Origin of the sequence: Halomonas sp. H10-9-1, from assembly GCF_040147005.1 — a bacterium.
Classification (GTDB): domain Bacteria; phylum Pseudomonadota; class Gammaproteobacteria; order Pseudomonadales; family Halomonadaceae; genus Halomonas.
Map to the genome: position 1 here is coordinate 2,659,662 of NZ_JAMSHO010000001.1, position 115,343 is coordinate 2,775,004.

A 115,343-nucleotide genomic window follows, 5' to 3' on the forward strand; every position below is an offset into this window, starting at 1 on the left:
CACGGCGTCCAGCCAGGCCACCCGTCGCACCCCCTCACCCAGCACCGAACGCGTCAGGCGCTCGGCGGCCTCGGCGTCGTTGCTCACCACGCTGACGAAACGCGCCGTGTCCAGGCCGCGGTCCACGGCGATCACCGGCAGGCCGTCGGCCATCAGTTCGACGTAGAAGGGATCGTCCGGCGACAGACAGCTGGCGGTGATCAGCACCTCGCAGCGCTGGGCGCGCAGCGCCAGCGCCAGGTCCCGCTCGCTTTCCGGCCGATCGTCGGAGCCGACGATCAGCAGCTGGTAGCCTTGCTCTCGAGCGCCGCGTTCTAGCCGCTTGGCCAGGCGCGCATAGCTGGCGTTCTCCAGGTCGGGCACGATCAAGCCGAGGATGCGGCTGCTGCCGCGGCGCAGTGCCGCGGCCTGGGCATCGACTCGGAAACGGTGCTTGCGCACCACGGCCATCACCCGCTCCACGGTCTGCGGGCTGATGCGCTTCTCCTCGGCCTTGCCGTTGATGACATAGCTGGCCGTGGTGCGCGAGACACCGGCCAGGCGTGCGATCTCGGCGAGCGTCATAACCTTTCCTTTTGGCGTGAGTGACACGATTCTACGCCACTCGATGCCAGCCTGGCGCTCCTGGACTCCCCTACCAATGTCGTAGGCTCTTCGCCTTGCCATGTGAGGTGAATCGAGCCAGCCTTGACGCCATGCTGACACGATTCACCCACCCTCGAGGACACTCCCATGCTCACCCTCACCCAGGACGATATCCTGCTGGGCTGCGAGGCCCACGATTGGCGCGGCGCCCTGGACCTCGCCGCCGAGGCGCTGCAGGAAGCCGGCCTGGTGGCCTCTGGTTACCGCGACGGCCTGCACGCCCGAGAGGCGCAGTCCTCCACCTTCCTCGGCAGCGCCATCGCCATCCCCCATGGCACGCCGGAGAGCCGCGAGCACGTGCGCGCCACCGGGGTGCGGGTGCTGCAGTTCCCCCAGGGCATCGACTGGCATGACGGCAACCGCGTCCATGTGCTGGTGACCATCGCCGCCCAGAGCGATGAGCACCTGGACATCCTGCGCCAGCTGACCCATGTGCTGGACCGCGACGGCGTCGCCGAGCGCCTGGCCGCCGCCGACTCTCGCGCCGAGATCGCCGGACTGCTGTCGAAGGCAGTGGTGGAGGCGCGGCTGGATGCCGATACCCTGTGCCTCGGCTTCCCCGCTCGGGACGCCAGCGAGCTGGCCCTGGCCGCCGCCGCCCGTCTGCGCCAGGCCGGTTGCGTGGAGAGTGCCTTCGTCGCCACCGTGGCCGACCAGACGCCCCGCAACCTCGGCCAGGGACTGTGGCTGGTGACCAGCGACAAGGGCGTGACCCAGCCGGCCCTGGCACTGGCCACGCCGGCATCCCCACTCGCCGCAGGGGATTCCCCCTTGACCGGAGTCTTCTGCCTGGCCGCCCAGGGCGACGCTCATCACGGACTGCTGGAGCGACTCATCACCCTGCTGGAGAGTGGCAGCGCCTCCGCTCTGGCCGGCGCCGATGCCGCTACGGTGCTGGCCCGGCTGGCCGGCGAGAGTGCGACTGCCACCACCAGGCGAGTGCGGGTACTCAATGCCCATGGCCTGCACGCCCGCCCGGCCAAGCAGCTGGTGCAGGTGGCCCGCGCCCAGGGTGTGACGATTCGGGTACGCCTGGCGGAGGGCGGCGGCCGGGCGGTCTTGGCCACTAGCTTGACCAAGGTGATTGGCCTGGGCGCCCGACGCGGCCAGCCGCTGCTCTTCTCCGCCGAGGGCGAGAGCGCCAAGGCGGCCCTTGAGGCCGTCTGCCAAGCCGTCACCGAGGGCCTCGGCGAATCTGTGCTGCCCTTCAACGAGAGCCGCGAGCACCAGTTGCCCCAGCCGGTAGTGACGATCAACCCCCTGCCCGAGGACGAACCCCAGACGGCGGTGGCCGCCTCTCCGGGCCTGGCCATCGCCCCGGCCTTCGTGCTGCGCACACCACGCTTCGAGTACCCCGAGCGGGCCAGCGAACCAGCCGTCGAGAGCCGCCGGCTGGACGAGGCGCTGCGCGAGGGCGAGGCGCAGCTCGAGGCCCTGGTGGGCCAGGCCCGCGGCGGCGAGGTGGCCCAGATCCTCTCCATGCACGAGGAGATGCTCACCGATCCCGAACTGCACCAGGCCGCCCGCGAGGGCATCAGTGAGGGTGCCTCCGCCGAAGCCGCCTGGTGGCATGCCATCGAGACCGCCGCCCACGCCCAGGAGATGCTGGCCGACCGCCTACTGGCCGAACGTGCCGCCGACCTGCGCGACGTGGGGCGCCGGGTGCTGGGGCTGCTCTGCCGGGTCGAGCTGCCTGAGCCGCCGGATACCCCCTATATCCTGATCGCCGACGACCTCGGCCCCTCCGACGTGGCCCGCCTGGATACCGCGCGGGTCCGCGGCCTGCTCACCGCACGCGGCGGCGCCACCGCCCACAGCGCCATCCTGGCCCGGGCACTGGGCATCCCCGCCGCGGTGGGCGCAGGCGACAGGGTGCTGACGCTTGCCAATGACACCCTGCTGATCCTCGACGGCGACCGGGGCCGCTACACCATCGCCCCTTCCGAAGAGCGCCTGGCCAGTGCCGAGCAACGACTGGCGGACCAACGCCGCCGCGAGGCGGAGGCCTGGGAGGCCCGCCACCGGCCGGCCCGGACCCCCGATGGCCACCGCGTCGAGGTGGCCGCCAACCTGGGCAACACCGCTCACGCCCAGGACGCCGTGGAGCGCGGCGCCGAGGGAGTCGGCCTGCTGCGTACCGAATTCATCTTCATGGCACACGCCTCGGCCCCCGATCTGGAGACCCAGATCGCCGAATATCGCGAGGCTATCGACGCCCTGGACGGCCGTCCATTGGTGGCCCGCACCCTGGACGTGGGCGGCGACAAGCCGCTGCCCTACTGGCCGGTGCCCAGAGAGGACAACCCCTTCCTCGGCCTGCGCGGCATCCGGCTGGCGCTGACCCGCCCCGAGGTACTGGAGACCCAGTTGCGCGCACTGCTCATCGCAGCCGCGCCCGCGGCAGGTGGCGAAGGGACGGCCCGGCCGCTGCGCATCATGCTGCCCATGGTCAAGGATCTCGGCGAGTTCCGCACCGCCCGCACCATCTTCGACCGCCTGCTCGAGGAGATGCCCGCGGCCGAACGCGCCACCGACGTCCAGCTCGGGGTGATGATCGAGGTACCCTCGGCGGCCCTGCTGGCCCCGACGCTCGCCGCCGAGGTGGACTTCTTCTCGGTGGGCACCAACGACCTGACCCAGTACACCCTGGCCATCGATCGCGGCCACCCGGAGCTCTCCGCCCAGTCCGACGGCCTGCATCCGGCGGTGCTGCGGTTGATCCAGATGACCGTCCAGGCCGCCCACGCCCAGGGCAAGTGGGTGGGGGTGTGCGGCGAGCTGGGCAGTGACGCCACGGCGATCCCGGTGCTGGTGGGCCTCGGCGTCGACGAGCTCTCGGTCAGTGCCCGCCAGGTGCCGCTGGTCAAGGCGCGGCTACGCGAGTTCGATCTTGCCGAGGCCCGCGCCCAGGCCGAGCTGGCCCTGGCCCAGCCCACCGCCGAGGCGGTACGCGACGCCCTGGAGGTGCGCTGATGGCCCGGATTCTCACCCTCACCCTCAACCCCGCCCTGGACCTGGCGATCGGTCTCGAGCGACTCGTCCCCGGGGAGGTCAACCGCACCCGCGAGACCCACCTGGAGGCTGCCGGCAAGGGCGTCAACGTGGCCCGGGTGCTGGTCGCCCTCGGCCACCAGGTCACGGTGTCGGGGTTCCTCGGCATCGACAACGACGGCCCCTTCCTGCGCGCCTTCGAGGCCCTGGGCGTGGAGGACGCCTTCCTGCGCGTGCCCGGAGAAACCCGCATCAACGCCAAGCTCGCCGAGGCCGACGGTCGAGTCACCGACATCAACGGGCCCGGTGCCACCATCGGCAGCGCCGCCTGGCAGCGGCTGCTGGCCTGGCTCGACGCCTTCCTGGCCAATCCCGAGCGCCGCCCCGCGGCGGTGGTGATCGCCGGCAGTCTGCCCCCCGGACTCACGCCCGCGGAGCTGGCCGAGCTGGTCACTCACTTGCGCGGCGAGGGCCTACCGGTGTGGGTCGATACCAGCGGCGCGGCGCTGACCGCCGCCATCGGCGCCCGCGCCACCGCCGTCAAGCCCAATGAGCTGGAGCTGGCCGACTGGGCTGGCCATGCCCTGGACACCGGTGAGGCCCGCCTCAAGGCAGCCCTCAGGCTCTACGCGGGCGGCATCGAGGAGTCGCTGATCTCGGCGGGCCCCGCCGGGGTGCTCTGGGTCAGCCAGCGCGGGGCCTGGCAGGCGGTGCCGCCGCGTCTCGAGGTGGCCAGCACCGTGGGCGCCGGCGATACCCTGCTCGCCGCCCTCCTGCATGGGGTGATCGAAGGCCACACCCCCGAGCAGACCCTGCGCCTGGCCACGGCGCTCTCCGCCGAGTCCGTCCGCCACGTCGGCGTGGGCAATCCCCGCGCCTCCGACTTCCCCCACCTCCAACAACAGACCCGCGTGCGTCGCCTCAACGATGTCGATGCCAGCGCGGGGGGAGCCATCGCATGAACGTCATCATCATCACCGCCTGCCCGAGCGGCATGGCCACTACCTTCCTCGCCGCCCGCCGCCTGGAGCAGGCCGCCCGCCGCCTGGGCTGGTCGCCCAGCATCGAGATGCATGGCGAGCTGGTGGCCCCGACGCCACTCTCCGCCGAGGCTATCGCCGCCACCGACCTGGTGATCGTCGCCGCCGACCGCGTCCCGGCCTCCGAGCGCTTCGCCGGCAAACCGCTGTTCCAGGCCGCCATCGACCAGGCCCTGCCCGACCCGGCCGCCTTCCTGGCACGCGCCGAGCGTGAGGCCACCCCCTTTACCTCGCCGGCCCAGGCCGAGGCACCGGCCGCCGCAACGGGTAGCGCCCGGATCGTGGCGGTGACCGCCTGCCCCACCGGGGTGGCGCATACCTTTATGGCGGCCGAAGCCCTATCCGAGGCAGGCAAGGCACTCGGTCACCAGATCCGCGTGGAAACCCAGGGCTCGGTGGGCGCCCAGAATCAGTTGACCGAGGAGGAGATCGCCGACGCCGACGTGGTGATCCTGGCCTGCGATATCGAGATCGATCCGACCCGCTTCGCCGGCAAGCGCCTCTATCGCACCTCCACCGGCAACGCCCTGAAGAAGGCCAAGCCCACCATCGAGGCGGCGCTGGAAAACGCCGCGGTGGAGAGCGCCGGCAGCGCTCCCAGCGGTGCCTCCAACAGCGCCAAGAAGAGTCTAAAGGAGGTCGGCGTCTACAAGCACTTGCTCACCGGGGTCTCCTTCATGCTGCCCATGGTGGTGGCCGGGGGACTGCTGATCGCGCTCTCCTTCGCCTTCGGCATCGAGGCCTTCGAGCAGGAAGGGACCCTGGCCGCGGCGCTGATGCAGATCGGCGGCGGCACGGCGTTTGCGCTGATGATTCCGGTACTGGCCGGCTATATCGCCTACTCCATCGCCGACCGACCGGGCATCGCCCCGGGCATGATCGGCGGCATGCTGGCCGCCAATATCGAGGCGGGCTTTCTCGGCGGCATCCTGGCCGGCTTCCTGGCCGGCTATGTGGCGCTGGCGGTGGCCCGCCACGTCAAGCTGCCGGCCAGCGTCGAGTCGCTCAAGCCGATCCTGATCATTCCCCTGGTGGCCAGTCTGGTCACCGGCCTGACCATGATCTACGTGATCGGCGAGCCGGTGGCGGCGATCATGGCCGGGCTGACCAGCTTCCTGGCCGGCATGGATGCCACCAACGCCGTGCTGCTCGGCATCCTGCTCGGCGCCATGATGTGCGTCGACCTCGGTGGACCGGTCAACAAGGCCGCCTACACCTTCGGCGTCGGCCTGCTGGCCTCCCAGACCTACGCGCCCATGGCGGCGATCATGGCCGCCGGCATGGTGCCGGCCATCGGCATGGGCATCAGTAGCTTCGTGGCCAAGCACAAGTTCTCCGAGCCGGAGCGTGAGGCGGGCAAGGCGTCCTTCGTCCTGGGGCTGTGCTTTATCAGCGAGGGCGCCATCCCCTTCGCCGCCAAGGACCCGCTGCGGGTGATCCCCGCCTGCATCGCCGGCGGCGCGGTGACCGGCGCCCTCTCCATGCTGGTCGGCGCCCAGCTGATGGCCCCCCATGGCGGCATCTTCGTGCTGATGATTCCCGGCGCCATCACCCCGGTGCTGCTCTACCTCGCGGCCATCGTGATCGGCTCCCTGGTCACCGGCATGGGCTACGCCGCGATCAAGCGCGGCGCCGCACCGGTGGCTGTGAGCGCCGCCACCTGACCCGGCACCAGGGGCGCCCCACCGACAGGGCCCGGGTGTTACCCGGGCCCTGCTGCCGTTGCCCGGGTCCCTGACGCGCGAACGCCGGGACGGTTTCCCGTCCCGGCGTTCGCGCCAAGGACCCGGCGACAGGCCGGGTCAGGCGATCAGGCCGCTTCGCGTTTGGCGTCGCTCACCGCCTGCATGGCGAGTGCGGTATCCAGCATGCGGTTGGAGAAGCCCCACTCGTTGTCGTACCAGGCCATCACCTTCACCAGGCGACCGTTCACCCGGGTGTGGTTGGCATCGAAGGTGGAAGAGTGGGCGTCGTGGTTGAAGTCGATGGAGACCAGCGGCTGGGCGTTGACCGCCAGCACCGGGGAGGCCTCGGCGGCCCGGGCAACGATGGCGTTGATCTCCTCCCGGGTGGTGTCTCGGCCGGCGGTGAACACCAGGTCGACCAGGGAGACGTTGATCACCGGCACCCGCACCGCCAGGCCGTCGAACTTGCCGGCGAGTTCCGGCAGCACCAGCCCGACGGCGGCGGCGGCCCCGGTCTTGGTCGGGATCATCGAGTGGGTGGCGCTGCGCGCCCGGTAGGGATCGCTGTGATAGACGTCGGAGAGGTTCTGGTCGTTGGTGTAGGCGTGCACCGTGGTCATCAGGCCGTTCTCGATGCCCACCGCCGCGTTGAGGGCCTGAGCGATCGGCGCCAGGCAGTTGGTGGTGCAGGAAGCGTTGGAGACCACCTTGTGCTCGGCGCTCAGGACCTGCTCGTTCACCCCGTAGACCACGGTGGCGTCGGCATCCGGGCTCGGCGCTGAGATCAGTACCCGCCGGGCGCCGGCCGCGAGGTGCTTGGCGGCGGCGGCACGTCGGGTGAACAGCCCGGTGCACTCCATCACCAGATCGACGCCCAGCGTCGCCCAGGGCAGCGCCGCCGGGTCCCGCTCGGATAGGATGGCGATGCGGTCGCCGTCAACGCAAAGGCTCTGCTCGTCGTGCTCTACCTTGAAGGGGAAGTGGCCGTGCACGGTATCGTGGCGCAGCAGATGGGCGTTGAGGGCGGGATCACCGAGATCGTTGATGGCCACCACCTGCACCCGGTGGCGATAGCCGTTCTCGTAGAGGGCCCGCAGCACGTTGCGGCCGATGCGGCCGAAGCCGTTGATGGCAATCTTGAGGGTCATGGTTCTCTCCTCCCAGGCGGTGGCCCTGTTGTGATCTTGTCGTGGTCCGGGGGGAGCCGGTCGGCGGAGGTGGCGGCCGGTCGCCGCCCGACTTGCCCACGGGCTCGTCCTCTCCGCAATGTGCCTCAGCGGAGGGAAGGATTCAAGATTATTTTGGTAAGTTTACATTCGTAACGCTTAAAAACTAACCATTATCTGTGGGCTGATACTTACCACGAGCCAGATCTCCGCTCGATTAGTAGTAAACTTACACATAGTCCGCTATTCTGGACACCCAGCCCCTTGCCCCAGGAGACCGCGATGTCGAGCCAGCCTCACCACTCCTCCATCCATGACCCCATTCGCCGCACCAAGATCGTCGCCACCCTGGGCCCGGCCAGCGACCGCGAGGGCGTGCTGGAGGCCATGATCGCGGCCGGCGTCGACGTGGTGCGCCTCAACTTCTCCCACGGCTCCCCCGACGACCACCGCCAGCGCCTGACCCGGGTGCGCGAGATCGCCGACCGCCTGGGCCGGAGCGTCGCCGCCCTCGGCGACCTCCAGGGGCCCAAGATCCGCATCGCCCGCTTCGCCGAGGGCGCCGTCGAGCTCGCCGAGGGCGCCCCCTTCGTGCTCGACATGGCCCTCGACGGCAACGCCGGCGATGCGACCCGGGTCGGCTGCGACTACCAGCAGCTGATCGACGATGTCGCCCCGGGCGACCGCCTGCTGCTCGACGACGGCCGGCTGGTGCTCGACGTCAGCGGCGTCGAGGGGCGCGAGATCCACACCACCGTGACGGTGGGCGGCAAGCTCTCCAACAACAAGGGCATCAACAAGCAGGGCGGTGGCCTCTCGGCTCCGGCGCTCACCGACAAGGACCGCGCGGACCTCGCCACCGCCGTGGCGATCGGCGTCGACTACCTGGCGGTCTCCTTCCCGCGCAGTGCCGCCGACATGGCCGAGGCACGCGAATTGCTCGGCGAGGCCGGGGCCGAGATCGGCCTGGTGGCCAAGCTCGAGCGGGCCGAGGCGGTAGCCGACGAGGCGACCCTGGACGGCATCATCCGCGCCTCGGAGGCGGTCATGGTGGCGCGTGGCGACCTGGGCGTGGAGATCGGCGACGCCAAGCTGATCGGTACCCAGAAGCGCATCATCAAGCGCGCCCGCACCCTCAACCGCGCGGTGATCACCGCCACCCAGATGATGGAGTCGATGATCGAATCGCCGCTGCCCACCCGGGCCGAGGTGTTCGACGTGGCCAACGCCGTGCTCGACGGCACCGACGCGGTAATGCTCTCTGCCGAGACCGCCGCGGGGCGCTTCCCGGTGGAGACCATCGAGGCGATGGACCGGGTCTGCCTGGGCGCCGAGCGGGAGAAGGTCGCCCAGGAATCCGGCCACCGCATCCACGAGGGTTTCTCGCGCATCGACGAGACCATCGCGCTCTCCGCCATGTACGCCGCCAACCACCTCTCGGGCGTGGCGGCCATCGCCTGCATGACCTCCACCGGCTACACGCCGCTGATTGCCTCGCGGATCCGCTCGGGGCTGCCCATCGTCGGGCTGGCCCACAGCCCGGTGGCGCAGCGGCGCATGGCGCTCTACCGTGGGGTGGTGTCGCTGCCCTTCGATACCCGCGACATGGCCCCCACCGAACTCAACGACCGGGCGCTGGCGCTGCTGGTGGAGAAGGGCATCGCCGCGCCCGGCGACCACGTGATCCTGACCCGCGGCGATCACATGAACGCCCATGGCGGCACCAACACCCTGAAGATCCTGGAGGCATGAGCCCATGAACGTGACCCGTCCCCGCCAGACCGTGACCCGCACCCTGCCGGCGCGCAAGCGCATTGCGCTGATCGCCCACGACGGCAAGAAGGAGGAGCTGCTGGCATGGGCGGCACGCTGGCAGGAGACACTGGCCCGCCACGAACTCACCGGCACCGGCACCACGGCGGAGCGGGTGGCCAGGACAGTGGGGCTACCCGTCAGGGGACTGATGAGCGGCCCGCTGGGCGGCGACCAGCAGATCGGCGCCCTGATCACCGAGCAGCGGCTCGACCTGCTGATCTTCTTCTGGGATCCCTTCGCGCCCCAGCCCCATGATCCCGACGTCAAGGCGCTGCTGCGACTCGCCGCCCTGTGGAACATCCCCGTGGCCTGCAACGCCGCCAGCGCCGATTTCCTGATCAGCTCGCCCTGGCTGGAATCGGCCTACGAGATGACCATTCCCGACGCCGGCGCCTGGATCTCCGACCGGACCGCCGACTGACCCGACCCCCACCCAACCGACAACAAGAGGCGAGGCTTCCGATGTTCCAGCTGACCCGCAGCGTGACCTGGCAGGCCCTTGCGCGCCTGCATGCGCAGACCGCCAACGACCGCATCCGCGACTACTTCACCAATGACCCCCAGCGCTTCGAAAAGATGAGCCTGCGCGTCGGCGGCCTGTTTCTCGACTACTCCAAGCATCAGGTCTCCGACGCGGTGCTCGACAAGCTGATCGAGCTCGCCGAGCACTCGGCGCTGGTGCAGCGCCGCGCCCAGATGTTCTCCGGCGACATCATCAACGTCACCGAGGACCGTCCGGTGCTGCACACCGCCCTGCGCAACCTCGGCGAGGGGCCGCTGATGGTCGATGGCCAGGACGTGATGCCGGAGATCCAGCGCACCCGCGAGCAGATCCGGGCGTTCTCCGAGGCGGTGCGCAACGGCGAATGGAAGGGCTACAGCGGCGAGCGCATCCGCGACGTGGTCAACATCGGCATCGGCGGCTCGGACCTGGGGCCCAACATGGCCTGCCGGGCGCTGCTCAAGCACCGCCACCCGGAGCTGAACTTCCACTTCGTCTCCAACGTCGACGGCGCCCACATCCGCAAGGTGCTCAGCCGCCTCGACCCGGCCACCACCCTGTTCATCGTCTCCACCAAGACCTTCTCCACCCAGGAGACCCTGCTCAACGCCCATACCGCCCGGCGCTGGTTCCTGGAGAATGCCGGCCCGGATGCCGACGTGGGGGCGCACTTCATCGCCGCTTCCACCAACAAGAAGGCGGCCATGGCCTTCGGCATCCGCGAGGAGAACGTCTTCGAGTTCTGGGCCTGGGTGGGCGGGCGCTACTCCATGTGGTCCTCCATCGGGCTGCCCATCGCCCTCTCCATCGGCTTCGAGGGGTTCATGGAGCTGCTGGAGGGCGCCTATGCCATGGACCAGCACTTCCTCACCGCCCCCTTCCGCGAGAACATGCCGGTACTGATGGCGCTGATCGGCATCTGGTACATCAACTTCGTCGGCGCCGAGACCCAGGCCATCGTGCCCTACGACCAGGCCCTGCATCAGCTGCCGGCCTTCCTGCAGCAGCTCGACATGGAGTCCAACGGCAAGTCGGTGGACATCTTCGGCCACCCGGTGGACTACAAGACCGGTCCCATCGTCTGGGGCCAGACCGGCTCCAACGGCCAGCACGCCTTCTTCCAGCTGCTCCACCAGGGCACCCGCTACGTGCCCATCGACTTCATCGCCTCGCTGAAGCCCGAGCCCGGCATGGAGGAGCACCACTTCGCCCTGCTCACCAACATGCTGGCCCAGGCCAACGCCTTCATGGAGGGCAGCCAGAGCGGCAGCCGGCTGGACCCCTACAGCTGCCCCGGCAACCGCCCCTCCAGCGTGCTGCTGCTCGACGAGCTGACGCCGAGGAACCTCGGCGCGCTGATCGCACTGTACGAGCACAAGGTGTTCGTCCAGGGGGTAATCTGGAACATCAACTCCTTCGACCAGTGGGGCGTGCAGCTCGGCAAGCGCATCGCCGGCGAGATCAGCGAGCGCATCGACGAGCAGAGCCAGGACTTCGACGCCTCCACCCAGGGGCTGCTGGCGCTGGTGCGTGGCCACTTCGCGGCCGACGGCGCTCCCCGGGCGAGCGCCGACGAGCCCGCGGCGAAACCCGCCGGCAAGGGCAGCAAGCGAACCCGGCGCTGAGGCACGCTGACGCAGCGGGGCCGGCAACTGCCGGCCCCGCTGCGTTTCACGCCGGCCAGCGACAACAAAAAAACCCGGCCGCGGGGGCCGGGGGAAAGGACAGCGGCTGGCTGTCGAGAGAGCACAGGGGTGCGCCCTGCCGGGCGCGGGAAATCAGTGGTGGAAGCGCTGGGCCGCATCGCGGGCCAGCTGGCGGATGCCGTTCCAGTCCTCGGCCTCCACCAGCGAGTTCGGCGTCAGCCAGGAGCCGCCCACGCACATCACGTTCCTGAGCGCCAGGTAGTCCTCGGCGTTGTCGAGGTTGATGCCGCCGGTGGGGCAGAAGCGCGCCTCGGGAATCGGCCCGGCGAAGGCCTTGAGCGCCTTGACGCCGCCGCTGGCCTCGGCGGGGAAGAACTTGAAGCGGCGATAGCCGTACTGCCAGCCGGTCATCAGCTCGGAGACGGTGGCCACGCCGGGGAGCATCGGCACCGGGCTCGAGACGCCATAGCGATAGAGCGCCTCGGTGGTGCCCGGGGTGACCACGAAGTCGGCGCCGGCCTGCTCGGCCTTGCGGTACTGGGCCGGCGTGAGCACGGTGCCCACCCCGATGCTGGCCTGGGGCAGCGCGGCCTTGATGCGGCGGATCGCCTCCAGGGCACAGTCGGTGCGCAGGGTCACCTCGAGCACGGTCAGCCCCCCTTCGACCAGGGCGGTGGCCAGGGGCACGGCGTCCTCCACGCGCTGGATGGCGAGCACCGGGATCACCTCGGCCTTGAGGCAGATGCTGTCGAGCTCGGTGGTGCGGGTGGAGGGCAGCTGCTTGTCGATGGTCATTGATGTCTCTCCATGAGATCAGGGGGCCCAGTAGGTGGCCAGGGGGCAGGCGAGGAAGGCGCGGATCGGCAGTTCGCGGACGTCGTCGCCGGACAGTGCCCGGGCCAGCACGGCGCGCTTGTCGCCGCCGGTGATGTGCAGCACGTGACGGCGGGCCTGGTGCAGGCGGTCGGCGCTGAGGGTAATGCGCGGCTGGGGCTGGCTGGGGGTGCGCACCGCCACCGCCGCTGCATCGGTGGTCAGCGCCAGGTCGAGCTCGCGGCTGTCGGGGAACAGCGAGGCGGTATGGCCGTCGCCGCCCATGCCCAGCACCACCACGCTGGCCGGCCAGGCGAGCGGCGCCAGGCGGTCGGCCACCGCCTCGGCGCCCTGCTCCGGGGTGGGATCCTGGGTGGTCAGCGGCACGAAGGTCGCCTCGGCGGCGGCCCCCTGCAGCAGGTGTTCGCGCACCAGGCGGGCATTGCTGTCGTCGGCGGACTCGGGCACCCAGCGCTCGTCGGCCAGGGTCACGTCGATGCGCGACCAGGGCAGCGCCATGGCGGCCAGCGCCCGGAAGAAGGGCACCGGCGTGGAGCCACCGGAGACCACCAGCAGGGCGCGCTCCTGGCGGGCCAGGTCGGTGCGCAGCGCCTCGGCCACGGCCTCGGCCAGCTGGGTGGCCAGGCGTTCTCGGCAAAGCTCACTCATCGTTGGGGGTCCTCAGTAGTCTTCATACCAGCTTCGTCCGTCCTGGGTGATCATGGCGGTCTTGAGAGAGGCGCCACGGGCCCGGGGGGCCGGTCGCCAGGCTCTAGTAATCTTCATACCAGCTCCGTCCGTCCCGGGTGATCATGGCGGTCTTGAGAGAGGCGCCACGGGCCCCGGGGGCCGGTCGCCAGGCTCTAGTAATCTTCATACCAGCTCCGTCCGTCCTGGGTGATCATGGCGATGGAGGCGACGGGGCCCCAGGATCCGGCCGGGTAGCGGCGTGGCGGCTCGTCGCGATCGGCCCAGGCGGCGATCAGGTTGTCGCACCACTGCCAGGCATGCTCGACCTCGTCGCGGCGCACGAAGAGGTACTGCTGCCCCTTCATCACCTCGAGCAGCAGGCGCTCGTAGGCGTCGGGAATCCGTGACTTGGGGAAGGAGCTGTTGAAGTCCAGGTGCAGCGGGCCACGGCGCAGGCGCATGCCCTTGTCCAGGCCGCTGTCCTTGGTCAGCACCTCCAGGGCGATGCCCTCCTCCGGCTGCAGGCGGATCACCAGCTTGTTGGCGGCGAGCCCGCGCTGGTCCGGATCGAAGATGTAGTAGGGCTGCTGGCGGAAGTGGATGATGATCTGGGAGAGCTTCTCGGGCATCCGCTTGCCGGTGCGCAGGTAGAAGGGCACGCCGGCCCAGCGCCAGTTCTGGACGCCGGTCTTCATCGCCACGAAGGACTCGGTGTGGCTCTCGGTGTTCGCCCCCTCCTCCTCGAGATAGCCGGGCACCGACTTGCCGCCGATGGTGCCGGCGGTGTACTGGCCGCGCACCACGTCGCGCCCCAGCATGTCGTCGGTGAAGGGCTTGAGCGCCTTGAGCACCTTGACCTTCTCGTCGCGGATGGCGTCGGCGTCGAGGTTGGCCGGCGGATCCATGGCGATCAGGCAGACCAGCTGCAGCAGGTGGTTCTGCACCATGTCGCGGAGCTGGCCGGCGTCGTCGAAGTAGCCCCAGCGCCCCTCGATGCCGACCTGCTCGGCCACGGTGATCTCCACATGGGAGATGTGGTTCTGGTTCCACTGGGTGCCGAACAGCGGGTTGGCGAAGCGCAGCGCGATCAGGTTCTGCACCGTCTCCTTGCCCAGATAGTGGTCGATGCGGTAGATGCGCGACTCGGGAAAGACCGCGCCGATGGCGTCGTTGACCTCGGCGGAGGACGCGAGGTCATAGCCGATCGGCTTCTCCACCACCACCCGGCTCTGGTCGTCCAGGCTGCCGCTGGCCTCAAGGTGTCGGCAGATGTCGCCGTAGATCCTCGCCGCCACCGAGAGGTAGACCACCATGGGGCGCTCCTGCCCCGCCTGGCGCCAGTCGCGGATGACCGTATAGCCCTCGGGCTGAGTGAAGTCGAGCTGGCGATAGTCGAGTCGCGAAAGGAAGCGCGCCAGCGCCTGGCGGTCGAGCTCCTCGGCCTTGACGTGGGTCTTGAGCGCCTTCTCGACGCGTCCCTTGAAGCCGTCCACGTCGAGCTCCTGGCGCGCCAGCCCCAGCAGTCGCGTGCTCGGGTCGAGCAGCCCCTCGCGGTCGAGCTGGAACAGCGCCGGAAAGAGCTTGCGCTGTGCCAGGTCGCCGAGGGCGCCGAACAGCGCCAGGTCGATATCGGTCCTGGCCGCCTGGCCGGATCGGCTGGAGTGACTCATGTGCGCCTCGCTTTTCGTTGGATTACCAAAAAAATACCCACCGAGCGGTCAAAAGGCAAGTTTTTGTTGTAAACTTACAAAACAAACGCCCGCCCGACGGGGACGGTTGGCCGCGACCCACCTCCTCGGGCTAGGATAGCCAGCATAATGTAGTTAAATCACTACATCATCTATCCCGGCTAAATCCGCGGCCCACGCCGCCCGCTGTCATGGAGACCCCCGCCCATCATGGCCAGTCACGACCTGCTCGATCGCATTCGCCAACGCCTCGAGGAACTCAACCGCTCCGAGCGCAAGGTCGCCGACGTCATCCTCGCCGACCCCGGCGCCGCCACCAGCATGAGCATCGCCACCCTCGCCCAGGCGGCCTCGGTGAGCGAGCCCACGGTCAACCGCTTCTGCCGCAGCTTCGATGCCAAGGGCTATCCGGACTTCAAGATCAAGCTGGCCCAGAGCCTGGCCGGCGGCACCCCCTACGTGAGCCGCGCCGTGGAGCCGGAAGACAGCGCCGCCGACTATACCCAGAAGATCTTCGGCGCCACCATCGCCGCCCTGGACGAGGCGCGCCGCCAGGCCGACCCCCAGCGCATCGAGCGGGTCGTGGACTACCTGATCCAGGCCAAGCAGGTGCACTTCTTCGGCCTGGGCGCCTCGGGGGCGGTGGCCCAGGACGCCCAGCACAAGTTCTTCCGCTTCAACCTGCCGGTCACCGCCTACGTGGACGTGCTGATGCAGCGCATGGTGGCCTCGAGCTGCCATACCGGCGACGTGGTGGTGGTGATCTCCTGGACCGGTCGCACCCGGGAGCTGGTCGACATTGCCCGGCTGGCCCGGGAGAACGGGGCCGTGGTGCTGGGCATCACCGCGCCGGGTTCGCCGCTGGCCGCCGAGTGCACCGAGACGCTGGAAGTCGCCATCGCCACCCCCGAGGACACCGACCACTACATGCCGATGACCTCGCGGATGATCCAGCTGGCACTGATCGACGTACTGGCCACCGGGGTGACCCTGCGCCGCGGCGAGGACTTCCTGGGCCACCTCAAGAAGATCAAGGACAGCCTGCTCGATACCCGCTACCCGTCCGGCCGGCCGGACTGATCGTCCCGGACTTGCCAGGCCCGGGCCCAGCGACAACAATAGCGGCCCGATTCCCCGACCGGAGCCGCGCCATGCGCCACCTCGCCCTTGCCGCCGTCCTCGCCCTGTTCGCCCAGGGGGCGGCCGCCGAGACCTTCCGCTTCACCGCCATCCCCGACGAGGACCAGGCGCGCCTGGTGGAGCGCTTCGGCAAGGTGGCCGACTACCGGGAGGAGCGCCTGGGCGTCGAGGTGGAGTACGTGCCGGTGAAGTCCTACAGTGCCGCGGTGACCGCCTTTCGCAACGACCAGGTGCAGCTGGCCTGGTTCGGCGGCCTCTCCGGCGTACAGGCCCGCCGCCTGGTGCCGGGCTCGGTGGCCCTGGCCCAGGGCAGCGAGGACGACGCCTTCATGAGCTACTTCATCGCCCACCACTCCACGGGCCTGGAGCGGGCCGACGCGCTGCCCGACGCGATCGAGGGCATGAGCCTCACCTTCGGCTCGCGCACCTCCACCTCCGGGCGCCTGATGCCGGAGCACTTCTTCCGCCAGCGCTTCGATGACGCCGACCCCGAGGCGTTCTTCTCCCGGGTGGGCTACTCCGGCGACCACTCGCGCACCATCGCCCTGGTGGAGGCCGGCACCTGGGACCTGGGCGCGGTGAACTACACCGTGTGGGAGGCCGCGGTGGCCGATGGCCGCGTCGACACCGACCGGGTCGAGGTGATCTGGGCCACCCCGCCCTACCCCGACTACAACTGGACCCTGCGCGGCGACGCCGACGAGCGCTTCGGCGAGGGCTTCACCGACCGGGTGCAGGCCGCCTTCCTGGAGATGGACGACCCGGAGCTGCTGGCCAGCTTCCCCCGCGAGGCCTTCATCCCCGCCGACAACGCCCTCTATGCCCCATCGAAGAGGTGGCCGAGGAGCTCGGCCTGCTGCGCTGAGGGCCTGACACCATGGAGAGCGAGCAACGCCGCCCGCTGGTCGCCTTCGCGGCCGAGGACCTCGGCCATGGCCGCGACGGTCACGGGCGGCTCGACAGCGTGGTGCTGCCCCGCCTGACGCTGGCCCTGCGCGAGGGCGAGCGCGTCGCCCTGCTGGGACAGAGCGGCTCGGGCAAGTCCACCCTGCTCGCCGAGCTGCGCGAGCTGCGCGAGCGGCTCGGCCGGCGCGCCGCCTGGTGCCCCCAGCACCATGGCCTGGTGCCGGCCCTGGCCGTCTACCACAACGTCTACATGGGGCGGCTGCCCGAGCACTCGGCGCTGGCCAACCTGTGGAACCTGGTGCGCCCCCTGCGCCAACCCTGGCGGGAGGTGGAGGCGCTGTGCGAGCAGGTGGGGCTCGCGGGCCTGCTGCGCCGCCCGGTGGGCCGGCTCTCCGGCGGCCAGCGCCAGCGGGTGGCCATCGCCCGCGCCCTCTACCAGAGCCGCGCGCTGTTCCTCGGCGACGAGCCGGTGGCCAGCGTCGACCCCCACCAGGCGCTGCGGCTGCTGGCGCTGATCGATGCCCGCCACGCCACCCAGGTGGTGGCCCTGCACCAGCGCGAGCTGGCCCTCACCCACTTCGACCGGGTCTGGGGCCTGCGCGACGGCCGCCTGGTGATCGATGCCCCGTCCCGGGAGCTGCGCCTGGCCGACCTCGACGCCCTCTATCCCGATGCCGATGCCCCCGCCGGCTCGCCCCGTGAGGCGGCCACACCGGCCATGCCCAGCCCGGAGGCGCTGCCCTGCGCGCGGGGCCGGCCATGAGCGAGACGCTCTCCCGTCATCCCCATCCGGGCCATGGCCGCCACTGGTGGCGGGGTGACAGCACCGGGCTGAAGCTGGCCCGCCATACCCTGGCGCTGGTCGCCCTGGCGGTGCTGCTGGTGCCCTTCGCCGACCTCGCCATCCACACCCGGGAGCCCTGGGCCGAGCTGGGCCGCATGGCCCTGGGCATGGCCTGGCCGGCCTGGGGCTCGCTGGAATCGCCGCTCACCGCCATCGGCCTCACCGTGGCGGTGGCGATCTGGGGCACCCTGGCCGGCGTGGTGCTGGGCTTCCCGCTGGCCCTGCTGTTCGCCCGCTCGCGGCTGGTGCGCGCCGGGTGCGCCTTCGTGCGCGCCATCCACGAGCTGTTCTGGGCGCTGCTCTTCCTGCAGGTCTTCGGGCTGTCGGCGCTGACCGCCCTGGCGGCCCTGGCGATCCCCTACGCGGGGATCTTCGCCAAGGTCTATGCGGAGATCCTCGAGCAGGCGCCCCGCGCGCCCCGCGATGCCCTGCCCCCCGGCAGCGGGCGGCTGTCGCGCTTCGTCTACACCGAGCTGCCGCTGGCCTGGGCGCAGCTGGTCGCCTATACCCGCTACCGCTTCGAGTGCGCCCTGCGCGCCAGCGTGCTGCTGGGCTTCGTCGGGCTGCCGACGCTGGGCTTCCACCTGGAGACCGCCTTCCGCGAGGGGCGCTACCACGAGGCCGGCGCCCTGCTCTGGCTCTTCTACCTGCTGATCGCCAGCCTGCCCTGGTGGGGGCATCGGCGGCTGGTCCCGGTACTGCTGGCGGGCGGGGCCTGGCTACTCGCCCCATGGCCCAGCGTGGATGGCGCCCTGCTGTGGCGCTTCGTCTCCGAGGACATCTGGCCGCCGGCGCTGCTCGCCGGGGACTGGGCGGGGCTCGCCGCCTGGCTGTCGCGGATTCCCGCGCTGGGGCCGGCCATCGGCAATACCCTGCTGCTGGGGCTGCTCGGCACGGTGGGGGCGCTGGCGGTGGCGCTGCTGCTCTGGCCGCTGGCCAGTCGCCACTTCGGCAACCGCGCCAGCCGGCTGGCCGGCCGGGGTCTGCTGGTGGCGCTGCGCTCGACGCCTGAGCTGATGCTGGCCTTCCTCTCCTGCTGCTGCTCGGCCCCTCGCTGCTGCCGGCCTGGCTGGCGCTGGCCCTGCACAACGGGGCGCTGATCGCCTTCCTGGTGGCGCGCCACGCCGATGCCCTGGCCCCCGGCATGCCCGGGCTGCCGGCCTCCGGCCGCTATGCCTACGAGCTGCTGCCACGGCTCTACCCGGGAATGCTGGCGCTGCTCTACTACCGCGCCGAGGTGATCCTGCGCGAGACGGCGATCCTGGGGATGCTGGGGGTGGCGACGCTCGGCTTCTACATCGAGGAGGGATTCGACTACCTGCTGTTCGACGTGGCCTTCTTCCTGCTGCTGGTCACCGCGGCGCTGAACATCGCGGTGGACGCCCTCTCGCGGCGGCTGCGGCCACGAGAGGCGCCTATCGAGGATCCCTGCTCGCGCTAGGCAGATCCTCAGTAGCTGTAGTCGCCGACCACCAGGGCCGTGACGGTGATCTCCACCTTCAGCTCATCGGCGGGCATCGGGGCACAGACGCAGGTGCGCGCCGGCGCGTGGCCGGTGGGCACCCAGGCATCCCAGACCTCGTTCATGGCGGCGAAGTCGTGGCCCTCCTTCAGGTAGATCGTGGCCGAGAGCAGGTGCTCGCGGTCGGAGCCGATCTCCTTGAGGAGGTCATCGAGGCGGCCCAGCATGCTTTCGGTCTGGGCGGTGATGTCGCCATGGCGCGCCTCGGGGCCGGCCACCTGGCCGCACAGGTAGGCGACGCCGTTGTGGATCACGGCGCGGCTCATGCGCGCCTTGGTGTCGTGACGGATGATGGTCATGGGCCTTCATGCTCCTGGTGGGAGGAATTCTCTCGCTGCCATGGTCCGGCAGCAGGGTGAGTATCCCGGAAGGCATGGCCGGCGTCGATGCCCTGCCGCACGCTATGCGGCGGGCCATGTCGCTGATCCACCAGCCGTGCACCACCGCCCTAGTGGCTGACGCCGGGGATCTCCACCTGGCGCGGACAGGCCGCGCCGTCCGGGCCGAACAGGTGGCAGCGCTCGCCGACAAGCCCCAGGGGCACCGCCTGGCCATCCTCGAGGGCGGTCAGGCCATCCAGCCGCCGGGTCAGGGTTCCCTCGACGCCCGCCACCCTCAGGTGGGCCAGGGTCTCGTAGCCCAGCTTCTCGGCCACCGTCAGCCGGGCCGACAGGGTCGCCTCGGCCTGCTCGGGGGCCACGAAGTCCTCGGCACGCACCCCCAGGGTCGCCCGCCCGCCGGGCTCGAGCCCCCGGCCATCCACCGCCACCCGCAGCGGCTCGCCGCCGGGCAGGCGCACGGTCGTGTGCTGCCGGCCCGGCTCGACCACCTCCACCTCCAGGGTATTGATGCGCGGCGAGCCGATGAACTCGGCCACCTCCCGGGTCCGGGGGAAGTGGTAGAGCGACAGCGGCGGACCGACCTGGGCGATGCGCCCCCGGGAGAGCAGCACGATGCGGTCGGCCAGGGTCATCGCCTCCACCTGGTCGTGGGTGACGTAGATCATGGTGGCCTCGAGCCGCTTGTGCAGCTCGGCGATCTGCACCCGCATGTCCACCCGCAGGGCCGCATCCAGGTTGGAGAGCGGCTCGTCGAACAGGAACACCGCCGGCTCCTTGACCAGGGTCCGGCCGATGGCCACCCGCTGGCGCTGGCCGCCGGAGAGGTCCCTGGGCTTGCGGTCGAGCAGCTCGGTGAGGTGCAGCATCCCGGCGGCATGGTCCACCCGGCGCCGGATCTCCGCCTTGTCGGTGCGCGCCAGCTTGAGCCCGAAGGCCATGTTCTCGGCCACGCTCAGGTGCGGGTAGAGGGCGTAGGACTGGAACACCATGCCGATGTCGCGCTCCTGGGGCGGGATCTCGTTGATCCGCTCGCCGTCCAGGCACATCTCCCCCCGGGTGATCTCCTCGAGCCCCGCGATCATGCGCAGCAGGGTCGACTTGCCGCAGCCGGAGGGGCCGACGAAGACCACGAACTCCCCGTCCTCGATGGTGAGGTCGATATCGCGCGAGATCTCGATGCCGTCGAAGGCCTTGCCGATGCCTTCCAGTGTCAGACGTCCCATGTGGCGTCCTCCTCGTCGGGACAGCGCGCGATGGCGATGCCGTGTGGGGGTAGCGTGACGCGGCCCTCGGCCCAGTGGCCGTTGACCAGGGCCGGCGCCCCGGGCAGCGCCTCGGCGGCGCCAGGGGCCGGAAGGATGCGCGCCTCGCCGGTGAAGTTGAGTGCCACCAGCAGGCGGCTGCCCGGGTCGCTGGCCGGGTGGCGGCGCTCCAGGCAGAGCACGCCCTCGCGCACCGGGTGGTAGCGGATGTCGCCCCTGACCAGCGCCGGCTGCTGGCGACGAAAGGCCAGCAGGGCCCGACAGGCGTTGAGCAGCGACTCGGGATCCCGCTCCTGCTGGTCCACGGCCAGGGCGAGATGCGCCTCGGGCACCGGCAGCCAGGGCGTGGCCGATGAGAAGCCGCCGTGGCGGGCATCGGCGACCCAGGGCTGGGGCGTGCGGCAGCCGTCGCGGCCCTTGTAGGCCGGCCAGAAGGTGATGCCGGCCGGGTCCACCAGCTGGTCGAAGCCCAGTTCGGCCTCGGTGAGGCCCAGCTCCTCGCCCTGGTAGAGGCAGACGCTGCCGCGCTGGGTGAATAGGAAGGCCAGGTAGAGGCGCAGCCTGGCCTGATCGCCCCCGGCGCCCCAGCGGGTCGCCAGGCGGGTCACGTCATGGTTGCCCAGCGCCCAGCAGGGCCAGCCGTCGCCGATGCGCGCCTCCATCTCGGTGAGGGTATCACGCAGGAAGGCCGGGTCATGGCGCTCCCCCAGCAGGTCGAAGGAGTAGGCCATGTGCAGGCGCTTGCCGCCCTGGGTGTACGCCGCCATCACGCCGAGGGAGTCGTCGTCGCCCACCTCACCGACGCTGGTGGTGCCCGGGTACTCGTCGAGCAGGGCGCGCAGCTTCTCCAGGAAGGCCAGGTTCTCCGGCTGGGTCTTGTCGTGGTGGTGGAGCTGGAAGCCGTAGGGGTTGTCCGGCCGTACCCCGATAAAGCCCTCGACGATCTCCTTCCGGGGCGGGTTGTCTTTCAACTCGCCATGGGTGCAGAAGTTGACCGCATCGAGGCGGAAACCGTCCACGCCGCGCTCCAGCCAGAAGCGCACCTCGCCGAGGATCGCCTCCACCACCGCCGGGTTGCGGAAGTTGAGGTCCGGCTGCTCGACCAGGAAGTTGTGCAGGTAGTACTGGCAGCGGCGGGTGTCCCACTGCCAGGCGCTGCCGCCGAATACCGACTGCCAGTTGGTGGGCGGCGCGCCGTCGGGACGGGCATCGGCCCAGACGTACCAGTCGGCCTTGGGATTGTCGCGGCTGGCGCGGCTCTCGGCGAACCAGGGGTGCTGGTCCGAGGTGTGGGAGAGCACCTGGTCGATGGTCACGCGTAGGCCCCGGGCATGGGCCGCCTCCACCAGGCGGTCGAAGTCCTCGAGGCTGCCGAACATGGGGTCGACGCCGCGGTAGTCGCTGATGTCGTAGCCGAAGTCCTTCATCGGCGAGGTGAAGAAGGGCGACAGCCAGATGGCGTCGACATTCAGGGAGGCGATATAGTCGAGGCGCTCGATGACGCCCTTGAGGTCGCCGATGCCGTCGCCGTTGGTGTCCTGGAAACTGCGCGGGTAGATCTGGTAGATCACCGCGCCGCGCCACCAGTCGGCGCCCTGCCGACCCATAATCCGTGTCATGCGTCCTGTCCTCCATCATGCGTGGGCCACGCGCCGGAACCCGGCCATGGCAAGGGTCAGGCTCATGGTGCGCCGCAGCGGCCAGGCGGACATCCTCCCGGGGACGGAGGGGGCGGCGTAGTCGGGGGGCGGAGGTTACTCCCCCTGAATGCGCGAGAGCAGGTCGGCGGCCAGCGCCACGGCCTCCTCGCGGCGACGGATGCCCTGCTTCTGGTAGAGGCTGCGGATATGCGTCTTGACCGTGGTGGGCGCCACCGACAGCTGGTCGGCGATCTGTTCGTTGGAGAGGCCGGCATGGATCAGCCCGAGGATCTGCCACTCGCGCCGGGTCAACGGCGAGACCCGGATCAGCTCGGGAACGTCGGGGCGCGCGACGATATCGGCGATCACCGACTCGTCGAGCATCAGCCGCACCGCGCTGGTGAAGTCGCGCTGGCGCCGGGCCAGCTCGAGCAGCCGCTCGGCATGGCGGCGAGCCAGCGGCTCCAGCCCGTCCCCGGCGAGCAGCTCGGTGAGCATCTCGGGCAGGGCCGATCCCAGCCTCAGGAAGCTCCCCGTCAGTCCCGTGCGGGTGGCCAGGACCAGGGCCTCGCGCAGGTGCTCGAGGCCCTCCTCACGCCCCCCGCGCTGCCAGGCCAGGGCCGCCAGGCAGAGCCGGTTGCGATTGGTGTCGGTGACCAGCCCCAGCGACTCGGCCCGGCGCTGCAGCGCCTCTAGCAGCCCGGCGGCCTCGTCATGGCGGCCGAGCAGGGTCAGCGCCCGGGCATGGTTGCGCAGGTTGCACTGGGCGAAGTGGTTGGTGGCCGCCTCGGGATCGCCGGGGGGCGCCTCCTGCCACCAGCGTGCCACGGCGTCCAGGTCACCGTTGGCCTGCCACCAGGCCAGCAGGGTGGCATGGGCATTGGCCTGCCAGTCGGCATGGTAGTCGCCCTCGGCCAGGATCTGGCGCAGGCGCCGCACGTGGTCGGCGCACTGGGCCTGGTCGCCGCGGGAGAGCGCGAGCTTGGCGAGGCTGACGTGGCACTGCAGGGTCCAGCGCTTGCCCTGCCGGTCGAGTACCGCGATCCCGGCCAGCGCCGCCTGCTCCGACTCGTCCAGGCGCTGCCACTCCCACAGCAGCTGGCTGCGGATGCGGTAGAGGAACTCCGCCACCGGCAGCCGATCCAGGCCGCTGCGCTCGAGATGCGCCAGAGCGCGCTCCTGGACGTCATGGGCGGCCTGCAGCCGACCCTGGGCGACCAGGGTCTCCGACTGGTGACAGAGCGACCAGAGCAGCAGCCGGTCGTCGCCGATGCGGGTGGCCTCGCGCTCCACCTCGGCCACCTCCCCGAGCGAGGCCTCGAGGTGGCCCTGGACGAATCGCGCCTCGGCGCGTATCGCCGCCGCCGAGGCGGGCGTGGCCGCCAGGTAGCGCGCCGGCAGCGCCAGCGCCTGCTCGGCCAGCGGGGCAGCGCGCTCGGCGTTCCCCTCGTTGATGGCCAGCTGGGCGCGCAGGGTCGCGAACTCGGCGGCCAGCGCCTGCCACTCGGGCGCCTCGAGCTGGGCCTCGATCCAGTCGATGACTCGCCGGGTACGCCCGAACTGGTACTGGGCATGGGAGACCCAGCCCTGCAGCAGGGCCAGTTTCGGCGCGGCGGCCAGGCACGTATCGCCCAGCCGGTCCAGGGCACGCGCCAGCAGCGAGAAGTGCCCCCCAGCCAGCAGGGAGGGCCCCTGTGCCTCGACCTGGGCGGCCAGGGCCTCCGGGTCGTCGGCCTCGATGAGCTGGGCCAGGGCCAGCGCCGGCTCGCCCAGCGACAGCCACGCCTCACCAGCGCGCCGGTGGAGCGCCCGCTGGCGCGACAGGCTCAGCTCATGGCGACGAAAGCACAGGTAGCGGGCGAACAGCGGATGCAGGCGCAGCCAGTGATCATCGGGGTCGGGACGCTCCAGGAACAGGCCGGCCTGCTCCAGGGCCTCGAGCCGCTGGGAGAGGCCATCCCCCTCCAGCAGCCTCGCCACCAGGGGTGGCGAGAAGCGCTCCAGCACGCCCAGCTGCAGCAGCAGCTCGCGGTCGCCGACATCGATCAGGTCATCGAACCAGGCGACGAAGTCGGGATGCGGGCCGTCGAGCCGGTCCACCAGGCGGTCGAATCCCGCCCGGGTGGTGGTCCGCTGGATCAGCCAGTCGAGCGCCATGGCCCAGCCGCCGGTGCGGCGCAGGGCGCGCTCCAGGCTGACCCGGGTCGGCGGGAAGCTCAGCTGTTCGGCACACAGGGTCTGGGCTTCCTCCAGGTCGAAGGCCAGCTCGGCCATGCCGATCTCCTCCAGTTCGCCGCGCAGCCGCAGCGCCGGCAGCCCCAGGGCCGGGCGGCGGCGAGAGATCACGGTGAGGGTCAGCCAGGGCGGCTGGTGGCGCAGCCAGGTCACCAGGGCGGCGAGGATCGCGGGCTCGGTGAGGTGCTCGAAGCCATCGAGCACCAGCCGTGCCGGCGCCGCCACGGCGGGCAGCGCGGCAAGCCAGGCCTCCATGGCATCGTCCAGGGCGGCGTCCTCCTCGAGCGGCGCGAGGGGGGCGTCACCGAGCTCGCCGAGCATGGCCCGGAAGCCCTCGGCGAAACGCCGGGGGGCGTCATCGCGGCCGTCCAGCCTCAGCCAGGCGGCACGCTGTTCCAGGGCGGGCAGGCGCTCGGCCACCAGGGTACTCTTGCCATAGCCGGGAGGCGCCTCGACCACCAGCAGGCGGACCCGCTCGTCGAGCACGAAGTGATCGTTGAGGCGCGAACGCGCCACCAGCGACAGGGGCAGCGCCGGGGGCGCCAGCTTGTTCGGGATCAGCGTCATGACGGCTCCCTGGCATCGGATGGGCCTGCGAAAAGCCCGCGGCCAGGGCCGCGGGCAAGGATCGAAACAGCCGACAGGGCCCGGCCGGCGCCGGGCCCCTGCCATCAGAACCAGACTTCGGTCTGGACGCCGAAGCTCCACTGGCCCCCGGTGAAGCCGTCTTCGCCGAAGCTGCCGCCGTACTCGTTCAGCTCCTCGCTCCAGTCAGTGTAGGAGGCAAAGAGACGGACCTCCGGGCGCTGCCAGAAGCCACCCACCTGGGGCTTGAAGGTCGGGGCAAGGGTGAACTTGCCGAAGTCTCCCTTCACGGCGTTGCCGCCGGCGCCCTGGTCGAGGTCCATATACTGGTAGCTGGCCTCGTACTGCATCTCGAAGTTCTCGGTCAGCTCGTTGGCCAGGCGCACGTTGAGGCCCGCCCAGGTGAACTCGTCGCCCTGCACGTAGCGGTCCCGGCTGGTCTCGGCGAGCAGCGAAGGCGCCACGCGCCAGGTCGGAGCCAGGTAGGTGGTGCCGTAGAGGCCGAGGCGGGTCGCCTGGGCGTCATCGGTCAGCGCGCCGTCGGCGCCCAGCACCTTGGCCTCCGCGCCCAGGCCCTGACCATGGATCAGCGCCGCCTTGAAGTTACCCTCCCCCAGGCCGAAGAAGCTGTCGCCGTGGTAGGCCACCATGGTGTGGAAGCCGCTGTCGGCGGCCGTCTGGCCCGCCTCGATGTCGCGTTCGTCGTTGTCGGCGGCGGAGAGGCCGCTGACCATGAACTGCCAGTTGCCCACATAGTTGTTGGAGGTGAGGGTCAGACTGTCGGTGCTGCCCGGGTCCTCGCTGCCGATGATGTCGAAGTCGCTGAAGCTGCGACCGTAGAGCGACAGGTTGGAGGTCCAGTTCTCGGCCAGCTGCATGTCGTAGATACCCGCGCCGGTGCCGGCCAGGAAGATGAAGTCGCTGTCGATCCAGTGGATGTCGAAGTTGTCGCGATCGAAGCGCTTGCCGGCCCAGATCGAGGCGTTCTCGAAGACGCCGGTGAAGCTCGGCAGGTCGCTGAACTCGGCATAGACCTGGCGCACGTTGAGGTTCGATTCGTCGGCGGTCCAGTCGTTGCTGGTGCTGACCGAGTCGGCGAGCATCATCCGGTAGTGGGCCCGGGCGCCGTTGTCGTAGCGCATCCGGTAGTTGAAGATGCCCTCGACATAGGTATCCCCCTCGTTGCCCAGCCGCCCCACGGCGCCGCCCAGCGGACCGGCGGGGGTCACGTAGGGCCCGCCCGGCAGGCTCTTGCCATCCTCGCCCAGCAGCAGCCCGGAGCGGGCATAGACGTTGAAGGAGAAGCCCTCCTCGCCGCTGGCCTGGCGCTCGACCCTGGCCAGTCGTGCCTCGACCTCGTCGGCGGAGAGCCGCCCCTGGGCCTCGGCTTCGGCGATCTCGGCGCGCTGCTCGGCGGCATCGGCTCGCTGCTCGGCGGCGGCGATACGCGCCTCGAGCTCGGCCAGGCGCTGCTCCAGCCCGTGGTTGTCGGCGCTGGCGGCGCCACTCAGCGCCACGCCGGCGGCGGTGATGGCAATGGCGAGGGGGGTCTTGAACATGACGGCGTTCATGGTGGTGTCATCCCTTGTTGTTGTGGACTGTCGCCCATGCCGGCCCCGGTCTGTATCGATTCAGTCCCATGACGTGCCCGACGCGGCGGGAGTCGGGGGAGGCGGCTGGACAAGCCAATCGAAACTTAATCGTTTAAGCCCACCCCCCTCAACGTCATGAGCGAAGAACGCGACCAATGTCTAATGCAGCGCCTCCCTGCCGAAGGCCTCTTAACCAGACCCTCACTCCCCTTCCCCTTCGCCGGCGAGGTAAGCAGGCGCTCACGCCAGGCCGCGCGGCCAGGCTTCGACAAAAGTCTAGGTTGATGGAGCCAGGGCCATGATCTTAACTGTCGCCACGAACTTAATCGTTTAAGACACGCCATCCACCGCTCGCAAGCCCCCACAACAACAAGCCGACGAGGATTATCCCATGCTCAAGACGCCTCTCATCACCGCCATCGCCCTGGGTTCCGCCGCGCTGGCCGGCACCGGCCACGCCCAGGCGGCGGACCTGACCATCTCCTGTGGCGCCGTCGGCGCCGAGCTGACCCTCTGCGAGGAGGGCGTGCGCACCTGGGAGGAAAAGACCGGCCACGAGGTCGATATCGTCTCCACCCCCAACTCCTCCACCGAGCGCCTGTCGCTCTACCAGCAGATCCTCTCCGCCAACTCCAGCGACATCGACGTGATGCAGATCGACGTGGTCTGGCCGGGCCTGCTCGCCAACCACCTGCTCGACCTGCGCGAGGCGCTGGGTGACGAGGCCGGCAAGGGACACTTCCCCGCGATCGTCGAGAACAACACCGTCGATGGCCGCCTGGTGGCGATGCCCTGGTTCACCGATGCCGGGGTGCTCTACTACCGCAAGGACCTGCTCGAGAAGTACGGCTTCGAGGCACCCGCGACCTGGGCCGAGCTTACCGAGATCGCTCGCGAGATCAAGGCGGCCGAACGCGAGGCCGGCAACGAGCGCATGCACGGCTTCGTGTTCCAGGGCCGGGCCTACGAGGGTCTGACCGTCAACGCCCTGGAGTGGGTGGCGAGCCACGGTGGCGGCACCCTGGTGGAGCCCGACGGCGAGATCAGCATCAACAACCCCCGCGCTGCGGCCGCCCTGGACCTGGCCGCCAGCTGGGTCGGCGACATCGCTCCCGACGGGGTCCTCAACTACACCGAGGAGGAGGCCCGCGGGGTCTTCCAGGGCGGCAATGCCGTGTTCATGCGCAACTGGCCCTATGCCTGGTCCCTGGCCCAGAGCGAGGGCAGCGAGGTGCGCGACAAGGTCGGCGTGACCCAGCTGCCGGCGGGCGGCGATGGCGGCGAGAGCAGAAACGCGGCGGGCCTGGGCGGCTGGAACCTGGCGGTCTCCCGCTACAGCGAGAATCCCGAACTGGCCGTGGACCTGGTCGCCTTCCTGACCGGGCATGACGAGCAGAAGCGTCGCGCTATCGAGGCCTCCTACAACCCGACCCTCGAGGCCCTCTACCAGGACGAGGAGGTGCTGGAGGCCGTGCCCTTCTTCGGCGAGCTCTACGACACCTTCGTCAACGCCGTGGCCCGCCCCTCGGCGGTGACCGGTGACGCCTACGGCCGGGTCAGCAACGCCTTCTTCAGCGCCAGCCATGACGTGCTCTCCGGCAGCCGCAGCGGCGAGCAGGCCGTGGCCGACCTCGAGCGCGAGCTCTCGCGCGTCAAGCGCCGCAACTGGTAACCGGGAGCCTTCCCATGACCTCTACCGTCAACGACAGCGCGCCCGCCGCGGCGCGCCCCCTCTCCGGCCAGTACCGCAGCACCAAGGTACGCCGCCAGCGGGTGCGCGCCGCCTGGACCTTCCTGGCGCCGATGCTGGTGACCCTGGCCCTGGTGGCCGGCTGGCCGCTGATCCGCACCTTCTACTTCAGCTTCACCGATGCCTCGCTGTCGGACCTCGGCAACGTCTTCTTCATCGGGCTGGAGAACTACCTGGTCCTGGACGATGGCCGCTGGTACGGCGTGCTCGCCGACCCCGTCTGGTGGCGCTCGGTGTGGAACACCTTCTTCTTCGCCATCGTCTCGGTGTCGCTGGAGGTGGTGTTCGGGGTGATCGTCGCGCTGATCCTCAACGCCGAGTTCAAGGGCCGCACCCTGGTGCGCGCCGCGGTGCTGATCCCCTGGGCGATCCCCACCATCGTCTCGGCGCAGATGTGGGCCTGGATGCTCAACGACCAGTTCGGGATCATCAACGAGCTGCTGATGACGCTGGGCCTCATCGCCGACCCCATCGCCTGGACGGCGGATGCCAGCTACTCCATGTGGGCGGTGATCATGGTCGACGTGTGGAAGACCACGCCCTTCGTCGCCCTGCTGGCGCTGGCCGCCATGCAGATGCTCCCCAAGGACTGCTACGAGGCCGCCGAGGTGGACGGCATCCACCCGGTCAGGGTGTTCTTCCGGGTCACCCTGCCGCTGATCACCCCGGCGCTGATGGTGGCGGTGATCTTCCGCCTGCTCGACGCCCTGCGGGTGTTCGACGTCATCTACGTGCTGACCTCGAACTCCACCAGCACCATGTCCATGTCGATCTACGCCCGCCAGCAGCTCGTCGAGTTCCAGGACGTGGGCTACGGCAGCGCCGCCTCGACCCTGCTGTTCCTGATCATCGCCCTGGCGACCATCGCCTATCTCTACTTGGGCCGCAAGCAACTCAACCTGGGAGGTGACGCATGACCTCGCGCTGGTTCAACAAGCTCGCCGCACGGGTCGGCTTCTGGGGGCTGGTGGCCCTGGTGGTGGTCGTCGCCGTGTTCCCCTTCTATTACGCCGTGATCACCTCCTTCAAGCCGTCCGGCGACCTCTTCCGGGTCGAGCTGTGGCCCAGCACCTGGGATCTCGCCAACTACGTGCAGGTGTTCACCCAGCGCAGCTTCATCCAGGCGATCTTCAACTCGATCCTGGTCGCCACCAGCGTGGTGTTCATCGCCCTGCTGCTCGGCATCACCGCCTCCTACGCCCTGGGCCGGGTGCGCTTCCGCGGCCGCTCCACGGTGCTGCTGGTGATCCTGGGCGTATCGATGTTCCCCCAGGTAGCGGTGCTCTCCGGGCTCTTCGAGGTGATCCGCGCGCTCAACCTCTATAACAACCCGGGCGGCCTGATCCTGAGCTACACCATCTTCACCCTGCCCTTCACCGTCTGGGTGCTGACCACCTTCATGCGCCAGCTGCCCATGGAGCTCGAGGAGGCGGCGATTATGGACGGGGCCACCCCCTTGGTCACCATCACCAAGGTGTTCCTGCCGCTGATGTGGCCGGCCATGGCGACGACAGGGTTATTAGCCTTTATCGCCGCCTGGAACGAGTTCCTCTTCGCTCTGACCTTCACCCTGACCGACAGCCAGCGCACCGTGCCGGTGGCCATCGCCCTGCTCTCCGGCGGCAGCGCCTACGAGCTGCCCTGGGGCCCGATCATGGCCGCCTCGGTGATCGTCACCGTGCCCCTGGTGGTGCTGGTGATCATCTTCCAGCGGCGTATCGTCTCCGGCCTCACCGCCGGCGCGGTCAAGGGGTAAGCCTCTCATGTCATTCACGGAATCCAAGATGCAAGACAATACCCTCTGGTGGCGCGGCGGCGTCATCTACCAGATCTACCCGCGCAGCTTCATGGACGCCAATGGTGACGGCATCGGCGACCTCACGGGCATCACCGAGAAGCTGGACTACGTGGCCTCGCTGGGCGTGGACGGCATCTGGCTGTCGCCCTTCTTCACCTCGCCGATGCTCGACTTCGGTTACGACGTCAGCGACTACCGCGACGTCGACCCGATGTTCGGCACGCTCGAGGACTTCAAGGCGCTGCTGACCCGGGCCCACGCGCTGGGCCTGAAGGTGATGATCGACCAGGTGATCAGCCACACCTCCGACCAGCACCCCTGGTTCCAGGAGAGCCGCGCCGATCGCACCAACGCCAGGGCCGACTGGTACGTGTGGGCCGACCCCAAGCCCGACGGCACGCCCCCCAACAACTGGCTGTCGATCTTCGGCGGGCCGGCCTGGACCTTCGACCCGCGCCGCCGCCAGTACTACCTGCACAACTTCCTGACCAGCCAGCCGGACCTCAACTTCCACCACCCGGAGGTGAGGGCCGCCCAGCTGGACAACATGCGCTTCTGGCTGGAGCTGGGGGTGGACGGCTTCCGCCTGGACACCGTCAACTTCTACTTCCACGACGCCGAGCTGCGTGACAACCCGCCGGTCCCCGAGGGGGAGGCCAAGACCCTGGGCGCCCCGGAGGCCAACCCCTACACCTGGCAGCGCCACGTCTACGACCTGAGCCGCCCGGAGAACCTCGATTTCCTGCGCGAGCTGCGCGCGCTGATGGACGAGTACCCCGGGACCACCACGGTGGGCGAGATCGGCGACGACAATCCGCTGGAGCGCATGGCCGAGTACACCGCCGGCGGCGACAAGCTGCATATGGCCTACACCTTCGACCTGCTCAACGCGCCCCACTCGGCGGCCTATCTACGCGAAGTGATCGAGCGCTTCCAACGCCTGGCCGGCGACGCCTGGCCCTGCTGGGCGCTCTCCAACCACGACGTGGTGAGAAGCGCCACGCGCTGGGGCGCGGATGAGGACCCGCTCGCCTACCCCAAGGCGGCCCTGGCCATGCTCTTCTCGCTACGCGGCAGCGTCTGCCTCTACCAGGGCGAGGAGCTGGGCCTGCCGGAGGCGGAGGTGCCCTTCGAGCGCCTCCAGGACCCCTACGGCAAGGTGCTGTGGCCGGCGTTCAAGGGCCGCGACGGCTGCCGCACCCCCATGCCCTGGGAGAACAGCGCGAACGGCGGCTTCACCGCCCCGGGCGTCGAGCCCTGGCTGCCCGTGGAGGCGCGCCACCTGCCCCTCTCGGTGGCGCGGCAGGAGGACGACAGCGCGTCGGTGCTCAACGCCACCCGCCGCCTGCTGGCGTTCCGCGCCAGGCACCCTGCGCTGTTCGACGGCGAGCTGCGCCTGGTCGACGTGGGCGACGCGCTGCTCGGCTTCGTCCGCGAAAGGGCGGGCGAGCGGATCCTCTGCCTCTTCAACCTGACCGCCGAGCCCCGGGAGACCCGGCTGCCGCTGGCGGTCGACCACGCCCTCGAGGGCCATGGCTTCACGGCCTCCCTCGACGGCGACACCCTGCGGCTGCCGGCCTACCAGGCCGCCTGGTTCGCGGTATCCTGAACGATCGCAGCTCACCATAACAACAGGCCGGCCCCGACGAGAACGCCAAGGGCGCGGGGCCGGCAAGGAGTCATCAGATGGCAAGCGTCACTCTCGACAAGGTCAACAAGGTCTTCGGCAGCACCCACATCATCAAGGACGTGGACCTGGATATCGGCGACGGCGAGTTCGTGGTCTTCGTCGGCCCCTCGGGCTGCGGCAAGTCGACCCTGCTGCGGCTGATCGCCGGGCTGGAGTCGATCAGCGACGGCACGCTCAGCATCGGCGAGACGGTGGTCAACGAGCTGCCGCCCCGGGAGCGCGGCGTGGGCATGGTGTTCCAGTCCTATGCCCTCTACCCGCACATGACCGTCTACGAGAACATGGCCTTCGGCCTCAAGCTGGCCAAGGCCAGCCAGGAGACGGTGGAGGATCGCGTGATGGCCACGGCGCGCATCCTGCAGCTCGAGGAGCTGCTCGACCGCAAGCCCAAGGCGCTCTCCGGCGGCCAGCGCCAGCGCGTGGCCATGGGTCGCGCCATGGCCCGCGAGCCGCGCATCCTGCTGTTCGACGAGCCGCTCTCCAACCTGGACGCCTCGCTGCGCGTGCAGATGCGCAACGAGATCGCCCGGCTACACAACCGGCTGGGCTCGACCATGATCTATGTCACCCACGACCAGGTGGAGGCCATGACCCTGGCCGACAAGATCGTGGTGCTCAACGGCGGACGCATCGAGCAGGTGGGCAGCCCCCACGAGCTCTACCAGCGGCCGGCGACCAGGTTCGTCGCCGGCTTCATCGGCTCGCCGACCATGAACTTCATGCCGGCGAGCCTGGCCGGCCAGGCCGAGGCGGGCTGCCGGGTGCAGGTCGAGGGCATCGGCGAGCTGAGCCTGCCCCAGGCGGCGGGCGAGCATGCCGCCGGCACGGCGCTGACCCTGGGCGTTCGCCCCGAGCACCTGCGCCTGGAGGCGGCCAGCGGCGACAACGCCTTCGAGATCGTCAACGTCGAGTACCTGGGCAACGAGGTCTACGTCTACCTGGAACCCAGGGCCGGCGAGACCCTGCTGATCCATCGCAGCGAGGCGCCCAGCCGCTGGCAGGAGGGGCAGCGGGTGGCGCTGGTGCCGGACCCGCAACACGTGCACCTGTTCGATGCGAACGATCGCGCCCTGAAGGCCAGCCGGGCCCGAGCCGTGGCCTGAAGCGGCGCATGAGCACGCACCGGCCCTGTCCCCCGCGGGCCAGGGTCGGTATCCTTGTCAGCGGGTCGCCAACGACCAGGGAAGGCCATGACCGCACCAACGCGCCGCATCACCTTGAAGGACCTGGCCCGTGAGCTCGGGGTCTCCACCGCCACCGTCTCCAACGCCTTCAACCGGCCGGACCAGCTCTCGCCCGCCCTGCGCGAGCGCATCCTCTGCGAGGCCAGCCGGCTGGGCTACCACGGCCCCGATGCCAAGGCGCGCAGCCTGCGCACCGGGCGCTCGCGGATCATCGCGGTGATCCTCGCCGAGAGCCTCACCTACAGCCTCAACGACGCCGTGGCGAGCGAGTTCCTCTCGGGGGTGGCCGAGGTGCTCGACGCCCAGGGCCACACCCTGCTGCTGCTCTCCTCGCGCCAGACCCAGGGCCAGGTCCCGGGCTCGGCGAGCATGGCCGACGGCTTCATCGTCTACGGCCTGATGCCGAGCCCCTCGCTGCTCGGCCGGCTGCCTGCCCAGGCTTCGCTGGTTTCGGTGGACTCCGAAATCGCCGGCCGCCCCACCGTCCACGTCGACAACGAGGCCGCCTGCCTCGCCATCGCCCGCCACGCCCTGCGGACGCCCCCGCGGCGGCCGGCCATCGTCAACCTGCGCCTCACCGCCGAGCCCTGCAACGGCCGCATCACCCCGGCCCATGCCCTGCTGGGAGCCGATCAGACCATCACCCGCTCGCGCCTGACCGCCTTCCACCGCGCCCTGGCGGAGCACGGGATCGACCCGGCCGGGGTGCCGATGTGGAACATCGAGGAGAACACCTTCGAGGTCTGCGCCCCGGTGATCGAGGCGATCCTCGACTCGCCAGACGACGAGCGCCCCGACCTGCTGCTCTGCATGTCCGACCGCATCGCGCTGACCGCCGTCACCCTGGCCGAGCAGCGCGGCCTGCGCATCCCCGGGGACCTGCGGATCACCGGCTTTGACGGCATCGCCGAGGGGCAGTACCGGGCCCCTCGCCTCACCACGATCCGCCAGGACAGTACCGAGAAGGGCCGCACCGCCGCCCGCATCATCCTCGGCCTCGCTCCGGCCGAACCCAGCCTGCTGCCCACCGAACTGGTGATCGGCGCCAGCTGCCCCTGAACCGACGGGGCCTGCCGCCCCGCGCCTCCTCTCCTTCGCCCTCTCCCCCTTCGCCCCGTGCCCTACGCCCCACCCGTACGCCACCCCTGCGCCCCCCGGGGAGGAGGACGTCGAGCGGGGGATTGGCGACGCTGGACGCCTCCGTCATGACGCTCCACCCGGGGCGCCACCGCACAACAACAGCCTGGAGGATCCAGTCCCATGACGCCATCACGCCGTGGTTTCCTGTTCCCGCTGCTGGCCGCCGCCCTGGGGAGCGGCCTCGCCCTGCCCGCCGTGGCCTTCGACGCCGACAAGCTGACCATCTGGATGGGCGACAACAAGGGGCCGGAGGGCATCCGAGAGGTCGGCCGCCGGTTCACCGCCGATACCGGGGTCGAGGTGGAGGTCGTCCATCCCGACAACCTCACCGACCGCTTCCAGCAGGCCGCCGGCAGCGGACAGGGCCCGGATATCGTGATCTGGGCCCATGACCGCCTGGGCGAATGGGCCCAGAGCGGGCTGCTGACGCCGCTCTCCCCGAGCGACGACTTCCGTGGCCGCTACTTCGACTTCACCTGGGACGCCACCCTGTGGAACGGCGAGACCTACGGCTACCCGATCTCCGTGGAGTCGCTGGGGCTGATCTACAACAAGGCGCTCGTCGACGAGGCCCCGGAGAGCTTCGCCGAACTGATGGCATTGGATGCCGAGCTGGCCGAGCAGGGCAGGAAGGCGATCCTCTTCGACTACAGCGAGCCCTACTACGGCTGGATCCTGCTGGCGGCCAACGGCGGCTACCCCTTCCGCCAGACCGAGACGGGCTTCGACGTCAGCGACATCGGGGTCAACAACGCGGGGGCCCTGCAGGGCGCCGAGCTGCTGCGCGAGCTGATCGAACGGGACGTGGTGCCCCGCGGCACCGACTACAGCGTGATGGATACCCGCTTCAATCGCGGCGAGGTGGCCACCATGATCAGCGGGCCCTGGGCCTGGGGCAACCTGGAGCGCAGCGGGATCGACTACGGCGTGGCCCTGCTGCCCAGGGTGGGCGACGAGCGCGCCAGGCCGATGTTCGGCGTCATGACGGCGATGATCAACGCCGCCACGCCCAACGACTTCCTGGCCGTGGAGTTCCTCGAGAACTACCTGCTCGACGAGGCGGGGCTGCGTACCTTCAACGGCGACGGCACCCTGGGCGCGGTGGCCCATGTGGCCTACCAGCGGGAGCTGGCGGAGGACCCCGCGATCGCCGCCACCCTGGCCAACGCCGAGATCGGCATGCCGATGCCCAACATCCCCGAGATGGGCGCCTTCTGGGCCGCCATGGAGCCGGCGCTGCAGAACATCGGCAGTGGCCGCCAGACCCCGCAGGAGGCGCTGGACGCCGCCGCCCGCCGCATGCGCCAGTAAGCCGACTCACCACCCCGGCCGGCGGCCCTGCCGTCGGCCGCTCCCGCAGGACACTCGCTATGTACACCACCAACGCCTCCCGGGGGCTGCCGCGACACCGGTCGCGCCATCCCGCGGAACGCTACGCCCGCTGGGCGGCCCGCGCCCTGGTCGCCGCCCTGGTCGTGGGCCTGATGTGGCTGGTCGTCGCCTTCCACCTCAACGGCCAATGGATGTTCGCGCTGCTCTTCCTGGTGCTGGGCGCCGCCCTGGCGGTGGTCTTCACCCGCCGCAGCCTGATGAGTCACCGCTACATCTTCCCCGCCGTGGCCGGCCTCGGCGTCTTCGTGATCTTCCCGCTGGTCTACACCTTCGGCATCAGCTTCAGCAACTACAGCTCGAGCAACCTGCTCAGCGAGGAGCGGGTCCGCGCGCAGCTCCTCTCGCGCACCTATCAGGAGGAGGGCGCCGCCTTCGGCTTCTCGCTGCACCGCGAGGGCGAGCTCGTCAGGCTCTACCTGGAAGCCGAGGGCGGCCCGACCGGGGAAGGCGCCAAGCGCTTCACGAGCCCGCCGCTTAACCTGGCCAACCGGGAGGAGCGCCGGATCGGCGTCCAGCCCGCCGACCGGGCCCCGGCTGCCGAACCGCTGCCGATGCGCGAGGTGATCGCCGCCCGCGGCGCCCTGCAGGGACTGCGCCTGGTCACCCCCGAGGGCCTCGAGCTGCGCATGTCGGGGCTGCGCCATTTCGCCCCGATGCTCGACCGCTACGAGGCCCGCGACGACGGCAGCCTGTTCGACCGCCGCGACGACCGGGTGCTGACGCCGGACCAGCAGATCGGCTTCTTCGTCACCGACGACGGCGAGACCATCACCCCGGGGTGGCCGGTGGCGGTCGGCCTGGACAACTACACCCGGATCTTCGCCGACCCGGACATCCGCGGCCCCTTCCTGCAGATCTTCGTCTGGACCTTCGCCTTCGCCGGGCTGACCGTGCTGTTCACCCTGGCGGTGGGCTTCGTGCTGGCCGCCCTGCTGCAGTGGGATCAGCTGCGCGGCAAGGCGATCTACCGCACGCTGCTGATCCTGCCCTACGCGGTACCCGCCTTCATCTCGATCCTGATCTTCAAGGGGATGTTCAACCAGCACTTCGGCGAGGTGAACATGATCCTCGACGGCCTGTTCGGCATTCGCCCGGAGTGGTTCACCGACCCCTGGCTGGCCCGCACGATGCTGCTGGTGGTCAACACCTGGCTCGGCTACCCCTACATGCTGCTGCTGTGCATGGGGCTGATCCAGTCGATCCCGCGGGACCTCTTCGAGGCCTCGGCGGTGGACGGCGGCGGTCCGCTCACCAACCTGTTCCGGATCACCCTGCCGCTGATCATCAGGCCACTGACGCCCCTGCTGATCGCCGCCTTCGCCTTCAACTTCAACAACTTCGTCCTGATCGCCCTGCTCACCGGCGGCAACCCGGACATCCTCGGCGCCAGCACGCCGGCGGGCACCACCGACCTGCTGGTCAGCTACACCTACCGCATCGCCTTCCAGGATGCCGGCCAGAACTTCGGCCTGGCCGCCGCCATCGCCACCCTGATCTTCCTGCTGGTGGCCGGCCTGTCGCTGCTCAACCTGCGGCTGTCCAGGGTCAAGGTCTGAAAAGGAGATACCGTCATGGACATGGTTCAACCCCGCTCGATCCGTGCCCGGCGGCTTGCCGCCCACCTAGCGCTGCTCGGCTTCGTCTCGCTGATCGTCTTCCCGCTTCTGCTGGTGATCTCGATCTCCTTCCGCGAGGGCAACTTCGCCAGCGGCAGCCTGATTCCCGAGCGCTTCTCGCTGGAGCACTGGGCCCTGGCCTTCGGCATCCCCTGGGAGCGGGCCGACGGCAGCGTGGTCCAGCCACCCTTCCCGGTGCTGCTGTGGCTGTGGAACTCGGTGAAGGTCGCGCTGGTGTCGTCGCTGCTGATCCTGGCGCTCGCCACCACCAGCGCCTACGCCTTCGCTCGCATGCGCTTCCGCGGCAAGGCGCCGATCCTCAAGGGCATGCTGATCTTCCAGATGTTCCCGGCGGTGCTCTCGCTGGTGGCACTCTATGCGCTGTTCGATCGCCTGGGCCAGCTGGTGCCCTGGCTGGGCATCAACACCCATGGCGCCCTGATCGTCGCCTCGCTGGGGGCGGTGGCCCTGCACATCTGGACCATCAAGGGCTACTTCGAATCCATCGACGGTTCTCTGGAGGAGGCCGCCATGGTCGACGGCGCCAGCACCTGGCAGGCCTTCCGCTACATCCTGCTGCCGCTGTCGGTGCCGATCCTGATGGTGGTCTTCATCCTCGCCTTCGTGATGAGCATCATGGAGTACCCCATGGCCTCGGTGCTGCTGGTCGACGAGCACAAGCTGACGCTCGCCGTGGGGGCCCAGCAGTACCTGGCCGACCACAACCAGCGCTGGGGCAACTTCGCCGCCGCCGCGGTGCTCTCGGGCCTGCCCATCACCGTGGCCTTCCTGGTCTGCCAGCGCTGGATCATCGGCGGGCTCACCGCCGGCGGCGTGAAAGGCTAGTTTCCTCGTCCTGAGCGAAGCGCTGCTCGCCCCCGGCCATCCTGGCCGGGGTTTTCTCGTGACGAGGCGTGGGAGGCGACGACGCCCCGTGCGCTCTCGCGCCCGGGGCGTCGGGTCGAATCTGGGAGGGAGTCGCCTCAGCGCAGCAGCAGCACGGGCACCTTCGCACGGCGCAGCATCTCGGTGGTGGTGCTGCCCACCAGCAGGTGGCGGATGCGCGAGTGGCCGTAGGCGCCCATCACCAACATGTCGATCCCGTGTTCCTCCTGGTAGGTGCGCAGGGTCGCCTCTACCTCGCCGGCGCGGATGGCGCCCTCGGCCTCATGACCGGCGTCGCGCAGGGTGCCGAGCGCCCAGTCGAGCTGGGAGCGGTTGTCGCCGGTCTCGGCACCGACGATCACCACGTGCACCGGCACACCCTCGAAGAGGGGGCTTCTGGCCAGCATCTCGACCCCCTTGCGAGTGGTCTTGCTGCCGTCGAAGGCCAGCATCACCCGCTCGGGACGCCGGTAGGTGTGCGGCACCATCAGGATCGGGCGGTGCAGGGTGCGCACCACCCGCTCCAGGTTGGAGCCCAGGTGGCCGCTGTCCAGGTGGGCGGTCTCGCCGCGCTTGCCTACCACCAGCAGGCGGATCTCGTCGGCCAACTCCTCGAGGGTCTCCACCAGGGTACCGTTGCGCTGGCGGCCAGCGGGCTCGGCGACACCGCTCTCCACGGCGCGCTCCCGGGCCGCCTTGAGCATCCGCCGGCCCTGCTCCTGGGCCACCTTGGCCTGTCTCTCCTCCAGCTGGGCGAGCTCCTCCAGCAGATGCTCCCGCGCCCCCAAGCCGATGCTGCCGGAGAGGTCGGCCTCGGCGGTCTGGGGGTGGTTGTCGTTCACGTGCAGGAAGGTCAGCGGTGCATCTAGCGCCCGACTGGCCCAGGCGGCGTAGTCGCACACGCCTTCCGAGAACTTCGAGCCGTCGATGGCGGCCATTACCTGTTCGGTCATCGTCTTGTCCTGATACTGGCGTATTGGGTCATGGTGTCACGTTCTCCCCCATCGAGACGGACGTCAATGGCCGCCCATCAGCTTCTCCACCGCCTCGGGGTCGTCGTGCACCGCATAGCGGTCAACGATGGTGGCGCTGGCCTCGTTGAGGCCGACCAGTTCCACCTCGGTGCCCTCGCGCCGGAACTTGAGCACGATGCGGTCCAGGGCCTGGACGGCGGTGATGTCCCAGAAGTGAGCGCGCGACAGGTCGATGGTGACCTTCTCCAGGGTCTCCTTGAAGTCGAAGGCCTTGCCGAAGCGCTCGGAGGAGGCGAAGAACACCTGGCCCACCACCTGGTAGACCCGCGCGTTGCCCTCGTCATCTTCCTCGCTGCCAATGTAGAGGATATTGCCCACCTTGTTGGCGAAGTTCATCGCGGCGAGCAGCACGCCGACGAAGACACCGATCGCCAGGTTGTGGGTGCCGACGGTGACGGCCACGGTGGCCAGCATCACCATGTTGGTGCTCATCGGGTGCTTCTTCAGGTCGCGGATCGATTCCCAGCTGAAGGTACCGATGGAGACCATGATCATCACCGCCACCAGGGCCGCCATGGGGATCTGCGAGACCCAGTCGGCGAGGAACACCACCATCAGCAGCAGCGCCACGCCGGCGACGAGGGTAGAGAGCCGGGTGCGGCCACCCGACTTGATGTTGATCACCGACTGCCCAATCATCGCACAGCCCGCCATGCCACCGATCAGCCCGGTACCGATGTTGGCCAGCCCCTGCCCCTTGCACTCACGGTTCTTGTCGCTCTGGGTATCGGTCAAGTCGTCGACGATGGTGGCGGTCATCATCGACTCCAGCAGGCCCACCACGGTAAGCATCACCGAATAGGGCAGGATGATCATCAACGTCTCGAGGTTCAGCGGCACCTCGGGCCACAGGAACACCGGCAGGGTGTCGGGCAGCTCGCCCATGTCGCCGACGGTGCGGATCTCCATGCCGGTCAGCAGGTAGACCGCGGTCAGCACCAGGATGCAGACCAGCGGGGACGGTAGCAGCTTGCCCACCTTCGGCAGGTAGGGGAAGCCGTAGATGATCGCCAGGCCCGCCGCGGTCATGGCATACACATGCCAGGTCACCCCGGTCAGCTCCGGCAACTGGGCCATGAAGATCAGGATCGCCAGGGCGTTGACGAAACCGGTAACCACCGAGCGTGACACGAAGCGCATCAGGTCGGCGAGGCGCAGGTAGCCGGCAAGGATCTGCAACACCCCGGTGAGCAGGGTGGCGGCCAGCAGGTACTGCAGGCCGTGCTCCTTGACCAGGGTGACCATCAGCAGCGCCATGGCACCGGTAGCCGCCGAGATCATCCCCGGCCGACCGCCGGCGAAGGCGATGATCACCGCCATGGAGAAGGAGGCGTAGAGGCCGACCTTGGGGTCGACGCCGGCGATGATCGAGAAGGCGATGGCCTCGGGGATCAACGCCAGGGCGACGACGATTCCCGAGAGGGTGTCGCCCTTGAGGTTGGAGAACCAGCTCTGTTTCATCTTTTCGTACATGCTGCGGTCCAGTCGGGGGAATGGAGGGGCCGTGAGGCGTCGGCGTCCTGTCGCTCGCATGCCCAGCGGGCATCCGCCAGGGGCGTGTCGCCCACGGCAGGCGGCGAAGAGGCTGTGAGTCACGAGTGGGGCGGCGCGCAGGGGCACCCGAGTCATCATGATGATGTCGCGCGATGTCGCCTCGAAGACGGCGGCATCGCCGAGGGCATTAAGAGGAGTGCGCTAGGGCGGTGTGACCAGCCCTGCCAGGAGAGTCATCATGTCATGTCTATTCCCTTGCTCGACATCGAGGCGACACCGGCGACGGGGCCATGGGGTGCGTGCGACAGGAGCGCGGCATTCTAGCAGGGCTCGTGCTGCACTGCACCCAGCGCCCGCTGGCGACGCTCGACATGCCGGTCCACCAGCCCCTTGGCCAGCAAGCTGCCGAGCACCAGGGCGCCGCCGGCGAAGGCCGCCGTCGTCGGGCGCTCGCCGAGCAGCCACCACACCCAGAGCGTGCCGACCACCACCTCCAGCAACATCAGTAGCCCCACCTCTGCGGCAGGCAGGTAGAGGGGGCCGCGCTGGAGCAGGGTGAAGCCCAGCGGCAGCAGTCCCAGGCAGAGCAGCAGCAGCCACGCCAGGGTGGTGCCGGAGGGCAGCGCGATACCGGGGCCGGCCAGGCCATAGAGCGTTGCGGTGGCCGCCACGATCACCCCCGCCAGGGTGAGCATGGGGCTCATGTCGACCCCCGGACGAGTGCGACAGAGCGTGAAGTTGGCCGCCATCGCCGTGGCGGCGAGCAGCGCAAAGGCGTTGCCTTGCCAGGAACCCGCCCCGGCATCGTCCATGGCGATCAGCGCGATGCCGACCAGGCAGGCGAAGATCGCCAGCCAGGTACGCCGGGGCAGGCGCTCATTCAGGCACAGCCGTGAGAGCAGTGCGGCGATCAGCGGCGCCCCGGCCAGGATCATCAACACGTTGCCGCCGCGGGTGTACTGGTTGCCCAGCACGAAGCCGAAGGTGGAGAGGCTGAAGAGCAGCGCCACGCCGATGCCGGTCCAGCCGCAGCGCCGGTAGGCCGCGAGCGCCCCGCGCCCGTGGCGGGCGACGGCGATGGCGATGAAGCCGAGTGCCGTGAGCAGCCCACGCCAGATCAGGATCTCGGCGTCGGGCAGGCCAATCACCTTGATCAGCAAGGCGTCGGGGGAAATGATCAGGGCACCGCCGCCGGTCATCAGCAGGCCCTGCTGGCGGTACGAGAGGGAAGCGGGGCTCAAGGCAACCTCGATATCGCGATGGGCCCCTCAGCATGCCACGGCCAGTTGGCCGTGGCATCAGGAGATCAGGAGGCGCCGCCCTCCTCCGGCCCCTGATTGCCCGTGCGCGCCTGGGCGGCCGGGGAGGCCTTGAGATGGCGGAAGGCCTCCATGATGTCCATGGGCAGCGGGAAGACGATGGTCGAGGCGTTCTTGTTGCTCATGTCGCTCATGGTCTGCAGGTAGCGCAACTGCAGCGCCGCCGAGTTCTCGGCCATGACGTTGGCCGCCTCCACCAGCTTGCGGGAGGCCTGCAGCTCACCCTCGGCATGGATCACCTTGGCGCGCCGCTCGCGCTCCGCCTCGGCCTGGCGGGCGATGGCACGGATCATGCTCTCGTCGAGGTCGACATGCTTGATCTCGACGTTGGCGACCTTGATGCCCCAGTTTTCAGCGGAACTGTCGATGATCTCCTGGATATCATCGTTGAGCTTGTCGCGCTCGGAGAGCATCTCGTCGAGGTCGTGCTTGCCGAGCACCGAACGCAGGGTGGTCTGGGCCAACTGGCTGGTGGCCTGGGTGAAGTTCTCCACCTGGATGATCGCCTTCTCGGGGTCCACCACCCGGAAGTAAAGCACCGCGTTGACCTTGACGGTGACGTTGTCCCGCGAGATCACGTCCTGCTCGGGCACGTCCATGGTCACCACCCGCAGGTCGACCACCTCCATCTTCTGGATGCCGGGGATGATGATGATCAGCCCAGGCCCCTTCACCGACTGGAAGCGCCCGAGGAAGAACACCACCCCGCGCCTGTACTCCGGCAGGATGCGGATCGAGGCTGCCAGCAGCATCACCAACAGCACGACGGGGACGAGATAGGAAATCAACATGGTTGCCACTCCTTGATCGATCGGGAGACGGCGGCTGCCGTCTCCCCGCTTGCCTTACCCGGATGACGCCAGCGGCGCCACTTCCAGGGTCAGGCCGTCCACCGCGACAACCCGCACCGCCTGGTTCCGGGCCACCGGCTCGTCGCTGCGGGCGTTCCAGCGCTCGCCCATCAGGCGCACGTGGCCACTGCCGGTGAAGTCCTCCAGCGCCACCGCCGCGTGGCCGATCAGTTCTTCCTGCCCGGTGCGGGCACGCCGACGGCGCAGGCCAGTGAAGCGCAGCATGACCCATAGCATCAGCGCCGAGGCGATCAGCGCCACCCCGCCGATCAGTGGCAACGAGAGTCTCAGGTTCTCCGCGTCCATCAGTATCACCGATCCGATCACGAAGGCGGCAATGCCGCCGATACCGAGGATGCCGAAGCTGGGCATCAGCGCCTCGCCCACGATCAGCGCCAGCCCCACCAGGATCAGCGCCAGCCCCGCATAGTTCACCGACAGCACCTGGAAGGCAAACAGCGCCAGCAGCAGGCAGATGATGCCGATGGTACCCGGCACCAGGCTGCCCGGGTTGGAGAGCTCGAAGATCAGCCCGTAGAAGCCGATGATCATCAGGAAATAGGCGACGTTGGGGTCGGTGATCACCGCCAGCAGTTGGGTGCGCCAGTCGGGATCGAAGCGTTCGATGGCCAGCCCCGCGGTGGACAGGCTGCGCTCGCCGTCGTCCATCACCACCGTGCGCCCGTCGATCCGGGCGAGCAGTTCATCGAGGTCGCGGGCCACCACATCGATGACGTTCTCCTCGAGTGCCTCCTCGGCGGTAAGGTTGACCGCCTCGCGTACCGCCGCCTCGGCCCAGTCGGCGTTGCGGCCGTGACGCTCGGCCAGGCTGCGGATGTAGGCCACGGCGTCCTCGAGCACCTTGCGCTCCATGGCGGTCTCGCCGCGGCGCCTGGCCGGCGCCTGATCGGCCTGCTCCTCCGCCGGGGCCGCCTCGCCCTCGCCCGCCGGGTCGTCGCCATCCTCGCTGCCCGCCTCCTGTGTCTCGGGTTCGGGGTCGGCGTCACCCAGCCCCGGCAGCCCGCCGCCTCCGCCCAGCTGCACCGGGGTGGCCGAGCCGAGGTGGGTGGCCGGCGCCATGGCGGCGACATGGCTGGCGTAGAGCAGGTAGGTGCCGGCGCTGGCCGCCCGGGCACCGGCCGGCATGACGTGGATCGCCACCGGCACCGCGGAGGCGAGCATATCGCGGATCATGTCGCGCATGGCGGCGTCCAGGCCACCTGGGGTATCCATCTCTACTACCACCAGCTCCGCCTCCGCCTCGGCGGCACGCGCCAGGCCGCGGCGAAAGTAGTCGGCGGTAGCGGGGCCGATGGCGCCCTCCAGGTGCATCACCAGCGCACTGCGTGACTCGCCCTGCTGGGCCTGCACCGCGGCCTGGCCCGCCAGCATCAACACGCCCAACGCCAGGCAGGCGAGGCTGAACAGCAGCAGGCGGTGCCCGGTGAGGGCGCTACGACTTGGCATCATGATGGTCATCCCTGCGGCTCCCCTCGACGAGTGGGGGTCTCCTGACGTGAGAGTCCCGGCGCGCCGCCGGGTTCAGTGCGCGATGCACCGGCTGGCTACTCTCTTGCCCTGCCCACTTGCCCTGCCCACTTGCCCTGCCCACACAGAGGCCCCGCGAGCGTGAGCTCGCGGGGCCTCGTGTTTCCCTACCGTGCCAGCCGAGCCGCTCGACCAGGACGTCGAGGTCGGTGGCGGTGAGGTCGCCGCGGGATAGGCCCGCGGCGATGAGGCGGCCCGAAGGCCGCGTGGGGTGAGCGCCGGATCAGGCGACAGGTGCGGCCACCGCCTTGAGGGCGCCCTCGCGCACCAGCTCGTCGGTGACGCGATCCACGGCGCGGCGGGCGCGGGCGACGATCTCGTCGACCTGGTCGCGGGTGGCGATCAGCGGCGGCGCGAAGCCGAGGATGTCGCCCTGGGGCATGGCGCGGGCGATCAGGTTCTCGTCGAGAGCCGCGGCGGAGATGCGCGGGCCCACCTTGAGCGCCGGGTCGAAGTGTGCGCGTTTCTCCGGGTTGGCGGAGAACTCCAGCGCCGCCAGCATGCCCACCCCACGCACGTCGCCGACGATGGGATGGTCGCCGAAGGCGTCGGCCATGGCCTGCTGCAGGTAGGCGCCGGTATCGCGCGAGTTCTCGGTCAGCCGCTCGCGCTCGATGATCTCGAGATTGGCCAGCGCCGCGGCACAGCCCAGGGCGTGTCCGGAGTAGGTCCAGCCGTGGCCGATGGGGCCATGCTCGCCGGTGCCCTGCTCCAGCACCTGCCACACGCGGTCACCGACGATGACCCCGGAGAGCGGCTGATAGGCGCTGGTCAGGCCCTTGGCCACGGTCATCAGGTCGGGCCGGATGGCGTAGTGGTGGCTGCCGAAGTCGGCGCCGATACGCCCGAAGCCGCACACCACCTCGTCGGCGATCAACAGCACGTCGTACTTGGTGAGCACCGCCTGGATCGCCTCCCAGTAGCCTTCCGGGGGCGGCACGATGCCGCCGGTACCCAGCACCGGCTCGCCGATGAAGGCGGCCACGGTCTCCGGGCCCTCGGCCAGGATCATCGCCTCGAGCCTGGCGGCACAGTGAGCCGAGAACTCGCGCTCGCTCATGCCCTCCAGCTCGGCGGCACGCTGGTAGTAGAACGGCGCCTCGGTGTGCAGGATACCCTCGATGGGCAGGTCGAACTGGTCGTGGAACGCCTTGAGACCGGTGAGCGAGCCGGTGGCCAGGCCCGAGCCGTGGTAGCCGCGCATGCGCGAGATCACTTTCTTCTTCTGCGGGCGACCGAGCACGTTGTTGTAGTAGCGCACGAGCTTGAGCTGGGTCTCGTTGGCGTCACTGCCACCCAGGCCGTAATAGACCTTGGACATGCCGGGCCCGGCGAGCTCGATGATCTTCTCGGAGAGGGCGATCTGCGGCTCGTTGGAGTGGCCCACGTAGGTGTGGTAGTAGGAGAGCTCCAGGGCCTGCTGGTAGATGGCCTCCGCCACCTCGGTGCGCCCATAGCCGATGTTGACGCAGTACAGGCCTGCGAAGCCGTCGATGAACTCGCGGCCATCCTTGTCGCGGATGGTGATGCCCTGACCGCCGGTGATCACGCGGCCCGGGGCGTCGCCGTGGGCGAAATCGCGCAGGTGGCTGGAGGCGTGGAAGGTGACCTTGCGGTCGCGGTCGATCAGGTCCTGGTGCTGCTGGCTCATATCGTTCTCTCTGTTAGCAAGACTCCCCGGCATCCCGCCGGGGAGAAGGTACAACGAATCGGTTACAAACAACGGTGACTATCGCTGTAGGAGGGAGGCTCCGCCTCGCGACTGGCGCCGCAGGCGCCCTGATGCACCCTCCGGCGCAGGAGGCACTGCCAGGCGCCTATCGGCGCCGTCGCCCGGGGAACCCGGCCTCCTACCGTATTACTCTCAGCTGCCGGAGACGGAGCCCAGGGCACCCAGGCAGTAGTACTTGGTCTCCAGGTACTCGTCGATGCCGGTGATGCCGCCCTCGCGGCCCAGGCCCGACTGCTTGACGCCGCCGAAGGGTACCGGGGGACCGGTCATCTTCACCGAGTTGACGCTGACCATGCCGTACTCCAGGGCCCGCAGCAGCTTCCAGATGCGGCGGATATCGTGGGTGTAGAGGTAGGCCGCCAGGCCGTACTCGGTGTCGTTGGCCATCTCGATGACCTGGTCGTCGTCGGCGTAGGCGGTGATCCCGGCCACCGGCGCGAAGCTCTCCTCGTGCCAGATCTTCATGTCACGGGTCACCCCGGTCAACAGGGTGGGCATGAAGAAGTTCTCGCCCGGCGCCTGGCGCTGGTCGCCGGCCACCAGGGTCGCACCCTTCGCGATGGCATCATCGACGATGGCCGCGGCCTTCTCCACTGCCTGGCGGTGGATCAGCGGGCCCAGGTCGATCTCGCTGTCCAGGCCATTGCCCACGGTCAGCGCCGCCATGCGCTCGGCGAAGTGTTCGACGAAGGCGTCATGGATCGACTCGTGGACCAGGATGCGGTCCGCGGCGAGGCAGTCCTGGCCGGCGGTCTGGAACTTGGCCGCCACCGCGGCGAAGGCCGCCTCCCGGGGATCCATATCCGGGCCGACGATAAAGGGGGCGTTGCCACCCAGCTCCAGCGAGACGCGCTTGACGGTGTTGGCGCTCTGCTCCAGCAGCAGCCGGCCGACCCGGGTGGAGCCGGTGAAGGAGAGCGCCTTGACGCGATCCTCGGCACACAGGATCTTCGACACCTCGGCGGGCTCGCCCAGCACCACATTGAAGACCCCGGCGGGGATCCCGGCGCGCTCGGCGAGCTCGGCCAGCGCCAGCGCCGAGAACGGGGTCTCGCCGGCGGGCTTGACGATCACCGGGCAGCCGGCGGCCATGGCGGCGGCGGCCTTGCGGGTGATCATCGCCAGCGGGAAGTTCCACGGGGTGATCAGCGCGGCGATGCCCACCGGCTCCTTGATGGTACCCAGGGCGGCGTTGGGGATGTGGCTGGGGATGGTCTCGCCGAAGGTCCGCTTGCCCTCCTCGGCGAACCAGCGCACGAAGCTGGCGCCATACTCCACCTCGCCGCGGGCGTCGGGCAGCGGCTTGCCCTGCTCCAGGGTCATGATGGTGGCCAGGTCCTCGCGGTTGGCCTGCAGCAGGTCGTACCAGGCCAGCAGGCGCTCGCAGCGCTCGTCGGCACGCAGGGCGCGCCAGTGCACGAAGGCGGCCTCGGCGGCGTCCACGGCGGCACGAATCTGGTCCGCCTCGAGCCACGGGATATGCCCGATCACCTCGCCGGTGGCGGGATCGATCACGGCCTCCTCGCGGCCACCGTCGCCGTGGGTCCACTTGCCGTCGACATAGGCGTACTGACGGAACAGACGCGGATCGTCGAGCATGGTGGACAGCGTCCTGGACAGCTTCATGTTCATGCGGCACCTCCCCTGAGCACTGGCCGGATTGACGTGGTGGGCCAGTACGAAAGAAACGGGCGAGCCGCCTGCGGGCGGCTCGATGAGGACATGGTAGGGGAGATGGCGCGGCGGGAGTTTTCGTTAGCCGACGAGGCGAATGGGCTTTTTTTCGTCCTCGTCGGCGTGACGCGAAGTTTTTCTGTGGCCCTCGCGCCTGGCAGGGCGGGTCAGCCCGCCGCGGGGTCGACCAGCGCGGCCTCGGTGAACACCAGCAAGCCCAGCTCCGGGCGGTAGCCATGGATCTCCTTGACGTCCAGGGCCTGCAGGAAGGCGAGGATCTCCTCGCTGATCACCTGGCCCGGCACCAGCACCGGGAAGCCCGGCGGATAGGGGATCACGAAGCTTGCCGAGACCACGTCGCGCCCGGCGCGCATCTCGGCCTGCAGCGCACCGTTGTCGAAGCGCAGGTATTCGGTGTTCTCCTCGTCGTAGGCGAGGAAGTAGGCGCGGCGGATGTCGCCCTGGGGCGTGTCGGCGCACTGGCGGAAGGCGTCGTGGAAGCGGCTGAAGTCGGGCAGCGGCGGCAGCTCCTGGGTCAGGGAGTGTACGCGGTGCTCGATGATCTTGCGCTCCGGCCGACTGCTCTCCTCCCAGCGCGCCTCGAACTCCTTGGCGAGCTTGATCAGCACGTCGAGCAGGTAGGCGATGGCGCCCCGGGAGGTGCCGATGTTGGTCATGAACAGCACGGTGTTGCGCGAGGTCTTATTGATCTGGATGCCGTACTTGTTCATCAGGTACTCGTTCTTGAAGGCGTCGCCGTCCACCCCGGTGGCGCCGATGGCGATGGTCACCCGGGTCGGGTCGACCACGAACTCGTCCCGCGCCCAGGCCTCCTCCATCTGGTTCCAGCCGGTCACCGGGTCGTAGTAGGACTCCACCCCCGATTCACGGTACTCGGCGGGCACCATGTCGCTGTTCTTGAGCACCCGGAAGTACTTCTGCAGCAGCGGATGGGTGTAGAGCTGCTCGCGCAGCGACAGCGCCGCCTCCACCTGGGCATGGACCAGCTCGAAGCCCTCCATCTCCGCCTGCATCCGGCCCACGTCCAGCGAGGCGAGGATCTGGTAGTTGGGCGAAGTGGAGGTGTGGGTCATGTAGGCCTCGTGGAAGGGGGCCTCCACGCGCTGCCGGAAGTCCTGGTCGTAGACGTGGATCATCGAGCCCTGCCGCAGCGAGGTCAGGGTCTTGTGGGTGGAGTGGGTGGCGTAGGCGCGGATGCGCACCGCGTCGGGGTCCGGCAGCAGCCGGCGCTCCAGCCAGGTGGCGTCGTCGTCCGGGTCGAGGGCATCGAATTCCGCCTTCCAGGCGGCGTACTCTTCGCGGTAGGCCTCGCTGCGGTAGCGATCGCGCAGGGTGCGCGCGGCATGCATGGCGGTGCGCGGCCGGTAGGTGGGGTTGAAGCTGGCGAAGGCGAACCACGCCTCGTCCCACAGGAACACCAGGTCGGGCTTGATCGCCAGGCACTCCTCCATCACCCGGCGCACGTTGTAGACCACGCCGTCGAAGGTGCAGTTGGTGAGCAGCAGCATCTTGACCTTGTCGAGCTCGCCGGCGCGCTTGTAGGCAAGCAGGGTCTTCTTGATCTCGTGCAGCGGCACCGCGCCGTACATGGAATAGTCGTTGAGCGGATAGGAGTCCAGGTAGCTGACATGGGCGCCGGCCAGCACCATGCCGTAGTGGTGCGACTTGTGGCAGTCGCGGTCGATCAGCACGATGTCGCGGGGCTTGACCAGTGCCTGCACTACGATCTTGTTGGCGGTGGAGGTGCCGTTGGTGACGAAGAAGCTCTGGCGTGCGCCGAAGGCCCGGGCGGCATACTCCTGGGCCTTCTTGATCGGCCCGAAGGGTTGCAGCAGCGAGTCGAGCCCGCCGGAGGTGGCCGAGGTCTCGGCCAGGAAGATGTTGATGCCGTAGAAGTCGATCATGTGGCCCGCCCAGTGGGAGCGGGTCACCGACTTGCCCCGCGAGATGGGCATGGCGTGGAAGACCCCGGTGGGCTTCTTGCTGTACTCGCGCAGGGCATCGAAGAAGGGGGTGCGGTAACGGTTGTCGATGGCCCGCAGGATGGTGTGGTGCTGCTCGATGTAGTCGGTCTCGCGGTAGAAGATCCGGTTGAAGTGGCGGATGTCGCGGCTGGCGGTGGCCTCGACGTCGCCGCTGGTGACCAGGAACTGGTCGATCTCCGGGCGCAGCTCGTGGATCATCGAGCTGAGCAGGATACTGCGGTCGGCCTCGGACTGGTTCTCCAGCTCCTGCTCGGAGAGCCCCTCGAGGTAGTTGCGCAGCGCGCTCAGGTTGTACTTCGACTTGTAGGGGAACTCGTAGCGGATCAGGCAGGCCTGGATGTTGGGGTTGACCAGCACCGCGATCAGGGCGTCCTCGAAGCTACGCACCGTGACCACGTCGTAGACGAAGCGATCCTCCGGGCGACGCATGTTGTGGAAGGCCTCGCGCACCACCTCCTCCTCCTGGGGGGAGAGGTTGTCGACGATCAGCAGCTCGAAGTAGGGCTGGGCCGAGCTGTTGGAGGCCGGGTGGCCGCGGCGCAACTGGTTGAGGGCGTCGAGGGTCTCGAGGTCCTCGGCATCACCGTCGGTCTCGCTGAGGTCGACGTGACGCCGGCGGTAGGACTCGCTGATCAGCGCCCGAACCAGGCGCTTGACCACCTTCTCCAGCAGCGAGTACTCCTCGCGGTCGAACAGCGACCATAGATGCCGGAAGTCCTCCTTGGAGGGAAAGGCTTGGTAGTCCTCGATGATCTCCAGGCGGGTGAGCTTGACGTCGATCGCCTTGACCAGGGTCCGCGCCCGGGCAGTGTCGGCGGGCTGCCTGATCAGTTGGCCCAGGTCACGATTCAGAGCGTTCCAGGTATCGGCACGCAGCTGGGAGATCTTGTGATAGAAGCCCAGGGCGGTGTAGGGCGTCTCGGTAGGACTCGTCTCGTGCATGGCAAAACCCTTGCATGATGGTTGTCGTTGTCATTACCGGGTCATCACTGGCGGTCACCCGCCGAGCCGTTCGCGTACGCCGTAGCGCACGGTGACCCACTCCTCGGGGAAGTGGTCGAAGCCGAGGTCCAGGTCGAGGCCCGGCCAGTGGTAGCGCACGCGCCCCTCGGCGGGACGGTAGAACGCGGTATAGACGGTCCCCAGTCCCCGGCGATAGTCGTGGCGAAACAACGGCGGTGCCTTGAAGGCCGCCTCCAGCCGCGCCACGTCGGTGGCCTCGTCGTCCACCAGTATGGATAGCTGTCGCTCGCGGATCAGGGTCTCCGAAGCCAGGGCGTGTGCATACCACTCGATCCTCTTCTGATGGTTGGTGGCCACCGGTACCCGGCGGATACTGGCACGCCGGTCCGGGCCGATCATCGCCGTGACGTAGCGTCCCGCGGCATCGGCCACGGTGATGTTGTAGGCCATGTGGGTGGGCACCCGGGCCAGCACCTCGGCGGCCTCGGGCACCGTATCGCAGAACTCCAGCAGGTAACGCAGGATGATCGGCGCGCCGAAGCCGTCGCCCACCGCCTTGCGCCCGCCGAAGGCCAGCGACACGGCCAGCCCCCCATCGTTCATACCGTCGAGCACCCCCCACAGGCAGTCCGTCATGGCGATCACCCGCCGTTCGTTCCAGCGGGTCAGCAGGATGGAGCCCTCGCACAGCTCCGGCGGGTAGTCGTAGTTGCGCGCCAGCAGGGTCTCCTCGGCACGCGCCAGCACCGCCTGGGAGCAACCAGTGATATAGGGGGGCGGCTGGTAGAGGCTCAGGAAGCGCGCGGCGAGGTCGCCGCCGCCCGCCAGGTCGCACAGAGTGCGATAGGTGGGCAGCAGCTCCGGCATGTGCCGCCGCAGGGCGTTGAGGCAGGCCAGGTAGCCGGGGCGCTCGCGCTCCCCCTCGGCCAGGTACCAGGCCTCGTAGGCGGGCCAGTGGGTGTCGAACAGCGACCGCCACTTGGGCCCCGGCACGGCCTCGCTCAGGCTGCGGAAGTGCAGCGTCTTGTCATCCATCACGCATCCAGCCACCAAGGGCACGCCGCCCTCACAGGATCTTGAAGTTGCCGCCGCCCACGGCGTGGCTCACGGCGACCTCCTCCACCACCGGGTCCTGCAGCGACTGCCCGGCGTACTGGCCGCGGATGCCGTCGATCCAGGCCTTGGCGCGCTCGTTGAGCTGGAAGTCGTCGTCCATCAGCCGGCCGCGGGTGATCAGGATGCCCAGGTCGGCGCCCTCGTAGCGGAAGTCCCCGGCGCCGCTGATGCGCAGGAAGAAGCCCTCCTGTTCACTCTCGGCGGCGTGGGGGTGGTAGCTGTAGTGGTCGTAGGTGATGCCGCCGTCGGCGCCCATCCTCCACACCCCGGTGCGCGGCGCGGCGGTCAGCAGATCGACGCTCTCGTCGGTGTGCTTGATCACCAGCTGGCTCCAGCTGTCGACACTCTCGGGGTGGGACCAGCGCTCGTTGATCTCGTCGATGTCGAGGTCGAAGTCGACGTCGGAGAACTCCAGCAGGTGGAACAGGAACAGCGGGATATCGGAGTGGGCGAAGGCGGCCACGTTGGTCAGCGAGCTGGCCCCGGTCACCCGCGGGTTGAGCTCGCCCAGGTAGACCTCTCCGTTATCCATGTCGATCAGGAAGTCGAGCTCGAAGTAGCCGCGATAGCCCTCCTCGCGCAGCGCCTCGCCGAACTGGAAGGTGTACTCCCGGGCCTTGTCGCGGATCTCCTGGGTGAAGGCGCCGGCGAACATCTCGTTGCCGCACCAGCCGCCCTTGTAGGGGGTCAGAGACTTGAAGCCGACCAGCTCGGTCATCAGCGGCCCCACCACGGTGCCGCAGCGGGTGGCGCAGGCCTCGATGGCCGAGCCGCGGCAGTTGATGCGCTTCATGATCTTGACCTCGGCCTCGGCCTCGATCTCCTCGGCGTGCTTGTAGTAGTCCTCCTCGCTGGCGATGAAGAAGGTGGTGTGGCCGGAGTCGCCGAAGGCGGTCTGCACCACCAGGTCGTCACCCAGCTCGCGGCTCACCTCGCAGAGCTCCTGGTAGCTGCCGACCTTCGCCAGCACGTTGGGCACGCTGGGCACGCCGGCCTTGTTGCCGATGCGCACCGTCTCGATCTTGTTGTCCATGCGGCTGCGCAGCGCCGCCGGCGGGAAGGCGATGCGCAGGCCGAGCTGCTCGCACACCTCCTCAGTGTGCTCGTCGAACATCAGGAAGGCCGCGGTGCCCGCCTTCTCGCCGTCGGCCCGGGACTGGATGAAGTCGATCACCTCCTTGTGCTCTAGGAGGTAGTTGTTGATGTCCTCGATGCTCTCGAAGTCGCGGGGAAACTTCTCCTTGGGCACGAAGACGTTGCGCTGCTGCCCCTCGAAGCAGTCGATGTAGTTGATGTGCCGGAAGTTGCCCACCCAGTCGCCGATGCCGAGCAGGTTGAAGTTGGTCGCCGAGATGAAGTAGATCGGCTCCTTGTTGTTGAGGAAGTGGCGGCGGACGTCGGCGATGCTGGTGATCTTGTTCATTGTGGTCGCTCCAACGGTGGTGTTTCGGGCGGCATCCGCCGCCACGGCATCTCGGGGGGAGGGGCGTTCCGCGGAGCCCCCGCGGCCAAGCAGCCGGCACAGGGTGCGCTTCAGGGACTCCAGCATGGCATGGCCCTCCGGGTGGGGATGTCAGTACTCCTCGATATCGGCGCGCTGGGGCTTGGCCAGAGGCCCCAGGGTGTCGAGGAAGGGCGACGACCCGGTCTCGCTGCGGTAGAGCGAGAAGTCGACGGCCCGATCGCGGAAGCTCTTGAGCGGCTGGCCCAGTCCGCGCAGGCCGGTTTCGCGCTCGCGTCGCACGCGGTTCAGGTCCACCTCGATGGGCATGACCTCTTCGCCGGTGCCCGCCTGGTGGATGACGTCCCCGGAGGGGCCGACCACGATGGAGCGGCCGTTGCCGATGGCGCCGGCACCGTTGATATCGAAGAAGTAGCACTGGTTGACCGCGGCATTGGTGCGCGCGATGGAGAGCTCGATATCGCGGTCGATGGTGTCAGTCATGGTCGGATGCAGGATCACCTCGGCGCCCATGGCAGCCAGGGTGCGGGTGGTCTCCGGGAACCACATGTCATAGCAGATCGAGACCCCGAAGCGCGCCACGTTGGGCACGTCGAAGACCACGAACTCACTGCCGCTCTCCACCCCCGCCTCATAGGGCCGGAAGGGGAACATCTTGCGGTAACGGGCCACCACCTGGCCGTGAGGGTTGATCACCGACAGGGTATTGAAGATGCCGTCGTCGGTCTGCTCGAACATCGAGCCCGGGATCAACCAGATGCGATGCTGCTCGGCGATCTGGCAGAACAGCTGCTCGGCATGGCTGGGGAACGGCTGGGCATGGTGTGGCGAGGCCCCCATGGGCATCAGCTCGCTGAACAGGACCATCTGCACCTGGGGAAAACGGCTCATCAGCACGTCGATCCGGTGACGCATGGCCTCGGTATTGTCGCCGTGGTGGAGAGCATGCATTTGCACCCCGGCAATGGTGAAGTAGGACATCGTCGTCTCTCTCGTCAGGCGATCCTGGTATTGCGTGGGCACTGCATCTCGTCCGGCTATTCGCGGTGCCGGATAGATCGCCCGGCCAGTGGGCTTTCGCCCACCCCATTAGTTACCAGCTTAGCCAGCAGTCGTCCAGCGCCCTTCAACGGTCTACTCGCGCAGAGGCGCGGATTCAGCCGACAAAGTCGTCGCGGGAGAAGCCCGGGACGGGGCGCTTGACGCTCTTGGTGACGATATAGGTGAAGTAGCGCTCGATGCCGGCATCGCCGGTGAGCCAGGCGTCGATCAGGCGCTGGTAGGCATCGATGGAGTCGGCCTCCACCTTGATCAGGTAATCGACGCCACCGCCCACGGCGACGCACTCGGTGACCTCGGGGGTCTCCTGGACCAGTGCCTCGAAGCGGGCGAAGCTCTCGGCGTTGTGGGCCTTGAGCTCGATCTGCACCCACACCGGGGTGCGCCGCACCAGCGCCGTGGCGTTGATGCGGGCGCTGTAGCCCTCGATGATGCCGGCCTTCTCCAGGCGGCGCACCCGCTCCCAGCAGGGGCTGACCGAGAGGTTGATCGCCTCGGCCAGCCTGGACTTGGTGATGCGGCCGTCATGGGAGAGGATCTCGAGGATCTTCAGGTCGTAGCGGTCGAGTTTCATCGCGTTGCCGGCCGCCTCAACCCAGGGAGTCGACGATATCGGCGATCACCGCGATGGTGTCGCCCATGTTGACCAGCGCCGGATGGCGCCTTGCCGCCAGCACGCCGCCGCGCGCCGCGCGGTACTCCACCGGGGCAGTGCCGCTACGGGTCATGTCGTAGACCCGGGCCACCACCTCGCCCTTCTCGACCCGCTCGCCCAGGGCGTGGCAGAGCTCCAGCACGCCGGAGTGTTCGCTCTGCACGTAGCAGCTGGCATCGGGCATGTCGAGGTAGACCTGGGGCTCGGCCGGCATCTCCACCTCGCCCTGGAGCAGGCCATAGTGGATCAGGAAGTTGCGCACGCCGCGCTCGGTGATGGCCATGCTCTCCGGGGTGGAGGTGCCGCCGCCGCCGAGCTCGGTGGCCACGAAGACCTTGCCCTGGCTCTCCACCGCGGTGTCGAACAGCGCGGCGGCGTCGAGTTCGAACATCATCATGGCGTAGGGGGCGCCGAAGGCCTTGGCGCCCTCCAGGGCCTGGCGCTGCTGCTCGGGGTCGTCGAGCACGTGGGAGGCGCCGAAGGGGATGATGTCCAGGGTGCGCCCGCCGGAGTGCAGGTCGAGCACCACGTCGCACATCGGCACCATCACCCGGGTGAAGTAGTCGGCGATCTTCTCGGTCACGCTGCCGTCGGGGTCGCCGGGGAAGCTGCGATTGAGGTTGCCACCGTCGAGCCCCGAGGTACGCTTGCCGGCCATCACCGCAGGGGTGTTCATGCAGGGCACGATGATCACCCGGCCCGTGACCTCCTCGGCCTTGAGCTCGCTCGACAGCTTGAGCAACGAGGTGATGCCCTCGTACTCGTCGCCGTGGTTGCCGCCGGTGAGCAGCGCGGTGGGGCCCTCGCCGTTCCTGACCACGGTGACCGGGATCATCACCGCCCCCCAGGCGGAGTCGTCCACCGAGATGGGCAGCTTGAGGAAGCCGTGCTGGACGCCATCGGCGTCGAAGTCGACGGTGGCGCTGATGGGGCTGGGACGCTTGGTCATGGTGTACCACTCCTTGTTCTCATATGGCATCGGCATGGTGGGCTTGATGCCACTCGGGGCTGATCTGGCGGCAGATCTTCGAGGGGGCGCTGTTAACCCATCCATGGGCGCTACCGACGCCCTGCGGCGCTCTCGCATCCTGCTCCGCTTGCAGGACCGGTGCTGGCCATCCTTGGCCAGCCCGTTCGGAGCAGTGCTCCTCACCCCTGGCGTAGGACCCCCTCTACGATCTGCCGCCAGCGCCCCTCGTTGTTCATTGCAGCAATCTTGGATTCTGTATGTTCAGCGCACGAAGAGCTGACGCGGGAAGTCGGCCAGGGTCTCGCAACCGGTCTCGGTGATCAGGATGCTCTCGGTGATCTCCAGGCCCCAGTCGTCCTCCCACAGGCCCGGCATGAAGTGGAAGGTCATGCCCGGCTGCAGGATGGTCTCGTCGGAGGGACGCAGGCTCATGGTGCGCTCGCCCCAGTCCGGCGGATAGCTGATGCCGATGGGGTAGCCGCAGCGGGCGCCGCCGCGGTCGAAGCCGTACTTGTCCATGGCGGCCCCCAGCGCCATGGCGATGTCCGCGGTGCGGTTGCCCGGCTTGGCCACCGCCAGGCCGTTCTCGATGCCCTCGAGCAGCGCCGACTCGGCGCGCACGAACTCCACCGGCGGCCGGCCCAGGAAGACCGTCCGTGACATCGGCGCATGGTAGCGCTTGTAGACTCCGGCGATCTCGAAGAAGGTCCCCTCCCCCTGGCGAAACGGCGTGTCGTCCCAGGTCAGGTGGGGCGCGGCAGCGTCCTTGCCGGTGGGCAGCATCGGTACGATGGCCGGATAGTCGCCGCCGAACACCTGGCCGCGCTCGTCGCGCCACCCCTCGATCGCCACCCGGTAGATCTCCGAGACCAGCTTGCTCTTGGGCAGACCGGGCTCGATCACCTCGAGGATCCGCGAGTGCATCCCCTCGACGATCTTCGCCGCCACGCGCATGTACTCGATCTCCTGGGGGGACTTGATGGCACGGCACCAGTTGACCAGGCCATTGGCATCCATGAAGCGCGCGTGGGGCAGCTCGCGCAGCAGGCTCTGGTAGGCCTTGGCCGAGAAGTAGTAGTTGTCCATCTCCATGCCCACCACGCCCTGGTGCCAGCCGCGATCGGGCATGATCGACTGGGCCAGGTACTCCATGGGGTGCATGTCGGGATTCTGGACGTAATAGTCCGGGTAGTAGGTGATGTTGTCCGCATCGATCCAGCAGGTGCGCAACGCCCCGTTGGCATCCATGCGCCGGCCATACCACACCGGCTCACCCTCCAGACCGACCAGCACGCACTGGTGCACATAGAACGACCAGCCGTCATAGCCGGTGAGCCAGGCCATGTTGGAGGGGTCGCTGACGATCAGCACATCGATACCCCGACTCGCCATCTCGGCGCGGACCTTCCACAGCCGGGTGGCATATTCCTCACGAGTGAAGGGCAGGTTTACCTGGGTCATTGGGCCACTCGCCAAAGCAACATCAAGAAAATGGCCCTCTCGACGAGGAGAAGGCCGGGGCCAGGGTCACGATCACTGTCGAATGCCTGAACGGCCACGAACCACGGGCCGCTCAGTTGCACCAGGCAGTGGGGAGGACTCCCATAGCGGGAGGTTACTGCCAACCCACGGTAGCTGGTCAAGCATTTCCTGATGAGAAAGATGCCGGGGCCACGGGCTTGTTCGCGAGACCCAGGCCCGGGATGATGGATCCATCGCGCGCCCCCAGGAGGAAACATGAAGGTACTGGTCCATATCAACGATGCCGAACGCTGGCAGGAGGCCCTCGCCACGCGCCTGCCCGAGGCCGAGATCTTCACCAGTGCAGCGCCGGCCGACAAGCGTCGCGAGGCGGATTACCTGGCCGCGTGGAAGCCCCCCGCAACACTGCTGCGCGAACCCGTGGCCCTCAAGGGCATCGTCAACCTGGGCGCCGGGGTGGACGCCCTGCTCAACAACCCCGGGCTGCCCGCGAACGTGCCCATCGTCAAGCTGCGCGATGCCGGCATGGCGCAGCCCATCGGCGACTACGTGCGCTACGGCCTGCTGCACTTCCAGCGCGACTTCGACCGCTACCGTCGCCAGCAGCACGCCCGACAGTGGCGCGAGCACGCCCCGCTGGACAAGGCCGACTGGCCGGTGGGGGTGCTGGGGCTCGGCGCCATCGGCGCCAGGGTCGCGGCCATGATCGCCGCCGATGGCTTTCCGGTGCACGGCTGGAGCCGCTCGCCCAAGACGCTGCCCGGCATCCACTGCCACCACGGCGATGCTGGCCTCGAGGCCCTGCTCGGCCGGGTGAAGAGCCTGGTGTTGCTGCTGCCCGACACCCCGGCCACGCGCCACATCATCGACGCCGAGGCCCTGGCCCGGCTGCCCGAGGGCGCCAGCCTGATCAACCCCGGCCGCGGCACCCTGATCGACGAGGCGGCGCTGCTGGCCGCACTCGGCAACAGCGCGGCAGAGGGACGCCTGCGCGGCGCGCTGCTCGATGCCTTCCCCGAGGAGCCGTTGCCCGCGGCGAGCCCGCTGTGGTCGCATCCACGGGTCTGGGTGACTCCGCACATGGCCGGGCCGACCCCCCTGGAGGCGGCGCTGGACCAGGTGGCCGAGGCGCTGCGCGCCTTCGAGTCTGGCGAGCCGCTGGACGCGGTGGATCCCACGGCCGGCTACTGAAGCACGGCTCGTCTCCTCGGGTGCGCCGGCGCTCGCTCTGCCCTCGAGCGGCTGACGACCATGCCTGCCAACAGTGGGAGAAATGTGGCATCGTCGGGTAATGGGGAACCTCCGGGCAGGCACTGGCCTCACACACCACGGGCCATGTCGGTCCAACCGGTTCCCGCGACGGAGAGCGACCATGCCCAAGCGAGCCCCCCTGTGGCCTCGGCCCAGAGGCCTGATGGCCCGTTTCATTTCCTGGCTGCTCGTCTGCTTGCCGCTGATGGCAGTGGCCGATGCACCGGCAGCGCCGGGACCCTTGCAGCGCAGCGCAGAGAACCGCGGGGCCACCGCCTCGGTTGCGCCGCGCCCTTTCACCGCGCGCTATCGCCTGGAGGTCAAGGGCTGGCCTGCGGCCTATGTCGACCATCGGCTCTCCCGCGAAGGCGACTACTGGGAGAGCCTGATGGAAACCGGCATCCGCGTCGCCAGCGGCAGTGAACGCAGCCGCTTCCTGCTGGAGAATGGGGACATCCAGGCCCTCTACTACGCCAGCGGCTATATGCTGCTCGGGGTGGGCGACAGCTACAGCCTCTCCAGTGACAACCTGACACACCTGCCGGACCGCCAGACGGCACTCTTCGCGCTCTCGCGACGCATCATCGCTGGTGACTGCGCCGCCAGCGCCTGCGATATCGGCTACCTGGATCACAAGGGGCGCGAGGAGGCCCTCAGGGTCCGAGCCCAGGGTCGCTCGCGGATCACCCTGCCCGCGGGCACCTTCGAGGCACTGACGGTGGAGGCCAGGGAGGCCGACAAGCCCGATCGTCGCCTGGTGTTCCACTTCCACCCCGAGGTGCCGGGCCTGCTGCTCGCGGTCGACTACCAGCGTGGTGACGAACGGCGCAGCCACCTGGCACTCAGCGAACTCAGCGTGCAGGAGTAGCCAGCCGCTTGGGAAGGCCCTCGGCGGCTGCTAGAGTAACCGCTTTCCAGGCCCGCCCCACGGCGGCCACAGAGGGAAGGGAGTCTCCATGCTGAGCGGCCTGCTGATCGTGCTGCTGCCCCTGGTGCTGGGTTACCTGGTGCCGGTGCGTCACCCCGCCGTGCTGACGGCGATCAACCGAGGGGTCAACGCCTCGGTCTATCTCATCCTGCTGCTGATGGGGTTCGGCCTGGCCGGCCTCGAGAACCTCGCCGGCCAGCTGTCGCGCATGGGCGGACAGGCGCTGACGCTGTTCGTGCTGACCTCGGCCTGCAACCTGGCGGGATTGTGGTGGCTGTCATGCCGCCTGAAGCTTGCCGCCGACCCCTCGCGCGTGGTGCCCGGTGCGCCGACCAGCAAGCTCGCCGCCATGGCCGGCTCCCTGGGCCTGGTGGGGGTCGTGCTGCTCGGCGTGACGCTCGGCCTAGCCGCCGGATGGTTATCGGCGGCACCGCTCCACGCCATGGCCGAGACCCTCGCCGAATGGGTGCTCTATGTCCTGCTGGCATTGATCGGCTGCCAGCTACGCAACTCCGGGATGCCGCTGCGCCAGATCCTGCTCAACCCTCACGGCCTGGCCATCGCCCTGACCCTGGCCGCCACCTCGCTCATCGGCGGCCTGCTTGCCGCGCCGCTGCTCGGGCTGCGCTGGAACGAGGGGCTGGCCATGGCCGCCGGCTTCGGTTGGTACTCGCTGTCGGGCATCCTGGTAGGCGATGCCCTGGGGCCGGCGCTGGGCGCCGTTGCCTTCTTCAACGACCTGACCCGTGAGCTGGTCGCCTTCGTGCTGATCCCACTGGTGATCCGGCGACACGCGGCCCTGGCCATCGGTTACGGCGGTGCCACCTCGATGGATTTCACTCTGCCGGTGATCCAGCAGCATGGCGGAGTCGGCTGCGTGCCGGTAGCGGTGGTCTCGGGCTTCCTGCTCTCGCTGCTCTCGCCGCCCCTGATCCTCTTCCTGCTGACGTTGTGAGCCGCGCCTTGCACCCGACTTGCACATTCGCTGACCATTGGCTGCATCGCGACGCGCTACGCTGGCGAACCATCCCTATCCTACCGCGGCGAGACGCCCATGCGCCTGACCCTGCCCCGCCCCGCCATCTCCCGGCTGGGCATCAAGTTGTTCGCGGTGATCCTGGTGGTCAATGTGGCCATCTCCGGCCTGGTATTCTTGGCGGTATCGAGAAGTCTCGACCAGGGCTTCCTCGACTACCTGGACAAGACCCAGACCCAGCGTGCCGAGACCCTCGCCGCGGGACTCGCCGAGGAGTGGTCGCAACGCAGCGACTGGCAGTGGCTGCGCGCCTCGCCCCGCGCCTGGCACCGTCTGGTCCGTCACCAGCTATGGCCCGGCGCCGGGCCGGCACCGATGGGCATCGAGCGCCAGCTCGGCGATCCCAAGGATTTCGTGCTTCACGATGCCCAGGGGCTGCCGGTGATCGGCCTGCCACCGGACGGTGACGAAGAGGCCGCCACCCTTCACTGGCTACCCATCGAGCACCGGGGCGAGCGCGTCGGCACCCTCGGCTATCGCCCGCCGGAACAACTGATGGCCCGCATGGAGCGGGTCTTCCTTACCCGCCAGCAGCGTAACCTGGGCATCATCATCGGTGCCCTGGGCCTGGCTTCGCTGCTGTTGGCCGGCGGTCTCTCCTGGTGGCTGGGACGACGCACCCGGGGCATGGCGCTGGCCACTCGGCGCCTTACCGAAGGCGACTACGGCACTCGCCTGCCGGAGCACGGCCGCGATGAACTGTCGCGGCTCTCGCGCGACTTCAACGTGCTGGCCGCCACCCTGGAGGCGAGCCGCGAGGCGCGCAGTCGCTGGGTCTCGGACATCGCCCATGAGCTGCGCACCCCATTGGCGGTGCTGCGCGGCGAGATCGAGGCGATGCAGGACGGCATCCGCCGCCTGGATCACGAGAGCCTGCACTCGCTCTCCCAGGAGGTGGAGCAGCTCGAGCGCCTGGTCGCCGACCTGCGGCTGCTCTCCCAGAGCGACGCCGGCGCCCTGGAGGTCCAGCTGGCGCCGCTGAACCTCGCCGACAGCCTGCGCCAGCGCCTCGACGAGGCCAGCGGCTGGCTGGACGATAGCGGCCTCACCCTGGAGGGCACGATCCCCGAGGTGGCCTGGATCCGCGGCGACGCCAGCCGCCTGCGGCAGCTGTGGAGCAACCTGCTGGACAACACCTGCGCCTATACGCGCCCCCCCGGCCGGCTGAGCGTAAGCCTTGAGAGCAGCGCCGACGGCGTCCGCATCCTCTGGGATGACAGCGCGCCGGGTGTCCCGGCGGCCCAACTGTCACGACTCACCGAACGGCTCTACCGGGTCGAGGGCTCGCGCAGCCGGGCCAGCGGTGGCAGTGGCCTGGGACTCTCCATCGCCACCGCCCTGGTCAAGGCCCACGGCGGCGAAATGACGGCTGCCGCCTCGCCGCTCGGTGGGTTACGCTGGGTCCTGCGTTTCCCACCACTCGATGACACCACGCCCTTGGAGGAGTCCGCATGACCCAGGCAGAGCACCCCCAGCGCATCCTGATCGTCGAGGATGAACCCAAGATCGCCCGGCTGGTGGCCGACTACCTGGCCGGCAACGGCTTCGAACCTCACCACCTGGATCACGGTGACAGCGTGCTGCCGTGGCTGGAGGAGACCCGCCAGACCGGGAAGGGGCCGGCGCTGGTGCTGCTCGACCTGATGCTGCCCGGCACCGACGGGCTCACCCTGTGCCGCGAGATCCGCCAGCGCTGGCCGGCCCTGCCGATGATCATGCTTACCGCCCGGGTCGAGGAAGTCGACCGCCTGCTGGGCCTCGAACTCGGCGCCGATGACTACATCTGCAAGCCGTTCAGTCCCCGCGAGGTGGTCGCCCGGGTCAAGGCGGTGCTGCGCCGCGGCCAGTTGGCCAGCAAGCCAGACGCCGCCAGCAGCGACCTGGTGCTGGACGAGGAGGGCTGGCGAGCCCTGGCCGACGGCCACGACCTGGGGCTCACCGCCGTGGAGTTCCAGTTGCTCAAGGTGATGATGCATGCCCCGGGGCGGATCTTCTCCCGCGGCCAGCTGATGGACCACATGTACCGCGACCACCGCATCGTCTCCGAGCGTACCGTCGACAGCCACGTCAAGAAGCTGCGCCGCAAGATCGCCGAAACCTGGCCGGAGCGCGAGGTGATCCGTTCCGTCTACGGGGTTGGCTACAAGTACCAGCCCGAGGAGTGAACTGCACCACCTTTGCACCTTCACTGCATGGCCCTTGCACGCCGGCAACACACAATGGCAATCGTCCACTCATGAAGAACAGGAGTTTCCCCATGCAGACCCGACTCTCTCGCCGGATCCTTGCCCCCGCCCTCCTCGCCATCGCCATCGCCCCGCTGGCGCTTCAGGCCACCGCCGCACCCGGCGACAACGAGCGCGCCGGGCAGCGCCAGCAGTGGCAGGAGGCCCGCGCCGAACACCATGCCGAGAGGCGTGCGGCACTCTTCGAGCGCGCCGACCTCGACGCCGAGACCCGCGAGGCGCTGGAAAACGCCTACCACGAGCATCGCGAGGCCATGGCCGAGTTGCGCGAGACGCATCGCGACCATGTCGCCGAGCTGCTCAGCGATGACCAGCAGGCCGCCCTCGACGAGGCCCGCCGCGAGATGCGCGAGGAGTATCGCAACACGCAAAGGCCGCATCGCGCCAAGGCCCTGCAGCAACACATGACCGAGATGGTCGACGGCTGGGACCTCTCCGCTGAGGAGCGCGAGGCCCTGCGCGAGCTGCGCCAGTCCCACTACGCCGATATGACCGAACTGCGCAACCGCGACTTCGACTCCCGCGAGGAGCGCCGCGAGGCCTACCAGGCGCTGCGCGACGAGCATCGCGAGGCCCTCGCCGAGGTGCTCAGCGTGGAGCAGATCGAGGAGATGGAGCGCATCGCCCGCGAGGCCTATGGCCAGCGCGGTGGCCACGGCGATGACCGGCGTGGCGGCAGGGGCGGCGACTGCGCCGAGGACTGACCGCGCCTCGACCACCGACTGCGCCTGCGACTGCGACAACGCCCGGCCCCGTGCCGGGCGTTGTCGTGTTCGAGCGGGCTAGCCTGCGACATAAGGAGCCTTGCGGCATCGCAACACCAGGGCGTAGCGTAATACCTACCGCTCTTTAGCACGCAAAGGAGTTGTCATGCCCCGCGCCTCCGACGGTTTCGGCTATCGTCTCCCGCTGCCCGGCAGTGCCCTGGTCGCCGCCTGGCGCCAGGGCTACGGCCTGGCCGAGCTGCGTCGCGACCTGCTCGCCGGACTGACCATCGGCATCGTCGCGGTGCCGCTCTCCATGGCCCTGGCCATCGCCACCGGCGTGCCACCCCAGCACGGTCTCTACACCGCCATCGTCGCCGGTGCCATCATCGCCCTGACCGGGGGCTCACGCTTCAACGTCTCCGGCCCCACCGCCGCCTTCGTGGTCATCCTGTTTCCCATCGTCGCCAACCACGGCATCGGTGGCTTGTTGATCGCCACCCTGATGGCCGGACTGATCCTGGTGGCCCTGGGACTCGCCCGCCTGGGCAGCCTGATCCAGTTTGTGCCCTACCCGGTGGTGCTCGGCTTCACCGCCGGCATCGCCGTGGTGATCGCGCTGCTGCAACTGCCCGACTTCCTCGGCCTGGAGGTGGAACTGGGCGAAGGCACCCTCGGCAATGCGGCCACCATCGCCCGGGCGGTGCCGGGACTCGACCCCGCGGAGCTGGGGATCGGCCTGATCACCCTGGCCACCCTGATCCTCTGGCCCCGCCTGCGCCTGGCGATCCCCGCGCCGCTGGCGGGACTCGCCGTGGGCACCCTGGCGGCCCTGGCGGTCACCCCGCTCGGCGTCGAGGTCGACACCATCGCTGCGCGTTTCAGTTGGAGCCTGCAGGGGGAAAGCGGCAGCGGCATTCCCCCCTTCGCGCCGAGCCTGATGCTGCCCTGGCAGCTACCCGGACCGGACGGCATGCCGCTGGTGGTGGACTTCGCACTGATCCGCGAGCTGCTGGGCCCGGCACTGGCCATCGCCATGCTGGGGGCCATCGAGTCGCTGCTCTGCGCGGTGGTGGCCGATGGCCTCACCCGCACCCGTCACGACCCCAACGCCGAGCTGCTGGGCCAGGGACTGGGCAACCTTATCGCCCCCTTCTTCGGCGGCATCACCGCCACCGCGGCACTGGCGCGCACCGCCACCAATATCCGTAGCGGGGCCTTCTCACCGGTGGCCGCGGTGGTCCATGCCCTGGTGGTGCTGCTGGCGGTGGTGGTGCTGGCGGGCGTGCTGGCCCTGGTGCCCATGGCAGCCCTCGCCGCACTGCTGTTCATCATCGCCTGGAACATGAGCGAGGCGCGCCACTTCGTGCATACCCTGAAGAGCGCGCCGGGCAGCGACGTGGCGATCCTGGTGATCTGCTTCGCGCTGACGGTGGTATTCGACATGGTACTGGCGGTGGCGGTGGGCATGGCGCTGGCGGCGGCGCTGTTCATTCGCCGCATGGCCGAGGTGACCCAGACCCGTCGCCTGGACGAAGAAGACCGAGACGTGCCCGGTGAGCTTCCCCACGGCGTCGCGCTCTACGCGATCGACGGCCCGTTGTTCTTCGGCGCCGCCGAGAAGGCCATCTCGTCGCTGCGGGTGGTCGACCCGGAGATTCGGGTCGTGCTGCTCGACATGCGCGACGTCCCCAGCCTCGATGCCACCGCCATCGTCTCGCTGCAGGCGCTGGCCGAGGAGCTGCGTTCACGCCGCATTGGCCTGATCTTCGTCGACATGGCAGCACGCCAGGTGAGCAAGCTGGGCCGCGCCGGGCTGCGACGTGAAGCCGGTTGCCTGGCCGTGGTACGGGACCTGCCCCGGGGACGGCGACTCGCCGAGCGCTGGCTGGCCGCCGCCGACGGCGCGTGCTGACGCTGCCCGTGGGCAACACCGCATGGCGCCGGGGCGCCACCTCGTCCATAGTGAAACGAAGCTATCGATCGCTGACGAGGCGAGCCCATGACCGCACTGCCCGACTGGCAGGTAAGCCGCTGGCTCAACTGCGACACGCCGCTGACCCTGGGCATGCTGCGTGGCCGGGTGGTGATGATCCATGTCTTCCAGATGCTGTGCCCGGGCTGCGCCATGCACGGCCTGCCTCAGGCCCAGCGGGTGACGCGACTGCTGGTCGACGCCCCGCTGACGGTGATAGGGCTGCACAGCGTGTTCGAGCACCACGCGGCGATGATGCCCCTGGCGCTGGGGGCGTTTCTGGCCGAGTACCGCTATACCTTCCCGGTGGCCATCGACGCTGCCAGCGCCGACGGTGATCCTCGGCCACGCACGATGCGCGCCTGGGCGCTGGAGGGCACCCCCACCACGCTGCTGATCGACGCCCACGGCCGGCTACGCCACCGCCTTTTCGGCGTCGAGGAGGAGCTGGCCCTGGGCGTGCGCCTGGGCCGGCTTCTGCAGGAGGTCGAGGGCGCAGCAGACGCACCGCGGTGAAGCCCCCGGGCCTGACAGGCGGGCGCCGTCGAGTCGCGCGGGTCGTAAACGTCGTAAACACCATAAAAAGGGGCGCGACGGTCGTCGCGCCCCTTGGCTTCCTCCCGGATGGCGTGACTCAGGCCATGTCGAGCACCACGCGGCCCTCGATCTTGCCGTCGATCATGCGCTGGAAGACCGCGTTGATGTTGTCGAGGCGATCGGTGGACACCGTGGCCTTGACCTTGCCTTCGCCAGCGAAGTCCAGCGCCTCCTGCAGGTCCTGGCGGGTGCCGACGATGGAGCCGCGGACGGTGATGCCGTTGAGCACGGTGTCGAAGATCGGCAGCGGGAAGTCGCCGGGGGGCAACCCGTTGAGCACCAGGGTACCGCCGCGGCGCAGCATGCGCTGGGCCTGGTCGAAGGCCTGGGGCGACACCGCCGTGACCAGCGCGCCGTGGGCGCCGCCGATCTCACGCTTCAGGTAGGCCGCGGGGTCGGTCTTCAAGGCGTTGACGGTGACCGCCGCCCCCAGCCGCTCGGCGTGGGCCAGCTTGGCGTCATCGACGTCCACCGCGGCCACATTGAAGCCCATGGCGCGAGCGTACTGCACCGCCATATGCCCGAGGCCACCGATGCCTGAGATCACCACCCACTGGCCGGGACGGGCATCGGTCATCTTCAGCCCCTTGTAGACGGTGACCCCGGCGCACAACACCGGCGCGATCTCCAGGAAGCCGACGCTATCCGGCAGCCGCCCGACGTAGCCGGCATCGGCCAGGGTATAGTCGGCGAAGCCTCCGTTGACCGAGTAGCCGGTGTTCTGCTGCGATTCGCACAGGGTCTCCCAGCCGCCGAGACAGTGCTCGCAGTGGCCGCAGGCGGAATAGAGCCAGGGCACGCCGACGCGGTCACCCTCCTTGACATGGGAGACGCCCTCCCCCACTGCCACCACGTGGCCCACGCCCTCATGGCCGGGGATAAAGGGCGGGTTGGGCTTGACCGGCCAGTCCCCGTGGGCGGCGTGCAGGTCGGTATGGCAGACGCCGGAAGCGGCCACCTTCACCAGGACCTCCCCCTGCTGCGGACGCGGCACTGCCACCTCCTCGATCACCAGCGGCTCGCCGAACTTACGTACCACGGCGGCCTTCATCGTGTTGTCCATGCTGTCTCTCCTCGATAGGTCGGACGACCGGATGACGTCCGTCTCACCATGTCTCGCCAGGGGGCGAAAGCGGTGGAGCCGCTCATTCTGATGCGTCCTGAGGGGGCAGCGGCCCGGCGCGGCGCTGCCCCCGAAGGCCAGGGCCTAGAAGAAGCCCAGAGGATTGATGTCATAGCTGACCAGCAGGTTCTTGGTCTGCTGGTAGTGCTCGAGGGCCACCTTGTGAGTCTCGCGGCCGACACCGGACTTCTTGTAGCCGCCGAAGGCGGCGTGGGCCGGGTACTGGTGGTAGCAGTTGGTCCACACGCGACCAGCCTGGATGCCACGCCCCATGCGGAAGGCGACGTTGATATCGCGACTCCACACCCCGGCGCCCAGGCCGAACTCGGTGTCGTTGGCGATGGCCAGGGCCTCCTCCTCGTCCTTGAAGGTGGTCACCGCCACCACCGGGCCGAAGATCTCCTCCTGGAAGACCCGCATCTTGTTGTGGCCCTTGAGCAGGGTCGGCTGGATATAGAAGCCGTTGTCGTAGGCGGGATCGAAGCTCGCCTTGTCGCCGCCGGTGAGCACCTCGGCACCCTCGTCGCGGGCGATCGCCATGTAGGACATGATCTTGTCGAACTGCTCCTGGGAGGCCTGGGCGCCCACCTGGACGTCGGTATCCAGCGGGTTGCCGCGCTTGATCTGCCCGACCTTCTCCATCACCTTGGCCATGAAGGCGTCGTACATCGACTCCTGGATCAGCGCCCGGGACGGGCAGGTACACACCTCGCCCTGGTTGAAGAAGGCCAGCACCAGGCCTTCCGCGGCCTTGTCGATGAACGCGGGCTCGGCGTTCATGATGTCGGCGAAGTAGATGTTGGGCGACTTGCCACCCAGCTCCACGGTGGAGGGGATGATGTTTTCCGCGGCGCACTTGAGGATATGCGCCCCTACCGGGGTCGAGCCGGTGAAGGCGATCTTGGCGATGCGCTTGCTTCCGGCCAGCGCCTGGCCCGCCTCGGCACCGTAGCCGTTGACCACGTTGACCACCCCCGGCGGCAGCAGGTCGCCGACCAGCTTCATCAGCTCCAGTATCGAGGCCGGGGTCTGCTCGGCGGGCTTGAGCACCACGCAGTTGCCGGCGGCCAGGGCCGGCGCCAGCTTCCACACCGCCATCAGCAGCGGGAAGTTCCAGGGAATGATCTGCCCCACCACGCCCAGCGGCTCGTGGAAGTGGTAGGCCACGGTATTGGCATCGATATCGGCGGCGGTGCCTTCCTGGGCGCGGATGCAGCCAGCGAAGTAGCGGAAGTGGTCGACGGCCAGCGGCAGGTCGGCGTTGAGGGTCTCGCGCACCGCCTTGCCGTTGTCCCAGGTCTCGGCCACGGCCAGCATCTCGATATTCTGCTCGATGCGATCGGCGATCCTGAGCAGGATGTTGGAGCGCTCGGCGGCGGAGGTCTTGCCCCAGGCGGGCGCGGCGGCGTGGGCGGCATCCAGCGCCAGGTCGATATCCTCGGCACTCGAGCGCGGGATCTGGCAGAACACCTCGCCGTTGACCGGGCTGACGTTATCGAAGTACTGACCCTTCACCGGTGGCACGAACTCGCCGCCGATATAGTTGCCGTAGCGTTTCTCGAAAGCGATGACGGCGCCGGACTCGCCGGGATTGGCGTAGATCATGGCAGGCTCCTGAACATTGTCGTTATTGAGGATGTGCCCTGTCAGTGTTGGTCGCCATCGCGATCTGCGACATACTCCGGTGGCAGGAGATGCCCTCCTCCATAAGTAGGAGGGCCCCAACCAGGAGCATGCCATGACCACCCTGATGGTCGCCGACGACCACCCGCTGTTTCGCGAGGCGATCGCCGCGGTGATCGCCGCCGGCCTTCCCGAGAGCAGGCTACTGGAGGCCGACAGCCTGGCCCAGGCCATGCGCGAGGCACAGCGCCACGAGGCGAGCCTCGACCTGCTGCTGCTCGACCTGGGGCTCCCCGATGCCGCCGGGCTCGATGGCCTGGCGCGGCTCCGTGACGCCCTGCCCGACCTGCCGGTGGCGATCCTCTCCGCCGAACAGGATCGGCGCACAGTGCTCGAGGCGATCGAGCTCGGCGCGGTGGGCTACATCCCCAAGTCGACACCCCGCGACGACCTGCTGGCCGCGCTGGAGCGCATCCTTGAGGGCCATCTCTACTTGCCCCCCCAGGTGATGCGCCGCCCGCCTCTCAGCAGGCGCGATTCGCCGCCGGCACCCCTCGACGCGCCCCTGGCGAGGCTTACCGACAAGCAGCTCGAGGTACTGAAGGAGCTCGGCCACGGCGCCTCCAACAAGGCCATCGCTCGCAAGCTGGGTATCGCCGAGACCACGGTGAAGACCCACGTCTCGGCGATCCTGCGCCGTCTCGGCGTTACCAGCCGCGTCCAGGCCGTGCTGCTCGCAGGGGAGCTCGACCTGCCCGCCTACCTGGTCTCACGGCGGGGGCGCTGAGCCTCCAGCAGGGTGCCCAGCAATACCCTCAGCCGCAGTGGCTTGAGCGGCTTGTGCAGGCAGGCGTAACCCGCCTCGCGGATGCGGGCCTTGAGGGCCGCATCGTGGTTGGCGGTGATCACCACCACCGGGAGCCCCGGGTAGCGCCGCCGCAGCCGACCGGCCACCGCCAGGCCATCCGGCTGCCCCTCGCCGAGGTGATAGTCCACCAACAGCACCTCCGGCGGCATGCCCTCCAGCCGCTGGGGGGTGGCAGCGCTTGTCACCCGGCATCCCCAGCCACCCAGCAGGGCGACCATGCCATCGCGGATATCGGCATCATTGTCGATCACCCAGACACGCGCTCCGGCCAGTGGCCCCGGCGTCTCGTGCCCGACCGCCTGGGGAGTGGCCGGTGCTGTACCGTAGGGCACCCGCAGCGAGAACAGCGACCCCTGCCCCGGGCGTGAGGCCAGGCCCAGCGGGTGGCCCAGCATGCCGGCGATGCGCTCGACGATCGCCAGCCCCAACCCGAGGCCGCGGTCGTCGTCTGCTCCGCCGGCACCGAGCCGATGGAACTCATCGAAGATCACGCGCTGCTGGGCCGGGGCGATGCCCGGACCGGTATCCCCGACCACGATCTCCAACCCATCGCCACGCCGCCGACAGCCCAGCAGGATACGCCCGTGACGGGTATAGCGAATGGCGTTGCTCAGGAAGTTGCGCACCACCCGCGCCAGCAGCGCCAGGTCGGAGGTGATCACCGCACCACTCGGCACATGGCGCAACTCGAGCCCCCGGCTGGCGGCGACCTGGCGATACTCCTCGGCCAGCACGCCGAGCAGTTCCTCAGCGGGGAAGCTGGTCACATCCGGCCGCAGCACCCCGGCATCGAGCCGCGAGATGTCCACTAGGCTGCCGATCAGCGCCTCGACGTCCTTGAGCGCGCGGTTGATACTGCCGACCAGGCGGTGCGATTCGTCGGGCAGGCGGTGCCCCTCCAGGGCGCTGGCGAAGAGCCGGGCCGCGTTGAGCGGCTGCAGCAGGTCGTGGCTCACCGCGGCGAGGAATCGGGTCTTGGAGAGGTTGGCCGCTTCGGCCTCGGCCCGGGAGCGCTCCAGGGCGGCCAGGGTACGCTGCAGCGTCTCGGTGCGCTCACGTACCTGCTCGGCGAGCAGCACCGAATGCTCGAAGGCGCCATAGGGCCCTCCGTGGGGCACGCCTCCCGACTCCACACGTTCGATCAGGGCGCTACAGATGCGCCGCAGCCGGGCGTTCTCCTCGGCCAGCGCCTGCGGCGAGGCGGAGGCCTCAGGGGCGCGTCGCGGATCCAATGGCGACTCCGGTAAAGGTCTGGTTGAGGTGCATGCCATGGTGCTGCTCGCCGTAGGTGTTAAAACCGATGACCCGGGAGCGCGACAGCAGCCGCGATGCGGTCGCCAGCTCTCCGCGCGCCTCGATCTCGAGCCGGCGCAGGAAACAATCGCAGCCGATCACCAGGGCCGGCTCGCCAAGGCGCTGCGCCAGGCCATCGAGGACCGCCTCGAGTTGCTCGAGCATCGGCGTGGGGCGCATGGCGGTGAGCACGATGCCGGTCTCCACGGCACAGTAGAAGCTCAGGCTGCCATCGGGGTTGACCCGCTGCACCGACCGCACGTAGTGGGCATCGGCGATGCGCACCGCCAGCGGATGCAGGGCAAAGGCCTCGGCATCCAGCGCCGCCACCGGCACGCCCACCAGCCGCGCATACTCTTCGGCCGCGGGCAGCGCATTGAGCTCGAGCACCCGACGCGTCGCGCTGTCCGCCCGGGTGACCACCAGCTTATGGTCAAGCGGCTGCAAGTGGTGGGTGGTGAAGACCTCGAAGGGCAGCCGCGTCGCCACCATCACCACCACCGCCGCCCGGGGGTGGAAGCGACCCTCGGCATAGACGTGGGTGCGCGCCAGGCGGTTGTCGTCACCGGCGGAGCCGCCGAAGCCGGGGATGCTACCCAGCGCGGCCTCCAGGGTGGCCAGCACCTGTTCCTCGCGACTGGAGAGGCCGTCGAGCAGGGTCAGGGCGAAGCGTCCCGCGCTGTCCGGCACCGCGTCGCGACACTCTTCCAGCAGACCATCCACCAGCCGCTGGGCCGCGAGAAGGTCGAAACGATCCAGGTCCATCACCGGGGCGCAGGCGACCGCAAAGGACTCCTGCGACAGGCCGATGGCCACGATGCAACCGCGCTCATAGCCTGCCGGGCTGATCTCGCCGGCCGTGGTGCACCCCACCACCGGCACCCGCCCGAAGGTGTGCGTGAGCGCCCGGGACAGGCCCTCGAGGGGATAGTCGGCGCTGCAGAAGAAGAGCACGAAGCCCAGCGCCGGATGGCACAGCGCCTCGCCGAGTTCAGCCACGGCGGCCGCAGGGTCGGCATGCCGCGAGACCGCGCTGCACAGGGGGGAGCCGCCGGGGCACGGGGCAGGATCGGGGCGCATCATCGACTCCGGAGGCTAAGCAGACAGCCAGTGTAGGTCGGCAACCGGCGCGGCCACAACATCCGAGGGTCAGTCCGAGAGGGCTCCCGTCCAGCGAGCCAGGGAGGCCAGGGTGGCGGCCAGGCAGGCATCTAGCTCCCGAAGGGCGGGACGCGCCGCCGCGAGCGTCTCCTCGGCGGCGAGTCGCTCGAGCCGTGCCGCCAGTCCCGCCACCTTCACCGCTCCCAGGCTCGCGGACTCTCCCTTCAGCTGGTGCGCCACATGCCGCATCCCCTCGGCGTCACCCGCCGCCAGGGCCGAATCGAGCTGGGCGAGATGTGCCTCGGCCTGGTCGCGGTACAGCACCACCACTGGCACCAGCCCAGGTTCACCGAAGGAGTCGAGCAGCGACACCAGGATCCGTGAATCGACCAGCGTCTCCTGGCTCATGGCGGCGGCCGGCGCCGAGGTGCTACCCCCCAGGTGGCGCCCCAGCACCTCCAGCAGGGCCTCCAGGAGCAGCGGCTTGGTGAGGTAGCCATTCATCCCCGCGGCCAGGCAACGCGCCCGCTCGCCCCCCGGTCCGCCGGCAGTCATGGCCACGATGGGCACCTCGGCCGACCAGCCGTGGCGCTGGCGTAACCGGCGGGTCACCTCCAGGCCGTCCATGCCGGGCATCTGCACATCCATGAAGATCAGGTCGAAGGAGCGGCGCTCGGTCAGGGCCAGTGCCGCCTCGCCGGACTCGGCCAGGCTGACGCGACACTCCAATCGCTCGAGCATCGCCTGGGCGACTTGCTGATTGACCGGATTGTCCTCCACTACCAGCAAGCGTGCCCCCTGTAGCTGGCCGAGCTCGACCGGGCCCGTCGCGGCCGCCTGTGACGGCTCGGCGGCAGGCACCAGCGGCAGCAGGCACCAGAAGCGACTACCGACACCGGGCTCGCTCTGCACGTCGATGCTGCCCCCCATGGCATCGACCAGTCGGCGTGAGATCGCCAGGCCCAGCCCGGTACCGCCGAAGCGCCGTGCAGTAGAGGCATCGCCCTGGAGGAAGGGTTCGAAGATGCGCTCACGCTGCTCGGCGGGGATGCCACAACCGGAGTCGCGCACTTCCAGCCGCAGGGTCTCGTCATCCTCGAGCGACGCCTCGAGGACAACCCGCCCCTGGTCGGTGAACTTCACGGCATTGGAGACCAGGTTGAGCAGTACCTGACGCAGCCGCGCCGGATCCCCCATCACCCAGGCGGGCAGCATCTCGGATACCCGCGCCTCGAGGCCGATCCCGCATGACTCGGCGCGCGCGGAGAAGATCGACACCGAGCCCTCCAGCAGGGCCGCAAGCGACAGCGGCTGGTATTCCAGGTCGAGCCGGCCGGCCTCGATCTTGGAGAAGTCCAGCAGCTCGTTGATCAGCCCCAGCAACAAGTTGGCGCTGTCGTGGATGGTGGTCGCATACTGCCGTGGGTGCTCCTCCAGGGGCTCCTCCAGCAGCAGGTGACTCATGCCGATGACGCCATTGAGCGGGGTACGAATCTCGTGGCTCACGGTGGCCAGGAAATCCGACTTGGCCCGGCTCGCCGACTCCGCGCGCCGCGCGGTGGCCTGCAGCTTGTGGCTGAGCTTCTCCAGGTCGCGGCGGGCGGCGGCGCTGTCGTGCGCCTCGCGAAACAGCATCATCGCCACCAGCAGGGCGGCGAAGCTCATGGCAAGGATCAGCACCAGCAGCAGGCCATAGAGCCACTGCAGCTGGCGCCGCTCGTGGGTCGCACTCTTCGCCAGGTAGCCATTGATGGCGATCACCAGGCGCTCGGTGCGGTTGCCCAGCACCTCCAGGCGCTGCTCCAGGTCCTGCCGGGCCTCTCCCTCCAGGGAGTCGAGCCCGGCGATGGCGTCGTCCAGCGCCTCGATGCGCGCCTCGATCTCATCGATGAGGTCGACGGCGGCGGGAATCTGGGCGACCAGCTCGGTGACATCGCCCTGGCGTATCAGGGTCAGGCGGCTGTAGAAGAGCTCGAAGCGCAGCCGCAGTCCGGAGAGGACCGCTTCGGGCTGGGCGAGATAGCTGCGCATCTGCACGGTATCCCGGTCAAGCTTGTAGGCATGCCAGACGGCATCGCCGCCGACGCTGCCCGCCAGGCTGTCCTGGCGCCAGGAGACCAGGCCCACCACGACCAGAGCTGCGGCGAACAGCACCAGGGCACTGATCGCCCCCAGCCTCAGCCGCAGGGGCAACTTCAGCATGGGCGACGTCCCGCTGACACCGCCTGCTCAGGGCGCATGGATCTCCGCCACGTGCCATACCGAGCGGAATCGCACCGCCTCGTTATGCAACTCCGGATGATCATCGAAGGGGTAGAGCACGAATAGCGGCCCAAACTCGCGAATCGGCACCGGCTCGCCATCACGCCTCATGGCCAGGATCACGTCGTAGTCGTGCAGCTCCTCCACGGGAATCTCTGCCCGGTATTCATTGAGAGACTGCACCACGATGCTATCGGCCGCGACCCCCGCTGCGGCGAGTACATCACGCAGCAGCGGCCCCTGAAAACAGCCCGACTCACGGTGCCAGGGGGTACGGGTGCAGACCACAAGGGGCGAAAGCGCCATCAGCATCGAGCGGTCGAAGAACGCCTCTCCACCAACATTGGGATGGGCAATATCACCGCTGATGGAGAGCAGGACCCTTCCCTCGGGTGCCGGCAGCTCTTCGCCGATGGCGAGTACCGGCAGACAGGCCAGCGAGAGGGCGATGATCGACAGGCGCATGATGGGGCCCCTTGGAGGCAGATTCTGGACGCCAGACTACCCCATCATGACACCATGGTCAGCTCGACGAAGGCGGCAGTTCGGGAGCGGGCAGAGACCCCAGGCCGTCGAGCAGACGCAGCAGCAGGTTGGCCCGCGCCTCGAAGATGGCATTGCGCTGCAGTCGGTGGGAAAGCTCGAGCATGCCCGGCCTGCCCAGCTCCACCTCCTGCAACTGGGCATGGTAGGCCTCCAGCAACGTCAGGTCCGCCTCACGACTGGCCTGCCAGGCCTGCTCCGACAGCGCCAGGGCCTCGCGGGACTCTTCTCCCAACGCACGGCCCAACCGTCCCGTGAGCCGCTCGACCTGCTCACGCCAACCCGCCTCGGCCGTATCGGCACAGGCCAGCATGGCTTCGAGCTCCTCCTCGGCCTCCACCAGGCAGGCATGCCACTTATGCTGCAGCGACTCGAGCTGGGCTGAGGGGGCGGACTGGGCCAGGAGCGGCTCGACGAAGAGAGCAAGGAAGGCCAGCAGGGCGGCAGCGGGCAGGGAACGTGGCATGACAGACTCACAGCAGGCAGGTAAACAGATACCCATAAAAGCCGGGGGGCATTCATGCCCCCCAGCATAGTCGTTCAAGAGATCCGTGCCTCGACGAGAGAAGCTCCAAGCCGATCAGCTATGCAACTCGCAGCCCTCCTCCTGGGACTTGATCACCACCAGGTCCTCGTAAGCATGCCAGCTGGCGAAGCCCAGCACCGGCAGGATCAGCGCCAGGCCGATATAGAAGGTCAGCACCCCGACCAGCACACAGCCGGTGAGGATGGCGGCCCACAGCAGCATCGGACGGAAGTTGCGCGATACGGCCCTCACGCTGGCCTCAATCCCCTCCATGAAGGTGAGGTCGCGATCCATCAAGGTGGGAATCGCCACTACGCTGATGGCGAAGGCACCGAAGGCCAGGAACCCTCCCAGCACGGTGCCGACGGCGATCATGCCGAGCCCCTCGGGGGTCGTCAGCAGCGCCGCATAGAGGGCATCGGGACTCGGCACCTTGAGACCGAAGAAGATCGCGAACAGCAGAATCGCGATATTGAACCAGGCCAGCAACACCAGCATCAGCATCACGCCCATCATCGCCAGCTGGCCGGCATGGGGGCGCCAGGCGCCGAGGGCATCGCCCAGGTGCGGAGCGCGATTGGCCTCCAGGGCACGGCTGATGCCGTAGGAGCCTACCGCCACCAGGGGGCCGATGAACATGAAACCGGCCACCAGCGGCAGCAGCCAGTGCCACAGCCCCAGATAGATGGCCCCGACGGTGACCGCGATACTCAGCCCTACCCAGAACATGCCATAGGCGAGACTGACCGCGGCGGCCTGCCGGAAGTCCTCGATGCCGGCGGCGAGCCAGGCCCTGGGACGCTCCATGCCCACCAGACGGATGGTGATCCTGACGCCAGCCGCTGCCGACGTGCCATGTGCTTTCGCGGTTGCCGCATTCATGTGTCACCTCTCTTCACCGATTACCGCCCGACCGGCTCGGGCGCTGCGCGGATGGCCCGGCTCGGGTCCGGCCCATCGAAACAGGTTAACGAGGCCTTGCCCCGTTAACTCTTTCTTAATCTAGTTGATCGGAGTCAATTCTGCAGGCAGTCGCGCTTGCTTTTTTCACGCTCTGCGCCACACGCAAACGCGGAGGGCCCCGACACCGGGTCGGGGCCCTCCGCAAGGCCGGATGAGGTGGCGAGAGCCATCCGCACTCAGCGCACGATCATCACCGACACCTTGGAGTGGTGCACCACGTGTTCGGCGTTGGGACCGAGCACGTAATCGGCGAACTTACGCTTGTTATGGGAGGCCATGACGATCAGGTCGACCTCGAGTTTCTTGGCCGCCTTGACGATCGCCTCCCAGGGTGAACCATCGACGATGACGCTCTGGGTCTTGATGTCCTCGGGCACGTGTTCTCGGATGAACTCGTGCTGGGCATCCGAGAGTGCGCCACGGGCCTTCTTGGCGAAGTCCTTGGGAAAGTAGGAGCCGACCAGCGGCATGCGGTAGTCCGGCAGCACCGTCACCACGTGCAACGAGGCACCGAAGCTGCGGCACAGCGCCACCGCGGTCGGCAGCGCCTTGGCCCAGGAGGACTCCTCATTGAGGTCCACCGTTAACATGATCTTCTGGTACATGACGCTCTCTCCCCTCAGGCTGACGGCACGGCGACACTGCGATCCCGCCGCCGTCGCTGCATCACTACGATCAAGCCGAACACCAGGAAGGCCGGAATCCACATCAGCTCCTTGGTCCAGCGGTCCACCGGCGCCAGCACCTCGATGATCTCCTGGTCAAAGTCGAAGCCCAGGTCCGAGGCCTGGCTGCCATAGGCCACCATGTCGACGATGGCCTTGTCGTCCTCGATCAGCAGCATCAGGCCCAGGTTGTCGAGGCGCTCCGCGCCGCTCTCGCCCTCCGGCACCGGCAGCTGCATGTAGGCGGTCAGCGGGTCGCCGAAGTCATCCTCGCCGAGGATCTGAAGGCGCAGGGTGCTCTCCTCGTCGACGCTGCCCAGCGCCTCGACGAACTGTGCCGGCGGAATCTCCTGGTAGGGGTCGTGGATCCGGTCCATCCAGAAGCCGGGCCGAAACAGGGTGAAGGCCACCAGCAGCAGCACGACGGACTCGTACCAGCGGTTGCGGGCGATCATGAAGCCCTGGGTGGCCGCGGCGAAGATCAGCATGGCGATGGTCGATACCACGAAGATCACCACGCCCTGCAGGGGTGAGACATCGATCAGCAGCAGGTCGGTGTTGAAGATGAACAGGAACGGCAGCGCCGCGGTACGCAGGCTGTAGTAGAAGGCCTGGAAGCCGGTGCGGATCGGGTCGCCGCCCGAGACCGCGGCCGCGGCAAAGGAGGCCAGCCCCACCGGTGGTGTGACGTCTGCCATGATGCCGAAGTAGAACACGAACAGATGCACCGCGATCAGCGGCACCAACAGGCCGTTCTGCTCGCCCAGTTGCACGATCACCGGGGCCAGCAGCGCCGACACCACGATGTAGTTGGCCGTGGTCGGCAGGCCCATGCCGAGAATCAGGCTGAGCAGCGCGGTGAAGATCAGGATCAACATCAGGTTGCCCATGGAGAGGATCTCCACCACGTCGGCCAGCACCAGGCCAACTCCGGTCTGGGAGACCGCGCCGACGATGATGCCGGCGGTAGCGGTGGCGATGCCGATGCCGATCATGTTGCGGGCACCGGCCACCAGGCCGTTCCACAGGTCCAGGGCCCCCTCGCGGAGGTCCGTCGCCATCTCACTGCGACCGCGGAAGATCGCGGTGATGGGGCGCTGGGTGAGAATGATGAAGACCATGAACACCGTGGCCCAGAAGGCCGACAACCCCGGCGAGAGACGCTCCACCATCAGGCACCAGATCAGCACGATCACGGGCAGGATGAACTGCAGGCCGACCATCACCGTGGGCCGGGTCTGGGGCAGCTTGTAGATCGGGGTGTCCGGGTCGTCGAGCTCCAGCTCGGGATAGTTCGAGGCGACCTTGAGCAGCCCCACATAGATCACCGCGAGCCCCACGGCCACTACCCAGGGGGTGGCATCACCCAGCACCGGCTTGAGCCAGCCCAGGCCATAGTAGACCACAAGGGCCGTGATCATCATCAGCAGCAGGCCCGCCAGGAAGCCGATCGCCTTGCGCACCAGGGGCTTGGGCGGATTGCTGCTCTCCAGCCCCTGCAGGCCGGCCTTGAGGGCCTCGAGGTGGACGATATAGACCAGTGCGATATAGGAGATCAGTGCCGGCAGGAAGGCGTGCTGGATAACCTCCACGTAGGAGATACCCACATATTCGACCATCAGGAAGGCCGCAGCCCCCATGACCGGCGGCATGATCTGGCCGTTGACCGAGGAGGAGACCTCCACCGCCCCGGCCTTCTCGGCCGAGAAGCCGACGCGCTTCATCATCGGCACGGTGAAGGTGCCGGTGGTCACCACGTTGGCGATGGAAGAACCGGAGATCAGCCCGGTCATGCCCGAGGCCACCACGGCGGCCTTGGCCGGCCCACCCTTGTAGTGGCCAAGCAGCGAGAAAGCGACCTTGATGAAATAGTTACCGGCGCCGGCCTTGTCGAGCAGGGCACCGAACAGAACGAACAGGAAGACGAAGCTGGTCGAGACCCCGAGCGCGATGCCGAAGACCCCCTGGGTCGTCAGCCACTGGTGGTTGACCAGGCCGAACAGGCTGACCCCGCGATGGGAGAGGATACCCGGCATCCAGGGCCCGGCCAGCGAATAGAAGATGAAGACCGAGGCGATGATGGCCAACGGCGGACCGAGCGCTCGTCGTGTGGCCTCAAGCAGCAGCAGGATACCCGCCACGCCGATGATCACGTCCTGCAGGATCGGCGCACCGGGGCGCTGGGCCAGCTGCTCGTAGAACATGAACATGTAGGCGCCGCAGAGTGCCGCCACCGTCGCCAGGACCCAGTCCTGGATGGGGATGCGATCGCGGGGCGAACGCTTGAGCGCCGGATAGGCCATATAGGCCAGAAAGAGCGCAAAGGCCAGGTGAATGGAGCGAGACTCGGTGGCGTTGAAGACGCCGAACCCCAGCATGAACGGCAGCGGGGACGCGATCCACAGCTGAAAGAGCGACCAGGCGGCGGCAATGCTGACCAGCAGCTTGCCCGGCGTCCCGGCCGGCTTGCGGGCACCGGAATCGCTCGAGGCGACCATATCCTCCAGGTCGACCTCCTGCCCGGCGGTCCTCTTGTTGTCCTCAGTCATAAGCGAGCCCTGCTCTGTAACGTTTGCCCTGGGAACCCTTGCGGTGATGCCCTTGGGCATCCCAAATAGAATGCGCGGCCCCCTCGGGTGACCGCGCATTCTTCACCGAGGTGACATCACCTCAGATTCTCGGATCACTCGATCCAGCCTTGCTCGCGATAGTAGCGAGCAGCGCCGTCATGCAGCGGAGCGGAGAGGCCCGAGGAGACCATCTCTTCCGGGTCGAGACCCTCGAAGGCCGGGTGCAGCCGCTTGAAGCGGTCGAAGTTGTCGAAGATCGCCTTGACGGTCTGGTAGACGATGTCCTCGTCGGCCTGGGCGGTGGTCACGAAGGTCGCCGCCACGCCGAAGGTCTCGACGTCGTCGTCATTGCCCTTGTAGAGCCCGCCGGGAATCACCGACTTGGAGTAGTAGGGGAACTCCTCGACGATGCCGTCGATGGCCTCGCCGGTCAGCGGAATCAGGCGCGCATCCACGGTGGTAGTGGCCTCCTGGATGGAGCCGTTGGGGTGACCCACCACATAGACCATGGCATCGACGTTATTGTCGGCCAGGGCGGCGGCCTGCTCGGCGGCATCCAGCTGGGAGGCCAGGGCGAAGGTGTCCTCGGTCCATCCCTTGGCTTCCATCACCACTTCCATGGTGTTGCGCTGACCGGAGCCGGGGTTGCCGATATTGACGCGCTTGCCTTCCAGATCATCGAGGCTCTCGATGCCGGAGTCGGCACGGGCCAGCAGGGTCAGCGGCTCACCGTGGACGCGGAAGACCGCGCGCAGGTCCTCATAGGCGTCACCCTCGAAGTTGCCGGTGCCGTTGTAAGCCTGGTACTGGACGTCGGACTGCACCACGCCCATGTCCAGCTGACCGGACTTGATGCCGTTGACGTTGGCCACCGAGCCGCCGGTGGAGGGCGCATTACACTTGATGTTAGCGTCTTCCAGACGGTTCACCAGGCGGCAGACGGACTGGCCGACCACATAGTAGACGCCGGTCTGGCCACCGGTACCGATGGTGATGAACCTCTCTTCATCCTGCGCCATGGCCGGCGACGCGAACATCGCGGCCCCCAGGAGCGCACCGGTGAAGGCAGCAGCAGAGAATGCATGGCGTTTCATGGACATACCTCTTTGACGTTGTCGGCAATCGAGCGGCGAGACCGAGACCACACCGGGTTCCGAATCTACCACCCCTTTCTACTTTAGCGAAAAAACTTCTCCGGTGATAATGACCGGAGGCCAGGCCGGCAGAACATGGCCGACGGGTTTGTTCACCCCTAGTCTAGTCCCGACGAGCGTTTATGAAGCGTTAATCTCTTGATGCAATGCAGCAAGGGCCGCACGTGGCGGCCCTTGCTGAATAGAGCTCACCGCTGCCTCACGATGCCTTCATGATCAGCGCCTGCTTCGCGTCCTTCATGGCGGCGAACTCGGCCTCGAAGAAGAACTCGCTCTCCCCCAGCGCCGGTTCCAGGTGGTTGAGCCAGGTGGCAGCCTCATCGTACTTGGCGAAGAAGGGACGCTGCACCCAGTCGCTGTCGCGCCCCTGGATGAAACGCAGCACGAAGACCTTCTCCCCCTGGATCTCCGTCACCCCCTGGATCTCCACCTTGCCCGGATCGGCAGACATCGACGGCCCACGAGCCGTGCGCGCCAGGCCCGGCACCTGCTTCATCGCCTCGCGGTAGATCTCCCACGCCTTGACCAGCGGCACCTCGAAGTAGTGGCGGGCGCCGGTATCGCGCTCCACGAACATGTAATACGGGATCATCCCCAGGCGCACCTGGGTGGTCCACATGCGTGCCCACTGGTCGGCATCGTCGTTGATGTGCTTGAGCAACGGCGCCTGGGTACGGATCTCCGCCCCGGTGGCCCGGATGCGACGGATCGCCTCGCGGCAGATGGGGGTGTCCATCTCCTTCCAGTGGTTGAAGTGCGCCATGAAGGCGACATGCTTCCCGGCAGCCACCAACTCTCTGAACAACTCGAGGATATCTTCGGCGTCCGGGTCGGTGACGAAGCGGTAGGGCCAGAAGGTCAGGCTCTTGGTGCCGATGCGGATGTCCTGGACGTGATCCAGCTCCGGCGCCATCAGCCCCTCCAGGTACTGACGCAGGTGCTTGGCCTTCATCACCATGGGGTCGCCGCCGGTCATCAGCAGGTCGGTGACCTCGGTGTGCTCGGCCAGATAGCGGTGCAGAGAATCCGCTTCATTGGAGGCGAACTTCAGGTCCTTGTCGCCGACGAACTGCGCCCAGCGGAAGCAGAAGGTGCAGTAGCTGAGCCTCGCAGAACCTCAGAAAACCTCATTACCCGGATGATTTCAAAGGATTTTATTGACCACCACTGTACCGGAGAGGGCTGACCGACGCATGACCGAAGTGAACAGTCACACACTGGCTAACCCTCTGGAATCTGGAGAAGGGAGCCAATCCCACCGACCGCTGACTGACCGAAGCAGGACCGAAGCGGGTGCTCACTCTGGGTGACCGGCATGAACCTCTACCGCCAATCCATCAGTCGATACAGCGTTACCTTCCCCCTACCCTCGGGAGACAGTCGAGGACCGAGAGCCCCAGCGTCAGATCGTCGGGTGTCGTCAGGTATCCCGGGAAACCCTCACTTCCTCTTCTTGGCGTAGTCGTCACGCAGGGCAACAAACAAGTGAGCAATGAGCAACACCTCAACACTGTTTCTTGAGCTTTGCAGAACCGAACATCCCAAGAACGAGCTATCTACGACCCCACCTAAAACTATTGCCACCAAAAGTCGACCATGTAGTTGCCGACTTCTATAGCTAGCTGATAGCCTTCATGAGGGATACAACTCAAGATAAATGATACCAATTATAATCACGACCCATAAAACGAGACAAGGAGGCTATCTTGGCCAAAGTAATTCTAATACGAAGCCCGATTGAGTTAGCAAGAAATGACCAAGCCGGATATGGTTGGCCTCAAATAAATTTCTCAGACCACCCAACTGCCGACTCTCTCATGGCAGCATTCCGTGATCATGATATCGAGGTAGGCAGGAAAGCAAAGCAAATTCGGCGATTCTTCAACATTCGCCCCGGTGACTTGATAGTAGTCCCTGTTCCTCGCGCTATCCTCCTTGCACGTGCTACTGGCGAGAAGAGCTTTGGATCAGATGTAGGATATGGAGAAAACCGAGTTGGCGCAAAATATCTACGAGAACCGGGTGGAAAGATAAAAAGAATCCCTCGCGACGACCTCTCAACCGCCCTTGAAACTCGACTAAAGATCCGAATGGCAGTTGCATCGCTCGATGAATTTTCAGACGAACTAGAAACACTATACTCTCGACTAGAATCTGGTGGATATAGCAACAGAAATAGCCAATACGAAGCTGAAAACAGTGAAGCCATAGAAGCATTCAAACAAACGCTTCTGGAGCGCATCCAACAAGGAAGTACATTCCTTTCTGGAGGTGGGAATGGGATGGAGATGCTGGTGATGGAGCTCTTGAAACTAGAGGGATATGTCGTTCATCGTCCAAGCAAGCGACACTATGAAGGCGTTGCGGATGCTGATATTGAGGCTTATCGAAAGGACCGATTCAATCCCACGAAACTTCTCATTCAAGTAAAGCATCATCAGGGGGTCACCGGGGCTCATGGCATTCGTCAACTTTCCGCAATTGAAGAAGATGACGCACAACGCTGGCTGATCACAACAGCTGTTACAGGTGAAAGCACTAATGCCTTAGCTGAAAAAGACGGCATTCAAGTAATGGATGGAATTGACTTTGTAGATTGGCTTTTTGAACATTACCAAAATCTATCAATTGCCACACGAAGCCAGCTCGGACTATCCGACGTCCCTATGCTTCTTTAACAATTACCACCTGGAGAGTTCCCGATGAGTTACGACCCGGATTTCGATCAATATCGTCTAGACCAACTAGCATCTACACACCTATCCGATAGCTTAGCAATTGGCGATATTGTATTTTTCGCAGACGATGATGGCCGGCTAGGAAAAGCGACCTGGCGCCTCAATGATAACGCATACAAGACCCTCAATGACTCAGGATTCAAGCATTACCTAATGGAACTGCTTGACTCTCTGATAATTTATCGAAAACAACATAACAAGCCAAACTCTTCACAGGGAATAATTTATGTGAATGGAAGAAAGTTAAATATCGAGTGGGTGACGCCGGAAGAGGCCTTCCAAAAATCAGAATGGAATGGATAACCGGTCATACGGACCATGATGAGCACTCCTAACATTAGTGAACACTCAATGTATCCGTACCGATCTACAAGGATCAACCTGATGACGACAAGCGCCCTGCCCCAAGATCAAAAAAAGGGCCACAGGGGCCCCAAAATAGGCCCCGTAGCGGGGCCCTGATACATCCGGCTGTCGCCTCTTCATAATGGGGGCAGAGACGCCACTCCGCTTCCCTACCCTCAGTCATAGGATTTCCAATGCCTCAAAAATAGTATCTATAACCAAATGCACTATTTTCTCATCCTTGAAAGCTCCTCTGAACCTCGCTCGGTCAGCTGGCGTGGCGTATGGGAGTCGTTATTGGTGCGCTGTCTTCCCCAGTGACGTCGGCACGGTCGTCGTCGTTCTCCTCCTCATGGTGATCATCATCGCTGTCATAGGTCCAGTTGGCACTCGACGCGGCACTCAGTAGGGAGTCTTGGGACAAGTGAGCGTAGCGTTCCGTGACCTTGGGATTGCTATGACCAAGGATCTGTTGCACCTCGTAAAGGGAGCGCCCTGCCCCGACCAACTTGGAGGCGTAGGTATGGCGGCAATCATGGAGGCGGAAGTCAGGTAGCCCAGCCTTGTCGCGTAGCCGGTGCCAGACCAGCGTAATCGACTTGAAGGGTGCCTGGGTCTTGGGACTGACGAAGATCCACTCCTGACCACCGCATTCCCGCTTGGCTTCCTCCAGGACCTGTAACGCCGAGGTATTCAGCGGCACGATCCGTTCCTTCTTGCTCTTGGCGTTGCTGACCGGTATCCGCCAGGTCTGCTTGGTGAGGTCAATATCTGACCACTTGGCCTTGAGGGCTTCCCCTACCCGGGCCCCGGTACTGAGCAGGAACATCACGATACAACAGACGGGACGATTCCTATCGTGCAGCAGCACGTCCAGTAGCCGCTTGCTCTCGGTCTCATCCAGATAGCGTTCCCGGTTGTTGTTCTCCTTGAACAGCTTGACTGACTTGGCCGGGTTGCTATCGACCAGCTCCCATTCCATGGCTACCGCGAATAGAGCCCGAACGATCATCAGCTGACGATCACAGGTGGCCGGTGCCCTGCCCTCGTTACGCATCCGGTTGTGGAACTGCGCCACGTCGGCATGGGTAACCTCATCCAGGCGCTTGCCACCGAAGGTAGGAATCACCTTGCTGCGTAGATGGGTATAGTCGGTCTTCCAGGACCGCTTGCGGGTCTTGATGTAGTCCAGATACTGCTCCTCGACGAAGGCCTTGAGGGTCGGCACGGCCTTGGCCGATTTGTGGACCGTCTGAGGCGTTTTTTCCATGACCAGCTCGGCACGCAAGGTCTTTGCCTTCTTCCGGGCTTGAGACAGGGAAATCTCGGTCGTGGTGCCCAGTTTGAAGTGCTGGTTCTTCTTCTGATCGGTGGTGTGACGCAGATAGTAGGTCCCCTTGCCGGGGGTGGTGCGCCTGACCTCCACATAGAACCCGGGGTGCTGGCGGTCGCAATATTCAATACGACGCTTGTCTTCGGGTATGCGACGTCAACTACTTTGGCCGCTTGGCGACAATTAAAATGGCCGGTTGGGTGGGTAGTTGTCGTCAGTCCGACGACCCAGCTTTTCCTCCTTGTAATTGTCGTTGATAAGCACGCTTACGGTAGCTCTCCCCGCTCAGCTCCATCAGCGTGGCGTGGTGCACCAACCGGTCGATGGCAGCCACTGCCATCATGCTGTCGGGGAAGATACTGTCCCAGGCGCTGAACGGCTGGTTGGCGGTGATGATCAGGCTGGCCGACTCGTAGCGATGGGCGATCAGCTCGAACAGCACTGACGTCTCGGCCTCGCTGCGTTGGACGTAGCCGATATCGTCGATCACCAGCACGGCGTACTTGTCGAGCTTGATCAGGGCGTCGCTCAGGCGCAGTGCCTGCTTGGCAGCCTGGAGCTCCTGGACCAGGCTTGAGGCGGTGGCGTAGCGCACCCGGTAACCCTGGTCGACCAGCGTATGCCCGAGCCCGGCCGCCACGTGGCTCTTGCCGACGCCGGAGGGCCCAAACAGCAGCAGGTTGTGAGCCTGGTCGACCCACTGCGTGTCGCCGGCCAAGGCGCTCAGTTGCCGGCGCTGCTCGGCCGCGATGGCGTCGAACTCGAAGGACTCCAGCGTCTTGCCCACCGGCAGCCGGGCCTCCTTGAGGTGCCGGGCCAGCCGGCGTCGCTCACGCTCGGCCAGCTCGTGCTCGCATAGGGCGGCCAGTGTTTGTGGCAGGCTCCAGTTTTCGGCTCGGGCGCGGGTTTCCAGCTGGGGCCAGCAGGCGGCCATGGTGGGCAGGCGGAGCTGTCGCAGTAGCAGCGGCAGCGTCTGGGCATCAGGCATGGCAGCCCACCTCTGTGGTCGGCACGCTGGGCACCAGATGGTTGTAGCTGGCGATGTCATGCTGAGTCACCTGGGGGAAAACCAGCGTGGCGCTCGGCGTGGCGGCGAAGCGGGCCTGGAGCTCGGCCAGCGTCGGGCTCTTCCCGCGCGCCAGGGCGCCCAGCCAGTAACTGGCGATCGCCTCGGCCTGGTCCTGCTCGGCGGCCAACGCCAGAGCGCCAACGATGCGCTTGCAGGCCTCGGCGACCGGCAAGGCGGCGGTCAGCCGGGCGTACAGCTCGCGCCACTCCGCACTCGGCAACAGGTCGTCGCGGAACGTCAGCCCCGCCAGCGCCCGGGGCTTGCGGACCAGCCAGCCGATCACATGGCGGTAATCGATGACCCGCAACCGGCCGCTTTCCGGCGTGGCATGCAGCCGCCTCAGCGTCAGCAATGCTTGCTGTGCGTGATGCAGCACCAAGCGATCATCGTAAAGGTGCACCCGCAGGTTCTCGCCGATCAGCCGGGACGGCACCGAGTAGAGCACCTTGCGCACCTGGATGGTGCTGGAGGTAGTGACGCGCACCGTCACCTCGCTGTAGTCGGTACCGGGCCGGCTGGGCAGTGGCTGCAGCGCGCCACGCTCGACGGTGATGCGGGCCGCGTTGCGGCGGTTGATCGCGGCGGCCACCTCATCGAGGAACGCCTGATAGTCATCGATGCTGGCGAAGTCCTGGGAGCCACGCAGCGCCAGGCGCTGCTGCAGGCGCCGCTTGAAGTGACCATGCGGCGACTCGATGCTGGCGTTTTCATGGCCGCGCCCTGGGTTATTACGGGTGGCCGTCATGCCGTAGTGAGCGCACAGGGCAGCATAACGCTCGGTGAGGTCGGCTTCCGCCTCCCGGCCGAGGTTGCGGAAGGCCGCCGACAAGCTGTCGGTGCGGTGCTCCGCGGGGACACCGCCAAGCCGCTCCAGCGCACGGGTCAGGCCTTCAGCCAGCGCGGGGTAGCTCTCGCCACCGAGCACCACCCGGACATAACACCAGCCGCTGTAGGCCAGGCGGAAGTGGTAGAGCCGGTGATCAAGCAGCTCCCCTGCCACGGTAATGACAATCCCCTTGAGCTCGGTGAAGTCGGAGAGGCCGCGCAGCCCGGGGCCATGGGTTTGCGGGAACATTACCTCTTTCTCCGGGCCGTGCGCGGCTCGCCAGCCCTTGACCCGGCGCTGCAGGGTTCGCAGCAGGCTGTCCGGGTACTGGCCGGGGTGCTGCTCCTGCAACCACTCCAGCAGGGTCAGTGCCTGCAAGCCCGGGGCGGCGGCCAGCTGGGGGACGAGCGTGGTCTCCCACACATCGGCGAAGGGGTCGGGCCGGGTTCGCCAGTGCCGTGATGCCGGCGGCTCGGAGGACTCGGCCCGGCGTTCGAGGCGGCGAGCGGTTCTGACGGAGAGGCCGGCCTTGGCGGCGGCGACCTCCTGGGTCTGGCCTTGTTGACGTTGCGACATATAGAGCGTGACCTGTTGGCTGGTGACCGCCATACCGGCTCCCTGGTGGGTCGGGACAAGCGGTCAAGCTTAGGGCAACCGGTCACAGTAGTTGTCGTCGGCCGGCCAGAGTAATTGTCGCTCTATACTTCGGGACAGTGCAGGCGCTTGACGAGATGGGCGGTGAGCTCAACGACAGGCATATCTCCTCCTGACCGGTGGTGACACGATAAGAGAAAGTCTGGGCGGTACCCGTCGACACCCGACGACCCGACGCAGTGGCCAGGCCGATCGGTAGGGTGACAACGGGATAAAAGGGGCTGCGGATGATCCACAGCCCCTCCAGGCGGGTTAGTCTTGCGTTAGCTCGGCAAGACGGGGGCAATCAGCCTTGAGCGAGATCTTGACCTGGCGATTGCGGCTACGGGGCAGACGCTCCAGCTTGACCCCAAGGGCATCCAGTGAGGCGGCATGCTGGGTGAAGCGACGTCCCAGGGACTCGGGGTTGTGCGGCCACTGATGGAAGTGCGCGCGAATATCCCGATCGGAGACCAGCTCTTCCAGTAGCGGCAGGAGCTCACTACAGGTCCCTACCCACGGACCATCGGCACAGTAGAGCAGCGCGAAGTTGTAAAGGGCATTGGCCAGCGGTTGCTCCCCGATCGAGGATTCGTAGGCGCTTGCCTGATTATCGGCGTAGGCGTCTTCGAGGTAACCCGCATCGAGGCCCATGACGTGCTCGCAAGCAGCCAGCCAACGGGAAAACTCCAGCATCCGCAGGGGGCGCTGAGGTTCCACATGTTCCATGACGTTGAGCGCCTGAGCCGCCAGCTCCAGTAGTGCCCGGAAGATCCCACCTTCATGCTCGGTGAGGTAGTCGGCCATTTCGGCCTCACTCACACGCTGATCGGCATCCAGGGCTTCCAGATGAACGAAGAGGCACCGGCTGCTGAGATCCGGCTCGGTAACCGGGTTGACGATACCGTTGAGCACCAGGCTGGTCTGGAGGGTCGACACATGTGGGTCGGCATCCGTATAGAGCTTTCGCTTCAGGACCTCCCCACCGGTCGACATCTTGCAGAGCCTATCGCTGATAGGACGGGACAGGTTGCGCACGTTGTCGATGATCGGCATGTAGGTGAAGCTGGTCGCTACCGCCAGGTCATCAATGTTGCGCGGCAGGGCCATCACGCTCATCTTGCTGGGGTCGACGAACTTGCGCAGCACCCACTTGCAGAATGAGCTTTTGCCCGAGCCTTGACCGCCTAACAGCACCAGAAATACCTGGGAGACCATAGGGTCCAGGGGGTGCGACAGGACGAAGGCCATCCATGCAAGCAGCAGGTACTTCTCCTCTTCCGGCGTGTTGATCAGGTCGAGCAGCGGGTTCAGGCCATCCAGCTCCGGGTCTGACACTTCAGCGGGCATGGGGAAGGCCGCCATCCCCGGACGCCTGAGCATGACGACCTTCTCCCCATCACGGACAATGTGAACCTGGCCACCTTCGAGGACCGCCAGCGCACCATCATCATGGCGAAGGTCGATAATGCGCTTCAGCCGGTGCTCACCGTAGCCAACGGCGCAGTACACCCGAACCTTGTTGCCGAAGTGCTTTACCTTGGTCTTGAGAACGACAAGCGCCTTTTCGACCGCTTCGGGAGAGACGTCTTCGCCCCGTTCCATCAGCTCGACGTACAGCTGGTTGACCATGTCCTGACTGTCGACCGGCCTGGCAATGGGGTTTCCCGGCTGCCTCACCAGAAGGGTCTGATTCGAGCTTTCATCCTGAGCCAGGTAGCCACTTTCTTCGAGGAGCTTCTGGACCTTTGCATCTAGCAGTCTGTCGGGTTATGGGTGTCGCTCACAGTAACGACACCCACTTCTCTCCATTTTCGTGTTGGCGCCGGCCATGTCAGCAACCTGGCGTCGTTCGGCAATCCTGGAGTAGCCTGAGCGCTTGTGACACCGCCCTATCAGGCTAAGGGACGGCCCTCAGCCTGCTGCCAAGCGATGCATCCGCTTGATATTCCATGCCAGGGTGGCCAGTCGCCACTCACCGCTGACCTTATCCAGACCGCGTAGCGAGAACTGCCGGAATCCCATCACGTGTTTGATGATCCCGAAGACCGGCTCCACCGTGTGCTTGCGCAGCGCATAGAGCGCTCGGCCCGCCTGCGTCTTCAAGCGGTACGCCATGTGCTCGACAGGGTCCTCGCTCTCCGGTGCGGGCGGGTCCGCGGCGAAACGTTCGAAGACCGGAAGGTGATGGACATCACGCCTCATCGCCAATAGCGGTTCGATACCATGGTCATGGCAGGCCTGGATATTGGCGGTACTGAAGTAGCCGGTATCACCCAGCAGGTGGTCAGGCTTGCCCAGCGTCTCCGGGTAACCCTGCCAGGCCGTCAGTAACGGCATGACTTGCTGCTTGTCGTTGGTCGCCTGAGTGACGTGGACATGGGTCACCAGCAGACTCTCGGTATCGACGGCGGCCTGGGCGTTGTAGCACTGATCAAACCCCTTGCCGGTGACCGGCATGATGCGAGACTGCGGGTCGGTGAAGTTGATCTGGTCCTTGTCACGCGGGCCGCCAGTCGGCGGTTCGGGATCACGCCCACGGGGCTTCTTGCCGGCCTTGCGCTGTGCGTCTCGTCGCGCCACCTTTTCCTGGTAGGCGGCTTGCTCGGTGGCGTCCCGCTCCTCGGCACGCGCCTCGATCTTGGCCTTCGCCTCGGCGATGGCCGCCAGGCGTGCTTCACGGCGGGCAATCTCGGCGGGGATATCCATGCCATCGGCCGCATCCTCCTTGTCCGCCGACTCGGCCCGCTGCGTCAGCGCTTTCACCTCAGCCCTGAACTGCGCCTCCAGCTTCTTGGCGTGGCCATACGATAGCGCCTTGTGCTTGCTGGCGTTGGCCTTGAGCTTGGTGCCGTCCAGGGCGATGGTGCCGAGCTTGAGCAGCTTCATCTCGCGGGCCAGCAACAGCACCTGCACGAACAACTGTTCCAGTTCCGGCAGAAAGCGGCGGCGAAAGGTGGCCAGCGTGTCATGGTCGGGATGGGTATTGGCGGCCAGGTAACGGAACGCCACCGAGTCATAGGTGGCGCGCTCGATCTTGCGGCTGGAGACCACCCCGGTGGCGTAGCCGTAGACCAGCAGGCTCAGCAGTACCGCCGGGTGATGCGCCTTGTGCCCGCGGCCGGCGTAGCGCCGCGTTAATGCCGAGAGGTCCAGCTGCTCGACAACATCCACCACGAACCGTGCCAGGTGGCCATCGGGCAGCCACTCATCCACCGAAGGCGGCAGGAGATAGTCGGTCTGGCGGTCAACGGGGATGAAGCGACTCATGGCGACGTTCCAGTAGTGGCGGCATGCTGAGAGTATCTCACGGCATTATCGAAAACCCGACAGACTGCTAGAGGAAGATCCGGCTCTTTGTTCTTACCGGCAGAACTACCCTTCCTGCTAGGCTGCAGGGCGGGTTTTGGTGCAGCATGCCCCTCCCCAGCTTTCTTATCAGCTGCCCGAGGGGTGCGTATTCCGGGCCATCGTGACCGCCCGTTCCGATCTATCGTGACCGACCATTCCGGGCCAACGTGACCGGCCATTCCATTTCATCGTGACCGATTTCGGCCTCTTTCCCGGAATCCGCGGTCACGATGTCGGAATCCTCGGTCACGTTCCCGGAATCTCACCTAACTCGCTGGAATGATTCGGACTTTTACGGCATACCCCTCCTTTTGTCTTTGCCCTGGAGGTGGACATGCCAGCACCGAGGATTCCCATGCGAACCATCACCGAGGTGTTGCGCCTCAAGTACGACGCCGGCCTCAGCCACGAGAAGATTGCGCGGGCCTGCGGCCTCTCCAAGGGCGTGGTCAGCAAGTACGTCAGCCTGGCCCAGGTGGCCGGCATCCGCTGGCCGTTGCCCGACGGCACCGACGAGGCGGCGCTGGAGGCGCGGCTGTTCCCGGCCAAATCGCCGCCGATGCGCTTCTCGGCGCCGGACTACTTCCAGGTCCACCAGGCGCTCAAGCGCAAGGGCGTCACCCTGCAGCTGCTGTGGGCCGAGTACGTCGAGGTCCACGGCGACAAGGCCTACCGCTACAGTCGGTTCTGCGATCATTACCGCGCCTGGCGGGACCGCCAGCGGCGCAGCATGCGTCAGGTCCACCGCGCCGGCGAGAAGCTGTTCATCGACTACTGCGGCCCGACCGTGCCGATCATCAACCAGGCCACCGGCGAGGAGCGACGGGCCCAGGTGTTCGTTGCCGTGCTGGGCGCCTCCAGCTACACCTACGCCGAGGCCACCTGGAGCCAGGCGCTGCCCGACTGGATCGCCTCTCACCAGCGCGCCTTCCAGTTCCTGGGCGGTGTCCCCGAGCTACTGGTGCCCGACAACCTGAAGAGCGCCGTGACGCGGGCATGTCGCTACGAGAGCCAGCTCAACGCGACCTACGCCGAGATGGCCCAGCACTACCAGGTCGCGGTGCTGCCGGCGCGGCCTTACAAACCCAAGGACAAGGCCAAGGCGGAGGCCGCGGTGCTGTTGGTGGAGCGCTGGATCCTGGCCCGACTGCGCCACCACACCTTCTTCACGCTGGCCTCGCTGAACCAGGCCATCCGCGAGCTGCTGGAGGATCTCAACCGCCGACCCTTCCAGGGCCGCGAGGAGAGCCGGCGCGATTTGTTCGCGGCCATCGACCGGCCGGTGCTGCGCCCGCTGCCGGAGACGCCCTACGAGTACGCCGAGTGGCGCAAGGCCAGGCCCGGCATCGACTACCACCTCGACCTCGACAAACACTTCTACAGCGTCCCTCACAGCCTGGTCGGCCAGGTGCTGGAGGTGCGCCTGACCCACGCCATGGTGGAGGTGTTCCACAAAGGGCAGCGGGTGGCGGCGCACCCGCGCCACGCCCCGGGACGTTTCTCGACCCTGGCCGAGCACATGCCCAAGCGTCACCAGGCCCACCGCGACTGGTCGCCAAGCCGCTTCCTGGACTGGGCGAAGGGCATCGGCGTCGCCACGCTGGAGATGACCCAGCGACAGCTGCAGGACCGCCCCCATCCCGAGCATGGCTACCGTGCCTGCCTGGGCCTGCTGCAGCTCAGCCGGCGCTACGGCAAGGGCCGCCTGGAGCAGGCCTGCGCGCATGCCCTGGCGATCCCCACCACGCGCTACAGCAGCATCGCCTCGATCCTCAAGCAGGGGCTGGATCAGCAGCCGATGCTGACGCTCCCCGAGGCCCTCGACGACCTGCCGCCCCACACCAATGTGCGCGGTGCTGAGTACTACCACTGACCCGAGGAGACGACCGATGATGACCCAGCCCCTGCTCGACACCCTGCGCCGCCTCAAGCTGACCGGCATGCACGACGCCCTGGCTCACCAGCTCACCCAGCCGGACACCTACGACCTTCCGTTCGAGGACCGCCTGGGCATGCTGCTCGACCGAGAGGTCCTGCATCGCGATAACCGTCGCCTCGACCGGCTACTGAAGGCCGCCAGGCTGCGGGTGATGGCCTGCGTCGAGGACATCGACTACCGCCACCCCCGCGGCCTGGAGCGGGGCCGCATGGCACCGCTGACGAGCGGCGAGTGGATCGGCCAGTCACTCAACCTGTGCCTCACCGGCCCCACCGGGTGTGGCAAGACCTGGCTGGCCTGCGCGCTGGGCAACCAAGCCTGCCGGCAAGGCTACTCGGTGCGCTATCTGCGGGTACCGCGCCTGTTCGAGCAACTGCGCATTGCCCAGGGCGACGGCTCTTACGCCCGGCTGATGGGCCAGCTGCAGAAGACCGACCTGCTGATCCTCGACGACTGGGGCATGCAGAAGATGACCGCGCCGCAGCGCCAGGACCTGATGGAGGTGATCGAGGACCGGCACGGCCGGGGCTCGACGCTGATCGCCAGCCAGCTGCCCATCGAGCACTGGCACGACTACATCGGCGCCGCGACGGTGGCTGACGCCATCCTGGACCGGCTGCTACACAGCGCCCACCGCCTGACACTCAGAGGAGAATCGATGCGCAAGAGCGCCTCCCCGCAAGCGGCAGAAGTTGACCCATCGTGACCGGTCAGCTTACAAAACCAGAGCCAGCGAGAGAGGAGTGAGCAGATCGGTCACGATCCCCGGAATGACCGGTCACGTTCGTCGGAATACGCAAGGGGAGTACACCTTACCAGATCGCTTTGGCCGCACACCGGATTGGCGTAGATTAACGAGATTTTGATCTACCTTCTTCTCGCCAGCTTTTTTGAGCTGCTTCTTGTCAGAATGGTTGGCCTGGCTTTCGACTTTCTTCTCGTTCTCGTTCTCGTTCTTCATTTTCAACACCATTTTCTTTTTAATAGACGTAGTTGGCTACCAGGGGGCTGTCTGGCCCCCTGCATCACAGGTTGTTCTTGAAAGTTAAATGCGGACCAGAAGATCCCTGGATTGGCGGCAATACCGGGAGTTGATGTGCATCGTCCAGCTGAGGTCATCCATCTGGGACGACGACAGGCCCAGCTCATCCGCGACCAGCCACAGCCAGCGAATCCCGTCATGGGTGTCAGCGTTGCGGGTACTCACCCGCTCCGTTGTCCAACGTTCGCTGACACGGCGCATTAGCGACATCAGCTCGGGACGAAGCATGCTGGCGAGGTCCCGGGCCTCTTCCATGAGGCGGGGTAGATCGGGGTACACGACGTTGATGCCTTTTGCGCCATCGGGAGCATACTGAAGCGCTGGTTCGACCTTGCTACCATGATGTTTGACGACCATGATTGGCGCATAGCACCCAAACTTGGCGCGGATGCTGGCAAGCTCCTTGGCGATGCTTCCCTGGCGCGGCGTGGTAACTACAACAAGGTCTTCGTTACGAATAGCGGCGTGTAGGTCCTGAAAGCTATCCAGGCCATTGACGCTTTCCAGGCCCGTGATTGGCAGCGGAAAGGGGGTATCTTTCCCCGGTTCCACCAGCTCACGGCATAGCGCTGCTACCGGATAGCTCTGTGGACCCAGCAGAGGTACTTTAGTTTGCTCACCACGGTGGCTTAACGCCATCATCTGCGTGATGGCAGCTTTGAACACCGTCTTGATGGCGACGTTGGCTGGTCCATGACCACTGTGGGACAGGACTGCAGCGAGGCGATCTTCTGCATGACCATCCGAGAAAGCATCCGAAGGCAGTGCGGATGTGTCATCTACTCCTTCGGCACCGAGGTCCTGAGGGGTAGGGTCGTCCTGACAGCAAGAGTGACAGTCTTCGACGTCATACACTTGCTCCAGGGGTAGGCCATCTCTAGTGCAAGTGATGGTGATTAGCGATGGTTCAACGTGATTCGCCCTGTAGTGAGATAGGTGTGAAGCATTCATGAGCAATTGCTCCTTGAACTGTGGTACGTAATGCCCTTTTCAGGGCTCCCACAGGCCAAGCGATACGGGCCAGAGTCACTGATGGTTTCGTAGTCAATTTCATAGTATTCAGCCTCCTAAGTAATACGCTCATGGACGGTAAAAGTATCAGGGAAATTCGCCTTCATTGGGGCCAAAACTGCTGGCCAATATCAGTACATCATGCGGCGGTTTTCGTCTCGGAGCTCGGCTTTCAATCGTTTGGGTCTTGGGTTTCTGGCACCAGCCTCGCTGGCCTGGTCTGCAGAATTTAGCACACCTAATAGGGCGTTCAAGTGGCGCTTCCTGTCTATGACTCTTGCCCAAACAGCTGCCTCCGCCAAAAACCGAAATTCCCAACACGCTGAAATTAAAGAGAATTTTTATTAAGTATAATTAGCATAGCGAGAAATCCCCTTTTTTGCCTGGTTTTATCGCCTTAGTGCTCAAACCCTGTTCTCCCTTAGTACCAACCATGAGATCACGGTGAAGCAGGCGTGAATTATTTTCTATTTTACTAACTATACTTTGGCTTATGCGTCGCTGCTGTGCCTCAACCTGCTGATCGTCGCACTTGTGAACGGCCTCCCCTGGTAGGTGGTCAGCCCCCTCCGATTGAGCGCCTCGGCGATGGCGACCCCACTGCGTAGCCCCTCCTGCTCCTCCAGATGCTGAATGACCCGCTGGATACGCTGCTTCCACTGTGCCTGGGCCTCGGAGCGCTGACGGTTGGCGGTGGTAAGGTCGTGATGGCGGATAGCATCCAGTTCCGGGTTGCCCAGCCTTGCCCCCCGGGCCTTGGCGGCCTGGAGGGCATGCTTGGTGCGCTGGCTGATCATGCGGGCTTCGTGCTGGGCCATCGCGGCGAGGATGTGAATGGTCAACTGATCCACATCGGGCAGGTCGCAGAGGGTGAAGCGGATACCGCGCTTCTGCAGGCCGGTGATGAAGTGCAGGTCACGACTGAGGCGATCCAGCTTGGCGACCAGCAAAGTGGCATTGGCCAGCTCGGCGTAGTCGGCAGCCTCATGGAACCGGGGGCGATCGGCACGCTTGCCTGATTCCACCTCCTGGAACTCGGCAATCACCTGCCCCTCATACTGCGCCAGGTAGTCGTTGACGGCTTGCTGCTGGGCCTCCAGCCCCAATCCCGAACGGGACTGCTTCTGGGTACTGACACGGTAGTAGACGACATAGCGGCGTTCGCTCATGGACGGCTCCGGGGTGACGGTGATGATGGGTGTCGGCATCGTGACTTCCTGTGGCCTCAGTTTTCCCAGACCACCTCAACCTCATAGACGCCGTTGCGGTAGTAGCTGAGGAAGTTGGTGACGTAGAGATTGAAGAACTCCCCTACCCGGCTCAGGCCGATGGGTGGCAGGTGACGCACCAGGCATTGGGAGACCCCGAATTCAAAATCGACCTCGGCTTGCAGCTCGGCCTGATCGGCAGGGCCCACATAGCTAAAGTCGGTGAGGTAGTCGAGGCGGTAATGGCCGTTGGCACGACCCAGGCGGATCTCGACCGGGTGATAGCCACCTAGCAGAGGGTCATAGCCAGGATCACGGAAGACCAAGGTGATACCGAACAGCGGGTCTTCCTTGGGTAGAGGCGGTGTCGTGGTATAGGCACGCTCGATCTCCTTGAGCAGCACATCGGTGAGGGCCTGCGGAATGGGCAAGGCGGTATCGGTTGTGTCGAGGGTGATGGGAAAGCTCATGGGGAACTCCAATGGGTAAGGGCCATGCGCAGCGGCACGGCGTCTGGACATAAAAAAACGGCATAGCCCCCGGGAAGGTGCTATGCCGAATCCTGCATTTCGCTAAACGAACCTTTTGCGTGATGAAAAACGCCCATAGGCGGGCGGGTCTATGGATTAGCCTTCAGTCGCCGTCCTATCGGGGTTTTCGGCATCAGAATCGGGCGATTCCGGGGTTTCCTGATCGGCAGCGTCATCCATGGCAGGTAGTGAGGTGGAAGACTTGGCATCGGCGGAAGCCTTCTCCTGCGCCATCCGCGCTTCCCGTCGACGCTGCTGTTCGGCCAGGCGCTCCTGCTTACGAGCTTCCTTGCGGGCGTTCTCCTCGGCGACGTCGTCATGCAGGGCGGTCCCCTCCTCCACCAGTGTCGCTACCTGCTGATCAAAGGCAGTACGATCCTCGGCGGCATACAGGATCAGCGGTTGTTCCTCTTCCACTTCCACGATGCCCTCGGCCTTGAGCGCGGCCCCCAAGAAGCCATGGTTGTTGGCGCCCTTCTGCTGATACAGCGGCTTGAAGAGAATCGCCTTGAAGCCGTGGCCATTCTCAGCGCCCATAACAGCCTCGATATCCTGCAGAGCAATCCACTCCTGACTGAAGTAGCCGCTGGAGGCATTGGCGGTCACACGAAGGAAGACCTGGCCATCCTCGTCACGGTAGCCAAGGTGGTAGGTCAGCTCCCCATTGCCACGCGGGCTCAGCTTGGGACAGGTCGCCTTCTTGAGGATGCGGATCGTAGAAACCGGTGACGCGGCTTGCTGATCCTCTGGCGTCGGGTCGACGGGTGACGACGGTTGTGGCGCCTTGGCCTTGCGCTGGGTGGCGGTATTCGCAGCAGGCTTACGCTTTGTACGTGTCAAGCGACATCAGAAAGTGACCCCCTGGCGACAGTGAAATCTGACCCCCTTACCCTCTGACGACCTGCTCGTCATGGTGGATGGAATCGGGCTTGATCAGCCCGGCCTTGCGCTTGGCGCGCAGTCGGTAACTGTCACCGCGGATGGTGATGACGTGACTGTGATGAAGCAGCCGGTCGAGGATCGCTGTGGCGACCACGGCGTCACCGAACACCTCACCCCACTCGCTGACCGCCCGGTTGCTGGTGACCAGCAGACTGCCGCGTTCATAGCGCCGGGTGACCAACTGGAAGAACAGGTTGGCCGCCCCGGGTTCCAGCGGCAGGTAGCCCAGCTCGTCGATGATCAATAGCTTGGGCTTGGCGAAGTGCCTCAGCCGCTCCTCCAGGGCGCCATTGGCATAGGCCTGGACCAGTTGGGTGATCAGTGCCGTGGCGGTGGTGAACAGCACGGAGTAGCCAGCCTTGACCGCCTCCCGGCCCAGTGCCACGGCGAGATGGCTTTTGCCCACGCCCGGCGGGCCGAGCAGCAGCAGGGCGTCGCCGTTGGCGATCCAGCGCCCGCAGGCCAGCTCACGGATCTGACCGGGGTCGACGGCAGGCTGGGCGCTGAAGTCGAACCCTTCCAGAGTGCGCAGGAACGGGAAGCGGGCGATGCTCAGCCCCATCTGGATGCGCCGCTGCTCCTTATGGGCCACCTCCTGCTCGCACAGGTAGGCCAGCGTCTCGCGCAGGGTCAGCTCCCGGCGTGCGGCTTCGTCGAGCAGCGTGTCGAGCCGCTCGCGGATGGCGGTCAGCTTGAGACGCGTCAGCATGGCGTCCAGGCGCTCAGTCTCCGGCGTCGTCATCACCAGCCACCTCCCACCACGGCTTCGTACTCGGTCAGGTCGCGCTGCAGCGCGGCCGGCGGCAAGGTGGTCACGATCTCGCTGGACGCCACGACCTCCTCGGTGTCCGCCTTGGGTGATCGGTAGCCGACGATGCCCTGCAGATGCTCCGGCAGGCAGCGCACCTGGCGGCGCCCGCCCAGCTCCGGGTGGCGGGCCACCTCGCGGCCGGCGTGGTGCACCCGCAGTTCGCCGTCGGTCACGCTGACCTGGACAGGCTCACCGACCAGGCGCCAGGGCACGCTGTAGCGGTTGGTGTCGACCTCCACGGTGGCGTCGCGCTGAACCCGCCGGTTCAGCTCCCGGGCCTGCTCGAAGGGCGCCCGATCGTTGAGCGGTTGCAGGCTGGCCTGTTCGGCGATGAAGCGCACCGCCGGCAGCTCGCCGGTGGTGCCATGCACCCGCTGGTCGGCGATCTCGCGCATCCACCAGCTCAGGTGGGCCTCCAGCGCCGCCCAGGTGGCGAAGGTCCGGCCGGCGATGGCGTTACGCTTCACGTAGCCGACGCCACGCTCGTCCTTGCCCTTGGTGCGGGCACGGTACGGCGCACAGGCCACCGGCCGGAACCCCCAGTAGCGGGCAAAGGCCGCCAGCCGCTCGTTGAACACGACTTCGCGGGTCGCCGCGTTGTGGTGGTCGACCAGCGCCCGGGCGTTATCCAGCAGCACCTGCTCTGGCACCCCGCCAAAGTGGCGGAAGGCGCCCTCCAGGCCGGCGAACCACGCCGACTGCCGCTCGTGCCGGAAGGCACGGACGTAGAGGCGGCGGGAGTAGCCCAGGGTGGCGACAAACAGGAAGACCTTGACCGACTCCCCATTGATGGTGATGTGGCGGCTGCCAAAGTCGATCTGCAGCTGCTTCCCGGGCGGCGTCTCGAACCTCACCGTGGCCTTGGCTTCGGCGGCCAGTGCCTGGCGGAACGGCGCGCAGGCGCGTTCCACCGTGCGCAGGCTGACCGTGATGCCGTGCTCTAGCAGTCTGTCGGGTTATGGGTGTCGCTCACAGTAACGACACCCACTTCTCTCCATTTTCGTGTTGGCGCCGGCCATGTCAGCAACCTGGCGTCGTTCGGCAATCCTGGAGTAGCCTGAGCGCTTGTGACACCGCCCTATCAGGCTAAGGGACGGCCCTCAGCCCGCCGTCAACCGGTGCATCCGCTTGATATTCCACGCCATGGTGGCCAATCGCCACTCGCCGCTGACCTTATCCAGTCCGCGTAGCGAGAACTGCCGGAACCCCATCACGTGTTTGATGATCCCGAAGACCGGCTCCACGGTATGTTTGCGCAATGCGTAGAGCGCTCGGCCCGCCTGCGTCTTCAAGCGGTGTGCCATCTGTTCGACGGGGTCCTCGCTCTCCGGGGCAGGCGGATCCGCGGCGAAACGTTCAAAGACCGGAAGGTGATGGACGTCTCGCTTCATCGCCAACAGCGGTTCGATACCATGGTCATGGCAGGCCTGGATATTGCTGGCACTGAAGTAGCCGGTATCACCCAGCAGGTGGTCAGGTTTTCCCAGCGTTTCCGGGTAACCTTGCCAGGCCGTCAGTAGCGGCATGACTTGCTGCTTGTCATTGGTCGCCTGCGTGACGTGGACATGGGTCACCAGCAGACTCTCGGTATCAACCGCGGCTTGGGCGTTGTAGCACTGATCAAACCCCTTGCCGGTGACCGGCATGATGCGCGACTGCGGGTCGGTGAAATTGATCTGATCCTTGTCACGCGGGCCACCAGTGGGCGGTTCGGGGTCACGCCCACGGGGCTTCTTGCCGGCCTTGCGCTGCGCCTCCCGCCGCGCCACCTTTTCCTGATAGGCGGCTTGCTCGGTGGCGTCCCGCTCCTCGGCGCGCGCCTCGATCTTGGCCTTCGCCTCAGCGATGGCCGCCAGGCGGGCTTCACGGCGGGCAATCTCGGCGGGGATATCCATGCCGTCGGCCGCGTCCTCCTTGTCCGCCGACTCGGCCCGCTCGGTCAGCGCTTTCACCTCTGCCCTGAACTGTGCCTCCAGCTTCTTGGCATGGCCATACGACAACGCCTTGTGCTTGCTGGCGTTGGCCTTGAGCTTGGTGCCGTCCAGGGCGATGGTGCCAAGCTTGAGCAGCTTCATCTCGCGGGCCAGCAGCAGCACCTGTACGAACAACTGTTCCAGTTCCGGCAGAAAGCGGCGGCGAAAGGTGGCCAGCGTGTCATGGTCGGGATGGGTATTGGCGGCCAGGTAACGGAACGCCACCGAGTCATAGGTGGCGCGCTCGATCTTGCGGCTGGAGACCACCCCGGTGGCGTAGCCGTAGACCAGCAGGCTCAGCAGTACCGCCGGGTGATGCGCCTTGTGCCCGCGGCCGGCGTAGCGCCGCGTTAATGCCGAGAGGTCCAGCTGCTCGACAACATCCACCACGAACCGTGCCAGGTGGCCATCGGGCAGCCACTCATCCACCGAAGGCGGCAGGAGATAGTCGGTCTGGCGGTCAACGGGGATGAAGCGACTCATGGCGACGTTCCAGTAGTGGCGGCATGCTGAGAGTATCTCACGGCATTATCGAAAACCCGACAGACTGCTAGCTGCAGGTCCTGCAGGACCACGGCGGCGTTGCCGGCATGCTGCAGGAAGCGCGCCTTCAGCCATTCCTCCAGCCCTTCCAGCGACTTGCTGCGCTGCGGGCTCGCGTAGGGTGCCCAGCCGCCCTGGCGCAGGTAGCGTTTGACGGTGTTCCTGCTGATGCCGAGCTCGTCGGCGATGCGCTTGGTGCCCCAGCCACAGGCCTTCAGGCGCAGCATGGCGGCGACATCCTCTGGGCTCTGCATCGGTTCCCCTCGTACCTGAGTGTGGGGAACGTTATATCCGGATTTCTTCATGGGCGGACCCTCCTGATGAGCTCACGGAGGGGTCAATTTTCCGTGTCGCCTGGGGGTCAGTTTTACGTGTCGCCTGACAGTACGAGATGTCATATAGGGATCTCCAGGGTTCACGCACACAAAGCCACGCCGATCACCACCAATTTGGCGGCAGCGAGGCATGATGAAGAGATTTACTAAGGAAAGGTCGGTAAGACGGGTAATCGAGGTTCTATGGGCCCAAAATCGGGTTGAGCCGCTTACTTACGAGCACGACGTCGCATCTCCGGGGTGACGTAGGAATCCAGCATCTTGAGGACACTCATCACCACGGCCAGGTCATCGACAAAGCCACCGGGCAACATATCGGGCATCAAATCCACAGGACTGATCAGATAACCGAGGGCACCGACAGCAGCCGTCTTGAGCGCGACCGGCACACCGGGATCTTGCATCACGTACCAGAGCAGCTTGGCGTAGTAGATGAGATCACGGTAGGTTCCAGGAAGTGACTTCACCTTCTTCCAGAAAGCCCGATTGGAAAAGTGCTTGGCGTAGCCTTGATAGCGGAAGTTAATCATCGGCCTGCCTGGCAAGTTCGTTGAGCACTGAGCAGGCACTGTGCCGAGGAAACAGCACATAGACACCACCGCCATCATCCTGGGTAACCACCAGAAGCAAGTAGTAGTCATCAGGGCCCTTGAGGATGAATTCAGGTGGGTAACGTAAGAATCGGCACTCGTCACCGCGTAGCTCATCGAGGGTATCCGAGGGCAAGACATGATAGAGGCGTGTTCCGGTTTCCCTCCAGAACTGATTGGCTTGCGTCAGGTCACCGCCAAATGCCGACTGTATCAGCTCATGATTGACGAAGGCTTTGACGGGCGCAGAAAGAAAAAGCCCATCCACGAAGGATGGGCAACTGATAAATCGCATTATGAGTCTCCTTTACCGGATAGGCAAAGGAATAATATGTATTTAAAATACATCTTGTTTACGCATTTCTACCGGCCTCGGCTAACGATCTTCGAAAGCGCCATAAAAGGAAGAACCGAGAAGATGACAGCGAATGGCGTCAACACCAACCCAGCAATACCAGAGGTCGCCAATGAAATGATACCAGTCACATAGTGTGCAACAGCAGCTATTGTGGCTTCCACTGCCAACCATATCCCGCCCGGAATAGCTGAAACGGTATCAATGGGATTTAGCACTGTCCCAACAACCATACCCAGAAAAGAAGATGCAATTGCCAGTATACCTTCAGCACCTAGCACGACGATGGCAATAACCATATCGACAAGAAGGTGCCAATACCCTCTGTCAGAAATATAGGCCACTTGATTCAAATACTTCTGGGGGAGATTCACAAACCACGAATACATATACAAGGCATTTGACATGCCATCAAATTCTGCCAAAACCAATGACGATTCCCCACGCCCTTGGTAGCTATGCTGGAAGAGTGACCATGATTTTCCAAAAGTCCCCAGCATGTAGGCTTTTTCAAGATTCTGCTTCGCCTCTCCGGTGAAGCCAAACACTACCCAAGGACGATTATTCTGCCAAGGCTGACCTGACCAAAGGTCTGTCCTTACGTGAGAAGAAGCCGACCACCAAACGACATTCGCTTCATCTACTCCACCACTCTGTTGTTGAATAACATGCTGCTCTTCACAAGTTGACCGCCTTATTGGAGAAACCAACTCTGCGGGGTGGGTAAATCCGCAATATAGCTTACCGGCCTGGTAAGAAAATGGTGCTGCCACCACGTCGCCAGAAGCGACTATAATCAAGGCAACCGCAAGAAAATAATTCCTAAAAAGCATCCCTGCTCTCCTAGTCATAAGTAACGTGCAGCTCTTCCCCAAAAACCTTCTCAAACATCCATGGATCTTTCAGCTTTGCATTTTCGTAGTAAGACACACCATCATCAAAGCAAGCGTAAACTTCCTCGATATCATAAGGGTAAGTGGACATTTCTATCCTGGGCACATGATATTGCGATCGCTGCCTCAGAGGTATCCCGCTTTGCAAGGCCCACATAAATCCAGCAACCTTAGACATTTCAGGAATTTCTTCCATGCGCTCAACTCTTATCTCAGTGTCTACCCATGCCATGGAAGTGTTAATAGCATCCCCTATATAGGAACGAAGTATGGCAGGGCAGAGAGACACAAAAGCCGCATCCCTTTCATCTGGGTCTATAGAGCGACAATTACTCTGGCCGGCCGACGACAACTACTGTGACCGGTTGCCCTAAGCTTGACCGCTTGTCCCGACCCACCAGGGAGCCGGTATGGCGGTCACCAGCCAACAGGTCACGCTCTATATGTCGCAACGTCAACAAGGCCAGACCCAGGAGGTCGCCGCCGCCAAGGCCGGCCTCTCCGTTAGAACCGCTCGCCGCCTCGAACGCCGGGCCGAGTCCTCCGAGCCGCAGGCATCACGACACTGGCGAACCCGGCCCGACCCCTTCGCCGATGTGTGGGAGACCACGCTCGTCCCCCAGCTGGCCGCCGCCCCGGGCTTGCAGGCACTGACCCTGCTGGAGTGGTTGCAGGAGCAGCACCCCGGCCAGTACCCGGACAGCCTGCTGCGAACCCTGCAGCGCCGGGTCAAGGGCTGGCGAGCCGCGCACGGCCCGGAGAAAGAGGTAATGTTCCCGCAAACCCATGGCCCCGGGCTGCGCGGCCTCTCCGACTTCACCGAGCTCAAGGGGATTGTCATTACCGTGGCAGGGGAGCTGCTTGATCACCGGCTCTACCACTTCCGCCTGGCCTACAGCGGCTGGTGTTATGTCCGGGTGGTGCTCGGTGGCGAGAGCTACCCGGCGCTGGCTGAAGGCCTGACCCGTGCGCTGGAGCGGCTTGGCGGTGTCCCCGCGGAGCACCGCACCGACAGCTTGTCGGCGGCCTTCCGCAACCTCGGCCGGGAGGCGGAAGCCGACCTCACCGAGCGTTATGCTGCCCTGTGCGCTCACTACGGCATGACGGCCACCCGTAATAACCCAGGGCGCGGCCATGAAAACGCCAGCATCGAGTCGCCACATGGCCACTTCAAGCGGCGCCTGCAACAGCGCCTGACGCTGCGCGGCTCCCAGGACTTCGCTAGCCTCGATGACTACCAGGCCTTCCTCGATGAGGTGACCACCGCGATCAACCGCCGCAACGCGGCCCGGATCACCGTCGAGCGTGGCGCGCTGCAGCCACTGCCCAGCCGGCCCGGTACCGACTACAGCGAGGTGACGGTGCGCGTCACTACCTCCAGCACCATCCAGGTGCGCAAGGTGCTCTACTCGGTGCCGTCCCGGCTGATCGGCGAGAACCTGCGGGTGCACCTTTACGATGATCGCTTGGTGCTGCATCACGCACAGCAAGCATTGCTGACGCTGAGGCGGCTGCATGCCACGCCGGAAAGCGGCCGGTTGCGGGTCATCGATTACCGCCATGTGATCGGCTGGCTGGTCCGCAAGCCCCGGGCGCTGGCGGGGCTGACGTTCCGCGACGACCTGTTGCCGAGTGCGGAGTGGCGCGAGCTGTACGCCCGGCTGACCGCCGCCTTGCCGGTCGCCGAGGCCTGCAAGCGCATCGTTGGCGCTCTGGCGTTGGCCGCCGAGCAGGACCAGGCCGAGGCGATCGCCAGTTACTGGCTGGGCGCCCTGGCGCGCGGGAAGAGCCCGACGCTGGCCGAGCTCCAGGCCCGCTTCGCCGCCACGCCGAGCGCCACGCTGGTTTTCCCCCAGGTGACTCAGCATGACATCGCCAGCTACAACCATCTGGTGCCCAGCGTGCCGACCACAGAGGTGGGCTGCCATGCCTGATGCCCAGACGCTGCCGCTGCTACTGCGACAGCTCCGCCTGCCCACCATGGCCGCCTGCTGGCCCCAGCTGGAAACCCGCGCCCGAGCCGAAAACTGGAGCCTGCCACAAACACTGGCCGCCCTATGCGAGCACGAGCTGGCCGAGCGTGAGCGACGCCGGCTGGCCCGGCACCTCAAGGAGGCCCGGCTGCCGGTGGGCAAGACGCTGGAGTCCTTCGAGTTCGACGCCATCGCGGCCGAGCAGCGCCGGCAACTGAGCGCCTTGGCCGGCGACACGCAGTGGGTCGACCAGGCTCACAACCTGCTGCTGTTTGGGCCCTCCGGCGTCGGCAAGAGCCACGTGGCGGCCGGGCTCGGGCATACGCTGGTCGACCAGGGTTACCGGGTGCGCTACGCCACCGCCTCAAGCCTGGTCCAGGAGCTCCAGGCTGCCAAGCAGGCACTGCGCCTGAGCGACGCCCTGATCAAGCTCGACAAGTACGCCGTGCTGGTGATCGACGATATCGGCTACGTCCAACGCAGCGAGGCCGAGACGTCAGTGCTGTTCGAGCTGATCGCCCATCGCTACGAGTCGGCCAGCCTGATCATCACCGCCAACCAGCCGTTCAGCGCCTGGGACAGCATCTTCCCCGACAGCATGATGGCAGTGGCCGCCATCGACCGGTTGGTGCACCACGCCACGCTGATGGAGCTGAGCGGGGAGAGCTACCGTAAGCGTGCTTATCAACGACAATTACAAGGAGGAAAAACTGGGTCGTCGGACTGACGACAACTACCCCACCCAACCGGCCATTTTAATTGTCGCCAAGCGGCCAAAGTAGTTGACGTCGCATATGGGTCTCTTAATTTCGTCTCCCCCATCTCTTCGAACCGTTCTTTGTGATCGGATGGGAAGCCGTCTTCGATTGCTTGATTGGCTTTCTCACCGAGCATTTTTGAAGCGGCCTTCATTTCCTCCTTGGGAATAGCTGATGCTGCCCCGCTGATGAGCATAAGGCCGACAAGCGCCAAAATACTATAAGCTGTTCTTTTCCCCATTATCGTTCCCTTTCACAATCGAGTGCGTATAGATTCTCATGTGCAAAATGCTAAGCTAAATTAGCACACACACAGATATCACTCTCCGTCCTGAAATGCAATGTCGTCGCCAGCTCTTTTTACACAGATCAAAAAAGCCCACGCACTGGTGGGCTTTGCTTATTTTTACCTCAGCACAAGTAATCAGGAGAAACTCTAATTCCGGTTTCCCTCCTGAACTGATCAGCTTGCGTCAGGTTACAGACAAAGGCTTACTTTATCATCTCATGATCCACGTAGGCTTTGACAGGCGCAGAAAGAAAAATCCCATCCACGAAGGATGGGCAACTGATAAATCGCATTGTTCTATTCCTTTACCGAATAGTCAAAAGAATAATATATATTTATATACCATTATATATCAAAACCTTTACAATTCTTTCTCCTTGCGTAGAAAGGTAGGTAACAGATCAAACAAATGCGCCCATCATATCAAAAACTTGAACAGCATAAGAAAATAACCTAAGATGAAGAAGTGGTTTCGCCGAATCAAAGCATGTGAGCGCAACAAAAAATGTTTAAAAAAGTCTACGAGAAAAAATTTCCAAGCCAGTCCGATGCCACCTCTTACCTAGACTCTACAGGCTGGGCTTACAACGGGAGAAGGGGATTACTTTCAAAATATCACCTATATGAAGGTTGTGAAATGACTATAGACGGCGAGATTGCAGAGCACCTAAAACTAAAGCTATACCCTGATGGTCACATAAAGCTATTTGTTGATTTTGCGATCAACCGCACCCTTTCCCGAAACTTGCCAAAGAGAGTATGGCCCTCAAAAGACATTTACAACTACATGAAAAAACTGGTATCGGATTACAACCAAAAGTTATCAGTAGATTATGGCAAGGCGTACATAATCAAAGAACAATGGAGCGAACAAAAATGTTCAACCTTTGGCGCTTATAGATTACATGAAGCACAAAGCGGAATTGGTACAGTAGAAGAAAAACAACCTACGAAAAGCTTCATGTCAGCAAAAGAAGCATTTAACTGGGCAAAAGAAAAAAGCCAAAGAAATTTTTTATGAAAATGTGAACCGCGCCAACACAAGAACAAGACCACTAAACCACTAAGTCGCCCGAGGCAAAAAACAACATAGCCTGCCTTTCATTCACAGATCTTACATAGCCCAATATCCCTTCTTTCTGATCTTTGCTATTCGAATTATCATATTCTTCCATAAGTTCCCCAAGCCTTTCTCGGGTTATTTCCAGGCTGTTACTAGAAAGCTCTATGTTAAACGCGGTGATTTTTCCTGATGGAGGCTCTGATTTTCTATCATTTATAGGAAACCGTGACCTTTCAGCCAACCTCCTTGCTTCATCATAAACATATCTCAATCTATCAGCGTCGTCGGATGACAAAATAATATCATCCATATAGACACTCACACTAAACCTCTTATCTTTATAAACTTCAGAAAGAAATCGACCTAAAGCACTTTTGCTCAAACACAACGAAGCAATAACGGGTGATTGTACGAAACCGAATGGAAGTACGTTAGCAAAAGACTCACCTCCATTATTCGGGTGAGTCACTGTAGATTTTTCAGCTATATCTCTTGCTTTAGGGTAACCCACGTAGCCTTTCAAGCTTCTCGTTATCCGGCTTTTCCCGACAGAAGAAAAAAAGTTTTTAATGTCTAGTCGAGCAAAAAATTTATGATGCGCATGAGATCTCAATGCTGCAACATGGCCACCCGATTTTAGGTGGTAATAATATTTAGGCACCTTCCAAAAGTTTTCGACTTTATCTTTTATGAGCCGGCCTTCTTCAGAAGTCTCTTTAGTTGGCACATAAACCCAAGAACCAGGCTTCAGCTCAAATCGGGATGACCATCTAGGGTAACTAGGCATGTTTTATCTATTGGATAGTTAAAAGCCACGCCCAGGAGCGTAATAAGTTCGCGCAGCATCACAATGACAGCTGTCGCAAACAATACGCGATCCCGAGCTAGGCCGTAATTGAATTTCTTCATATCACGTACCTCATCCTCTGCCTTGGCTCACCTAGCGCATCGCGCATGGCTTTAAAACCAACAGGGCGAACAATGTACAAACGACAAACTGTACGCCTACTGTACGTCACAGTGTGACAGGGACGAGGGGAAGGCTGGTGCTGGACCGCCTAACGCCAAGGCAACTTCAATGTAGCTAAGTTCTCTTTTAGCTGCAAGTGGGCCATGAAATAGCCCCCTGCCATCGGAAGAAAGCCGGGAGCTAGCAATTCATTGCCTCACGACGCCTTCATGATCAGCGCCTGCTTCTCGTCCTTCATGGCGGCGAACTCAGCCTCGAAGAAGAACTCGCTCTCCCCCAGCGCCGGTTCCAGGTGGTTCAGCCAGGTGGCGGCTTCGTCATATTTCGCGAAGAAGGGCCGCTGCACCCAGTCGCTATCGCGACCCTGGATGAAACGCAGCACGAAGACCTTCTCGCCCTGAATCTCGGTGACCCCCTGGATCTCCACCTTGCCCGGATCGGCGGACATCGACGGTCCACGAGCCGTACGCGCCAGGCCCGGCACCTGCTTCATCGCCTCGCGGTAGATCTCCCAGGCTCGCACCAGCGGCACCTCGAAGTAGTGACGGGCACCGGTGTCGCGCTCCACGAACATGTAATACGGGATCATCCCCAGGCGCACCTGGGTGGTCCACATGCGTGCCCACTGGTCGGCATCGTCATTGATGTGTTTGAGCAGCGGCGCCTGGGTACGGATCTCCGCCCCGGTGGCGCGGATGCGGCGGATCGCCTCGCGGCAAATGGGGGTGTCCATCTCCTTCCAGTGGTTGAAGTGCGCCATGAAGGCGACATGCTTCCCAGCAGCCACCAACTCTCTGAACAACTCGAGAATATCCTCAGCGTCCGGGTCGGTGACAAAGCGGTAGGGCCAGAACGTCAGGCTCTTGGTGCCGATGCGGATGTCCTGAACGTGATCCAGCTCAGGCGCCATCAGCCCCTCCAGGTACTGACGCAGGTGCTTGGCCTTCATCACCATGGGGTCGCCGCCGGTCATCAGCAGGTCGGTGACCTCGGTGTGCTCGGCCAGATAGCGGTGCAGAGAATCCGCTTCATTGGAGGCGAACTTCAGGTCCTTGTCGCCGACGAACTGCGCCCAGCGGAAGCAGAAGGTGCAGTAGCTGTGGCAGACCTGACCCTGGCTGGGGAAGAACAGCACCGTCTCGCGGTACTTGTGCTGCATGCCGGGCAGCGGCTCGCCATCGAGCAACGGCAGGTTGAGGTCCATCTGCCCCGCCGGATGCGGGTTGAGTTCGGAGCGGATGCGCTCGATCACCGGTTTCATCTCGGCGGCGGTGGCCTCGCGGCGCATCAGCTCGGCCACCTCCTCGAAGTGCTCGGGAAGCAGCATGCCGCGCTGGGGGAAGGTGAGCTGGAAGACCGGGTCTTCGGGCACCCTGTCCCAGTCGATCAGCTCCTCGATCACGTACTCGTTGACCCGGAACGGCAGCACCTGGCTGACGACCCGCATGTCGAAGCGCAGGTCGTCAGGCAGGTTCTGGATCGCTTCGATCTTGTCGAGCTGGCGGTGGGTGTAGACCTTGAACTGACGGGCCTCGAAGGCCTCGGCCGCGGGGCTGCCGAGCTCGATATTGACGCTCTGGTTCATCTCGCCTCCTCATGTTGTCGCGTCCGGCGCCCTGGCACAGGGGCCCAGGGCTTCCGCCACGGGAGGCGGTGCCGGCATCGGTTATCGGGGGGAGGCTATTGGTACAGGGACGAGGCTTGAGTTGCAACTTTGTGCGCCGATTTGCAACGAATGTCGCGAAAAGTTCAGTAAATCGCAACACCCCTTTCATCCGGCGGCTACCATGCTAGGGCTTGCGAATGAGCCCTGCGGTAAGGCGTTGCAGTCTTGGCGCACCGACCAGTATCAACGAGAAGGCGATAGGCCAGGCGATATAGAAGGCACGCCACCAGCGGCCGACAAAACCCTCGCCCAGACCGGTATTGACCCAGGTGATCACGAAGGTCATCAGGAACACCATATACAGCGACATCAACACGGCGAAGACCATAGGCGCGAGGCGCGGCGGGAAGAACATCGGGACTCCTGATAGCCTGAGGGAAGGAGATGGACGGGGCCTATTATAGGCCGACCACCGCGAATGGCTCCCGTGCCCCTTGGTCGCAGGTCACGGGAGGTCGCATGCCCCAGGAGATCCCATGGAACTGCTTGCCTGCCAACCCGCCATACCCGCCATTCGCTGCCGCGGCGACCAGCTCGCCTGGCTGCGCCAGCTGAGCCGCGAGATCGAGTCCCGTTGCCAGGCGAGTCGTCCCGACCTGATCGTGCTGCCCGAGCTCACCACCCTGGAGTACGGCAGCAGCGCCTTCGCCTGCCTGAGGGACCTGGACGACGACCTGCAGGGGCCGGTCCACGAACGCTTCAGCGAGCTGGCCCGGCGCCTGGAGTGCACCATCGCCTATGGCACCGCCCGTCGCAGCGCCCGGGGCCGCCATATCAGCCAGGTGCTGGTGGGGCCGGATGGTGCCCTGGCCGGCGTCTACGACAAGCTGCACTGTGCCCAGTTCGGTGCCTCCGCCGAAGCGGCCCATTTCACGCCCGGCGAGTCTCTGCTGGTGTTGGACATCGCCGGCTGGCGGGTCGGTGTGATGATCTGCTACGACCTGCGCTTCCCCGAACTGGCACGGCGCCTGGCCGCCGAGGGAGTGGAGCTGGTGCTGCACCCGGTGGCCTTCACCCGCGACTTCTCCTTCGCCAGCTGGCACGCCTTCGTCACCGCCCGCGCCATGGAGAACCAGCAGTGGTGGCTGAGTCTCAACCGCGCCGGCGAGGCCTGGGGCCACTCCCTGCTCTGTCCGCCGCTGGTGGACGAGGCGCACCCCGTGATGGACTTCGGCCCGGAGGAGAGGTGGCAGAGACTGACGCTGTCGAATGCGGCGCTGGCCGAGGCCCGGGAGCAGCTGCCGCTCTCCCGCGACCGTCGCGACGACCTCGCCGGGCTGCCGCTGTGGCGGCCCTGAACGAACACAACCGAGGAGGCCGCATGATCGAATGTATCCAGGGCGATATCGCCCGGCAGCCCGACATCGAGGCGGTGGTCAACGCCGCCAACGCCCAGCTGCGCCCCGGCGGCGGCGTGGCCGGCGCCCTGCACCGCGCCGCTGGCCCCGAGCTCGACCGCGCCTGTCGCTCCCTGGCGCCGATCCGCCCGGGCGAGGCGGTGATCACCGCGGCCTTCGCGCTGCCCAACCAGTACGTGATCCACTGCCTGGGGCCGGTCTACGGTGTGGATGAGCCGGCGGAGGCACTGCTCGCCGACTGCTATCGCAACGCCCTGGAGCTTGCCGAACGCGAGGGCCTGCACTCCATCGCCTTCCCGGCGCTCTCCGCCGGTGCCTTCGGCTACCCGCTGGAGGAAGCCGCGCGGGTGGCACTGGAGACGGTGTCCACCACCCTGACCCGCTGCCCGCACCTGGAGCGGGTGCGCTTCGTGCTCTTCGATGCCAGGAGCGCCGCGCTCTTCCGGCGTCTACTCGACGAGCTGCAGGCAGGGTAGCAACCTACCCCACGTTGTAGCCGAGGGTTCGCGGCAACCACAGGGCGATCTCAGGGAACACCGCCACCAGCGCCAGGGCGCCGGCCATGGCCACCACGAACAGCAGCGCCCAGCCCACGGTCTGCTCGAGGCGAATCTTCGCCACCTCGGTGGTCACCATCAGGTTGACCGCCACCGGCGGGGTAAACTGGCCGATGGCGATGTTCATCGCCAGCAGGATGCCGAACCACACCGGGTTCCATTCGAAATGCTGCATCACCGGGATCAGGATCGGCATCATGATCAGGTAGATGGAGATGGCATCGAGCAGCATGCCGGCAGCCAGCACCGCCAGCATGACCAGCACCAGCAGCACGACCCCGCTGTCGGAGAGCGAGATGATCCACTCTGCCAGGTGGCGGAAGGTGCCGAGCATGGTGCCCGCCCAGGCGAAGATGCCGGCCAGGGCGATGATCAACATCACCACCCCGGAGATCACTGCCGCCTCGCCAAACAGCGCCCACAGATCTCGCCAGCCGAGCTCGCGGGTGACGAAGAGCCCGATCACCACCCCGTAGGCCACCGCCACCACCGCCGCCTCGGTGGGCGTGAAGAGCCCCGAGCGCAGCCCGCCGAGGATCAGTACCGGCGCAAACAGCGCCGGCAGTGCCTGCGTGAAGGTCTCGCCTACCCTGAGGCGCTCGGCTCCGGCGACCGACGCGCCGCCCTCCCGGCCACTCCCTTCCCAACCATGGCGCCGGGACACCAGCATGGCGGGTATCAGCAGCGCCAGGCCGGCGAGGATACCGGGGAAGAGCCCCGCGGCGAACAGCGCGCGCAGGTCCACCCCCGGCACCACGATGGAGTAGAGGATCAGCGCCACCGAGGGCGGGATCAGGATCGCCGTGGAGGCCGAGGCCGCGATCAGGGTCGCCGAGAAGGGCTTCGGATAGCCGGCCTTGGTCATGCTTGGCAACATCACCATGGCCACCGCGGCGGCATCCGCCGGTCCCGAACCGCTCATCCCGCCCATGATCATGCACACCAGCACCGCCACCAGGGCCAGGCCGCCGTGGTGCGGTCCGATCAGCGCCTGGGCGAAACGCACCAGGCGCAGCGCCACCCCGGAGCGCTCGAAGATCAGCCCGGTCAGGATGAACAGCGGGATGGCGATCAGCGGGTACTTGGCGATGCCGTTGTAGGTATTGGTGCCGAGTGTGGCCAGCATCGCCGGAGACAGCCCGCTGAGAATGCCCACCGCCCCGGCCAGCGCCAGGGAGAAGGCCACCGGTACCCCGGCGATAAGCAGCCCGGCGAAGGCCAGCAGCATCCATAGGTCAGCACTCATCAGCGAGCCTCCCACGCAGGCGGTCCCATGTCTGCTGCAGCTGGCGCACCAGCATCACCGCCGCCAGCACGGGCAGCCAGACGATATACCACCACTGGGGCAACCCCAGCCCCGGCGAGGTGCTCTCCCACTGGTACTCCTGCCAGGCCAGTCGGGCGCCGAACCAGGTGATCATGCCCAGCACCACGACTCCGCAGAGCCCCTGGAAGAGCACCAGCAGCCGGCGCGGGCCGGGAGGCAGGGCCCGCTCCAGCATGCCGATGCGGATATGGCCGTTGCGGCGCAGCGCCACGGCGGCACCGGCGAAAGTCAGCACCACCAGCAGGAACACCGAAAACTCCTCGGTAAAGGCGAGCGAGCCGCCAGTGATATAGCGGGTCACCACATTACCCAGGCTGATCAGCGAGATGATCACCAGGGCCAGGGCGGCCAGCCAGCGCTCCGGCCTGGCATCGGGAGAGGGCGTCATGGATACCTCACAAGGCAGCGGCCGGCCACGAGGGCCGGCCGGTCAGTCGGAAGAAAGAGCGGGGATCAGCGTGCCTCGACGGCGGCTCGGGCGGCCTCGACGATCTCCTCGCCGATCTCGGGAACCCACTCGTCGTGAACGCCGGCGGTGGCCTCGACGAAGGCCTGATACTGATCATCGGAGAGCTCGGTAACGGTGACACCACGCTCCTGGATGGCGGCCAGCCGCTCGCCCTCCTGCTCGCGGGTCATGGCAATTTCCCACTCGCCCGCCGCCACTGCGGCCTCGCGCAGGATCTCGCGGTCGCCCTCCGCGAGGGACTCCCACACCTGACGGTTCACGGCGAAGATCAGCGGGTCGTTCATGTAGTTCCAGAGGGTCAGATGCTCCTGCCCCACCTGGTCGATACGCGCCACGTCAAACACCGAGAGCGGGTTCTCCTGGCCGTCCACCGCGCCGGTGGTCAGCGCAGGCTTGGCATCGGCCCAGCTCATCTGGGTGGGGTCGGCGCCCAGGGCGTCGAAGGTGTCCTGGAACAGCGGCGAGCCCACCACACGAATCTTCAGTCCTTCCAGATCGGCGGGCTCGTCGATCGCCCCACGGGAGTTGGAGAGCTGGCGGAAGCCGTTTTCGCCCCACCCCAGCGGGATAACGTCGCGGGACTCGATGGCCGCGAAGATCATCTCGCCGGCCTCGCCGCCGGTCACGGCATCCACCGCCGCCTCGTCGGGCAGGAAGAAGGGCAGCGAGAACAGGTTGAGCTCCGGCACCTGGGGCGACCAGTTGATGGTGGAGCCCACCGCGGCATCGATCAGGCCAGAGCGCATGGCGGAGAACTCACGGGTCTGGTCGCCGTTGACCAGTTGGGAGTTGGCGTAGACGCGCATGGTGATACGCCCCTCGGTGCGCTCCTCTACCAGTTCGGCCCACTTCTCCGCCGCCTGGCCCCAGGGGAAGGCATCGGAGAGCACGGTGGAGACGGCGATCTCACGGGCCTGAGCAGAGAGCGAGGCGGAAAGTACGGCGGCGCCGGCCAGGGCGGCGGCCAGCTTGGCAAGCGGTCGATGGTTAATCATGGCATGTCCTTGCAGCGGTGCCTCAGGGGCTTCGAGGCGCGATTATGGTTATGGGGTGTACGATGCGGCGGCAAGGCCGCTCGCTCCTATTCTAAGGCGCCCAGCGTTGAATGACAGCCCGCGGTCGCCCTACTCGCAGCGTGTCTCCGCCCCTGGCCAGGCGACACAGTCACCCACGACGATACCCAGCGCTTCGAAGGTGCCGGCGTTGACCTCCAGCGCTGCCCGATAGGGCTCCCCCGAGCGGGTTACCGCACAGTCGGCGGGAACACTCGAGCCGCAGGGCTGCATGGTATGGGTCGCGACGATGCGCCCCGCCCCGTCGATGAAAGCGATATCCAGCGGGATCAGAGTGTTGTACATCCAGAAGCCGCTGCCACCGGGCCGCTCGGCGGCATAGAGGAAGAGCATGCCGGCGCCTTCGGCGAGCTGTTCGCGCCCCATCAAACCGCGGC

The 115,343-nt window shown here is 66.3% G+C and carries 96 protein-coding genes and 2 pseudogenes (2 of these 98 cut by a window edge); 38 read left to right on the forward strand and 60 right to left on the reverse strand.

Annotated elements, in window-relative coordinates:
• A protein-coding gene (gene cra / locus NFH66_RS12240; protein ID WP_349610508.1) for a catabolite repressor/activator crosses the window boundary here: on the reverse strand, positions 1–564 show its 5' portion. Its footprint begins 438 nt before the window's first position; only the first 564 of its 1,002 coding nucleotides appear in the window; it begins with the start codon at positions 562–564; its stop codon lies off the left edge, out of view.
• A gap of 168 nt (positions 565–732) precedes the next feature.
• On the opposite strand from cra, the gene ptsP reads away from it, so the two are divergent.
• Genes ptsP through NFH66_RS12255 form a run of 3 tightly spaced genes read left to right on the forward strand, consistent with a single transcriptional unit; the run spans position 733 to position 6,340 of the window.
• The gene (gene ptsP, locus NFH66_RS12245) at positions 733–3,618 is read left to right on the forward strand and encodes a phosphoenolpyruvate--protein phosphotransferase (RefSeq protein ID WP_349610509.1); all 2,886 of its coding nucleotides are present in this window, start codon (positions 733–735) and stop codon (positions 3,616–3,618) included.
• Entirely contained in the window at positions 3,618–4,598 is a 981-nt protein-coding gene (gene pfkB, locus NFH66_RS12250; RefSeq protein WP_349610510.1) for a 1-phosphofructokinase, read from the forward strand. Before ptsP ends, pfkB begins: the two co-directional genes overlap by 1 nt.
• Positions 4,595–6,340 (forward strand): PTS fructose-like transporter subunit IIB, encoded by a 1,746-nt coding sequence (locus NFH66_RS12255; protein ID WP_349610511.1) that lies wholly within the window; start codon positions 4,595–4,597, stop codon positions 6,338–6,340. The genes pfkB and NFH66_RS12255 overlap by 4 nt, the downstream gene beginning before the upstream one ends.
• A gap of 146 nt (positions 6,341–6,486) precedes the next feature.
• On the opposite strand, the gene gap is transcribed toward NFH66_RS12255, so the two are convergent.
• Complete coding sequence (gene gap / locus NFH66_RS12260) at positions 6,487–7,509, reverse strand: type I glyceraldehyde-3-phosphate dehydrogenase (protein ID WP_349610512.1); 1,023 nt, start codon at positions 7,507–7,509, stop codon at positions 6,487–6,489.
• Between the two features lie 300 nt (positions 7,510–7,809).
• Here gap and pyk point away from each other — a divergent pair, with 300 nt between their 5' ends.
• Genes pyk through pgi form a run of 3 tightly spaced genes read left to right on the forward strand, consistent with a single transcriptional unit; the run spans position 7,810 to position 11,469 of the window.
• On the forward strand, positions 7,810–9,279 hold the full coding sequence (pyk, locus tag NFH66_RS12265; RefSeq protein ID WP_349610513.1) for a pyruvate kinase: 1,470 nt from the start codon (positions 7,810–7,812) through the stop codon (positions 9,277–9,279).
• Positions 9,280–9,283: 4 nt separating this feature from the next.
• The gene (locus NFH66_RS12270) at positions 9,284–9,763 is read left to right on the forward strand and encodes a methylglyoxal synthase (RefSeq protein WP_349610514.1); all 480 of its coding nucleotides are present in this window, start codon (positions 9,284–9,286) and stop codon (positions 9,761–9,763) included.
• A gap of 41 nt (positions 9,764–9,804) precedes the next feature.
• Entirely contained in the window at positions 9,805–11,469 is a 1,665-nt protein-coding gene (gene pgi / locus NFH66_RS12275; RefSeq protein WP_349610515.1) for a glucose-6-phosphate isomerase, read from the forward strand.
• Between the two features lie 153 nt (positions 11,470–11,622).
• On the opposite strand, the gene NFH66_RS12280 is transcribed toward pgi, so the two are convergent.
• From NFH66_RS12280 to zwf, 3 genes are all read right to left on the reverse strand, one after another.
• Positions 11,623–12,285: a bifunctional 4-hydroxy-2-oxoglutarate aldolase/2-dehydro-3-deoxy-phosphogluconate aldolase gene (locus tag NFH66_RS12280; RefSeq protein ID WP_349610516.1), complete on the reverse strand. Its 663-nt coding sequence runs from the start codon at positions 12,283–12,285 to the stop codon at positions 11,623–11,625.
• 18 nt (positions 12,286–12,303) lie between these two features.
• Entirely contained in the window at positions 12,304–12,972 is a 669-nt protein-coding gene (pgl, locus tag NFH66_RS12285; protein WP_349610517.1) for a 6-phosphogluconolactonase, read from the reverse strand.
• Between the two features lie 194 nt (positions 12,973–13,166).
• Positions 13,167–14,663, reverse strand: coding sequence for a glucose-6-phosphate dehydrogenase (gene zwf, locus NFH66_RS12290; RefSeq protein WP_349610518.1), 1,497 nt, complete (start codon positions 14,661–14,663; stop codon positions 13,167–13,169).
• A gap of 228 nt (positions 14,664–14,891) precedes the next feature.
• Between zwf and NFH66_RS12295 the strand changes: the two genes are divergently transcribed.
• The 5 genes and pseudogenes from NFH66_RS12295 to NFH66_RS12315 all read left to right on the forward strand — a co-directional run bounded on the left by NFH66_RS12295 (position 14,892) and on the right by NFH66_RS12315 (position 19,012).
• Entirely contained in the window at positions 14,892–15,761 is an 870-nt protein-coding gene (locus tag NFH66_RS12295; protein ID WP_349610519.1) for a MurR/RpiR family transcriptional regulator, read from the forward strand.
• Positions 15,762–15,832: 71 nt separating this feature from the next.
• Positions 15,833–16,686 (forward strand): annotated as a pseudogene (locus tag NFH66_RS12300) (putative selenate ABC transporter substrate-binding protein).
• Positions 16,687–16,698: 12 nt separating this feature from the next.
• Positions 16,699–17,490, forward strand: coding sequence for an ATP-binding cassette domain-containing protein (locus tag NFH66_RS12305; protein WP_349610520.1), 792 nt, complete (start codon positions 16,699–16,701; stop codon positions 17,488–17,490).
• A complete protein-coding gene (locus tag NFH66_RS12310) occupies positions 17,487–18,671 on the forward strand; it encodes a PhnE/PtxC family ABC transporter permease (protein ID WP_349610521.1) in 1,185 nt (394 codons plus the stop codon). The genes NFH66_RS12305 and NFH66_RS12310 overlap by 4 nt, the downstream gene beginning before the upstream one ends.
• Positions 18,672–18,682: 11 nt before the next feature.
• Positions 18,683–19,012 (forward strand): ABC transporter permease subunit, encoded by a 330-nt coding sequence (locus tag NFH66_RS12315; RefSeq protein ID WP_349610522.1) that lies wholly within the window; start codon positions 18,683–18,685, stop codon positions 19,010–19,012.
• Between the two features lie 8 nt (positions 19,013–19,020).
• Here the strand turns inward: NFH66_RS12315 and NFH66_RS12320 are convergent, their stop codons facing one another.
• The 5 genes from NFH66_RS12320 to NFH66_RS12340 form a co-directional block, all read right to left on the reverse strand.
• On the reverse strand, positions 19,021–19,392 hold the full coding sequence (locus tag NFH66_RS12320; protein WP_349610523.1) for a RidA family protein: 372 nt from the start codon (positions 19,390–19,392) through the stop codon (positions 19,021–19,023).
• Between the two features lie 149 nt (positions 19,393–19,541).
• Positions 19,542–20,657 (reverse strand): sn-glycerol-3-phosphate ABC transporter ATP-binding protein UgpC, encoded by a 1,116-nt coding sequence (gene ugpC / locus NFH66_RS12325; protein ID WP_349610524.1) that lies wholly within the window; start codon positions 20,655–20,657, stop codon positions 19,542–19,544.
• Positions 20,645–22,315, reverse strand: a complete 1,671-nt coding sequence (locus NFH66_RS12330) for an alpha-amylase family glycosyl hydrolase (RefSeq protein WP_349610525.1) — start codon at positions 22,313–22,315, stop codon at positions 20,645–20,647. The genes ugpC and NFH66_RS12330 overlap by 13 nt, the downstream gene beginning before the upstream one ends.
• Positions 22,316–22,450: 135 nt before the next feature.
• Positions 22,451–25,138, reverse strand: a complete 2,688-nt coding sequence (gene malT / locus NFH66_RS12335; RefSeq protein WP_349610526.1) for an HTH-type transcriptional regulator MalT — start codon at positions 25,136–25,138, stop codon at positions 22,451–22,453.
• A 104-nt stretch (positions 25,139–25,242) separates the two neighbouring features.
• Positions 25,243–26,727, reverse strand: a complete 1,485-nt coding sequence (locus tag NFH66_RS12340; protein ID WP_349610527.1) for a carbohydrate porin — start codon at positions 26,725–26,727, stop codon at positions 25,243–25,245.
• A gap of 412 nt (positions 26,728–27,139) precedes the next feature.
• Between NFH66_RS12340 and NFH66_RS12345 the strand changes: the two genes are divergently transcribed.
• The 9 genes from NFH66_RS12345 to malG all read left to right on the forward strand — a co-directional run bounded on the left by NFH66_RS12345 (position 27,140) and on the right by malG (position 38,164).
• Positions 27,140–28,420, forward strand: coding sequence for an ABC transporter substrate-binding protein (locus tag NFH66_RS12345; protein ID WP_349610528.1), 1,281 nt, complete (start codon positions 27,140–27,142; stop codon positions 28,418–28,420).
• A gap of 14 nt (positions 28,421–28,434) precedes the next feature.
• Complete coding sequence (locus tag NFH66_RS12350) at positions 28,435–29,415, forward strand: carbohydrate ABC transporter permease (protein ID WP_299313064.1); 981 nt, start codon at positions 28,435–28,437, stop codon at positions 29,413–29,415.
• The gene (locus NFH66_RS12355; RefSeq protein ID WP_349610529.1) at positions 29,412–30,254 is read left to right on the forward strand and encodes a carbohydrate ABC transporter permease; all 843 of its coding nucleotides are present in this window, start codon (positions 29,412–29,414) and stop codon (positions 30,252–30,254) included. The genes NFH66_RS12350 and NFH66_RS12355 overlap by 4 nt, the downstream gene beginning before the upstream one ends.
• A gap of 28 nt (positions 30,255–30,282) precedes the next feature.
• Positions 30,283–31,905, forward strand: a complete 1,623-nt coding sequence (locus NFH66_RS12360; protein WP_349610530.1) for an alpha-glucosidase family protein — start codon at positions 30,283–30,285, stop codon at positions 31,903–31,905.
• 77 nt (positions 31,906–31,982) lie between these two features.
• The gene (locus NFH66_RS12365) at positions 31,983–33,089 is read left to right on the forward strand and encodes an ABC transporter ATP-binding protein (protein ID WP_349610531.1); all 1,107 of its coding nucleotides are present in this window, start codon (positions 31,983–31,985) and stop codon (positions 33,087–33,089) included.
• A gap of 87 nt (positions 33,090–33,176) precedes the next feature.
• On the forward strand, positions 33,177–34,229 hold the full coding sequence (locus NFH66_RS12370; RefSeq protein ID WP_300271270.1) for a LacI family DNA-binding transcriptional regulator: 1,053 nt from the start codon (positions 33,177–33,179) through the stop codon (positions 34,227–34,229).
• A gap of 201 nt (positions 34,230–34,430) precedes the next feature.
• A complete protein-coding gene (gene malE, locus NFH66_RS12375) occupies positions 34,431–35,621 on the forward strand; it encodes a maltose/maltodextrin ABC transporter substrate-binding protein MalE (RefSeq protein ID WP_349610532.1) in 1,191 nt (396 codons plus the stop codon).
• Between the two features lie 59 nt (positions 35,622–35,680).
• Positions 35,681–37,258, forward strand: coding sequence for a maltose ABC transporter permease MalF (gene malF, locus NFH66_RS12380; protein WP_349610533.1), 1,578 nt, complete (start codon positions 35,681–35,683; stop codon positions 37,256–37,258).
• 15 nt (positions 37,259–37,273) lie between these two features.
• Positions 37,274–38,164, forward strand: coding sequence for a maltose ABC transporter permease MalG (gene malG, locus NFH66_RS12385; RefSeq protein WP_349610534.1), 891 nt, complete (start codon positions 37,274–37,276; stop codon positions 38,162–38,164).
• 137 nt (positions 38,165–38,301) lie between these two features.
• On the opposite strand, the gene NFH66_RS12390 is transcribed toward malG, so the two are convergent.
• The 14 genes from NFH66_RS12390 to doeA all read right to left on the reverse strand — a co-directional run bounded on the left by NFH66_RS12390 (position 38,302) and on the right by doeA (position 57,547).
• Entirely contained in the window at positions 38,302–39,156 is an 855-nt protein-coding gene (locus tag NFH66_RS12390; RefSeq protein ID WP_349610535.1) for a universal stress protein, read from the reverse strand.
• A 63-nt stretch (positions 39,157–39,219) separates the two neighbouring features.
• Positions 39,220–40,710 carry a SulP family inorganic anion transporter gene (locus NFH66_RS12395; RefSeq protein WP_349610536.1) on the reverse strand — a complete coding sequence of 497 codons (1,491 nt, stop codon included), beginning with the start codon at positions 40,708–40,710 and terminating at the stop codon, positions 39,220–39,222.
• Between the two features lie 341 nt (positions 40,711–41,051).
• Complete coding sequence (locus tag NFH66_RS12400; RefSeq protein ID WP_502878676.1) at positions 41,052–41,930, reverse strand: DMT family transporter; 879 nt, start codon at positions 41,928–41,930, stop codon at positions 41,052–41,054.
• 107 nt (positions 41,931–42,037) lie between these two features.
• On the reverse strand, positions 42,038–42,841 hold the full coding sequence (locus NFH66_RS12405) for a slipin family protein (protein WP_349610538.1): 804 nt from the start codon (positions 42,839–42,841) through the stop codon (positions 42,038–42,040).
• A 54-nt stretch (positions 42,842–42,895) separates the two neighbouring features.
• Complete coding sequence (locus NFH66_RS12410; protein WP_349610539.1) at positions 42,896–44,371, reverse strand: NfeD family protein; 1,476 nt, start codon at positions 44,369–44,371, stop codon at positions 42,896–42,898.
• Between the two features lie 301 nt (positions 44,372–44,672).
• A complete protein-coding gene (locus NFH66_RS12415; RefSeq protein WP_349610540.1) occupies positions 44,673–46,100 on the reverse strand; it encodes an aminotransferase in 1,428 nt (475 codons plus the stop codon).
• 213 nt (positions 46,101–46,313) lie between these two features.
• Positions 46,314–47,813 carry an NAD-dependent succinate-semialdehyde dehydrogenase gene (locus tag NFH66_RS12420; RefSeq protein WP_349610541.1) on the reverse strand — a complete coding sequence of 500 codons (1,500 nt, stop codon included), beginning with the start codon at positions 47,811–47,813 and terminating at the stop codon, positions 46,314–46,316.
• 209 nt (positions 47,814–48,022) lie between these two features.
• Positions 48,023–50,803, reverse strand: coding sequence for an aminotransferase class I/II-fold pyridoxal phosphate-dependent enzyme (locus tag NFH66_RS12425; RefSeq protein ID WP_349610542.1), 2,781 nt, complete (start codon positions 50,801–50,803; stop codon positions 48,023–48,025).
• 54 nt (positions 50,804–50,857) lie between these two features.
• Positions 50,858–51,859, reverse strand: coding sequence for a C45 family autoproteolytic acyltransferase/hydrolase (locus NFH66_RS12430; protein ID WP_349610543.1), 1,002 nt, complete (start codon positions 51,857–51,859; stop codon positions 50,858–50,860).
• 31 nt (positions 51,860–51,890) lie between these two features.
• Positions 51,891–53,489, reverse strand: coding sequence for a biotin carboxylase (locus NFH66_RS12435; protein WP_349610544.1), 1,599 nt, complete (start codon positions 53,487–53,489; stop codon positions 51,891–51,893).
• 24 nt (positions 53,490–53,513) lie between these two features.
• Positions 53,514–54,383 (reverse strand): carbon-nitrogen hydrolase family protein, encoded by an 870-nt coding sequence (locus tag NFH66_RS12440; protein WP_349610545.1) that lies wholly within the window; start codon positions 54,381–54,383, stop codon positions 53,514–53,516.
• Between the two features lie 175 nt (positions 54,384–54,558).
• Positions 54,559–55,035: an Lrp/AsnC family transcriptional regulator gene (locus NFH66_RS12445; RefSeq protein WP_349610546.1), complete on the reverse strand. Its 477-nt coding sequence runs from the start codon at positions 55,033–55,035 to the stop codon at positions 54,559–54,561.
• 16 nt (positions 55,036–55,051) lie between these two features.
• Positions 55,052–56,065: a N(2)-acetyl-L-2,4-diaminobutanoate deacetylase DoeB gene (gene doeB, locus NFH66_RS12450; protein ID WP_349610547.1), complete on the reverse strand. Its 1,014-nt coding sequence runs from the start codon at positions 56,063–56,065 to the stop codon at positions 55,052–55,054.
• Positions 56,066–56,347: 282 nt separating this feature from the next.
• Complete coding sequence (gene doeA, locus NFH66_RS12455; RefSeq protein ID WP_349610548.1) at positions 56,348–57,547, reverse strand: ectoine hydrolase DoeA; 1,200 nt, start codon at positions 57,545–57,547, stop codon at positions 56,348–56,350.
• 276 nt (positions 57,548–57,823) lie between these two features.
• Here doeA and NFH66_RS12460 point away from each other — a divergent pair, with 276 nt between their 5' ends.
• The 8 genes from NFH66_RS12460 (at position 57,824) to NFH66_RS12495 (ending at position 66,224) form a co-directional block, all read left to right on the forward strand.
• Positions 57,824–58,759 (forward strand): 2-hydroxyacid dehydrogenase, encoded by a 936-nt coding sequence (locus NFH66_RS12460; RefSeq protein WP_349610549.1) that lies wholly within the window; start codon positions 57,824–57,826, stop codon positions 58,757–58,759.
• Between the two features lie 223 nt (positions 58,760–58,982).
• Positions 58,983–59,687 carry a hypothetical protein gene (locus NFH66_RS12465; RefSeq protein WP_349610550.1) on the forward strand — a complete coding sequence of 235 codons (705 nt, stop codon included), beginning with the start codon at positions 58,983–58,985 and terminating at the stop codon, positions 59,685–59,687.
• 88 nt (positions 59,688–59,775) lie between these two features.
• Positions 59,776–60,702, forward strand: coding sequence for a LysO family transporter (locus tag NFH66_RS12470; protein ID WP_349610551.1), 927 nt, complete (start codon positions 59,776–59,778; stop codon positions 60,700–60,702).
• A 99-nt stretch (positions 60,703–60,801) separates the two neighbouring features.
• Positions 60,802–62,238: an ATP-binding protein gene (locus NFH66_RS12475; protein WP_349610552.1), complete on the forward strand. Its 1,437-nt coding sequence runs from the start codon at positions 60,802–60,804 to the stop codon at positions 62,236–62,238.
• Positions 62,235–62,948 carry a response regulator gene (locus tag NFH66_RS12480; RefSeq protein WP_349610553.1) on the forward strand — a complete coding sequence of 238 codons (714 nt, stop codon included), beginning with the start codon at positions 62,235–62,237 and terminating at the stop codon, positions 62,946–62,948. Before NFH66_RS12475 ends, NFH66_RS12480 begins: the two co-directional genes overlap by 4 nt.
• A 92-nt stretch (positions 62,949–63,040) precedes the next feature.
• Positions 63,041–63,733, forward strand: coding sequence for a hypothetical protein (locus NFH66_RS12485; protein WP_349610554.1), 693 nt, complete (start codon positions 63,041–63,043; stop codon positions 63,731–63,733).
• A 166-nt stretch (positions 63,734–63,899) separates the two neighbouring features.
• A complete protein-coding gene (dauA, locus tag NFH66_RS12490) occupies positions 63,900–65,648 on the forward strand; it encodes a C4-dicarboxylic acid transporter DauA (protein ID WP_349610555.1) in 1,749 nt (582 codons plus the stop codon).
• Positions 65,649–65,735: 87 nt separating this feature from the next.
• Positions 65,736–66,224 carry a thioredoxin domain-containing protein gene (locus tag NFH66_RS12495; RefSeq protein WP_349610556.1) on the forward strand — a complete coding sequence of 163 codons (489 nt, stop codon included), beginning with the start codon at positions 65,736–65,738 and terminating at the stop codon, positions 66,222–66,224.
• Positions 66,225–66,342: 118 nt separating this feature from the next.
• Here the strand turns inward: NFH66_RS12495 and adhP are convergent, their stop codons facing one another.
• Positions 66,343–67,368: an alcohol dehydrogenase AdhP gene (adhP, locus tag NFH66_RS12500; protein WP_349610557.1), complete on the reverse strand. Its 1,026-nt coding sequence runs from the start codon at positions 67,366–67,368 to the stop codon at positions 66,343–66,345.
• A 144-nt stretch (positions 67,369–67,512) separates the two neighbouring features.
• A complete protein-coding gene (gene exaC, locus NFH66_RS12505; protein ID WP_349610558.1) occupies positions 67,513–69,033 on the reverse strand; it encodes an acetaldehyde dehydrogenase ExaC in 1,521 nt (506 codons plus the stop codon).
• 133 nt (positions 69,034–69,166) lie between these two features.
• Between exaC and NFH66_RS12510 the strand changes: the two genes are divergently transcribed.
• The gene (locus tag NFH66_RS12510) at positions 69,167–69,838 is read left to right on the forward strand and encodes a response regulator (protein ID WP_349610559.1); all 672 of its coding nucleotides are present in this window, start codon (positions 69,167–69,169) and stop codon (positions 69,836–69,838) included.
• Here NFH66_RS12510 and NFH66_RS12515 read toward each other — a convergent pair.
• From NFH66_RS12515 to NFH66_RS12560, 10 genes are all read right to left on the reverse strand, one after another.
• Positions 69,811–71,151: an ATP-binding response regulator gene (locus NFH66_RS12515; RefSeq protein WP_349610560.1), complete on the reverse strand. Its 1,341-nt coding sequence runs from the start codon at positions 71,149–71,151 to the stop codon at positions 69,811–69,813. The two genes, NFH66_RS12510 and NFH66_RS12515, sit on opposite strands and share 28 nt — an antisense overlap.
• Positions 71,129–72,292, reverse strand: a complete 1,164-nt coding sequence (gene nosP / locus NFH66_RS12520; protein ID WP_349610561.1) for a nitric oxide-sensing protein NosP — start codon at positions 72,290–72,292, stop codon at positions 71,129–71,131. The genes NFH66_RS12515 and nosP overlap by 23 nt, the downstream gene beginning before the upstream one ends.
• Before the next feature lie 69 nt (positions 72,293–72,361).
• Positions 72,362–74,515, reverse strand: coding sequence for an ATP-binding protein (locus NFH66_RS12525; protein WP_349610562.1), 2,154 nt, complete (start codon positions 74,513–74,515; stop codon positions 72,362–72,364).
• Positions 74,516–74,542: 27 nt separating this feature from the next.
• Positions 74,543–75,040 carry a putative pterin-binding protein gene (locus NFH66_RS12530; RefSeq protein WP_349610563.1) on the reverse strand — a complete coding sequence of 166 codons (498 nt, stop codon included), beginning with the start codon at positions 75,038–75,040 and terminating at the stop codon, positions 74,543–74,545.
• A 58-nt stretch (positions 75,041–75,098) separates the two neighbouring features.
• Positions 75,099–75,584: a lysozyme inhibitor LprI family protein gene (locus tag NFH66_RS12535; protein ID WP_349610564.1), complete on the reverse strand. Its 486-nt coding sequence runs from the start codon at positions 75,582–75,584 to the stop codon at positions 75,099–75,101.
• 114 nt (positions 75,585–75,698) lie between these two features.
• On the reverse strand, positions 75,699–76,526 hold the full coding sequence (locus tag NFH66_RS12540; protein WP_349610565.1) for a DUF2189 domain-containing protein: 828 nt from the start codon (positions 76,524–76,526) through the stop codon (positions 75,699–75,701).
• Between the two features lie 257 nt (positions 76,527–76,783).
• A complete protein-coding gene (locus NFH66_RS12545; protein WP_349610566.1) occupies positions 76,784–77,212 on the reverse strand; it encodes a universal stress protein in 429 nt (142 codons plus the stop codon).
• Positions 77,213–77,226: 14 nt separating this feature from the next.
• Positions 77,227–79,821, reverse strand: coding sequence for a TRAP transporter permease (locus tag NFH66_RS12550; RefSeq protein ID WP_349610567.1), 2,595 nt, complete (start codon positions 79,819–79,821; stop codon positions 77,227–77,229).
• A 134-nt stretch (positions 79,822–79,955) separates the two neighbouring features.
• On the reverse strand, positions 79,956–80,936 hold the full coding sequence (locus NFH66_RS12555; RefSeq protein WP_349610568.1) for a TAXI family TRAP transporter solute-binding subunit: 981 nt from the start codon (positions 80,934–80,936) through the stop codon (positions 79,956–79,958).
• Positions 80,937–81,195: 259 nt separating this feature from the next.
• A complete protein-coding gene (locus tag NFH66_RS12560) occupies positions 81,196–81,972 on the reverse strand; it encodes a KamA family radical SAM protein (protein WP_349610569.1) in 777 nt (258 codons plus the stop codon).
• Between the two features lie 730 nt (positions 81,973–82,702).
• Here NFH66_RS12560 and NFH66_RS12565 point away from each other — a divergent pair.
• Positions 82,703–83,674 (forward strand): restriction endonuclease, encoded by a 972-nt coding sequence (locus tag NFH66_RS12565; RefSeq protein ID WP_349610570.1) that lies wholly within the window; start codon positions 82,703–82,705, stop codon positions 83,672–83,674.
• A gap of 24 nt (positions 83,675–83,698) precedes the next feature.
• Entirely contained in the window at positions 83,699–84,037 is a 339-nt protein-coding gene (locus tag NFH66_RS12570; protein WP_349610571.1) for a hypothetical protein, read from the forward strand.
• Between the two features lie 310 nt (positions 84,038–84,347).
• Here NFH66_RS12570 and NFH66_RS12575 read toward each other — a convergent pair whose 3' ends face one another.
• The 5 genes from NFH66_RS12575 to NFH66_RS12595 form a co-directional block, all read right to left on the reverse strand.
• A complete protein-coding gene (locus tag NFH66_RS12575) occupies positions 84,348–85,562 on the reverse strand; it encodes a site-specific integrase (RefSeq protein WP_349611733.1) in 1,215 nt (404 codons plus the stop codon).
• Positions 85,563–85,626: 64 nt separating this feature from the next.
• Positions 85,627–86,400 (reverse strand): IS21-like element helper ATPase IstB, encoded by a 774-nt coding sequence (gene istB / locus NFH66_RS12580; protein ID WP_133483961.1) that lies wholly within the window; start codon positions 86,398–86,400, stop codon positions 85,627–85,629.
• Entirely contained in the window at positions 86,393–87,916 is a 1,524-nt protein-coding gene (gene istA / locus NFH66_RS12585; RefSeq protein ID WP_349610572.1) for an IS21 family transposase, read from the reverse strand. Before istA (NFH66_RS12585) ends, istB (NFH66_RS12580) begins: the two co-directional genes overlap by 8 nt.
• Before the next feature lie 297 nt (positions 87,917–88,213).
• The gene (locus NFH66_RS12590) at positions 88,214–89,572 is read right to left on the reverse strand and encodes an AICE element replication initiation protein (RefSeq protein ID WP_349610573.1); all 1,359 of its coding nucleotides are present in this window, start codon (positions 89,570–89,572) and stop codon (positions 88,214–88,216) included.
• Positions 89,573–89,854: 282 nt separating this feature from the next.
• Positions 89,855–91,210, reverse strand: a complete 1,356-nt coding sequence (locus tag NFH66_RS12595) for an IS1182 family transposase (protein ID WP_349609129.1) — start codon at positions 91,208–91,210, stop codon at positions 89,855–89,857.
• A gap of 415 nt (positions 91,211–91,625) precedes the next feature.
• Here NFH66_RS12595 and istA (NFH66_RS12600) point away from each other — a divergent pair, with 415 nt between their 5' ends.
• Together istA (NFH66_RS12600) and istB (NFH66_RS12605) are read left to right on the forward strand one after the other, a co-directional pair.
• Complete coding sequence (gene istA / locus NFH66_RS12600; protein WP_349610574.1) at positions 91,626–93,164, forward strand: IS21 family transposase; 1,539 nt, start codon at positions 91,626–91,628, stop codon at positions 93,162–93,164.
• 16 nt (positions 93,165–93,180) lie between these two features.
• Complete coding sequence (istB, locus tag NFH66_RS12605; protein ID WP_349610575.1) at positions 93,181–93,936, forward strand: IS21-like element helper ATPase IstB; 756 nt, start codon at positions 93,181–93,183, stop codon at positions 93,934–93,936.
• Between the two features lie 339 nt (positions 93,937–94,275).
• Here the strand turns inward: istB (NFH66_RS12605) and NFH66_RS12610 are convergent, their stop codons facing one another.
• The 12 genes and pseudogenes from NFH66_RS12610 to NFH66_RS12665 all read right to left on the reverse strand — a co-directional run bounded on the left by NFH66_RS12610 (position 94,276) and on the right by NFH66_RS12665 (position 103,659).
• Entirely contained in the window at positions 94,276–95,223 is a 948-nt protein-coding gene (locus NFH66_RS12610; protein WP_349610576.1) for a hypothetical protein, read from the reverse strand.
• A 551-nt stretch (positions 95,224–95,774) separates the two neighbouring features.
• Positions 95,775–96,491, reverse strand: coding sequence for a recombinase family protein (locus tag NFH66_RS12615; RefSeq protein WP_349610577.1), 717 nt, complete (start codon positions 96,489–96,491; stop codon positions 95,775–95,777).
• A gap of 17 nt (positions 96,492–96,508) precedes the next feature.
• The gene (locus NFH66_RS12620; RefSeq protein WP_349610578.1) at positions 96,509–96,961 is read right to left on the reverse strand and encodes a DUF2787 family protein; all 453 of its coding nucleotides are present in this window, start codon (positions 96,959–96,961) and stop codon (positions 96,509–96,511) included.
• Positions 96,962–97,117: 156 nt separating this feature from the next.
• On the reverse strand, positions 97,118–97,861 hold the full coding sequence (locus tag NFH66_RS12625) for a hypothetical protein (protein ID WP_349610579.1): 744 nt from the start codon (positions 97,859–97,861) through the stop codon (positions 97,118–97,120).
• A 46-nt stretch (positions 97,862–97,907) separates the two neighbouring features.
• Positions 97,908–98,705, reverse strand: coding sequence for an IS21-like element helper ATPase IstB (istB, locus tag NFH66_RS12630; protein ID WP_349607618.1), 798 nt, complete (start codon positions 98,703–98,705; stop codon positions 97,908–97,910).
• A gap of 125 nt (positions 98,706–98,830) precedes the next feature.
• Positions 98,831–99,715: pseudogene (gene istA / locus NFH66_RS12635) on the reverse strand (IS21 family transposase); the annotation flags it as partial.
• Between the two features lie 159 nt (positions 99,716–99,874).
• Positions 99,875–101,230: an IS1182 family transposase gene (locus NFH66_RS12640; protein WP_349610580.1), complete on the reverse strand. Its 1,356-nt coding sequence runs from the start codon at positions 101,228–101,230 to the stop codon at positions 99,875–99,877.
• A complete protein-coding gene (locus NFH66_RS12645) occupies positions 101,227–101,595 on the reverse strand; it encodes a helix-turn-helix domain-containing protein (RefSeq protein ID WP_349610581.1) in 369 nt (122 codons plus the stop codon). The genes NFH66_RS12640 and NFH66_RS12645 overlap by 4 nt, the downstream gene beginning before the upstream one ends.
• A gap of 239 nt (positions 101,596–101,834) precedes the next feature.
• Positions 101,835–102,155, reverse strand: a complete 321-nt coding sequence (locus NFH66_RS12650; RefSeq protein ID WP_349610582.1) for a YkvA family protein — start codon at positions 102,153–102,155, stop codon at positions 101,835–101,837.
• Positions 102,148–102,510 carry a hypothetical protein gene (locus NFH66_RS12655; protein ID WP_349610583.1) on the reverse strand — a complete coding sequence of 121 codons (363 nt, stop codon included), beginning with the start codon at positions 102,508–102,510 and terminating at the stop codon, positions 102,148–102,150. Before NFH66_RS12655 ends, NFH66_RS12650 begins: the two co-directional genes overlap by 8 nt.
• A 68-nt stretch (positions 102,511–102,578) precedes the next feature.
• Positions 102,579–103,403, reverse strand: a complete 825-nt coding sequence (locus tag NFH66_RS12660; RefSeq protein WP_349610584.1) for a hypothetical protein — start codon at positions 103,401–103,403, stop codon at positions 102,579–102,581.
• Between the two features lie 10 nt (positions 103,404–103,413).
• A complete protein-coding gene (locus NFH66_RS12665; protein ID WP_349610585.1) occupies positions 103,414–103,659 on the reverse strand; it encodes a hypothetical protein in 246 nt (81 codons plus the stop codon).
• Positions 103,660–103,873: 214 nt separating this feature from the next.
• On the opposite strand from NFH66_RS12665, the gene istA (NFH66_RS12670) reads away from it, so the two are divergent.
• From istA (NFH66_RS12670) to NFH66_RS12680, 3 genes are all read left to right on the forward strand, one after another.
• Positions 103,874–105,397 carry an IS21 family transposase gene (gene istA / locus NFH66_RS12670; protein ID WP_502878638.1) on the forward strand — a complete coding sequence of 508 codons (1,524 nt, stop codon included), beginning with the start codon at positions 103,874–103,876 and terminating at the stop codon, positions 105,395–105,397.
• A complete protein-coding gene (gene istB, locus NFH66_RS12675; RefSeq protein ID WP_349607654.1) occupies positions 105,390–106,163 on the forward strand; it encodes an IS21-like element helper ATPase IstB in 774 nt (257 codons plus the stop codon). Before istA (NFH66_RS12670) ends, istB (NFH66_RS12675) begins: the two co-directional genes overlap by 8 nt.
• Positions 106,164–106,988: 825 nt before the next feature.
• Entirely contained in the window at positions 106,989–107,504 is a 516-nt protein-coding gene (locus tag NFH66_RS12680; RefSeq protein WP_349610586.1) for a hypothetical protein, read from the forward strand.
• Positions 107,505–107,538: 34 nt separating this feature from the next.
• Here NFH66_RS12680 and NFH66_RS12685 read toward each other — a convergent pair whose 3' ends face one another.
• The 3 genes from NFH66_RS12685 to NFH66_RS12695 all read right to left on the reverse strand — a co-directional run bounded on the left by NFH66_RS12685 (position 107,539) and on the right by NFH66_RS12695 (position 110,537).
• Positions 107,539–108,333, reverse strand: coding sequence for a reverse transcriptase domain-containing protein (locus NFH66_RS12685; RefSeq protein WP_349610587.1), 795 nt, complete (start codon positions 108,331–108,333; stop codon positions 107,539–107,541).
• A 379-nt stretch (positions 108,334–108,712) separates the two neighbouring features.
• Positions 108,713–110,101: a KamA family radical SAM protein gene (locus tag NFH66_RS12690; protein ID WP_349610588.1), complete on the reverse strand. Its 1,389-nt coding sequence runs from the start codon at positions 110,099–110,101 to the stop codon at positions 108,713–108,715.
• Between the two features lie 205 nt (positions 110,102–110,306).
• The gene (locus NFH66_RS12695; RefSeq protein WP_349610589.1) at positions 110,307–110,537 is read right to left on the reverse strand and encodes a DUF2798 domain-containing protein; all 231 of its coding nucleotides are present in this window, start codon (positions 110,535–110,537) and stop codon (positions 110,307–110,309) included.
• 121 nt (positions 110,538–110,658) lie between these two features.
• Between NFH66_RS12695 and NFH66_RS12700 the strand changes: the two genes are divergently transcribed.
• Together NFH66_RS12700 and NFH66_RS12705 are read left to right on the forward strand one after the other, a co-directional pair.
• Entirely contained in the window at positions 110,659–111,480 is an 822-nt protein-coding gene (locus tag NFH66_RS12700; RefSeq protein WP_349610590.1) for a carbon-nitrogen hydrolase family protein, read from the forward strand.
• A 23-nt stretch (positions 111,481–111,503) separates the two neighbouring features.
• A complete protein-coding gene (locus NFH66_RS12705) occupies positions 111,504–112,016 on the forward strand; it encodes a macro domain-containing protein (RefSeq protein ID WP_349610591.1) in 513 nt (170 codons plus the stop codon).
• Positions 112,017–112,020: 4 nt separating this feature from the next.
• Here the strand turns inward: NFH66_RS12705 and NFH66_RS12710 are convergent, their stop codons facing one another.
• From NFH66_RS12710 to NFH66_RS12725, 4 genes are all read right to left on the reverse strand, one after another.
• Positions 112,021–113,343, reverse strand: coding sequence for a TRAP transporter large permease (locus NFH66_RS12710; protein WP_349610592.1), 1,323 nt, complete (start codon positions 113,341–113,343; stop codon positions 112,021–112,023).
• Complete coding sequence (locus NFH66_RS12715; RefSeq protein WP_349610593.1) at positions 113,333–113,812, reverse strand: TRAP transporter small permease; 480 nt, start codon at positions 113,810–113,812, stop codon at positions 113,333–113,335. The genes NFH66_RS12710 and NFH66_RS12715 overlap by 11 nt, the downstream gene beginning before the upstream one ends.
• 65 nt (positions 113,813–113,877) lie before the next feature.
• Positions 113,878–114,888, reverse strand: coding sequence for a DctP family TRAP transporter solute-binding subunit (locus NFH66_RS12720; protein ID WP_349610594.1), 1,011 nt, complete (start codon positions 114,886–114,888; stop codon positions 113,878–113,880).
• 129 nt (positions 114,889–115,017) lie between these two features.
• A protein-coding gene (locus NFH66_RS12725) for a DUF192 domain-containing protein (protein ID WP_349610595.1) crosses the window boundary here: on the reverse strand, positions 115,018–115,343 show its 3' portion. 163 nt of this gene lie beyond the right edge of the window; the window shows 326 of its 489 coding nt (coding positions 164–489); its start codon lies off the right edge, out of view; its stop codon occupies positions 115,018–115,020.

Coding starts and splice junctions, on each gene's coding strand:
- ptsP (WP_349610509.1), top strand. CDS start 733: ATGCTCACCCTCACCCAGGACGATATCCTGCTGGGCTGCGAGGCCCAC.
- pfkB (WP_349610510.1), top strand. CDS start 3,618: ATGGCCCGGATTCTCACCCTCACCCTCAACCCCGCCCTGGACCTGGCG.
- NFH66_RS12255 (WP_349610511.1), top strand. CDS start 4,595: ATGAACGTCATCATCATCACCGCCTGCCCGAGCGGCATGGCCACTACC.
- gap (WP_349610512.1), bottom strand. CDS start 7,509: ATGACCCTCAAGATTGCCATCAACGGCTTCGGCCGCATCGGCCGCAAC.
- pyk (WP_349610513.1), top strand. CDS start 7,810: ATGTCGAGCCAGCCTCACCACTCCTCCATCCATGACCCCATTCGCCGC.
- NFH66_RS12270 (WP_349610514.1), top strand. CDS start 9,284: ATGAACGTGACCCGTCCCCGCCAGACCGTGACCCGCACCCTGCCGGCG.
- pgi (WP_349610515.1), top strand. CDS start 9,805: ATGTTCCAGCTGACCCGCAGCGTGACCTGGCAGGCCCTTGCGCGCCTG.
- NFH66_RS12280 (WP_349610516.1), bottom strand. CDS start 12,285: ATGACCATCGACAAGCAGCTGCCCTCCACCCGCACCACCGAGCTCGAC.
- pgl (WP_349610517.1), bottom strand. CDS start 12,972: ATGAGTGAGCTTTGCCGAGAACGCCTGGCCACCCAGCTGGCCGAGGCC.
- zwf (WP_349610518.1), bottom strand. CDS start 14,663: ATGAGTCACTCCAGCCGATCCGGCCAGGCGGCCAGGACCGATATCGAC.
- NFH66_RS12295 (WP_349610519.1), top strand. CDS start 14,892: ATGGCCAGTCACGACCTGCTCGATCGCATTCGCCAACGCCTCGAGGAA.
- NFH66_RS12305 (WP_349610520.1), top strand. CDS start 16,699: ATGGAGAGCGAGCAACGCCGCCCGCTGGTCGCCTTCGCGGCCGAGGAC.
- NFH66_RS12310 (WP_349610521.1), top strand. CDS start 17,487: ATGAGCGAGACGCTCTCCCGTCATCCCCATCCGGGCCATGGCCGCCAC.
- NFH66_RS12320 (WP_349610523.1), bottom strand. CDS start 19,392: ATGACCATCATCCGTCACGACACCAAGGCGCGCATGAGCCGCGCCGTG.
- ugpC (WP_349610524.1), bottom strand. CDS start 20,657: ATGGGACGTCTGACACTGGAAGGCATCGGCAAGGCCTTCGACGGCATC.
- NFH66_RS12330 (WP_349610525.1), bottom strand. CDS start 22,315: ATGACACGGATTATGGGTCGGCAGGGCGCCGACTGGTGGCGCGGCGCG.
- malT (WP_349610526.1), bottom strand. CDS start 25,138: ATGACGCTGATCCCGAACAAGCTGGCGCCCCCGGCGCTGCCCCTGTCG.
- NFH66_RS12340 (WP_349610527.1), bottom strand. CDS start 26,727: ATGAACGCCGTCATGTTCAAGACCCCCCTCGCCATTGCCATCACCGCC.
- NFH66_RS12345 (WP_349610528.1), top strand. CDS start 27,140: ATGCTCAAGACGCCTCTCATCACCGCCATCGCCCTGGGTTCCGCCGCG.
- NFH66_RS12350 (WP_299313064.1), top strand. CDS start 28,435: ATGACCTCTACCGTCAACGACAGCGCGCCCGCCGCGGCGCGCCCCCTC.
- NFH66_RS12355 (WP_349610529.1), top strand. CDS start 29,412: ATGACCTCGCGCTGGTTCAACAAGCTCGCCGCACGGGTCGGCTTCTGG.
- NFH66_RS12360 (WP_349610530.1), top strand. CDS start 30,283: ATGCAAGACAATACCCTCTGGTGGCGCGGCGGCGTCATCTACCAGATC.
- NFH66_RS12365 (WP_349610531.1), top strand. CDS start 31,983: ATGGCAAGCGTCACTCTCGACAAGGTCAACAAGGTCTTCGGCAGCACC.
- NFH66_RS12370 (WP_300271270.1), top strand. CDS start 33,177: ATGACCGCACCAACGCGCCGCATCACCTTGAAGGACCTGGCCCGTGAG.
- malE (WP_349610532.1), top strand. CDS start 34,431: ATGACGCCATCACGCCGTGGTTTCCTGTTCCCGCTGCTGGCCGCCGCC.
- malF (WP_349610533.1), top strand. CDS start 35,681: ATGTACACCACCAACGCCTCCCGGGGGCTGCCGCGACACCGGTCGCGC.
- malG (WP_349610534.1), top strand. CDS start 37,274: ATGGACATGGTTCAACCCCGCTCGATCCGTGCCCGGCGGCTTGCCGCC.
- NFH66_RS12390 (WP_349610535.1), bottom strand. CDS start 39,156: ATGACCGAACAGGTAATGGCCGCCATCGACGGCTCGAAGTTCTCGGAA.
- NFH66_RS12395 (WP_349610536.1), bottom strand. CDS start 40,710: ATGTACGAAAAGATGAAACAGAGCTGGTTCTCCAACCTCAAGGGCGAC.
- NFH66_RS12400 (WP_502878676.1), bottom strand. CDS start 41,930: ATGACCGGCGGCGGTGCCCTGATCATTTCCCCCGACGCCTTGCTGATC.
- NFH66_RS12405 (WP_349610538.1), bottom strand. CDS start 42,841: ATGTTGATTTCCTATCTCGTCCCCGTCGTGCTGTTGGTGATGCTGCTG.
- NFH66_RS12410 (WP_349610539.1), bottom strand. CDS start 44,371: ATGATGCCAAGTCGTAGCGCCCTCACCGGGCACCGCCTGCTGCTGTTC.
- NFH66_RS12415 (WP_349610540.1), bottom strand. CDS start 46,100: ATGAGCCAGCAGCACCAGGACCTGATCGACCGCGACCGCAAGGTCACC.
- NFH66_RS12420 (WP_349610541.1), bottom strand. CDS start 47,813: ATGAACATGAAGCTGTCCAGGACGCTGTCCACCATGCTCGACGATCCG.
- NFH66_RS12425 (WP_349610542.1), bottom strand. CDS start 50,803: ATGCACGAGACGAGTCCTACCGAGACGCCCTACACCGCCCTGGGCTTC.
- NFH66_RS12430 (WP_349610543.1), bottom strand. CDS start 51,859: ATGGATGACAAGACGCTGCACTTCCGCAGCCTGAGCGAGGCCGTGCCG.
- NFH66_RS12435 (WP_349610544.1), bottom strand. CDS start 53,489: ATGCTGGAGTCCCTGAAGCGCACCCTGTGCCGGCTGCTTGGCCGCGGG.
- NFH66_RS12440 (WP_349610545.1), bottom strand. CDS start 54,383: ATGTCCTACTTCACCATTGCCGGGGTGCAAATGCATGCTCTCCACCAC.
- NFH66_RS12445 (WP_349610546.1), bottom strand. CDS start 55,035: ATGAAACTCGACCGCTACGACCTGAAGATCCTCGAGATCCTCTCCCAT.
- doeB (WP_349610547.1), bottom strand. CDS start 56,065: ATGACCAAGCGTCCCAGCCCCATCAGCGCCACCGTCGACTTCGACGCC.
- doeA (WP_349610548.1), bottom strand. CDS start 57,547: ATGACCCAGGTAAACCTGCCCTTCACTCGTGAGGAATATGCCACCCGG.
- NFH66_RS12460 (WP_349610549.1), top strand. CDS start 57,824: ATGAAGGTACTGGTCCATATCAACGATGCCGAACGCTGGCAGGAGGCC.
- NFH66_RS12465 (WP_349610550.1), top strand. CDS start 58,983: ATGGCCCGTTTCATTTCCTGGCTGCTCGTCTGCTTGCCGCTGATGGCA.
- NFH66_RS12470 (WP_349610551.1), top strand. CDS start 59,776: ATGCTGAGCGGCCTGCTGATCGTGCTGCTGCCCCTGGTGCTGGGTTAC.
- NFH66_RS12475 (WP_349610552.1), top strand. CDS start 60,802: ATGCGCCTGACCCTGCCCCGCCCCGCCATCTCCCGGCTGGGCATCAAG.
- NFH66_RS12480 (WP_349610553.1), top strand. CDS start 62,235: ATGACCCAGGCAGAGCACCCCCAGCGCATCCTGATCGTCGAGGATGAA.
- NFH66_RS12485 (WP_349610554.1), top strand. CDS start 63,041: ATGCAGACCCGACTCTCTCGCCGGATCCTTGCCCCCGCCCTCCTCGCC.
- dauA (WP_349610555.1), top strand. CDS start 63,900: ATGCCCCGCGCCTCCGACGGTTTCGGCTATCGTCTCCCGCTGCCCGGC.
- NFH66_RS12495 (WP_349610556.1), top strand. CDS start 65,736: ATGACCGCACTGCCCGACTGGCAGGTAAGCCGCTGGCTCAACTGCGAC.
- adhP (WP_349610557.1), bottom strand. CDS start 67,368: ATGGACAACACGATGAAGGCCGCCGTGGTACGTAAGTTCGGCGAGCCG.
- exaC (WP_349610558.1), bottom strand. CDS start 69,033: ATGATCTACGCCAATCCCGGCGAGTCCGGCGCCGTCATCGCTTTCGAG.
- NFH66_RS12510 (WP_349610559.1), top strand. CDS start 69,167: ATGACCACCCTGATGGTCGCCGACGACCACCCGCTGTTTCGCGAGGCG.
- nosP (WP_349610561.1), bottom strand. CDS start 72,292: ATGCGCCCCGATCCTGCCCCGTGCCCCGGCGGCTCCCCCCTGTGCAGC.
- NFH66_RS12525 (WP_349610562.1), bottom strand. CDS start 74,515: ATGCTGAAGTTGCCCCTGCGGCTGAGGCTGGGGGCGATCAGTGCCCTG.
- NFH66_RS12530 (WP_349610563.1), bottom strand. CDS start 75,040: ATGCGCCTGTCGATCATCGCCCTCTCGCTGGCCTGTCTGCCGGTACTC.
- NFH66_RS12535 (WP_349610564.1), bottom strand. CDS start 75,584: ATGCCACGTTCCCTGCCCGCTGCCGCCCTGCTGGCCTTCCTTGCTCTC.
- NFH66_RS12540 (WP_349610565.1), bottom strand. CDS start 76,526: ATGAATGCGGCAACCGCGAAAGCACATGGCACGTCGGCAGCGGCTGGC.
- NFH66_RS12545 (WP_349610566.1), bottom strand. CDS start 77,212: ATGTACCAGAAGATCATGTTAACGGTGGACCTCAATGAGGAGTCCTCC.
- NFH66_RS12550 (WP_349610567.1), bottom strand. CDS start 79,821: ATGACTGAGGACAACAAGAGGACCGCCGGGCAGGAGGTCGACCTGGAG.
- NFH66_RS12555 (WP_349610568.1), bottom strand. CDS start 80,936: ATGAAACGCCATGCATTCTCTGCTGCTGCCTTCACCGGTGCGCTCCTG.
- NFH66_RS12560 (WP_349610569.1), bottom strand. CDS start 81,972: ATGACCGGCGGCGACCCCATGGTGATGAAGGCCAAGCACCTGCGTCAG.
- NFH66_RS12570 (WP_349610571.1), top strand. CDS start 83,699: ATGAGTTACGACCCGGATTTCGATCAATATCGTCTAGACCAACTAGCA.
- istB (WP_133483961.1), bottom strand. CDS start 86,400: ATGCCTGATGCCCAGACGCTGCCGCTGCTACTGCGACAGCTCCGCCTG.
- istA (WP_349610572.1), bottom strand. CDS start 87,916: ATGGCGGTCACCAGCCAACAGGTCACGCTCTATATGTCGCAACGTCAA.
- NFH66_RS12590 (WP_349610573.1), bottom strand. CDS start 89,572: ATGGTCAACCAGCTGTACGTCGAGCTGATGGAACGGGGCGAAGACGTC.
- NFH66_RS12595 (WP_349609129.1), bottom strand. CDS start 91,210: ATGAGTCGCTTCATCCCCGTTGACCGCCAGACCGACTATCTCCTGCCG.
- istA (WP_349610574.1), top strand. CDS start 91,626: ATGCCAGCACCGAGGATTCCCATGCGAACCATCACCGAGGTGTTGCGC.
- istB (WP_349610575.1), top strand. CDS start 93,181: ATGATGACCCAGCCCCTGCTCGACACCCTGCGCCGCCTCAAGCTGACC.
- NFH66_RS12610 (WP_349610576.1), bottom strand. CDS start 95,223: ATGAATGCTTCACACCTATCTCACTACAGGGCGAATCACGTTGAACCA.
- NFH66_RS12615 (WP_349610577.1), bottom strand. CDS start 96,491: ATGCCGACACCCATCATCACCGTCACCCCGGAGCCGTCCATGAGCGAA.
- NFH66_RS12620 (WP_349610578.1), bottom strand. CDS start 96,961: ATGAGCTTTCCCATCACCCTCGACACAACCGATACCGCCTTGCCCATT.
- istB (WP_349607618.1), bottom strand. CDS start 98,705: ATGACGACGCCGGAGACTGAGCGCCTGGACGCCATGCTGACGCGTCTC.
- NFH66_RS12640 (WP_349610580.1), bottom strand. CDS start 101,230: ATGAGTCGCTTCATCCCCGTTGACCGCCAGACCGACTATCTCCTGCCG.
- NFH66_RS12645 (WP_349610581.1), bottom strand. CDS start 101,595: ATGAAGAAATCCGGATATAACGTTCCCCACACTCAGGTACGAGGGGAA.
- NFH66_RS12650 (WP_349610582.1), bottom strand. CDS start 102,155: ATGATTAACTTCCGCTATCAAGGCTACGCCAAGCACTTTTCCAATCGG.
- NFH66_RS12655 (WP_349610583.1), bottom strand. CDS start 102,510: ATGCGATTTATCAGTTGCCCATCCTTCGTGGATGGGCTTTTTCTTTCT.
- NFH66_RS12660 (WP_349610584.1), bottom strand. CDS start 103,403: ATGCTTTTTAGGAATTATTTTCTTGCGGTTGCCTTGATTATAGTCGCT.
- NFH66_RS12665 (WP_349610585.1), bottom strand. CDS start 103,659: ATGGAAGAAATTCCTGAAATGTCTAAGGTTGCTGGATTTATGTGGGCC.
- istA (WP_502878638.1), top strand. CDS start 103,874: ATGGCGGTCACCAGCCAACAGGTCACGCTCTATATGTCGCAACGTCAA.
- istB (WP_349607654.1), top strand. CDS start 105,390: ATGCCTGATGCCCAGACGCTGCCGCTGCTACTGCGACAGCTCCGCCTG.
- NFH66_RS12680 (WP_349610586.1), top strand. CDS start 106,989: ATGTTTAAAAAAGTCTACGAGAAAAAATTTCCAAGCCAGTCCGATGCC.
- NFH66_RS12685 (WP_349610587.1), bottom strand. CDS start 108,333: ATGCCTAGTTACCCTAGATGGTCATCCCGATTTGAGCTGAAGCCTGGT.
- NFH66_RS12690 (WP_349610588.1), bottom strand. CDS start 110,101: ATGAACCAGAGCGTCAATATCGAGCTCGGCAGCCCCGCGGCCGAGGCC.
- NFH66_RS12695 (WP_349610589.1), bottom strand. CDS start 110,537: ATGTTCTTCCCGCCGCGCCTCGCGCCTATGGTCTTCGCCGTGTTGATG.
- NFH66_RS12700 (WP_349610590.1), top strand. CDS start 110,659: ATGGAACTGCTTGCCTGCCAACCCGCCATACCCGCCATTCGCTGCCGC.
- NFH66_RS12705 (WP_349610591.1), top strand. CDS start 111,504: ATGATCGAATGTATCCAGGGCGATATCGCCCGGCAGCCCGACATCGAG.
- NFH66_RS12710 (WP_349610592.1), bottom strand. CDS start 113,343: ATGAGTGCTGACCTATGGATGCTGCTGGCCTTCGCCGGGCTGCTTATC.
- NFH66_RS12715 (WP_349610593.1), bottom strand. CDS start 113,812: ATGACGCCCTCTCCCGATGCCAGGCCGGAGCGCTGGCTGGCCGCCCTG.
- NFH66_RS12720 (WP_349610594.1), bottom strand. CDS start 114,888: ATGATTAACCATCGACCGCTTGCCAAGCTGGCCGCCGCCCTGGCCGGC.